Annotated in this window: 110 protein-coding genes, 1 other RNA gene, 1 pseudogene and 1 riboswitch (2 of these 113 running past the window's edge); of the genes and pseudogenes, 72 read left to right on the top strand and 40 right to left on the bottom strand. The window is 63.9% G+C overall.

The annotated features are described in order from the left end of the window. From FJ425_RS11080 to FJ425_RS11065, 4 genes are all read left to right on the top strand, one after another. On the top strand, positions 1-170 hold the 3' portion of the coding sequence (locus FJ425_RS11080; RefSeq protein WP_140723376.1) for a divergent polysaccharide deacetylase family protein. The gene continues 1,030 nt to the left of window position 1, outside the view; the window shows 170 of its 1,200 coding nt (coding positions 1,031-1,200); the start codon falls outside the window, past its left edge; it ends in the stop codon at positions 168-170. Positions 171-223: 53 nt separating this feature from the next. Continuing rightward, positions 224-739 carry an RNA pyrophosphohydrolase gene (locus FJ425_RS11075; RefSeq protein WP_140723373.1) on the top strand — a complete coding sequence of 172 codons (516 nt, stop codon included), beginning with the start codon at positions 224-226 and terminating at the stop codon, positions 737-739. Positions 740-932: 193 nt separating this feature from the next. After that, the gene (gene alr / locus FJ425_RS11070) at positions 933-2,084 is read left to right on the top strand and encodes an alanine racemase (protein ID WP_246677918.1); all 1,152 of its coding nucleotides are present in this window, start codon (positions 933-935) and stop codon (positions 2,082-2,084) included. An 87-nt stretch (positions 2,085-2,171) separates the two neighbouring features. After that, positions 2,172-3,434, top strand: a complete 1,263-nt coding sequence (locus FJ425_RS11065) for a D-amino acid dehydrogenase (RefSeq protein WP_140723371.1) — start codon at positions 2,172-2,174, stop codon at positions 3,432-3,434. 493 nt (positions 3,435-3,927) lie between these two features. Here the strand turns inward: FJ425_RS11065 and FJ425_RS11060 are convergent, their stop codons facing one another. After that, complete coding sequence (locus FJ425_RS11060; protein WP_140723368.1) at positions 3,928-4,809, bottom strand: LysR family transcriptional regulator; 882 nt, start codon at positions 4,807-4,809, stop codon at positions 3,928-3,930. A 364-nt stretch (positions 4,810-5,173) separates the two neighbouring features. Between FJ425_RS11060 and FJ425_RS11050 the strand changes: the two genes are divergently transcribed. The 3 genes from FJ425_RS11050 (at position 5,174) to FJ425_RS11040 (ending at position 7,840) form a co-directional block, all read left to right on the top strand. Beyond that, on the top strand, positions 5,174-6,670 hold the full coding sequence (locus FJ425_RS11050) for a CoA-acylating methylmalonate-semialdehyde dehydrogenase (RefSeq protein ID WP_140723365.1): 1,497 nt from the start codon (positions 5,174-5,176) through the stop codon (positions 6,668-6,670). Between the two features lie 281 nt (positions 6,671-6,951). Next, positions 6,952-7,254 (top strand): hypothetical protein, encoded by a 303-nt coding sequence (locus FJ425_RS11045; protein ID WP_140634320.1) that lies wholly within the window; start codon positions 6,952-6,954, stop codon positions 7,252-7,254. 268 nt (positions 7,255-7,522) lie between these two features. After that, entirely contained in the window at positions 7,523-7,840 is a 318-nt protein-coding gene (locus FJ425_RS11040) for a hypothetical protein (RefSeq protein ID WP_140546068.1), read from the top strand. Positions 7,841-7,867: 27 nt separating this feature from the next. Here the strand turns inward: FJ425_RS11040 and FJ425_RS11035 are convergent, their stop codons facing one another. After that, positions 7,868-8,572, bottom strand: a complete 705-nt coding sequence (locus FJ425_RS11035; RefSeq protein WP_246677917.1) for a GntR family transcriptional regulator — start codon at positions 8,570-8,572, stop codon at positions 7,868-7,870. Between the two features lie 68 nt (positions 8,573-8,640). Between FJ425_RS11035 and FJ425_RS11030 the strand changes: the two genes are divergently transcribed. The 13 genes from FJ425_RS11030 to FJ425_RS10970 all read left to right on the top strand — a co-directional run bounded on the left by FJ425_RS11030 (position 8,641) and on the right by FJ425_RS10970 (position 23,826). Further along, on the top strand, positions 8,641-9,576 hold the full coding sequence (locus tag FJ425_RS11030) for a dihydrodipicolinate synthase family protein (RefSeq protein WP_140723362.1): 936 nt from the start codon (positions 8,641-8,643) through the stop codon (positions 9,574-9,576). Between the two features lie 14 nt (positions 9,577-9,590). Further along, positions 9,591-10,901 carry an FAD-binding oxidoreductase gene (locus FJ425_RS11025; RefSeq protein ID WP_246677916.1) on the top strand — a complete coding sequence of 437 codons (1,311 nt, stop codon included), beginning with the start codon at positions 9,591-9,593 and terminating at the stop codon, positions 10,899-10,901. 16 nt (positions 10,902-10,917) lie between these two features. Next, complete coding sequence (locus FJ425_RS11020) at positions 10,918-11,919, top strand: 4-hydroxyproline epimerase (RefSeq protein ID WP_140723359.1); 1,002 nt, start codon at positions 10,918-10,920, stop codon at positions 11,917-11,919. Positions 11,920-12,258: 339 nt separating this feature from the next. After that, positions 12,259-13,161, top strand: coding sequence for a branched-chain amino acid ABC transporter permease LivH (locus FJ425_RS11015; protein WP_140546072.1), 903 nt, complete (start codon positions 12,259-12,261; stop codon positions 13,159-13,161). A 5-nt stretch (positions 13,162-13,166) separates the two neighbouring features. Further along, positions 13,167-14,762, top strand: coding sequence for a high-affinity branched-chain amino acid ABC transporter permease LivM (gene livM, locus FJ425_RS11010; RefSeq protein WP_140723356.1), 1,596 nt, complete (start codon positions 13,167-13,169; stop codon positions 14,760-14,762). Further along, positions 14,762-16,171 carry an ATP-binding cassette domain-containing protein gene (locus FJ425_RS11005; RefSeq protein WP_140634334.1) on the top strand — a complete coding sequence of 470 codons (1,410 nt, stop codon included), beginning with the start codon at positions 14,762-14,764 and terminating at the stop codon, positions 16,169-16,171. The genes livM and FJ425_RS11005 overlap by 1 nt, the downstream gene beginning before the upstream one ends. Next, on the top strand, positions 16,171-16,899 hold the full coding sequence (locus FJ425_RS11000; RefSeq protein WP_140634335.1) for an ABC transporter ATP-binding protein: 729 nt from the start codon (positions 16,171-16,173) through the stop codon (positions 16,897-16,899). Before FJ425_RS11005 ends, FJ425_RS11000 begins: the two co-directional genes overlap by 1 nt. 117 nt (positions 16,900-17,016) lie before the next feature. Continuing rightward, on the top strand, positions 17,017-17,364 hold the full coding sequence (locus FJ425_RS10995; protein WP_140634337.1) for a DUF6867 family protein: 348 nt from the start codon (positions 17,017-17,019) through the stop codon (positions 17,362-17,364). A 136-nt stretch (positions 17,365-17,500) separates the two neighbouring features. Next, positions 17,501-18,619, top strand: a complete 1,119-nt coding sequence (locus tag FJ425_RS10990; protein ID WP_140546075.1) for a branched-chain amino acid ABC transporter substrate-binding protein — start codon at positions 17,501-17,503, stop codon at positions 18,617-18,619. 356 nt (positions 18,620-18,975) lie between these two features. Further along, positions 18,976-22,434 (top strand): pyruvate carboxylase, encoded by a 3,459-nt coding sequence (pyc, locus tag FJ425_RS10985; protein WP_140723353.1) that lies wholly within the window; start codon positions 18,976-18,978, stop codon positions 22,432-22,434. Between the two features lie 361 nt (positions 22,435-22,795). Further along, positions 22,796-23,056: a DUF2312 domain-containing protein gene (locus FJ425_RS10980; RefSeq protein ID WP_140546077.1), complete on the top strand. Its 261-nt coding sequence runs from the start codon at positions 22,796-22,798 to the stop codon at positions 23,054-23,056. A 22-nt stretch (positions 23,057-23,078) separates the two neighbouring features. Then, entirely contained in the window at positions 23,079-23,519 is a 441-nt protein-coding gene (locus FJ425_RS10975) for a hypothetical protein (protein WP_140723350.1), read from the top strand. A gap of 10 nt (positions 23,520-23,529) precedes the next feature. Further along, positions 23,530-23,826, top strand: coding sequence for a hypothetical protein (locus FJ425_RS10970; RefSeq protein ID WP_140723347.1), 297 nt, complete (start codon positions 23,530-23,532; stop codon positions 23,824-23,826). Positions 23,827-23,888: 62 nt separating this feature from the next. Here the strand turns inward: FJ425_RS10970 and msrB are convergent, their stop codons facing one another. The 4 genes from msrB to FJ425_RS10950 form a co-directional block, all read right to left on the bottom strand. Then, a complete protein-coding gene (gene msrB / locus FJ425_RS10965) occupies positions 23,889-24,293 on the bottom strand; it encodes a peptide-methionine (R)-S-oxide reductase MsrB (protein ID WP_040991646.1) in 405 nt (134 codons plus the stop codon). Positions 24,294-24,766: 473 nt separating this feature from the next. Further along, positions 24,767-25,957 carry a VWA domain-containing protein gene (locus FJ425_RS10960; protein ID WP_140723344.1) on the bottom strand — a complete coding sequence of 397 codons (1,191 nt, stop codon included), beginning with the start codon at positions 25,955-25,957 and terminating at the stop codon, positions 24,767-24,769. Between the two features lie 7 nt (positions 25,958-25,964). Next, positions 25,965-26,411, bottom strand: a complete 447-nt coding sequence (locus tag FJ425_RS10955; RefSeq protein WP_140723341.1) for a GNAT family N-acetyltransferase — start codon at positions 26,409-26,411, stop codon at positions 25,965-25,967. 78 nt (positions 26,412-26,489) lie between these two features. After that, positions 26,490-27,332: a MoxR family ATPase gene (locus FJ425_RS10950; RefSeq protein ID WP_140723338.1), complete on the bottom strand. Its 843-nt coding sequence runs from the start codon at positions 27,330-27,332 to the stop codon at positions 26,490-26,492. Between the two features lie 161 nt (positions 27,333-27,493). On the opposite strand from FJ425_RS10950, the gene ssrS reads away from it, so the two are divergent. The 6 genes and pseudogenes from ssrS (at position 27,494) to FJ425_RS10920 (ending at position 30,682) form a co-directional block, all read left to right on the top strand. Next, positions 27,494-27,649, top strand: a non-coding RNA gene (ssrS, locus tag FJ425_RS10945) — 6S RNA. 141 nt (positions 27,650-27,790) lie between these two features. Then, positions 27,791-28,372 carry a 5-formyltetrahydrofolate cyclo-ligase gene (locus tag FJ425_RS10940; RefSeq protein WP_140723335.1) on the top strand — a complete coding sequence of 194 codons (582 nt, stop codon included), beginning with the start codon at positions 27,791-27,793 and terminating at the stop codon, positions 28,370-28,372. A gap of 46 nt (positions 28,373-28,418) precedes the next feature. Next, positions 28,419-28,700 (top strand): annotated as a pseudogene (locus FJ425_RS10935) (BrnT family toxin). Positions 28,701-28,725: 25 nt separating this feature from the next. Further along, a complete protein-coding gene (locus tag FJ425_RS10930; RefSeq protein WP_140546533.1) occupies positions 28,726-29,013 on the top strand; it encodes a helix-turn-helix domain-containing protein in 288 nt (95 codons plus the stop codon). After that, on the top strand, positions 29,010-29,834 hold the full coding sequence (locus tag FJ425_RS10925; RefSeq protein WP_140546534.1) for a YmdB family metallophosphoesterase: 825 nt from the start codon (positions 29,010-29,012) through the stop codon (positions 29,832-29,834). The genes FJ425_RS10930 and FJ425_RS10925 overlap by 4 nt, the downstream gene beginning before the upstream one ends. Positions 29,835-29,914: 80 nt before the next feature. Next, positions 29,915-30,682 carry a TerC family protein gene (locus FJ425_RS10920; RefSeq protein ID WP_140723332.1) on the top strand — a complete coding sequence of 256 codons (768 nt, stop codon included), beginning with the start codon at positions 29,915-29,917 and terminating at the stop codon, positions 30,680-30,682. A 242-nt stretch (positions 30,683-30,924) separates the two neighbouring features. Here FJ425_RS10920 and FJ425_RS10915 read toward each other — a convergent pair whose 3' ends face one another. The 4 genes from FJ425_RS10915 to FJ425_RS10900 are packed head-to-tail and all read right to left on the bottom strand — an operon-like array spanning position 30,925 to position 32,721. After that, the gene (locus FJ425_RS10915) at positions 30,925-31,386 is read right to left on the bottom strand and encodes an SRPBCC family protein (RefSeq protein WP_140723329.1); all 462 of its coding nucleotides are present in this window, start codon (positions 31,384-31,386) and stop codon (positions 30,925-30,927) included. A 23-nt stretch (positions 31,387-31,409) separates the two neighbouring features. After that, a complete protein-coding gene (locus FJ425_RS10910) occupies positions 31,410-31,772 on the bottom strand; it encodes a hypothetical protein (protein ID WP_140723326.1) in 363 nt (120 codons plus the stop codon). A gap of 30 nt (positions 31,773-31,802) precedes the next feature. Further along, positions 31,803-32,195 carry a VOC family protein gene (locus FJ425_RS10905; protein WP_140723323.1) on the bottom strand — a complete coding sequence of 131 codons (393 nt, stop codon included), beginning with the start codon at positions 32,193-32,195 and terminating at the stop codon, positions 31,803-31,805. A gap of 43 nt (positions 32,196-32,238) precedes the next feature. Further along, positions 32,239-32,721 (bottom strand): SRPBCC domain-containing protein, encoded by a 483-nt coding sequence (locus FJ425_RS10900; protein ID WP_140723320.1) that lies wholly within the window; start codon positions 32,719-32,721, stop codon positions 32,239-32,241. Between the two features lie 51 nt (positions 32,722-32,772). Here FJ425_RS10900 and FJ425_RS10895 point away from each other — a divergent pair, with 51 nt between their 5' ends. The 3 genes from FJ425_RS10895 (at position 32,773) to FJ425_RS10885 (ending at position 34,374) form a co-directional block, all read left to right on the top strand. After that, positions 32,773-33,096 carry a helix-turn-helix domain-containing protein gene (locus tag FJ425_RS10895; RefSeq protein WP_140723317.1) on the top strand — a complete coding sequence of 108 codons (324 nt, stop codon included), beginning with the start codon at positions 32,773-32,775 and terminating at the stop codon, positions 33,094-33,096. A 201-nt stretch (positions 33,097-33,297) separates the two neighbouring features. Beyond that, positions 33,298-34,047 (top strand): YebC/PmpR family DNA-binding transcriptional regulator, encoded by a 750-nt coding sequence (locus tag FJ425_RS10890; RefSeq protein ID WP_140634364.1) that lies wholly within the window; start codon positions 33,298-33,300, stop codon positions 34,045-34,047. An 18-nt stretch (positions 34,048-34,065) separates the two neighbouring features. Then, positions 34,066-34,374, top strand: a complete 309-nt coding sequence (locus FJ425_RS10885; RefSeq protein WP_140723314.1) for a SelT/SelW/SelH family protein — start codon at positions 34,066-34,068, stop codon at positions 34,372-34,374. Between the two features lie 59 nt (positions 34,375-34,433). Here FJ425_RS10885 and FJ425_RS10880 read toward each other — a convergent pair whose 3' ends face one another. Further along, complete coding sequence (locus tag FJ425_RS10880; RefSeq protein ID WP_140634368.1) at positions 34,434-34,910, bottom strand: DUF1772 domain-containing protein; 477 nt, start codon at positions 34,908-34,910, stop codon at positions 34,434-34,436. Between the two features lie 125 nt (positions 34,911-35,035). On the opposite strand from FJ425_RS10880, the gene FJ425_RS10875 reads away from it, so the two are divergent. Continuing rightward, entirely contained in the window at positions 35,036-35,677 is a 642-nt protein-coding gene (locus FJ425_RS10875; RefSeq protein ID WP_140723311.1) for a TetR/AcrR family transcriptional regulator, read from the top strand. Between the two features lie 314 nt (positions 35,678-35,991). On the opposite strand, the gene rpmE is transcribed toward FJ425_RS10875, so the two are convergent. Then, positions 35,992-36,213: a 50S ribosomal protein L31 gene (gene rpmE, locus FJ425_RS10870; protein ID WP_027166741.1), complete on the bottom strand. Its 222-nt coding sequence runs from the start codon at positions 36,211-36,213 to the stop codon at positions 35,992-35,994. Between the two features lie 206 nt (positions 36,214-36,419). Between rpmE and FJ425_RS10865 the strand changes: the two genes are divergently transcribed. Continuing rightward, a complete protein-coding gene (locus FJ425_RS10865) occupies positions 36,420-38,222 on the top strand; it encodes an ABC transporter transmembrane domain-containing protein (protein ID WP_140723308.1) in 1,803 nt (600 codons plus the stop codon). A 33-nt stretch (positions 38,223-38,255) separates the two neighbouring features. On the opposite strand, the gene FJ425_RS10860 is transcribed toward FJ425_RS10865, so the two are convergent. After that, a complete protein-coding gene (locus FJ425_RS10860; RefSeq protein ID WP_140723305.1) occupies positions 38,256-39,740 on the bottom strand; it encodes a carboxypeptidase M32 in 1,485 nt (494 codons plus the stop codon). A gap of 145 nt (positions 39,741-39,885) precedes the next feature. On the opposite strand from FJ425_RS10860, the gene FJ425_RS10855 reads away from it, so the two are divergent. Next, the gene (locus FJ425_RS10855) at positions 39,886-40,239 is read left to right on the top strand and encodes a DUF1304 domain-containing protein (RefSeq protein ID WP_140723302.1); all 354 of its coding nucleotides are present in this window, start codon (positions 39,886-39,888) and stop codon (positions 40,237-40,239) included. A 91-nt stretch (positions 40,240-40,330) separates the two neighbouring features. Here FJ425_RS10855 and FJ425_RS10850 read toward each other — a convergent pair whose 3' ends face one another. The 7 genes from FJ425_RS10850 to FJ425_RS10820 all read right to left on the bottom strand — a co-directional run bounded on the left by FJ425_RS10850 (position 40,331) and on the right by FJ425_RS10820 (position 46,526). Then, a complete protein-coding gene (locus FJ425_RS10850; RefSeq protein WP_140723299.1) occupies positions 40,331-40,756 on the bottom strand; it encodes a hypothetical protein in 426 nt (141 codons plus the stop codon). A gap of 250 nt (positions 40,757-41,006) precedes the next feature. Then, complete coding sequence (locus tag FJ425_RS10845) at positions 41,007-42,035, bottom strand: peptidoglycan -binding protein (protein ID WP_140723298.1); 1,029 nt, start codon at positions 42,033-42,035, stop codon at positions 41,007-41,009. Position 42,036: 1 nt separating this feature from the next. Then, positions 42,037-43,059, bottom strand: a complete 1,023-nt coding sequence (locus FJ425_RS10840; RefSeq protein ID WP_140634382.1) for a MotA/TolQ/ExbB proton channel family protein — start codon at positions 43,057-43,059, stop codon at positions 42,037-42,039. A 183-nt stretch (positions 43,060-43,242) separates the two neighbouring features. After that, positions 43,243-43,935 (bottom strand): hemolysin III family protein, encoded by a 693-nt coding sequence (locus tag FJ425_RS10835; RefSeq protein WP_140723296.1) that lies wholly within the window; start codon positions 43,933-43,935, stop codon positions 43,243-43,245. Positions 43,936-44,150: 215 nt separating this feature from the next. Beyond that, positions 44,151-44,951, bottom strand: a complete 801-nt coding sequence (locus FJ425_RS10830; RefSeq protein ID WP_140545971.1) for an inositol monophosphatase family protein — start codon at positions 44,949-44,951, stop codon at positions 44,151-44,153. A gap of 23 nt (positions 44,952-44,974) precedes the next feature. Beyond that, the gene (gene efp / locus FJ425_RS10825) at positions 44,975-45,541 is read right to left on the bottom strand and encodes an elongation factor P (protein ID WP_095767538.1); all 567 of its coding nucleotides are present in this window, start codon (positions 45,539-45,541) and stop codon (positions 44,975-44,977) included. 118 nt (positions 45,542-45,659) lie between these two features. After that, positions 45,660-46,526, bottom strand: a complete 867-nt coding sequence (locus tag FJ425_RS10820) for a LysR family transcriptional regulator (RefSeq protein WP_140723293.1) — start codon at positions 46,524-46,526, stop codon at positions 45,660-45,662. Between the two features lie 101 nt (positions 46,527-46,627). On the opposite strand from FJ425_RS10820, the gene FJ425_RS10815 reads away from it, so the two are divergent. After that, positions 46,628-47,644, top strand: a complete 1,017-nt coding sequence (locus FJ425_RS10815; protein ID WP_140723290.1) for an NAD(P)-dependent alcohol dehydrogenase — start codon at positions 46,628-46,630, stop codon at positions 47,642-47,644. A gap of 88 nt (positions 47,645-47,732) precedes the next feature. On the opposite strand, the gene FJ425_RS10810 is transcribed toward FJ425_RS10815, so the two are convergent. Continuing rightward, positions 47,733-48,911 (bottom strand): tetratricopeptide repeat protein, encoded by a 1,179-nt coding sequence (locus FJ425_RS10810; protein WP_246677915.1) that lies wholly within the window; start codon positions 48,909-48,911, stop codon positions 47,733-47,735. 1 nt (position 48,912) lies between these two features. Then, the gene (locus FJ425_RS10805; RefSeq protein WP_140634389.1) at positions 48,913-49,560 is read right to left on the bottom strand and encodes a thiamine phosphate synthase; all 648 of its coding nucleotides are present in this window, start codon (positions 49,558-49,560) and stop codon (positions 48,913-48,915) included. A gap of 259 nt (positions 49,561-49,819) precedes the next feature. Here FJ425_RS10805 and FJ425_RS10800 point away from each other — a divergent pair, with 259 nt between their 5' ends. Together FJ425_RS10800 and FJ425_RS10795 are read left to right on the top strand one after the other, a co-directional pair. Next, positions 49,820-50,542, top strand: a complete 723-nt coding sequence (locus FJ425_RS10800; protein ID WP_140723287.1) for a glutamine amidotransferase — start codon at positions 49,820-49,822, stop codon at positions 50,540-50,542. A gap of 145 nt (positions 50,543-50,687) precedes the next feature. Beyond that, positions 50,688-51,458, top strand: coding sequence for a sulfite exporter TauE/SafE family protein (locus tag FJ425_RS10795; protein ID WP_140634393.1), 771 nt, complete (start codon positions 50,688-50,690; stop codon positions 51,456-51,458). 219 nt (positions 51,459-51,677) lie between these two features. Here the strand turns inward: FJ425_RS10795 and FJ425_RS10790 are convergent, their stop codons facing one another. Then, positions 51,678-52,229, bottom strand: a complete 552-nt coding sequence (locus FJ425_RS10790) for a DUF2269 family protein (RefSeq protein ID WP_140634395.1) — start codon at positions 52,227-52,229, stop codon at positions 51,678-51,680. Between the two features lie 554 nt (positions 52,230-52,783). Here FJ425_RS10790 and FJ425_RS10785 point away from each other — a divergent pair. From FJ425_RS10785 to FJ425_RS10745, 9 genes are all read left to right on the top strand, one after another. Beyond that, positions 52,784-53,314 (top strand): DUF1465 family protein, encoded by a 531-nt coding sequence (locus FJ425_RS10785; RefSeq protein ID WP_140634397.1) that lies wholly within the window; start codon positions 52,784-52,786, stop codon positions 53,312-53,314. A gap of 320 nt (positions 53,315-53,634) precedes the next feature. Continuing rightward, positions 53,635-54,699, top strand: coding sequence for a glycosyltransferase (locus tag FJ425_RS10780; protein WP_140634399.1), 1,065 nt, complete (start codon positions 53,635-53,637; stop codon positions 54,697-54,699). A 97-nt stretch (positions 54,700-54,796) separates the two neighbouring features. After that, on the top strand, positions 54,797-55,309 hold the full coding sequence (gene ruvC / locus FJ425_RS10775) for a crossover junction endodeoxyribonuclease RuvC (RefSeq protein WP_140545981.1): 513 nt from the start codon (positions 54,797-54,799) through the stop codon (positions 55,307-55,309). 61 nt (positions 55,310-55,370) lie between these two features. Continuing rightward, positions 55,371-55,622 carry an AbrB/MazE/SpoVT family DNA-binding domain-containing protein gene (locus FJ425_RS10770; RefSeq protein WP_140545982.1) on the top strand — a complete coding sequence of 84 codons (252 nt, stop codon included), beginning with the start codon at positions 55,371-55,373 and terminating at the stop codon, positions 55,620-55,622. Positions 55,623-55,624: 2 nt separating this feature from the next. Further along, a complete protein-coding gene (locus FJ425_RS10765) occupies positions 55,625-56,038 on the top strand; it encodes a type II toxin-antitoxin system VapC family toxin (protein ID WP_140634401.1) in 414 nt (137 codons plus the stop codon). 12 nt (positions 56,039-56,050) lie between these two features. Further along, positions 56,051-56,671 (top strand): Holliday junction branch migration protein RuvA, encoded by a 621-nt coding sequence (gene ruvA, locus FJ425_RS10760; protein ID WP_140634403.1) that lies wholly within the window; start codon positions 56,051-56,053, stop codon positions 56,669-56,671. Then, the gene (locus tag FJ425_RS10755) at positions 56,668-56,970 is read left to right on the top strand and encodes an AbrB/MazE/SpoVT family DNA-binding domain-containing protein (protein ID WP_246673504.1); all 303 of its coding nucleotides are present in this window, start codon (positions 56,668-56,670) and stop codon (positions 56,968-56,970) included. Before ruvA ends, FJ425_RS10755 begins: the two co-directional genes overlap by 4 nt. Next, positions 56,967-58,004 carry a Holliday junction branch migration DNA helicase RuvB gene (gene ruvB, locus FJ425_RS10750; protein ID WP_140545985.1) on the top strand — a complete coding sequence of 346 codons (1,038 nt, stop codon included), beginning with the start codon at positions 56,967-56,969 and terminating at the stop codon, positions 58,002-58,004. The genes FJ425_RS10755 and ruvB overlap by 4 nt, the downstream gene beginning before the upstream one ends. A gap of 133 nt (positions 58,005-58,137) precedes the next feature. After that, positions 58,138-59,040 (top strand): metallophosphoesterase, encoded by a 903-nt coding sequence (locus FJ425_RS10745; RefSeq protein ID WP_140634405.1) that lies wholly within the window; start codon positions 58,138-58,140, stop codon positions 59,038-59,040. 24 nt (positions 59,041-59,064) lie between these two features. Here the strand turns inward: FJ425_RS10745 and FJ425_RS10740 are convergent, their stop codons facing one another. Further along, entirely contained in the window at positions 59,065-60,315 is a 1,251-nt protein-coding gene (locus FJ425_RS10740; RefSeq protein ID WP_140634407.1) for a cellulase family glycosylhydrolase, read from the bottom strand. Positions 60,316-60,446: 131 nt separating this feature from the next. On the opposite strand from FJ425_RS10740, the gene ybgC reads away from it, so the two are divergent. The 10 genes from ybgC (at position 60,447) to ftsH (ending at position 70,922) form a co-directional block, all read left to right on the top strand. Next, positions 60,447-60,917: a tol-pal system-associated acyl-CoA thioesterase gene (gene ybgC / locus FJ425_RS10735; protein WP_140634409.1), complete on the top strand. Its 471-nt coding sequence runs from the start codon at positions 60,447-60,449 to the stop codon at positions 60,915-60,917. A 332-nt stretch (positions 60,918-61,249) separates the two neighbouring features. Further along, a complete protein-coding gene (tolQ, locus tag FJ425_RS10730) occupies positions 61,250-61,960 on the top strand; it encodes a protein TolQ (protein ID WP_095767277.1) in 711 nt (236 codons plus the stop codon). A gap of 15 nt (positions 61,961-61,975) precedes the next feature. Next, on the top strand, positions 61,976-62,431 hold the full coding sequence (gene tolR / locus FJ425_RS10725) for a protein TolR (protein WP_140634411.1): 456 nt from the start codon (positions 61,976-61,978) through the stop codon (positions 62,429-62,431). Between the two features lie 7 nt (positions 62,432-62,438). Next, complete coding sequence (locus FJ425_RS10720; RefSeq protein WP_140634413.1) at positions 62,439-63,593, top strand: cell envelope integrity protein TolA; 1,155 nt, start codon at positions 62,439-62,441, stop codon at positions 63,591-63,593. Positions 63,594-63,661: 68 nt separating this feature from the next. Further along, entirely contained in the window at positions 63,662-64,954 is a 1,293-nt protein-coding gene (gene tolB, locus FJ425_RS10715) for a Tol-Pal system beta propeller repeat protein TolB (protein WP_246673510.1), read from the top strand. Positions 64,955-65,005: 51 nt separating this feature from the next. After that, a complete protein-coding gene (locus FJ425_RS10710; RefSeq protein ID WP_140634417.1) occupies positions 65,006-65,383 on the top strand; it encodes a four helix bundle protein in 378 nt (125 codons plus the stop codon). A gap of 233 nt (positions 65,384-65,616) precedes the next feature. Further along, entirely contained in the window at positions 65,617-66,123 is a 507-nt protein-coding gene (gene pal, locus FJ425_RS10705) for a peptidoglycan-associated lipoprotein Pal (protein ID WP_095767281.1), read from the top strand. Between the two features lie 232 nt (positions 66,124-66,355). Further along, positions 66,356-67,516 carry a tol-pal system protein YbgF gene (gene ybgF / locus FJ425_RS10700; RefSeq protein WP_140723284.1) on the top strand — a complete coding sequence of 387 codons (1,161 nt, stop codon included), beginning with the start codon at positions 66,356-66,358 and terminating at the stop codon, positions 67,514-67,516. Further along, positions 67,510-68,883: a tRNA lysidine(34) synthetase TilS gene (gene tilS, locus FJ425_RS10695; protein ID WP_140723281.1), complete on the top strand. Its 1,374-nt coding sequence runs from the start codon at positions 67,510-67,512 to the stop codon at positions 68,881-68,883. Before ybgF ends, tilS begins: the two co-directional genes overlap by 7 nt. Positions 68,884-68,987: 104 nt before the next feature. After that, positions 68,988-70,922 (top strand): ATP-dependent zinc metalloprotease FtsH, encoded by a 1,935-nt coding sequence (gene ftsH / locus FJ425_RS10690; RefSeq protein ID WP_140723278.1) that lies wholly within the window; start codon positions 68,988-68,990, stop codon positions 70,920-70,922. A 180-nt stretch (positions 70,923-71,102) separates the two neighbouring features. Here ftsH and FJ425_RS10685 read toward each other — a convergent pair whose 3' ends face one another. Next, positions 71,103-71,471 carry a helix-turn-helix domain-containing protein gene (locus FJ425_RS10685; protein WP_140546030.1) on the bottom strand — a complete coding sequence of 123 codons (369 nt, stop codon included), beginning with the start codon at positions 71,469-71,471 and terminating at the stop codon, positions 71,103-71,105. Positions 71,472-71,654: 183 nt separating this feature from the next. Here FJ425_RS10685 and FJ425_RS10680 point away from each other — a divergent pair, with 183 nt between their 5' ends. After that, positions 71,655-72,419 (top strand): SDR family oxidoreductase, encoded by a 765-nt coding sequence (locus FJ425_RS10680; RefSeq protein WP_140723275.1) that lies wholly within the window; start codon positions 71,655-71,657, stop codon positions 72,417-72,419. 29 nt (positions 72,420-72,448) lie between these two features. Beyond that, complete coding sequence (locus FJ425_RS10675; protein ID WP_140723272.1) at positions 72,449-73,324, top strand: NAD(P)-binding domain-containing protein; 876 nt, start codon at positions 72,449-72,451, stop codon at positions 73,322-73,324. A gap of 86 nt (positions 73,325-73,410) precedes the next feature. On the opposite strand, the gene FJ425_RS10670 is transcribed toward FJ425_RS10675, so the two are convergent. Then, on the bottom strand, positions 73,411-74,085 hold the full coding sequence (locus FJ425_RS10670; protein ID WP_140723269.1) for a hypothetical protein: 675 nt from the start codon (positions 74,083-74,085) through the stop codon (positions 73,411-73,413). A 362-nt stretch (positions 74,086-74,447) separates the two neighbouring features. Between FJ425_RS10670 and glmM the strand changes: the two genes are divergently transcribed. The 5 genes from glmM to serA all read left to right on the top strand — a co-directional run bounded on the left by glmM (position 74,448) and on the right by serA (position 80,871). Further along, positions 74,448-75,800, top strand: a complete 1,353-nt coding sequence (glmM, locus tag FJ425_RS10665; RefSeq protein ID WP_140546026.1) for a phosphoglucosamine mutase — start codon at positions 74,448-74,450, stop codon at positions 75,798-75,800. A gap of 212 nt (positions 75,801-76,012) precedes the next feature. Next, the gene (locus FJ425_RS10660; protein ID WP_140546025.1) at positions 76,013-76,849 is read left to right on the top strand and encodes an outer membrane protein; all 837 of its coding nucleotides are present in this window, start codon (positions 76,013-76,015) and stop codon (positions 76,847-76,849) included. A gap of 201 nt (positions 76,850-77,050) precedes the next feature. Continuing rightward, a complete protein-coding gene (locus FJ425_RS10655) occupies positions 77,051-77,836 on the top strand; it encodes an outer membrane protein (protein WP_140723266.1) in 786 nt (261 codons plus the stop codon). 193 nt (positions 77,837-78,029) lie between these two features. Next, positions 78,030-79,205, top strand: coding sequence for a phosphoserine transaminase (locus FJ425_RS10650; protein ID WP_140723263.1), 1,176 nt, complete (start codon positions 78,030-78,032; stop codon positions 79,203-79,205). A 64-nt stretch (positions 79,206-79,269) separates the two neighbouring features. Next, the gene (gene serA / locus FJ425_RS10645) at positions 79,270-80,871 is read left to right on the top strand and encodes a phosphoglycerate dehydrogenase (RefSeq protein WP_140723260.1); all 1,602 of its coding nucleotides are present in this window, start codon (positions 79,270-79,272) and stop codon (positions 80,869-80,871) included. Positions 80,872-80,974: 103 nt separating this feature from the next. Here serA and FJ425_RS10640 read toward each other — a convergent pair whose 3' ends face one another. Continuing rightward, on the bottom strand, positions 80,975-81,874 hold the full coding sequence (locus tag FJ425_RS10640; protein ID WP_140723257.1) for a DMT family transporter: 900 nt from the start codon (positions 81,872-81,874) through the stop codon (positions 80,975-80,977). A 322-nt stretch (positions 81,875-82,196) separates the two neighbouring features. Here FJ425_RS10640 and FJ425_RS10635 point away from each other — a divergent pair, with 322 nt between their 5' ends. Both FJ425_RS10635 and FJ425_RS10630 read left to right on the top strand, forming a co-directional pair. Further along, positions 82,197-83,495, top strand: coding sequence for an adenylosuccinate synthase (locus FJ425_RS10635; protein WP_140723254.1), 1,299 nt, complete (start codon positions 82,197-82,199; stop codon positions 83,493-83,495). 68 nt (positions 83,496-83,563) lie between these two features. Beyond that, positions 83,564-85,372 carry a hypothetical protein gene (locus FJ425_RS10630; protein WP_140723251.1) on the top strand — a complete coding sequence of 603 codons (1,809 nt, stop codon included), beginning with the start codon at positions 83,564-83,566 and terminating at the stop codon, positions 85,370-85,372. A 132-nt stretch (positions 85,373-85,504) separates the two neighbouring features. Here the strand turns inward: FJ425_RS10630 and FJ425_RS10625 are convergent, their stop codons facing one another. The 4 genes from FJ425_RS10625 to FJ425_RS10610 all read right to left on the bottom strand — a co-directional run bounded on the left by FJ425_RS10625 (position 85,505) and on the right by FJ425_RS10610 (position 88,576). Next, positions 85,505-85,807 (bottom strand): CcdB family protein, encoded by a 303-nt coding sequence (locus tag FJ425_RS10625; RefSeq protein ID WP_140693350.1) that lies wholly within the window; start codon positions 85,805-85,807, stop codon positions 85,505-85,507. Then, complete coding sequence (locus FJ425_RS10620) at positions 85,807-86,049, bottom strand: type II toxin-antitoxin system CcdA family antitoxin (RefSeq protein WP_140547068.1); 243 nt, start codon at positions 86,047-86,049, stop codon at positions 85,807-85,809. The genes FJ425_RS10625 and FJ425_RS10620 overlap by 1 nt, the downstream gene beginning before the upstream one ends. 66 nt (positions 86,050-86,115) lie before the next feature. After that, a complete protein-coding gene (locus FJ425_RS10615) occupies positions 86,116-87,930 on the bottom strand; it encodes an ABC-F family ATP-binding cassette domain-containing protein (protein WP_140634443.1) in 1,815 nt (604 codons plus the stop codon). A 1-nt stretch (position 87,931) separates the two neighbouring features. Then, a complete protein-coding gene (locus FJ425_RS10610) occupies positions 87,932-88,576 on the bottom strand; it encodes a thiamine diphosphokinase (RefSeq protein ID WP_140634445.1) in 645 nt (214 codons plus the stop codon). Positions 88,577-88,711: 135 nt separating this feature from the next. Continuing rightward, positions 88,712-88,817, top strand: a riboswitch (TPP riboswitch). A gap of 45 nt (positions 88,818-88,862) precedes the next feature. Between FJ425_RS10610 and thiB the strand changes: the two genes are divergently transcribed. The 4 genes from thiB (at position 88,863) to FJ425_RS10585 (ending at position 94,118) form a co-directional block, all read left to right on the top strand. Beyond that, positions 88,863-89,873 carry a thiamine ABC transporter substrate binding subunit gene (gene thiB, locus FJ425_RS10605; protein WP_140634447.1) on the top strand — a complete coding sequence of 337 codons (1,011 nt, stop codon included), beginning with the start codon at positions 88,863-88,865 and terminating at the stop codon, positions 89,871-89,873. A 215-nt stretch (positions 89,874-90,088) separates the two neighbouring features. Then, positions 90,089-91,714: a thiamine/thiamine pyrophosphate ABC transporter permease gene (gene thiP / locus FJ425_RS10595; RefSeq protein ID WP_140723248.1), complete on the top strand. Its 1,626-nt coding sequence runs from the start codon at positions 90,089-90,091 to the stop codon at positions 91,712-91,714. Further along, on the top strand, positions 91,711-92,499 hold the full coding sequence (gene thiQ, locus FJ425_RS10590; RefSeq protein WP_140723245.1) for a thiamine ABC transporter ATP-binding protein: 789 nt from the start codon (positions 91,711-91,713) through the stop codon (positions 92,497-92,499). Before thiP ends, thiQ begins: the two co-directional genes overlap by 4 nt. 152 nt (positions 92,500-92,651) lie before the next feature. Beyond that, complete coding sequence (locus tag FJ425_RS10585; protein ID WP_140723242.1) at positions 92,652-94,118, top strand: M48 family metalloprotease; 1,467 nt, start codon at positions 92,652-92,654, stop codon at positions 94,116-94,118. A 71-nt stretch (positions 94,119-94,189) separates the two neighbouring features. Here FJ425_RS10585 and FJ425_RS10580 read toward each other — a convergent pair whose 3' ends face one another. Together FJ425_RS10580 and FJ425_RS10575 are read right to left on the bottom strand one after the other, a co-directional pair. Further along, entirely contained in the window at positions 94,190-96,223 is a 2,034-nt protein-coding gene (locus FJ425_RS10580; protein ID WP_281407502.1) for a caspase family protein, read from the bottom strand. Between the two features lie 516 nt (positions 96,224-96,739). Beyond that, positions 96,740-97,603, bottom strand: a complete 864-nt coding sequence (locus tag FJ425_RS10575) for an RNA polymerase factor sigma-32 (protein WP_095767541.1) — start codon at positions 97,601-97,603, stop codon at positions 96,740-96,742. A gap of 302 nt (positions 97,604-97,905) precedes the next feature. On the opposite strand from FJ425_RS10575, the gene FJ425_RS10570 reads away from it, so the two are divergent. From FJ425_RS10570 to FJ425_RS10560, 3 genes are all read left to right on the top strand, one after another. Further along, positions 97,906-98,679: an amino acid ABC transporter substrate-binding protein gene (locus tag FJ425_RS10570; RefSeq protein ID WP_140723240.1), complete on the top strand. Its 774-nt coding sequence runs from the start codon at positions 97,906-97,908 to the stop codon at positions 98,677-98,679. A 160-nt stretch (positions 98,680-98,839) separates the two neighbouring features. Beyond that, the gene (locus tag FJ425_RS10565; protein WP_027166691.1) at positions 98,840-99,520 is read left to right on the top strand and encodes an ABC transporter permease subunit; all 681 of its coding nucleotides are present in this window, start codon (positions 98,840-98,842) and stop codon (positions 99,518-99,520) included. After that, a complete protein-coding gene (locus FJ425_RS10560; protein WP_140723237.1) occupies positions 99,517-100,287 on the top strand; it encodes an amino acid ABC transporter ATP-binding protein in 771 nt (256 codons plus the stop codon). The genes FJ425_RS10565 and FJ425_RS10560 overlap by 4 nt, the downstream gene beginning before the upstream one ends. Before the next feature lie 271 nt (positions 100,288-100,558). On the opposite strand, the gene FJ425_RS10555 is transcribed toward FJ425_RS10560, so the two are convergent. The 6 genes from FJ425_RS10555 to FJ425_RS10530 all read right to left on the bottom strand — a co-directional run bounded on the left by FJ425_RS10555 (position 100,559) and on the right by FJ425_RS10530 (position 108,744). After that, positions 100,559-101,140, bottom strand: a complete 582-nt coding sequence (locus FJ425_RS10555; protein ID WP_040991750.1) for a CarD family transcriptional regulator — start codon at positions 101,138-101,140, stop codon at positions 100,559-100,561. A gap of 370 nt (positions 101,141-101,510) precedes the next feature. Continuing rightward, positions 101,511-101,849 carry a ferredoxin FdxA gene (gene fdxA / locus FJ425_RS10550; protein ID WP_095767304.1) on the bottom strand — a complete coding sequence of 113 codons (339 nt, stop codon included), beginning with the start codon at positions 101,847-101,849 and terminating at the stop codon, positions 101,511-101,513. A 202-nt stretch (positions 101,850-102,051) separates the two neighbouring features. Further along, positions 102,052-102,438 carry an RNA-binding S4 domain-containing protein gene (locus FJ425_RS10545; RefSeq protein ID WP_140723234.1) on the bottom strand — a complete coding sequence of 129 codons (387 nt, stop codon included), beginning with the start codon at positions 102,436-102,438 and terminating at the stop codon, positions 102,052-102,054. A gap of 172 nt (positions 102,439-102,610) precedes the next feature. After that, on the bottom strand, positions 102,611-106,012 hold the full coding sequence (locus FJ425_RS10540) for a helicase-related protein (RefSeq protein ID WP_140723462.1): 3,402 nt from the start codon (positions 106,010-106,012) through the stop codon (positions 102,611-102,613). A 704-nt stretch (positions 106,013-106,716) separates the two neighbouring features. Beyond that, entirely contained in the window at positions 106,717-107,439 is a 723-nt protein-coding gene (locus FJ425_RS10535) for a beta-ketoacyl-ACP reductase (RefSeq protein ID WP_140723231.1), read from the bottom strand. Between the two features lie 117 nt (positions 107,440-107,556). After that, entirely contained in the window at positions 107,557-108,744 is a 1,188-nt protein-coding gene (locus FJ425_RS10530) for an acetyl-CoA C-acetyltransferase (protein ID WP_140723229.1), read from the bottom strand. Between the two features lie 304 nt (positions 108,745-109,048). On the opposite strand from FJ425_RS10530, the gene phaR reads away from it, so the two are divergent. After that, positions 109,049-109,642, top strand: coding sequence for a polyhydroxyalkanoate synthesis repressor PhaR (phaR, locus tag FJ425_RS10525; protein WP_140634466.1), 594 nt, complete (start codon positions 109,049-109,051; stop codon positions 109,640-109,642). Positions 109,643-109,887: 245 nt separating this feature from the next. Here the strand turns inward: phaR and FJ425_RS10520 are convergent, their stop codons facing one another. Next, entirely contained in the window at positions 109,888-111,036 is a 1,149-nt protein-coding gene (locus tag FJ425_RS10520) for a citrate synthase family protein (RefSeq protein WP_140634468.1), read from the bottom strand. Between the two features lie 89 nt (positions 111,037-111,125). Here FJ425_RS10520 and FJ425_RS10515 point away from each other — a divergent pair, with 89 nt between their 5' ends. Further along, positions 111,126-111,161: the beginning of a citrate synthase/methylcitrate synthase gene (locus tag FJ425_RS10515; protein WP_140723226.1), read on the top strand. It continues 1,065 nt past the right edge of the window; only the first 36 of its 1,101 coding nucleotides appear in the window; the start codon lies at positions 111,126-111,128; the stop codon falls past the right edge of the window.

Raw genomic sequence — 111,161 nt, 5'->3', positions numbered from 1 at the left:
AGCTGGACAGCCTGGAGGCGACGGCGCGGGCCAAGGGCAGCGCCGTCGGCATCGGTTCGGCCTTCGATATCACCGTCGACACGGTGACGTCGTGGATTGCCGAAGCGAAGAAGCGCGGCATCGAGATCGTGCCGATCTCGGCGGTGGCGATTGATCCGCAAAAGGGCTAACCCTACCCGCCTCGCCCAACTCCATTCTCAAAGACGGCTGGAAACGCTGACATATGGCCAAGACGATCGATCCCGAAACGCTGCCTTACCGTCCGTGCGTTGGGCTGATGATCCTCAACAAAGCAGGCCTGGTCTGGGTCGGGCACCGCATCGCCGAACCGGACAGCGAGTTTGCCGGCACGACGCAGCTTTGGCAGATGCCGCAGGGCGGCATCGACAAGGGCGAAGAGCCGATCGAGGCCGCCGGGCGCGAGCTCTACGAGGAAACCGGCATGCGCAGCGTGTCGCTGCTGGCCGAGGCGCCGCGCTGGATCAATTACGACCTGCCGGAGCATCTGGTCGGCGTCGCCTTCAAGGGCCGCTATCGCGGCCAGACGCAGAAATGGTTCGCCTACCGCTTCGAGGGCGACGAAGGTGAGATCGAGATCAATCCGCCGCCTGGTGGCCATAAGGCCGAGTTCGATGAATGGGCCTGGCGGCCGATGCGGGAGCTGCCCGACCTGATCGTGCCGTTCAAGCGCAAGGTCTATGAGCAGGTGGTTGCGGCGTTCCAGCATCTCGTCCCCTGAGGCAGTCGATATTCAGGTCATGCCGGTCTGCAAATGGCGGCTTCCTGCGCTTCCGGTGCTCACGTACTTCAAGTACGCTCCGCTCCGGTTCTCGGAACCCACCATTTTCGACTCGGCCTGACCTGAATCTCGACAGCCTCAGAGCAGTTGCTGCGTCGATGATAGATTGTCGATGTAATGATGGAGAGTCGCCGTGGATGACGACGCCAGCGATGCTTTGGGAGGATGCTGCGGGACCGGCAACCAATCGGTCAGCGAGGCGGCTGCCGGCGCGATCCTGACGATCGACCTCAGGGCCATCCGCGAAAACTACCGCCGGCTGAAGGCGCGGCTGAACGGCGTCCGCTGCGCCGGGGTGCTCAAGGCTGACGGCTACGGACTTGGCGCCGCGCAAGTGGCATCGGCGCTGGCGAAAGAGGGCTGCGACATCTTCTTCGTCGCGCTGCTCGGCGAAGGCATCGCGCTGCGCAAGGCGATCGGCCCCGGGCCGGACATCTTCGTGCTGAACGGGCTGCCGCCCAGCTCGGAACCGGAAGCCGCGGCGGCCGGGCTTTGCCCGGTCATCAACAGCGCCATGCAACTGAAGGCCTGGCGCGAGATCGCGCGAGGCATGGGCCAGAGCCTTGCCGCCGCCATCCAGGTCGACAGTGGCATGGCCAGGCTCGGCATGGCGCCGGCGGAAGTCGAGGCGGTCGCGGGGGAGGCCGGCGCCTTCGATGGCGTCGACATTCGTTTCGTCATGAGCCATCTCGCCCGCGCCGACGAGCCGCAACAGGCGGCGAACGAGAGGCAGCGACACGAATTCGAGCGGCTGCGCAGGATGCTGCCCGCGGCGTCCGCCTCCTTGGCCAACTCGTCCGGCATCTTTCTCGGACCGGCATATCACCGTGACCTTGCCCGTCCGGGAGCCGCGCTTTACGGCGTCAACCCGACGCCCGCCGCGCCCAATCCGATGCTGCCGGTCATAAGGCTGCAAGCCAAGGTGGCGCAGACGCGGCAGGTCGGCGCCGGCGCCGGCATCGGCTATGGCCATACCAACCATGCGGACGGGCTGCTCGATCTCGCGACCATTTCGCTGGGCTATGGCGACGGCTGGCACCGGCGCGCCGCTTCGGCCGCCTGGTTCGAAGGCGTTCGGTTGCCCTTCGTCGGTCGGGTGTCGATGGACTCGATTATCCTCGACATTTCGGCGCTTCCGGCCGGCCGGCTCGGCGAAGGCGACCTCGTCGAGCTCATCGGTCCGTCGCAAAGCGTCGACGACGCGGCCGGCCATGCCGGCACCATCGGCTACGAGATATTGACCAGCCTGGGCGCGCGCTTTCACCGCCGTTACATCGGCGGATAACGCAGCACTTGGCGGGTGCCGTAAAATCCGGCAGACAGGGAATGGCCATGCCTCGGGCGGCATGATCGGCCTTTGAGGGAGCCTTGAATGAAAGTCATCGTGCTGGGCGGCGGCGTGATAGGGGTCACCACCGCCTACTTCCTCGCCGAGGCCGGTCATGAAGTGACCGTCTACGATCGCCAGCCGGGGCCGGCCCTCGAGACCAGCTTCGCCAATGCCGGCGAAATATCGCCGGGCTATGCCTCGCCTTGGGCCGGGCCCGGCATTCCGGTCAAGGCCGTCAAATGGCTGTTGATGAAATACGGCCCGCTGGTGGTGCGGCCGGCCTTCGACCCGAATATGTGGACCTGGGTCCTCAAGATGCTGCGCAACTGCACGGCCGAGCGCTACGCGCTCAACAAGTCGCGCATGGTGCCGCTTGCCGAATACAGCCGCGACACGCTGAAGGCGCTGCGCGAGGCGACCGGCATCACTTATGACGAACGGACCAAAGGCACGCTGCAGCTGTTTCGCAAGCAGAAGCAGCTCGACGGCACCGGCGGCGACGTCGAGGTGCTGAAGAAATACGGCGTGCCTTACGAGATCCTCGACCGCGACGGCTGTGTCGCCGCCGAGCCGGCCCTTGCGGCGGTGCGCGAGAAATTCGTCGGCGGCCTCAGGCTTCCGGGCGACGAGACCGGCGACTGCAAGATGTTCACCGACAAGCTCGCAGAACTGTGCGTGGCGCGCGGCGTAACCTTCGAATATGGCTCGACCATCCGGCGCATCGTCAGGAACCGCAATCGCCTCACGAACGTCCTCACGGAGAGCGGATGGAAATCGGCGGACGCCTTCGTGATGGCGATGGGCAGCTATTCGGCGCAGTTCATGCGCTCGCTAGGGCGGCCGATACCGGTCTATCCGGTCAAGGGCTATTCGATCACCGTGCCGATCGACAATGTCGAGGCCGCGCCTGTGTCGACGGTCATGGACGAGACCTACAAGGTGGCGATCACCAGGCTCGGCGACCGCATCCGGGTCGGCGGCACGGCGGAGATTTCGGGCTATGACCTTCGCCTGCAGGAATCGCGCCGCCGCACGCTCGAACACTCGGTCGGCGATCTCTTCCCCGGCGGCGGCGACCTCAAGGCGGCGAGCTTCTGGTGCGGCTTGCGGCCGATGACGCCGGACGGACCGCCCTTGATCGGGCAAAGCGAGGTTGCCAACCTCTATCTCAACACCGGCCACGGCACGCTCGGCTGGACCATGGCCTGCGGCTCGGCCAAGGTGCTCGCCGACATCATGTCCAACCGGGTGCCGGAGATCAACGCGCGCGACCTCAGCCCGGAGCGGTATCTCAAGCCTATCTGAGGGGCGTTGCATCTGCTTCGGCGGGCTCGCTTCAGAACGCTTCCCTGACCCAGCTGTCGCCGGACAGCTGCCGGTAGAGCCTGGCGCTGGCAAGGCGGCGATGACCAACTGCCTGTGATAGAATCGGCCGCAGCGAGGGATGCATCTTTTTCTTTTTTCGACGCAAACGCCGGCGCTTGGCTGAAGCCTCTCAATCTCATCATTCCAGGGCGGAGCAGCCGCGAAGCGGCGTCGCGGAGACCCTGGAATCCATGCCCTGACCTTGATCGAAGCGTGCAGCGGAGCGGAATTCTGCACCGCAGCAGCGCGCATGCATCACGGAATGGATCCTCGGGTCTGCGCGCGTCGCTTCGCTCCTTGCTCCGCCCGTGGATGATGAGGCCGGACCGTTTCGGCCAATCTCCAAAGCAAACCACGTGCCAACGCGAACATAGCCGACCGGTCAAGATTTCTGTGCCGCGAACGTTCCGGTCAAGCAGTCCTAGATCGTGTTCTAGACAAAAAGGCCGCGCTCGCGTTCCACCGCCTTGGTGATGAAGTTGGCGACCAGCTGGACGCGGCGCAGCGGCCGCACCGATTCATGATAGACCAGCCAGTAGGCGCGGCGGATGGGCGCGACGATGTCGACCGGCACCAGCTCCGGCATCGACCGGGCGACGAACGTGTGGAGGATGCCGATGCCCGCGCCGGAGCGCACCGCTTCGGCCTGGCCAAGCGCCGAGGAGATAGCGAAGGTCGTGCGCCATTCGGGGCTGAACTCGGCAGCATAGTCGAGCGAGGGGCTGACGATGAGGTCCGGCACATAGCCGATCAGCGTGTGCCGGCCGAGCTCGGCCGGCGCTTTCGGCAGGCCGTTGGCTTCGGCATAGGTCCGGGAGGCGAAGAGGCCGAGCGTGTAGTCGACCAGCTTGCCCGCAACCAGCCGCCCTTCGCTCGGCCGCTCGACGGTGATCGCGATATCGGCCTCGCGGCGCGACAGGGAGAAGGAGCGCGGCACCGGCACCAGCTGGATGGTGAGCTCGCGGTGCAGCGCAGTCAGCTCGCCCAGCCGCTTTGCCAGGAAGGCGACGCCGAAGCCGTCCGGTGCGCCGATGCGCACCGTGCCCGAAACATCGTCGCCCTCGCCGGCAATGGTCGAGCGCGCGGCGATCATGTCGCCTTCCATGCGCTCGGCTATGTCGAGGAAGCGCTCGCCGGCCGGCGTCAGTTCGCTGCCGGTGGTCAGGCGGCGGAAGAGTTTTGTGCGAAGCGCCTCTTCGAGCGCGGCGATGCGGCGCGAGACGGTGGCGTGGTTGAGCTCAAGGCGCTTCGCCGCGCCGAGGATCTGGCCGGCGCGGGCGACTGCAAGGAAGATGCGGACGTCATCCCAGTTCATGGGAGTGGTCCGCTCTGTGATTGTCAACGCTGCGTTCCTTCGCGCCCCCCTCTGGCCTGCCGGCCATCTCCCCCTCTAGGGGGGAGATCAGATGTCGCGGCGGATTTCGCCAATCGCCGAAAGCGCTGTCGGTGAAGCTGCTAATCTCCCCCCAAGAGGGGGAGATGTCCGGCAGGACAGAGGGGGGCGCGACAAAACTCAACCTATGAAATCCTTCACGGCAGGCAATCCATCATTTGCGGCAATTAATGCACACCTCGGGACCGTTGTCTATTTTCCGCACAACGGTTGCGTTTTGGCTCGCGTTGCCATCGCCGCCGCAAAGGCGGACAATGCGTCATCACCAGAACAGGGAGAGAAAAGCATGATCGAATACGGTCATTTCATCGGCGGCAAGCATGTCGCCGGCACCAGCGGGCGCAAGCAGGATGTGATGCAGCCGATGGACGGCTCCGTGCGCGGCACGGTGGCGCTGGCCTCGCAGGCGGAGCTGCGCGCCGCTGTCGAGAACGCCAAGGCGGCACAGCCGAAATGGGCGGCCACCAACCCGCAGCGCCGCGTGCGTGTGCTGATGAAGTTCCTCGAGCTCGTCGCCCGCGACTATGACGAGTTGGCCGATATCCTGGCGCGCGAGCACGGCAAGACCATTGCCGACGCCAAGGGCGACATCCAGCGCGGCCTCGAGGTGGTCGAGGTCTGCATCGGCGCTCCGCACATGATGAAGGGCGAGTTCACCGACGGCGCCGGCCCCGGCATCGACGTCTATTCGATGCGCCAGCCGCTCGGCGTCGTCGCCGGCATCACTCCGTTCAACTTCCCGGCCATGATCCCGCTGTGGAAGATCGCGCCGGCGATCGCCTGCGGCAACGCCTTCATCCTGAAGCCGTCGGAGCGCGATCCGGGCGTGCCGATCCGCATTGCCGAACTGTTCATCGAGGCCGGCCTGCCGGCCGGCATCCTCAACGTCGTCAATGGCGACAAGGAAGTGGTCGACGCCATCCTCGACGATCCGGACATCAAGGCGATCGGCTTCGTCGGCTCGACGCCGATCGCGCACTATATCTATTCGCGCGGCACGGCATCGGGCAAGCGCGTGCAGTGCTTCGGCGGCGCCAAGAACCACATGATCATCATGCCCGATGCCGACATGGACCAGACCGTCGATGCGCTGATCGGCGCCGGCTACGGCTCGGCCGGCGAGCGCTGCATGGCGATTTCGGTGGCTGTCCCGGTCGGCAACGACACCGCCAACCGCCTGATGGAAAAGCTGGTGCCGCGCGTCGAGAGCCTCAAGGTCGGCCCCTCGACCGACTCTTCCGCCGATTTCGGCCCGCTGGTGACCGCGCAGGCGCTGGAGCGCGTCAAGGGCTATGTCGATATCGGCATCAAGGAAGGCGCCAAGCTCGTCGTCGACGGCCGTGGCTTCAAGATGCAGGGCTATGAGAACGGCTACTATATGGGCGGCTGCCTGTTCGACAACGTGACCGCCGACATGCGCATCTACAAGGAAGAGATCTTCGGGCCGGTGCTCTCGGTGGTGCGCGCGCCGCGCTACGAGGACGCCATTAAGCTCGCCAACGATCACGAGATGGGCAACGGCGTCGCCATCTTCACCCGCGACGGCGACGCCGCGCGTGACTTCGCCAGCCGCGTTCAGGTCGGCATGGTCGGCGTCAACGTGCCGATCCCGGTTCCGATCGCCTATTACACGTTCGGCGGCTGGAAGGCGTCGTCCTTCGGCGACCTCAACCAGCACGGTCCAGACGCGTTCCGCTTCTACACCAAGACCAAGACGGTCACCTCGCGCTGGCCGTCGGGCATCAAAGACGGCGCGGAATTCGTCATCCCGACGATGAACTAGCCCGACGGTTTCGAAGCAGACCTGAGGAAGCGCGGTGCAAGCCGCGCTTTCTTTTATCAAGCATCACTCTCGCTTTCGGCGCCGTGTCATGGCGGCGCAATTCCAGTGCATGATTCGACGCGCGGCACGTCGAGAGCATCCGCATATTCTAATAATTCCATCGCCGTGTGATGGAACCAACAGACCACCATCTGCCTTAGGCTGTATTCCTGCCATGCGTGCAGGCAACCAAGCAGCGCCGGTTCAAGCCGGGGTTCTCGTCTGGCGCGAGGAGGTGTCAGATGACACGATTTGTTGTGGCGGCAATGTTGGCGGCGACGGCGATGACCGTTGGAGCCGCGCCGGCGAGCGCGGCGGCGCAATGCGCGGCGCGCGCCGACATCATCAAGGCGCTCGGCGACAAGTTCCACGAAACCGAGGCCGGGCGCGGCCTGATCAATCCAAACGTCGTGCTCGAGATCTTCGTCTCCGACCAGGGAAGCTGGACGGTGCTCGCCTCCGATACCAAAGGCCAGAGCTGCGTGCTTTCCGTCGGCGAGGGCTGGGACAGCCCGACGATCACGGCGGCGATGCCGGGCGCCTGAAACCGGCAGGGAGCCGGGGTGAGCGCCACAACGGCTCCTGCGCTCGGGCGTCAAGTGGCGCCAAGCAAGGCGCTCTCCGCGGCGCCGCTTGTTTACGGAGCGGAGCTTCACCATATCGAATCCAGGGAGTCATGATCTCCCGACGACAGACCGGAAGCCAGAAGGAGTGACGCGATGAAGACGTCCAATCCGGCCTGGAGCCTTCCGGCACACTGAGGCGGCCGAATGTGCCTCCCTTGCCGGAATGCGAAGGCAAAGGAGGTGCCCCATGGCACGCGAATTTTCGTTTCAATGGGTCAAGCTTGCGGCCGTTGGCGCCATGGTGGCGCTGTCGGCAGTTCCGGCGCGGGCGCAAGTCATCTGCGGCGGCCATGACTATCTGGTCGCGAGGCTGGCGGAGGCATTCGAGGAGAAGCGGCTGGGCTATGGCGTGGCCGGACAAGTCGCCATCTTCGAGGTGTTCGTCTCGGCAGGCGGAACCTGGACCATCCTGATGACCGACGTCAAAGGCCAGAGCTGCATCCTGGCCGCCGGCGAGGGGTGGGAAGACACGCTGGCCACCGCGGTCGGGCAGCCGGGCGGCTGAGACGTCTCGAGCAGGCGCTGGTCCTGCTCAGCGCGTGGCGGCCACCTCGGCGTGACCGCGCAGCAGCGCCATCAGCTTCTTGGCGTCCTTGGCGGCGGCTTCCTCGTCGCCGTCGAGGATGGAACGGATCAGCGCCACGTGATGCTCGGCCGATTCGGCGAGACCGGTGTCGGCCTTGTAGCGATACCAGAAGCGGCGGCTGTGGGTCTGCAAGGGGGCTGCCACACGCGCCGCGAACGGGTTGTCGGCGGCGATCGCCAGCGCTTCGTCGAGCGCCTTGTCGGCCTGGATGAAGGCAAGCACATTGCTCGAGATCACCGCCTTCTGCATGGCCAGGGCTGCTTCATGGAACAGGTCGGCGGCCTCGCGGGTGACGAAGCGGGCGGCCGAGCGGGCGAGCACCACCTCGATGCCGCGCCGCGCATCCAGCACCCGCAGCCAGTCGCCGGCGTGAAGCGGCGCGACCGCGATGCCGGCGCGAGGCCTGATGTCGAGGAGACCTTCCCAGGCGAGCCGCTGGATCGCCTCGCGCACCGGCGTGCGTCCGAGACCCAGCCGCTCGATCAGCGCGCCTTCGGTGACGAAGCCCGACGGCGCCAGCTCGAGCGTGACGATCATATGCTCAAGCGCGCGATAGGCCTTGGTCGCCGCCGGCTCGAAGGTCGCGTTCGCCTCGATGGATATCAGCGGAGAGATCAATGGCGGGCTCCTGATATATTTTTCATATATCATAGGTGATTCAGCGTTGACAGGCTAATCCTTAATAGATATACAACTGATATATCAGAGGAGAAATATCCATGTGGGCCGGAGTTTTCCCCGCCGTCACGACGAAATTCACCGCCGACGACCGTCTCGACCATGCCGAGATGGAGCGCTGCTATTCCCTGCAGATGGAGGCTGGCTGCGACGGCATCATCGTCTGCGGCTCGCTCGGCGAAGGACCCATGCTGTCGCCTGACGAGAAGATCGAGGTGCTGAAGACGGCGCGGAAAGTCGCCGGCGACAAGCCGGTGTTGCTGACCGTCAACGAGCCCGGCACGCGTGAGGCCGCCGTTATCGCCAAGCGCGCCGCCAAGGAAGGCGCCGACGGCCTGATGGTGGTGCCGAGCCCGATCTACCACACCGACCCGCAAGAGACGGTCGCCGCCCTTCGCGCCGTCGCGGAAGCCGGCGACCTGCCGGTGATGATCTATTCCAACCGGCTCGCCTACCGTGTCGACGTCACAGTCGACCTGATGGAGGAGCTGGCGCCGGACAGCCGCTTCGTCGCCATCAAGGAATCCTCCGACGACATCCGCCGCTCGACCGAGATCATCAACCGCTTCGGCAGTCGCTACGACCTCTTCACCGGGGTCGACAATCTCGCCTTCGAGGCGCTGTCGGTTGGCGCCATCGGCTGGGTCGCCGGCCTTGTCACCGCCTTCCCGCGCGAGACGGTCGCGATCTACAAGCTGATGCGGCAGGGCCGCCGCGACGAGGCGCTGGCGATCTATCGCTGGTTCCGGCCCTTGCTCGACCTCGATGTCTCGACCTATCTGGTCCAAAACATCAAGCTTGCCGAAGTGCTGGCGATCGGTACCAATGATCGCGTGCGTATGCCGCGCCAGCCGCTGTCGGGCGAACGCCGCAAGGCGGTCGAGAACATCGTCCGGGACGCGCTGGCGGTGCGGCCGACGCTGCCGGCGCTGCAGACGTCTCCTCGATCGGTGGAGAAGATGGCGGCGGCCGAATAAGGGACAGCCCTGACGTGCAGGACAAATCCGAGGAGGGGCGCCGCCCCTCATCCGCCCTTCAGGCACCTTCTCCCCGTGAACGGGAAGAAGGAAGGGAGGACATCGCCATCATCGGCGGCGGCATCATCGGCATCTGCGCTGCGACCCTGCTCTCGGAAGCGGGGCGCAGCGTCACCGTCTTCGACCGTACCGGCATCTGCGAGGAGACGAGTTCCGGCAATGCCGCCGCCTTCGCCTTCTCCGACGTGCTGCCGCTGGCGCATAAGGGCATGATCCGGCAATTGCCGAAATGGCTCGCCGACCCGCTCGGGCCTTTGGCCATCCCGCCGGCCTATCTGCCCAAGCTGCTGCCCTGGCTTATCCGCTTCTGGCGGGCGGGTGCCGCCAGGCACTACGAAGCGAGCCTGGCGGCGCAGGTCGGCATGATGAAGCTCGCCGAAGCCGAATGGATGGCGCTGCTCGACCGCTCCGGCACGCGGCCGATGCTGCGCGAGGATGGTTCGCTGGAATTCTATGAGAGCGAGGCGGAGTTCCGCGCCTCGCTGCCCGGCTGGGCCGAGCGCGAGCGCTTCGGCATCGGCTTTCGCCATGTCGAGGGCGAAGAGATGGCCGCGCTGCAGCCGGGTCTTTCGCCGCGCTTCGTTAAGGGCACCTTCGTACCGGGCTGGAAGACGGTCGCCGATCCGAAGCTGCTCGGCAAAGCGGTCTGGACCTATGCGGAAAAGCTTGGCGCCCGTTTCGAGCATGCGCGGGTCGCGCGCATAGAGGCCGACGCAAAGGGCGCCTCGATCGTTCTGGCCGACGGCAGCAGGCGGACGGCAAAGACGCTTCTGATCACCGCGGGCGCCTGGTCCCATCTCCTGGCAAGGGATCTCGGCGACAGCATCCCGCTTGAAACCGAGCGCGGCTACAATACGACGCTGCCGGTGTCGGCCTTCGACGTGAAACGGCAGCTGATCTTTTCCGGCCATGGCTTCGTCATCACGCCGCTCGAGACCGGCTTGCGCGTCGGCGGCGCCGTCGAGCTCGGCGGCATCGAGCGGCCGCCGAATTTCGCTCGCTCGAAAGCGATGCTGGAGAAGGCGAAGCGCTTCCTGCCCGGGCTCGATCCGTCGGGCGGCCGCGAGTGGATGGGTTTTCGCCCCTCGCTGCCGGATTCCCTGCCGGTGATCGGCGCCTCGCGCGCGCCGAAGGTCTACTACGCTTTTGGTCACGGCCATCTCGGCCTGACCCAGTCGGCGGCGACCGGCCGCTTGATCCGCGATCTCGTTCTCGGGCAGACTCCGCCCCTCGATCTCGCCCCTTTCCGCCCGCAACGGTTCTGACAGCAAGAGAGCAACCATGGCCAAAAAATCCTTCTTCTGCATCGACGGCCACACCTGCGGCAATCCGGTGCGCCTAGTCGCCGGCGGCGGACCGCTGCTCGAGGGCGCGACGATGATGGAGCGGCGGGCGCATTTCCTCGCCGAATATGACTGGATCCGCACCGGATTGATGTTCGAGCCCCGCGGCCATGACGTGATGTCGGGCTCGATCCTCTATCCGCCGACGCGCGATGACTGCGATATAGCCATCCTGTTCATCGAAACCTCGGGCTGCCTGCCGATGTGTGGGCATGGCACCATCGGCACAGTCACCATGGCCATCGAGCACGGGTTGGTGAAGCCGAAGACGCCGGGCGTGCTCAGGCTCGACACGCCGGCCGGCCTGGTCGTCGCCGAATACAAGCAGGTCGGCGAATATGTCGAGGAGGTGCGCATCACCAACGTGCCCTCCTTCCTCCATGCCGAAGGCTTGACCGTCGACTGCCCGGTGCTCGGGGAGATCAGCGTCGACGTCGCCTATGGCGGCAATTTCTACGCCATCGTCGAGCCGCAGAAGAACTACCGGGACATGGCCGACTATTCGGCCGGCGACCTCATCGCCTGGAGCCCGGTGGTGCGCCAGCGCCTCAACGAGAAATACTCCTTCGTGCATCCGGAGAACTCCGGCATCAACCGGCTGTCGCATATGCTGTGGACGGGCAAGCCGAAACATGCCGAGGCCGATGCGCGCAACGCCGTCTTCTACGGCGACAAGGCGATCGACCGCAGCCCTTGCGGCACCGGCACCTCGGCGCGCATGGCGCAGCTCCATGCCAAGGGCAAGCTCAAGGCCGGCGACAGTTTCGTCCATGAATCGATCATCGGCTCGCTGTTCAAAGGCAAGGTCGAAAAGGAGGTCAGCGTGGCCGGCAAGCCGGCGATCATCCCCTCGATCGGCGGCTGGGCGCGCATGACAGGATTGAACACCATCTTCATCGACGACCGCGATCCGTTCGCGCATGGATTCGTCGTCACATAAGCGTCACGGCCTCACGCAACGGAAGGCGTGCCGCCCAAAATGGACAACCTCTGTTCGCGCAAGAAATCTTCTCATCAACTTATTTTGACGGCGATTTCTTCGAGCGGGTGGGCATTATGGGGCTGAATCGTCAAAGACATTGCGTTGTGCCAATGATAGGGTCCGCGATAGTCCAGGGGGCCGGGTACGAAAAACGGACAATCGGGCGGCGTGCTTCCAAAACACGCCCGGCGATTGAAAAATCACGTTGCAATCCGGGCTCGAGACTTTACGACTAGGGGAAATACGAAAAGGAGTGCGACCCGGAAACGGGCGACATTCCAGGGGAGCCGCGTAAATATGCAGTATTTCGTCCAGCAGCTTATCAATGGGCTGACGCTGGGATCTATCTATGGCCTGATCGCAATCGGCTACACGATGGTCTACGGCATCATCGGCATGATAAATTTCGCCCATGGCGATATCTTCATGGTCGGCGCCTTCACCGCCCTCATCGTCTTCCTGATCCTCGGCGCGTTATTCTATTCGGTGCCGGTCGTGGTGGCGCTTCTGATCATGATGATCGTCGCCATGCTTCTCACCAGCCTCTACAACTGGACGATCGAAAAGGTGGCCTACCGGCCGCTGCGCGGATCGTTCCGGCTGGCGCCGCTGATCACCGCCATCGGCATGTCGATCGCGCTGTCCAATTTCGTGCAGGTCACGCAAGGCCCGCGCAACAAGCCGATCCCGCCGCTGGTCAGCCAAGTCTACACGATCGACGGCATCAGCATCTCGCTGAAGCAGATCATCATCGTGATCGTCACCATCGCGCTGCTGGCGATCTTCTGGTACCTCGTCAACCGAACCGCGCTCGGGCGGGCGCAACGCGCCTGCGAGCAGGATCGCAAGATGGCTGCGCTGCTCGGCATCGACGTCGACCGCACCATCTCCATCACCTTCATCATGGGCGCAGCTCTTGCCGCCGTCGCCGGTACCCTGTTCCTGATGTATTACGGCGTCGTGGTGTTCTCGGACGGCTTCGTGCCGGGCGTGAAGGCCTTCACGGCGGCCGTGCTTGGCGGCATCGGCTCGCTGCCTGGCGCGGTGCTGGGAGGATTGCTCATCGGCTTCATCGAGAGCATGTGGTCGGCCTATTTCTCGATCGACTACAAGGACGTCGCCGCTTTCTCGATCCTGGCGATCGTGCTCATCTTCCTGCCCTCCGGCATCCTCGGCCGGCCTGAAGTCGAAAAGGTCTGATCCTGATGGCCGTTACCGTGTCTTCGGAGCGCGACACCGTCGCTACTCCAGTCCAGCGCGCTTTTCGCGAAGCGCTCTATGCAGGTGCCATCGCGCTCGGCCTGTTCGTGCTGTTTATCGGTCTCAGGACCGACCAGAATATCTCCAACGAACTGATCCTGGTGCAGCGCTGGGGCCTGCTCGCCCTGGTGGTCATCGCCACCGCTGGGGGCCGCTTCCTGTATGTCGCCTATGGCCAGCCCTTCGTGGCCAGCCTGAAGATCGCCGACATCGACACAGGCCTGCTGCCCGAGACCATGGCGGCACGCTTCTTCAGGACGCCTTATTTCATAGCCGCGGTCGTTGTCGCAGCCTTGCTGTTCGTGCTGGCCGGCTCGCTTGACGGGCTGCTCGGACCCGACCTTGCCGGCTACGCACGCTTTGTGCGGGCGCTGGCGATCATTTATGCCGTCGCCTGGGTAATGTATTATTTCCGGGCCTTCATCCACGCCCACTTCTCGGCGTTGGGCGTCAGCGCGCTGGCGCTCTATCCGATCGTCGTCGTGCTGGTGCTTGCGCTGGTAACAGGATCGATGGCGGGAGGGTTTCAGGGCTCTCTGAAGTGGGTTGACAATTTCGGCATCCAGATCCTGATCTATGTGATGCTGGCCTGGGGGCTGAACATTGTCATCGGCCTCGCCGGCCTGCTCGATCTCGGCTACGTCGCCTTCTATGCCGTCGGCGCGTATGCCTACGCGTTGCTCGGCACGCATTTCGGCCTCTCCTTCTGGATCCTGCTTCCGGCCGCCGGCTGCATGGCCGCCTTCTGGGGCGTCATGCTCGGTTTCCCGGTGCTGCGGCTGCGCGGCGACTATCTGGCGATCGTCACCCTTGCCTTTGGCGAGATCATCCGCCTCGTCCTGATCAACTGGCGCGAGGTGACAAACGGTTCGGCCGGCATTTCCGGCATTCCAAAGGTCTCCTTCTTCGGCCTGATGTCGTTCAACGTCTCGGACCCGAACTACATCGCCAAGGTGCTGCACATCGCCACATCGAGCGCCTATTACAAGATCTTCCTTTACTATCTGATCCTCGGCCTCTGTCTCTTGACCGCCTTCGTTACCATCAGGCTGCGCCGGTTGCCGGTCGGCAGGGCGTGGGAAGCGCTGCGCGAGGACGAGATCGCCTGTCGCTCGCTCGGCATCAACACCACCACCACCAAGCTGACGGCGTTCGCCACCGGCGCCATGTTCGGCGGCTTCGCCGGCTCGTTCTTCGCCGCACGGCAAGGGTTCGTCAGCCCCGAATCCTTCGTCTTCCTGGAATCGGCGATTGTCCTCGCCATCGTCGTGCTCGGCGGCATGGGTTCGCTGGTCGGCATCGCCGTAGCGGCGCTGGTGATGATCGGCGGCACCGAAGCGTTACGGGAACTCGACTTCCTGAAGCGGGTCTTCGGTCCCGATTTCACGCCTGAACTCTACCGCATGCTGCTTTTCGGCATGGCCATGGTCATCGTCATGCTGTGGAAGCCGCGCGGCTTCGTCGGCAGCCGCGAGCCGACGGCCTTCCTGAAGGAGCGAAGAGCGGTTTCAAGCTCCTTCACCAAGGAGGGGCACGGCTGATGAACGCGACCCCTTCCTCGAACGATTTCATCCTGCAGGTCGAGCATCTGTCGATGAAGTTCGGCGGCCTGGTCGCCATCGGCGACCTGTCGTTCCAGGCCAGGCGCGGCGAGATCACCGCGCTGATCGGCCCGAACGGCGCCGGCAAGACCACGGTGTTCAACTGCATCACCGGCTTCTACAAGCCGTCTGAAGGCATGATCACGCTGAACCGGAACGACGGCTCGACCTATCTGCTCGAGCGCCTGCCCAACCACGAGATCCCGGCGCGCGCCAAGGTGGCGCGCACTTTCCAGAACATCCGCCTGTTCTCGGGCATGACGCTGCTGGAGAACCTCCTGGTCGCGCAGCACAACAAGCTGATGAAGGCTTCGGGCTATACTCTCCTCGGCCTGTTCGGCTTTCCGAGCTATCGCCAGGCCTCGGCCGAGTCGATCGAGCTCGCCAGGCACTGGCTGGAGAAGGCCGATCTTGTCGAGCGCGCCGACGATCCGGCCGGCGACCTGCCCTATGGCGCGCAGCGGCGCCTGGAAATCGCGCGCGCCATGTGCACGGGGCCGGAGCTTCTGTGCCTCGACGAACCGGCCGCCGGCCTCAATCCGAAGGAATCTGCGGCGCTCAACGAGCTGTTGATGGGCATCAAGAGCACCGGCACGTCGATCCTGCTCATCGAGCACGACATGTCGGTGGTGATGCAGATCTCCGACCATGTCGTCGTGCTCGAATACGGCCGCAAGATCTCCGACGGCAATCCGGCGTCGGTCCGCACCGATCCGCGCGTCATCGCGGCCTATCTCGGCGTCGACGACGAGGAGGTCGAGACGGTGCTGACCGAGGTCGGCGATGAGGACGTGATCGAACAGCTCGATACCGGCCCCGATTCCGCGCATGGGCCGGGAAATTCCGCTTCCATGATGGCCGGGCCGGTTTCCGATTCGGTCGAACATGGGAATAAGGGCGAGCGGGTCACGGTGTCGAAGGGCGCCTCGAAGGCGGCGCAAGTCGACGCGCGCGCCGCATCGATAGCCAGCAAACCGATTCCAGCGCCAGCGACAAAGTCGGCCGCCGCGAAAGGCAAGCCGACGGCGAAAGCCCCTGCAAAGAAGGCTCCCGGCAAGGCGCCGGCGAAAGCCGGCGACATCTCGAATCGCCTCGACGCGCCACGCGGCGGCAAGGCGGACAGCCTGATCCGCATCAAAGGCATCGGCCCGGTCAACGAGCGCAAGCTCAACGAGCACGGCATCTTCCATTTCGACCAGATAGCGGCCTGGAAGAAGGCCGACATCGAGGCCGCGGAGGCCTATCTCGCCTTTGACGGGCGCATTGCTCGCGAAGACTGGATCGGCCAGGCGAAGACGCTGGCGAAGGAAGCGGCGGCCAAGCCCGCGACGCGTGGAGGGCGTAAATAATGGCCGGCACAACGCTGCTCGACATCAAGGGTGTCGAAACTTACTACGGCAACATCCGGGCGCTGAACGGCGTCGATGTCAGCGTCAACCAGGGTGAGATCGTGGCGCTGATCGGTGCCAACGGCGCCGGCAAGTCGACGCTGATGATGACCATCTTCGGCGCGCCGCGCGCCCGCACCGGCACCATCACCTTCGCCGGCACCGACATCACCAAGATGCCGACGCATGAGATCGCACGCCTGCGCATCGCGCAATCCCCGGAAGGCAGACGCATCTTTCCGCGCATGACGGTGATGGAAAATCTGCAGATGGGCGCCAGCCTCGACAACCTCAGGCATTATGACGAGGACGTCGAGAGGGTGTTCACGCTGTTCCCGCGGCTGAAAGAGCGCATCGCCCAGCGCGGCGGCACGCTGTCGGGCGGCGAGCAGCAGATGCTGTCGATCGGGCGCGCGCTGATGGCGCGGCCGAAGCTTTTGTTGCTGGACGAGCCCTCGCTGGGCCTCGCGCCGCTGATCGTCAAGCAGATCTTCGACGCCATCCGCGAGCTCAACAAGACGCAGGGGCTGACCGTGTTCCTGGTCGAGCAGAACGCCTTCGGCGCGCTCAAGCTCGCCACGCGCGGTTATGTCATGGTCAACGGCAATGTGACGATGAGCGGCACCGGCAAGGAATTGCTTGCCAATCCGGAAGTGCGCGCCGCCTATCTCGAAGGCGGACATCATTAGAGCGCGATGACTTTCCCAGGATCGCCATCTCGCTCTAGGGCTTTGTTCTTGAAGCATGATCTTCTCCGAAAAGTCTGCGACTTTTCGGGATCAAGCTAAGATCTGGGGACATCTATCATGCAGGGCATTATCTACGAAGAGGCCACGATCTGGCAGTTTCTGTTCGTCACAGGCCTGCTTGGCGGCGGGGCGGCATGGATGACAGGCAAAGCGGCGGCCCAGACCTGGAGCACGTATCTGCGGCTGTTTTTCTTCCTGCTCGGTCTCGGTATCGGCGTCAGGTTCATCCATCACGCCTTGTTCGGCGGCACGATGTTCTCGCTGCATTACTATATCGTCGACACCATCGTGCTGATGATACTGGGCTTCCTCGGCTATCAATACACGCGCACCAACCAAATGGTCACGCAGTATAACTGGCTCTATGAAAGAGCTTCCTTGTTAAGCTGGAAACCGAAAGGTTGACGTTCACCATTACGCCGTTTCGGGGATGAATCGGCGTGACAAGTGCCTGAAAATCGGCATTCTATGCTTTCTGCGATAAGGGTGGGCATCGCATGAAAGTATCATCCACGCCCACTCCGTAAATGGGAGCGTTTCAATGAAAAAATCACTCTTGTCCGCCGTTGCGCTGACCGCGTTCGTCGCGTTCAGCGGCAGCGCGTGGGCCGCTGACATCCTGATCGGCGTCGCCGGTCCGATCACCGGCCCGAACGCCGCCTTCGGCGCACAGCTGCAGAAGGGCGCGGAACAGGCGGTCGCCGACATCAACGCGGCGGGCGGCGTCAATGGCCAGCAGCTCAAGCTCGAGATCGGTGACGACGTCTCCGATCCCAAGCAGGGCATCTCGGTCGCCAACAAGTTCGTAGCCGACGGCGTCAAGTTCGTCGACGGCCATTTCAACTCCGGTGTGTCGATCCCGGCCTCGGAAGTCTACCAGGAAAACGGCATCCTCGAGATCACGCCGGCGGCGACCAACCCGAAGTTCACCGAGCGCGGCATGTGGAACACCTTCCGCACCTGCGGTCGTGACGACCAGCAGGGCAAGGTGGCCGGCGACTACATCGCCAAGAACTTCAAGGATGCCAAGATCGCCATCATCCACGACAAGACGCCTTATGGTCAGGGCCTCGCCGACGAAACCAAGAAGAACCTCAACGCCAACGGCATCACGGAAGTGTTGTACGAAGGCGTGAATGTCGGCGACAAGGACTTCTCGGCCCTCATCGCCAAGATGAAGGAAAACGGCGTCACGCTCATCTACTGGGGCGGCCTGCACACCGAAGCCGGCCTGATCATCCGTCAGTCGGCCGATCAGGGCCTGAAGGCGCCGCTGTTCTCGGGCGACGGCATCGTCTCCAACGAACTGGCCTCGATCGCGGGCGACGCCGTTGCCGGCACGCTCAATACCTTCGCTCCGGATCCGCGCAAGAATCCGGCCGCCAAGGAAGTGGTCGAGAAGTTCCGCGCCAACGGCTTCGAGCCGGAAGCCTACACGCTCTACTCCTATGCCGCGGTGCAGATCATCGCCCAGGCCATCGCCAAGACCGGCTCGGCCGACGACGCGCAGAAGGTTGCGGAGACGATCAGGGCCAACACCTGGAAGACCGCCATCGGTGACATCGGCTACGACGCCAAGGGCGACATCACCCGTCCTGACTATGTCATCTATGAATGGAAGAAGGGCGACGACGGCAAGTACAGCTACTTCGAGAAATAAGCCGGCAAACTCTAAAGCAGGTCGTGAGACCTGCTTTAGGTCCTTCATTTCAAGCATGTCTTCGTCCCGAAACCGCTGCGCACTTTCGGGAGACATGCTTTAGCCGACTGTTCGAAATGCCCGGCGCTCGCGCCGGGCATTTTCGTTGCGGGCGAGGCCAACCGGAAGCTCCGCGCCGCGCCCCGGGCAATACCCGTCCACCACCCATGATCCGTGTTCGAAAAACAGCAATGACGATTTGGCGCAAACAGGCGACTTAAATCGTTTTAGCTGTCGCGCAAATTTGTTTGCGCTGCAGCATTTTCACGTTAATCATTGCGCCGGTTCATCTCCCTTCCGCTGCTGGAGCCTACTCCTTGGCCATCACGAAGATACTCGTCGCCAACCGGTCCGAAATCGCCATCCGCGTGTTCCGCGCGGCCAACGAGCTCGGCCTCAAAACCGTGGCGATCTGGGCGGAGGAAGACAAATATTCGCTGCACCGCTTCAAGGCCGACGAGAGCTATCAGGTCGGCCGCGGACCGCATCTGGCCAAGGACATGGGTCCGATCGAGAGCTACCTGTCGATCGAGGAGGTGATCCGGGTCGCCAGGCTGTCGGGCGCCGACGCCATCCATCCCGGCTACGGCCTGCTGTCGGAAAGCCCGGAATTTGCCGAGGCCTGCGCCGAGGCCGACGTCACCTTCATCGGCCCGAAGCCGGAAACGATGCGCCGGCTCGGCAACAAGGTCGCCGCGCGCAACCTGGCGATCGAGGTCGGCGTGCCGGTCGTTCCGGCAACCGATCCGCTGCCGGACGACATGGACGAGGTCAAGAAGCTCGCCGCGCAAATAGGCTATCCGGTGATGCTCAAGGCCTCGTGGGGCGGCGGCGGCCGCGGCATGCGCGCCATCCGCGCCGAGGCCGACCTCGCGCGCGAGGTGATGGAAGGCAAGCGCGAGGCCAAGGCCGCCTTCGGCAAGGACGAGGTCTATCTCGAAAAGCTTATCGAGCGCGCCCGCCATGTCGAGGTGCAGGTGCTGGGCGACACCCACGGCAATGCGGTGCATCTGTTCGAGCGCGACTGCTCGATCCAGCGCCGCAACCAGAAGGTCGTGGAGCGCGCGCCGGCGCCCTATCTCAGCGAGGAGCTGCGCCAGGAGCTTTGCGGCTACGCGCTCAAGATCGCGCGCGAGACCAGCTATATAGGCGCCGGCACGGTCGAGTTCCTGCAGGACGCCGACACCGGCAAGTTCTATTTCATCGAGGTCAATCCGCGCATCCAGGTCGAGCACACCGTCACCGAGCAGGTGACGGGCATCGACATCGTCAAGGCGCAGATACACATCCTCGACGGCTTCGCCATCGGCACGAAGCAATCGGGCGTGCCGGCGCAGAAGGACATCAGGCTGAACGGCCACGCGCTGCAGTGCCGCATCACTACGGAGGATCCGGAGCACAATTTCATTCCGGACTATGGCCGCATCACCGCCTATCGCGAGGCGGCGGGCTTCGGCATCCGGCTCGACGGCGGCACCGCTTATTCGGGCGCGGTCATCACCCGCTTCTACGATCCGCTGCTCGAAAAGGTGACGGCCTGGGCGCCGACGCCCGGCGAGGCGATCTCGCGCATGAACCGGGCGCTGCGCGAGTTCCGCATCCGCGGCGTCGCCACCAACCTCACCTTCCTCGAAGCGATCATCAATCACCCGCGCTTCGCCGACAATTCCTACACGACGAGGTTCATCGACACGACGCCGGAACTGTTCGAGCAGGTGAAGCGGCAGGACCGCGCCACCAAGCTGCTCAACTACCTCGCCGACGTCAGCGTCAACGGCCATCCCGAGACGCGCGGCCGGCCGATGCCGAAGGCGAATGCGGCCGCACCCGTGGTGCCCTATCTCAACGGCCATGTTCCGGACGGCAGCAAGCAGAGGCTCGACGCGCTGGGTCCCGAGAAGTTCGCGGCCTGGATGCGCGGGGAGCGACAGGTGCTGGTCACCGACACGACGATGCGCGACGGCCACCAGTCGCTGCTCGCCACGCGCATGCGCACCTATGACATCGCCGGCATCGCCGGCACCTATGCGCGGGCGCTGCCGCAATTGCTCTCGCTGGAATGCTGGGGCGGCGCGACGTTCGACGTCGCCATGCGCTTCCTCACCGAGGATCCGTGGGAGCGGCTGGGCAAAGTGCGCGAGGCGGCGCCCAACCTTCTTCTGCAGATGCTTCTACGCGGCGCCAACGGCGTCGGCTACACCAACTATCCCGACAATGTCGTCCAGCATTTCGTCCGCCAAGCGGCAGCCGGCGGTGTCGATCTGTTCCGCGTCTTCGACTGCCTTAACTGGGTCGAGAACATGCGCGTCGCCATGGACGCGGTCGGCGCCGAGGGCAAGCTGGTAGAAGCGGCGATGTGCTACACCGGCGACATCCTCGATCCGGCGCGGGCGAAGTACGATTTGAAATACTATGTCGGGCTGGCCAAGGAGCTGGAGGCGGCCGGCGCGCATATCATCGCCGTCAAGGACATGGCCGGCCTGTTGAAGCCGGCCGCGGCGCGCGTGCTGTTCAAGGCGCTGCGCGAGGCGACCGACCTGCCGATCCATTTCCACACGCACGACACGTCAGGGCTGTCGGCGGCGACGGTGCTGGCGGCGGTGGAGAGCGGCGCCGACGCGATCGACGCGGCGATGGATTCCTTCTCCGGCAACACCTCGCAGCCCTGCCTCGGCTCGATCGTCGAGGCGCTGAAGGGCACCGAGCGCGACCCCGGTCTCGATCCGCAATGGATTCGCCGCATTTCCTTCTACTGGGAAGCGGTGCGCAACCAGTACGCGGCCTTCGAGAGCGATCTCAAGGGACCCGCCTCGGAAGTCTACCTGCACGAGATGCCCGGCGGCCAGTTCACCAACCTGAAGGAACAGGCGCGCTCGCTCGGGCTGGAGACGCGCTGGCATGAGGTCGCGCAGGCCTATCACGACGTCAACCTGATGTTCGGCGACATCGTCAAGGTGACGCCGTCGTCCAAGGTGGTGGGCGACATGGCGCTGATGATGGTCAGCCAGGATCTCACCGTCGCCGATGTCGAGAACCCGGCCAAAGACATCGCCTTCCCGGATTCGGTGGTGTCGATGCTGCGCGGCGATCTCGGCCAGTCGCCAGGCGGCTGGCCGGCTGCGCTGCAGAAGAAGGCGCTGAAGGGCGAGAAGCCGATTACGGTTCGACCGGGCTCGCTGCTAAAGCCCGCCGACCTCAAGGCGAGCCGCAAGGACATCGAGGGCAAGCTCGACCGCAAGCTCTCGGAGTATGAATTCGCCTCCTGGCTGATGTATCCGAAGGTGTTCACCGACTTCGCCGCGGCGCAGGAGACCTACGGGCCGGTGAGCGTGCTGCCGACGCCGACCTATTTCTACGGCATGAAGTCGGAAGACGAGATCTTCCTCGACATCGAGAAGGGCAAGACGCTGGTGGTGCGCTGCCAGGCGTTCGGCGATGTCGACGAGAAGGGCATGGTCACCGTGTTCTTCGAGCTCAACGGCCAGCCACGCCGCGTCAAGGTGCCGGACAGGGCGCATGGCGCTTCCGCCGCCAAGGCACGCCGCAAGGCCGAGCCTGGCAATGAGGGGCATGTCGGCGCGCCGATGCCCGGCGTCGTATCGGCGCTTGCCGTCGCGCCCGGACAGGCCGTCAAGGCGGGCGACGTGCTGCTTTCGATCGAAGCGATGAAGATGGAAACCGCACTCCACGCCGAACGCGACGGCGAGATCGCCGAGGTGCTGGTCAAGGCCGGCGATCAGATCGATGCGAAGGATCTGTTGATCGCATTTAAATAAGGTGTGTCGAGATTCAGGTGAGGCCGGCCTGCAAACGCCGGCTTCCTGCGCTTCCGGTGCTCACGTACTTTAAGTACGCTCCGCTCCGGCCTACGCCGGCCGGAAGCCCTCATAAACATCTTCGCTTTATGAAGGCTACGGCCGGCGTAGGCCGGTTCTCGGAATCCGCCTTGTTTGGTCGCTTCGCGCCCGTCTTCGACTCCGACTCGGCCTGACCTGAATCTCCGCACACCTTAGATGTGCCCAGCCGTCCACAGCCGCTCGACAAGTGTCTTGACCCGCCGCGTCCTCTCGGGCAGGGAACCCGCTCCAATTTGCCGTGGCGGGAATCGCCACTGCTCCAGAAGACGCGGAGAAAAAAATGGCCGACGAAATCACCGAGACCAGCCAGACTGTAGCCGCCGGCCAGCTGCGCACCATCATCGAGCGCATCGAGCGGCTCGAGGAAGAGAAAAAGACGATCTCGGACGACATCAAAGATGTTTATGCCGAAGCCAAGGGCACCGGCTTCGACACCAAGGCGGTTCGCACGATCGTGCGGCTGCGCAAGAAGGACCAGGCCGAGCGCCAGGAAGAAGAGTCGATCCTGGATCTCTACAAGGCCGCCCTCGGCATGGTCTGAGGCGCGTGGCCGGAGGCCGGCCATGAACGAATTCGACTTCGGCGGCCGTCGCGCCTCGGAGTTCCGCCATCGCGGCTTTTGGGCGCTATTCGCCGAACGGCACCCGCAAGAAAGGCAAAGGCTCGCTCGACGCGGGCCATGGTTCTGGCAGCGCGGGCTGCCGGATTTCGCTTTGGTCCTTTCGATGTATGTCGCGCCGGCGCAGAACCATGTCGGCGTCTTCTTTGGGCGCAACGAGAAGTTCGGCGCCACAGAGTCCTGGTCGCGGCTGAAACCGTTCCAGCCGGCGATCGAGGCCAGGCTGAAGCTCAGGCCCGAGCAGAGCTGCGAAGGTCTCGGCATCAACTCGATGTGGCGGGTGAACTGCTACGCCGAGGACAATTGGCCGGCCATGACCGACTGGCTGGTGCGGGAATGCTCACGCTTCGAAGAAGCCGTGACCGAAATTCTCGGGCAGCGATAAGTCGCCGGCGATGACGGGTTTTTTCCGTTCGCGCTGGAGAGGCCAGGTTCCGCTCGACCGGCTGTTCTGGCGCGATATGCTGCTGGTCGGTACCATCTTGAACATCGCCTCTTCGGCGCTGGCGCTGGGCCTGCTCGGGTTGAAGTTGCCGCTCTGGCTGGTGCTGGCGGTGCATTTCCTCCTCGTTCCCTACACCATCTTCCTGACGGTCGCCGTCTGGCGGGCCGCGGAGAAGGTCGGGGGCTTCCAGGCGCAGCTGATGATGCTGGGTTCCGCGCTTTGGCTGATCGCAACGGTCGTTGTGTAGAGCCGGATGGAGCATGAAAAAGGGCGGCCGAGGCCGCCCTTTGCGAAGACTGGAAGCTCAGATCAGGCCGCAGGCTCGAAGCGCAGCGCCACGCCGTTGATGCAGTAGCGCAGGCCGGTCGGCGGCGGGCCGTCCTCGAAGACATGGCCGAGATGGCTGCCGCAGCGCGCGCAATGGCATTCGGTCCGCACCATGCCGTAGCTGCGGTCGACGGTGGTCTCGATCGAGCCCGGGACCGGATCGTTGAAGCTCGGCCAGCCGGTGCCGCTCTCGAACTTCAGCTTGGATTCGAACAGCGGCTGGTCGCAGCCGACGCAATAGAAGGTGCCGGCGCGCTTCTCGTAGAGCAGGGCGCAACTGCCGGGGCGCTCGGTGCCGTGGTTGCGCATCACGGCATACTGCTCCGGCGTCAGTCGGGCGCGCCACTCGGCATCGGTGCGGGTGACGGGATAGGCGTGGGTGTCCATGAAATCTCCTCGGCCTTGGCGGCTCGTTGTTGCTTGCAACGGATATTCGCACAAACATAGGCATCTGTTACAAAAGCCGCCAGTGAAAGCGAGCTAGTGGCACTGCACACGGATTTGACCGGTCGGTTCTGTTTGCGTTGGCAGGCGGCACGCGTTGGAGATTGGCCGAAACGCCTACCCCTTCGTCATTCCAGGGCGGAGCAGGAGCGAAGCTCCGTCGCGAAGACCCTGGAATCCATGCCGTTACCTTTGCCAAGGCGTGCAACGGAGCAGAATTCTGCACCGTGGCGGCGCTGCCAAGTCACGGCATGGATTCTATGGTCTGCGCCGCGTCGCTTCGCTCCTTGCTCCGCCATAGAATGACGAGGTTGGGGCGGATCAACCAATCCCCGGCGTTTGCGCTGATTTCCCGGACATGAACGGAATCTTGCACCAAGACAACGGCAACCTCTCAAAATCGCTGTGTCGGGGAACTAGTGCCTGCGCGACAACTGCCTGGTCGCAGCTTCAAGCCCGGCCAATGTCAGCGGGAACATACGGCCGCCGAAGATATCGCCGATCAACTGGATCGAGTGCGTGTAGCGCCAGTTCTTCTCGGCTTCGGGATTGAGCCATATCGCGTTCGGCCATTGCTGCAACAGGCGGGCCAGCCACACGCTTCCGGCCTCCGGATTCCAGTGCTCGACCGAGCCGCCGGGATGGGCGATCTCGTAAGGGCTCATCGAGGCGTCGCCGACGACGATCACCTTGTAGTCCGGCCCGTATTTATGGATGAGGTCGAAGGTCGGGATCGTCTCGGCCATGCGCCGGCGGTTGTCCTTCCAGACGCGCTCGTAAAGGCAGTTGTGGAAGTAGAAATATTCGAGCTGGCGGAATTCGGCTCGCGCGGCCGAGAACAGTTCCTCGACGCCGCGTATATGGTCGTCCATTGAGCCGCCGACATCGAAAAACATCAGAAGCTTCACGGCATTGCGCCGCTCGGGCCGGGTCTTGACGTCGAGATAGCCGTGCTCGGCGGTGGCGTGGATGGTGCCGGGCAGGTCGAACTCCTCCTCGGCGCCCTGGCGCACCCAGCGGCGCAGCCGCTTCAGCGCCACCTTGATGTTGCGGGTGCCGAGCTCGACGGTATCGTCGAAGTTCCTGAATTCGCGCTTGTCCCAGACCTTCACCGCGCGGCGATGCCGGCTTTCATGCTGGCCGATGCGCACGCCTTCAGGATTGTAGCCATAGGCTCCGAAGGGCGAGGTGCCGCCGGTGCCGATCCATTTCGAGCCGCCCTGATGCCGGCCCTTCTGCTCCTCAAGGCGCTGCTTCAGCGTCTCCATCAGCTTGTCGAAACCGCCCAGCGCTTCGACCAGCTTCTTTTCCTCCTCGGTTAGGTGCTTTTCGGCCAGCCGGCGCAGCCATTCTTCCGGGATGTTGGCGACATTGACGGCGTCGGGCCCGCCAAGCGCTTCGACGCCCTTGAAGACATGGGCAAACACCTGGTCGAAACGGTCGATATGACGCTCGTCCTTCACCAGGGCCGAGCGCGCCAGGTAATAGAAAGCCTCGACGTCATAATCGACCAGCCCCGCTTCCAGTCCCTCCAGCAGCGACAGATATTCCCTGAGCGAAACAGGAACCCGCGCGGCCTTCAGCTCGAGGAAGAAGGGGATGAACATCAGTCCCTTATAGCAAATCGTACTCGATGAATCCGGTCCGCCTTGCCACATGGTCGTAGAGCCGGCGCGCCGTGGCGTTGGTCTTGTGCGTCATCCAGTAGACATTCCTCACGCCGATCTTGCCGGCCTCGTCCTGCACCGCTTTGATCAGCGCCGCGCCCACGCCTTTGCCGCGCACCTCCGGATCGGCGAACAGATCCTGCAGGTAGCAGTTGTTGACCAGTGACCAGCAGGAGCGATGGTAGAGATAATGGGTCAGCCCAACCGCTTTGCCGTCGAGCGTGGCGATGAACCCTTTCGGCTCGAATTCGCCTGCCGTGAACAAACGCTTCCAGGTGACGTCGTAGACCTCGTCCGGCAGCTTCGTCTCATAGAAGGTGAGGTAGGCGGTCCACAGGCGCCGCCAGTCGGCGTGGTCGGACTGCGTGAACGGGCGAATGGCGATCTCGGACATCTTTTCTCCTCCAGGGCTTTCGGTCCGAAGCTGCGGCAGCGACCGATTGCCAGCAACGGTCCACAGCCGGGGAAAGCGCTATTGCTGCTGCCGTCTGGCCATGAAGGCCAGGCGCTCGAACAGGTGCACGTCCTGCTCGTTCTTCAACAGCGCACCGTGCAGCTTCGGCAGCATGTCCTTGGGATCGGCGCGCAGGTCCTCGGGCGCGATGTCGTCGGCGACCAGCAGGCGAATCCAGTCCAGCGCCTCGGAGGTCGACGGTTTCTTCTTCAGGCCCGGCACATCGCGGACCTCGTAGAACTGGCTCAGTGCCGCCCGCACCAAATTCTGCTTGATGCCGGGGTAGTGCACCTCGACGATCCGGTGCAGCGTGTCGACGTCGGGGAACCGGATATAGTGGAAGAAGCAGCGGCGCAGGAAGGCGTCCGGCAGTTCCTTCTCGTTGTTCGAGGTGATGATAACGATAGGCCGGAACTCGGCGCGGATCGTCTCGCCGGTCTCGTAGACGAAGAACTCCATCCGATCGAGCTCCTGCAGGAGGTCGTTGGGGAATTCGATGTCGGCCTTGTCGATCTCGTCGATCAAAAGCACGACCTTCTTTTGCGCAGCGAACGCATCCCACAGCTTGCCGCGCTTGATGTAATTGGCGATGTCGTTGAAGCGCTCGTCGCCAAGCTGGCTGTCGCGCAGCCGCGAGACGGCGTCATATTCGTAGAGGCCCTGCTGCGCCTTGGTGGTCGACTTGACGTTCCATTCGATGAAATCGAGCCCGAGCGCCGACGCCACCTGGCGGGCAAGCTCGGTCTTGCCGGTGCCGGGCTCGCCCTTGACCAGCAAGGGCCGCTCCAGCGCAATCGCGGCGTTGACGGCGACCATCAGATCCTTGTCGGCGACGTAAGCCGCTGTGCCTTCGAAACGCATCTTTTCTCCTGTCCGTGCGGCGGACCGTAAGGAGGCTGGACGGGCCGCGCAAGGGCGGTTGCCGGACAGCTTCCCATCGGGACGGTCCGCAAGACGAATTATGCGCAAATGGTGACCCGTTTCTCTGGCGCACGGCTAACCATCGGCCTATATTCACTCCCGGCGGTCTGCGCTTCCCGGCAGGAGAAACTTATCCCCGGGGCCTTATCGATCCTTAGGGAGCTGTCCCTGGGAAGACCCGTGGGTTTTCTCACACGGCGCCCACCTACTTTGTAGGCACCCGGGATCGACCTCTCCACCGGTTGTGTGGATCGTCGCTCTCGCGTTTTCGGGAGACATGCGTCTTCTCTTTGTTTTGACGCATTCCAGGAAAGTCGCGGCGCAGTTTTCCTGGAATTGCGCTAGAAAGCGTCGCTCCTAAAACTCCATCCAAATCTGGCCTTTTCTAGCGTCGGCGCATGTCACCTTCCAAAGACCTGAAAAAACAGCTTCGCAAGGAGGCGTTGGCGCGCCGGGACGCGCTCGACGAATTCTGGCGTGTCGAGATCGCGCTCGAGATGGCCGAGACCGCGAAGGAAGAAATCGACTTCGAGCCTGGCCGGGTGGTCTCGGGCTTCTGGCCGATGCGCTCCGAGGTCGATGTGCGGCCGCTGATGTTCGCGCTGCGCGAAAAGGGCGCCAGGCTCTGCCTGCCGGCGATCCTCGACAAGACCACGATCGTCTTTCGCGAGCTGGTGCGCGGCGCGCCGATGGTCGAGATGGGATTCGGCACGGTCGGGCCGCATGAAGAGGCGGAAGTGCTCGACCCGACGCTGATGCTGGTGCCGCTCGCCGCCTTCGACGGCCGCGGCCACCGTATCGGCTACGGCGCCGGCTATTACGACCGCGCCATTGCCAGTTTGGCCGATAAGGGCGTCACGCCGAGGCTGATTGGCATCGCCTTCGATTGCCAGGAAGTCGAGCGGGTGCCGGATGAGAACCATGACGTCATCATTCCGGAAATACTGACCGAGAGCGGGTTGCGCCGGTTCACGACTTGACGCGGGCGCCCACCTGGCAAATACTACTGAATTCCAGTAGGCTGGCATGCTTGAATTCGAATGGGACGACCAGAAGGCGACGAGCAATCTTGCCAAGCACGGTGTGGCATTTGCGGGTGCCAAACGCCTGTTCGACGACATCCGTGCTCTGCATTATTCGGATCGCTGCATGGATTAGGAAAAGGAGCGCTTCATTGGCATCGGAATCGTCAATGGATTGGTGCTGACGGTGGTTTACACCGAACGCAGCGACCTAATAAGACTGATCTCCGCCAGAAAGGCGACGCGCCATGAGCAGAAAGCATATGACCAAGCACGCAGGGACTGAATCCGATTGGGAGCGTCTGCGTAGCATGAGCGACGCGGAGGCGGAGGCCGGCGCCCTGGCGGATAAGAACAATCCGCCGATTGGCACGGATCGGCCGGGCATGGCGCGTGTCGCGCGTGTCAAAGTCATCCGTCGGGCCTTGCATCTCACCCAAGAGGAGTTTTCTGTTCGCTATCGCATTCCGCTCGGCACGCTTAGAGACTGGGAGCAAGGAAGAACCGAGCCGGACCAAGCGGCGCAGGCTTATCTGCAGGTTATCGCCAAGGAACCGGAAACGGTATCGCGGGCGCTCGGTACGCGCAGCGCCGCATGAGACTTCTCTTCCTCGGCGACATGGTTGGCAAAACAGGGCGCACGGCAGTCTGGGAACAGCTGCCGGGGCTGATTTCCGATTTCAAGCTCGACTTCGTCATCGTCAATGGCGAGAACGCCGCCGGCGGCTTCGGCATCACCGAGGAGATCTTTCGCGAGACGCTGGCGGCCGGCGCGGATGTCGTCACCACCGGCAACCACGTCTGGGACCAGCGCGATGCGCTGATCTTCGCGCCGCGCGAGGAGCGCTTCCTGCGTCCCTCCAATTTTCCCAGAGGCACGCCGGGCCGCGGCTCGGGCGTCTACATTGCGCGCAATGGCGCGCGCGTGCTGGTCGCCAACATCATGGGACGCGTCTTCATGCATCCCGAGCTCGACGACCCTTTCCAGGCCGGCGAGCGTGAGCTTGCCGCCTGCCCGCTCGGCGAGCAGGCCGATGCGGCCGTCATCGATTTCCACGCCGAGGCGACCTCGGAGAAGATGTGCTTCGCGCATTTTGTCGACGGACGCGCCAGCCTGGTGGTCGGCACGCATACGCACCAGCCGACCGCCGACCATCAGATCCTCAATGGCGGCACCGCCTATATTTCGGACGCCGGCATGTGCGGCGACTATGATTCCTCGCTCGGCATGGACAAGGAAGAACCGCTGAACCGGTTCCTTTCGAAGGTACCGAAGGGCCGTTTCGAGGCGTCGTCAGGGCCCGCGACGCTCTGCGGCGTCGGCGTCGATATTTCCGATCGCACCGGGCTTGCCGAGAAAATCGCGCCGTTTCGTCGCGGACCGCGGCTGGAAGAAACGGCGCCGTCGTTCTGGTCGTGACATTGATATAAGCGAGATCAATACCTAACTGGCGACGAAACCCGCGAAAACTGCTCTAGATCGTAGAGGGGACGACCTTCATGCAGCTTGTCGAATTTCTGGCGCCGCACTTTCATTTTGTTTCCGATCCGACCGCGTGGGTCGCGCTTTTGACGCTGGTGGTGCTCGAGATAGTGCTCGGCATCGACAATCTGATCTTCATCTCGATCCTGACCAACAAGCTGCCGGAGGCGCAGCGCGCCCGCGCACGCCGGCTGGGCATTTCGGCGGCGCTGATCATGCGCCTGATCCTGCTCGCCACGATCTCGATCATCGTGCAATTGACGACGCCGGTGTTCACCGCCCTCGGCCACGGCTTTTCATGGCGCGACCTGATCCTGATCGCCGGCGGCCTGTTCCTGGTCTGGAAGGCGACCAAGGAAATCCATCACACGGTCGACCCGCAGGATCATCAGGACACGATGGTCGGCGGTACGCTGCAGATGAGCCTTGCCGGCGCGATCTTCCAGATCCTCCTGCTCGACCTCGTCTTCTCGATCGATTCCATCATCACTGCCGTCGGCATGACCGACGAGATCGCCATCATGTATATCGCGGTGATCGTGGCGGTGAGCGCGATGATGCTGGCGGCGGCGCCGCTTGCCAATTTCATCGCCAGGAACCCCTCTATCGTCATGCTGGCGCTGGGCTTCCTGTTGATGATCGGCATGACGCTGATCGCCGACGGCATGGGCTACCATGTGCCCAAGGGCTACATCTACGCCGCCATGGGTTTTTCCGCGCTGGTCGAGGGCCTGAATATGCTGGCGCGGCGGCGTAAGAGGCAGGGGTCGGGCGAGGGGCATTGAGGCTGGCACAGCTTCGTCATTCTAGGGCGGAGCGACGCGAAGCGGAGCGCAGACCCTAGAATCCATTCCGTTACCCACGCCGAAGAATGCAGCGGAGCAGAATTGAGTAACGGCTGAGTGTCAGCTGTCGAACGACTGGGGTATTCATCATCCTGAGACGCGGCGGAACGTCGGCGTCACGGCATGGATGCTAGGGTCTGCGCGCGTCGCTTCGCTCCTTGCTCCGCCCTAGCATGACGAATTCATTCTACACCCTTCGGGTGACGGTCGCCGATCAGGCCGAGCGCCAGGCCCTGTTCCAGCCATGCCTTGGCGCCGGCAAGCACCAGCGCGAAGCCGCCGGTGGATTCGACAGCCTGCTTCACCTGCTCGTCGCCGGAGCCGGTGAAGCCGAAATTGCGGATTTCGAGGAAGGTCGCTTCATCCGGCATCTCGGTGAAGGTCCAGACGACGGTGGTCGGTGGATCGCTCCACCGCATGATGATCTTCTCGTTGGGGACGATCTCGCTCAACTCGACCCTGGTCGAGACGCCATACATGCGCCACTCCCATTCGACCGGCTTGCCGTCATCCAGGCGACCGCTGGAATGGGTAAACCAGAATTTCGTGGTGACCGCCGGATCGACGATCGCTTCGAACACCTCAGCGACTGGCCGACGGATCAGCATGGCGGTTTCGGCGATGGGAGATTCTCTGAGCTCCATACGGTTCTCCTTTCCGACAGGATTCACCAGGCGTCCGGCTCACGCACCAGGTGAATGATGTTGGCCGGGTTGGTGATCCACCCGCCACGAAAGCCTTCACCCAAAGGCTCTATTGCGTCGCAGCGCACGACACCGGCCTTGGCAAGATGCGAGGCCGCGCTCTTGAAGTCCGGTGTGAAAAGCTCCAGCCAGATTTCGGCCTGGCTCATCATCGGCGCCTCGTCGATCCAGAGGCGATTGGGACCAAGTTCGAAACCGATCGCCGGCGCCTTGGCCGTAAACGGCTTCAACCGCACAACATCGCGATAGAAGGCGATTGTTGCCTCGTATTGGTGCGAGGGCACCTTCATGGCCATGTTGATGCCGCCGGTAATCTCGGTGTCCACTGCCGATCCTCTCGATTGCGTTGGATGTCGTCACGGCAGGTTGATCTGCCAGGAGACGCCGAAGCGGTCGTTGAGCCAGGCGAAACGACGGCTGAAGCCGTAATTGCCTGGCGGCATCAGAAATCCACCATCCTTGGCAAGAACGTCGACCGTCCGCTCCAGTTCCTCTTGCGACGAACAGTCGACAAAGAAGGAGAAGGACGGCGTGAAGGTGAAGGCGTGGTGGACGGGGCTGTTGTAGACCCTGACCTCGACGCCGCCGATCGAGGCGCGCGCCAGCTTCAGCGTTCCTTCCGCCCCGTCCTCGCCCGAGCCATAGCGCGTGATGTCGAGCACACGGCTATCGGGAATGGTCTCGCAATAGAGGATCATGGCCTCTTCGGCCTTTCCCTCGAACATCAGGAATGGCGTTGCTTTCGTCATCGGGCGACCTCTCCTGCCGGATATCGGGACCTGAATGTCGGCCTCAGATGTTGGTCTCGTTGGCCGGCTCGCCCTTAATCTCGCTGCGGTAGTAGCCGTCGCGCAGATTGATGCCATATTCGAGATAGGCCTTCATGCAGGCCAGCATCTGCGACCAGCCCTCGCAATTCAGGTAGGATTTCTTCAGGCCGGCCTCGCCTTCATGCCAGCCGGACTCGGCGATGGTGACGAAAGTGCCGCCGTCCTCAAGCGGCTCGAAATTCATTTCGATAAGGGTCTTGTAGGCGGGATTGCCGTCGGTGTCTGTCGCGTCCCAGCGCAGCACGATGCGCTTGTCCTTCGTCACCTCGTCGACCTCCACCGGCACTGCCTTCCACCAGGTGACGGTGGTGCCGGCGACAAGCGGCGCCGAGGCGCCGCCGATGGTGGTGAAATAGCCGCTGAGCTTTGTCGGATTGACGACCGCGTCGAAGACTTCGGCGACCGGTTTGCCGATGCGCCCGGAAATCCTGAAACCAAGGGACATATCCACAGCTCCTTCCTTGCTGCTTGAAACGATATGTTATAGAAAAATAACATGTCAAGTCAAACCTCCGACGACCATGTTTTCAAGGCCTTGGCGCATCCGCGCCGGCGCGAATTGCTGGATCGCCTGAAGGATCAGCCGCAGACCACCGGCGCGCTGTGCGAGGCGTTCCCGGATATGGACCGCTGCACGGTGATGATGCACCTGAAAGTCTTGGAGGAGGCCGATCTGGTGGTGGCGAGGCGCGAGGGACGCGAGCGCTGGAACCACCTCAATGCACTGCCGATCAAGCAGATCCACGACCGCTGGATCAGCCGGTATGCCGGCCACGCCGTCAGCATTCTCGATCGGCTGAAAACCGATCTGGAAGGGTGAGCGGCCGGCTCAACGCCGAAGCAACAGCGTCTGGACGAATTGAGCCGATTTATCTATAAGCCGGCCATTCCGACAAAGAGCGCCGCGCGCCTTCGCAGGCATGCCCGGGGCGTTCTGAGAATTTGAATTCGAGCATTTCCCGAAGACAAGAGTGACAAAACCTCGCTTCGAGATGCTCTAGGCGAACACGACAGGGGTGCCATGGCTGGCCATTCGCAGTTCAAGAATATCATGCACCGCAAGGGCCGCCAGGACGCGGTGCGGTCGAAAATGTTTTCCAAGCTGGCACGCGAAATCACCGTTGCCGCCAAGACCGGGACGCCCGATGTATCGATGAACCCGCGGCTTCGCCTCGCCGTGCAGAACGCCAAGGCAGTGTCGATGCCGAAGGACAACATCCAGCGGGCCATCAACAAGGCGTCCACGGGCGACGGCGAGAATTACGAGGCGGTGCGCTACGAAGGCTACGGCCCCGGCGGCGTGGCGCTGATCGTGGAAGTGCTGACCGACAACCGCAACCGCTCGGCCTCCAATGTGCGCGCGGCCTTCACCAAGGCCGGCGGAGCGCTCGGCGAAACCGGCTCGGTGTCGTTCATGTGGAACCGTGCCGGCGAGATCTATTATTCGGCCTCGGCCGGCAGCGCCGACAAGGTGATGGAAGCAGCGATCGAGGCCGGCGCCGACGACGTGGAATCGGACGAGGAAGGCCACACCATCTATTGCGCCTTCGAGAATCTCGGCGACGTTTCGAAGTCGCTCGAGGCGGCGCTCGGCGAGGCGGAATCGGTCAAGCCGATCTGGCAGCCGCAGAACAACGTCCCGGTCGACGAAGAGCGGGCGCAGTCGCTGATGAAGCTGGTCGCCACCCTCGAGGACGATGACGACGTGCAGAGCGTCTACGCCAATTTCGAGGTCGACGACGAGACGATGGCCAAGCTCAGCGCAGCCTGACCGGCCACGCGACACGACATGAGCGAGAAGCCGCAGCCCGTCATCCGCATCACCTACTGCACGCAGTGCCAGTGGCTGCTGCGGGCCGGCTGGATGGCGCAGGAGCTGCTTTCGACCTTCGGCACAGATCTCGGCGAAGTGACGCTGGTGCCGGGCACCGGCGGCATCTTCACTATCGCCTGCAATGACGTGCTGATCTGGGAGCGCAAGCGCGACGGCGGTTTTCCGGACGCGGCAAAGCTCAAACAGCTGGTTCGCGATGTCATCGACCCGGAGCGCGACCTCGGTCACGCTGATCGCAAGGATCGCAAAAAAGACCCCGCCTGATGAACTGCCCCCGAAAGTTGGACGCAACCTTCGGGGGGTGCATTCGCGGACTGCCGTCTTCAGATCAATGCCATGATGAAGCAGGCCATCGCCACGATCGCGGTGACGGTGCGGACGTGATTCCACATTACCCACTCGCTCAGATGGTTTGCCCACACGGCGGCGCCGTTGGCGCTGGCAGGATCGACGGCGGCTAAAGCGTCATTGAGCGGCACGTTGAAGACCATGGTCACGATCGGATTGCCGACGAAATAGATCACGGCCCCGGCGAGCAGCCAATAGGTGCCCGACTGGCTCCAGCCGAAGAGAGCCGCTGCGATCAACACGAGGCAGATGAGGCCGGTGCCGAACAGCGCCGTCATGAAGGTCGGCGTGATCACCGTGACGTTGATCGAATTCATCGCCGCGATGCCGCTTGGGACAGGCAGCCGGGCAAGTGCTGCCATGACGAAATTCGAGAAGGCGAAGAAGACGCCGCCGACGACGCCGGAGCCGATCGCGGCGACAAAGGTGAGGGTGGGAAGAAGTTTCATCATCTCAGTTGCTCCAATGCCGGTTTTGCTCGATTTCAAAATGCGACTAATCCTCACATTTGCAAAACGTGATAAACCCTCGTATTTTGTGAGTCAAGCCGGTTTCGGAGAATCGCCTGGAGAGAGCCATGGATGGAAAAGTCACCGCCAAGCCGGACCAGGCGGCAATCGCTTCGCCGCGCCGGTCGCCGAGCCAGCAGCGCAGCCGCGAGCGGGTCGAGCGCATGCTTGCCGCCGCCTCGGCCTTGATTGCCGAGCAGGGCAGCGACGCCATGCGTATGGGCGAGGTGGCGGAACGGGCGGGGGTGTCGATCGGCTCGCTCTACCAGTTCTTCCCGGACAAGCGGGCGATCGTCTGGGCGCTGGCCGAGCGCTACACGGCCGAAAGCCAAGCCTGCATTTCCGCGGCGCTGAAGGATGTCAGCGATGCTGAAGGCCTGCGCAGGTCGTTTTCGGAGCTGGTCGATATCTACTACCAGCTGTTCCTGGCCGAGCCGGTGATGCGCGACATCTGGTCGGGCACGCAAGCCGACAAGGCGCTGCGCGAACTGGAGCTCGCCGACAGCCGCGCCAATGCCGACTTCCTGCTCGCGGTGCTGAAGCGGATTCGCCCCGATGCCGATCCGATCGAATTGGAGACGGCCGCGTTTCTCGTCTGGCAGATGGGCGAGGCCGCGGTGCGGCTGGCGATCTCCGTCGAGCGGGACGAGGGCGACAGGCTGGTCGCGGCTTACAAGCGCATGGCGCTGAGGGAACTGGTGGAAGAGTAGAGACTATGGCGATTGGCGAAATCGCCGGCGAGAGCACCTCTCCCCGTCACTATACGGGGAGAGGATGCCGGCAGGCAGGTGAGGGGCTGCGCCGGCCTAGGACATTGGCGTCGTCGAAAAAGCGCACTGTCGCCGAGTTCTGAAAAGTGCGCCTCAATGAGCCTGTTTGCCCGATGATCAACTTGTCGAGGTCGGCGCTGCCCCTCATCCGCCCTTTGGGCACCTTCTCACCGTAGAACGGGGAGAAGAAATGCGGCCAACAAAAAACCCGCCTCGAAGGCGGGTTTTTGATCTGCGACAAAGCGGATGAAGGCTTAGAGGCCGAAACCTTCGAAGCGCTTCTTGAATTTCGAGAGGCGGCCGCCGCGGTCGAGCAGGGTCTGCTGGCCGCCGGTCCAGGCCGGGTGCGTGGTCGGGTCGATGTCGAGGTTCATCGTGTCGCCTTCCTTGCCCCAGGTCGAACGGGTCTGGTATTCGGTGCCATCGGTCATGACGACCTTGATGGTGTGGTAGTCGGGATGGATATCGGCCTTCATTGTCGTGTTTCCTGGCTGCCGGCGCTGGCAACGGGCCTGAAGGCCTGCGTCGATGCGCCCCTTTTTAAAACTCGAAGCCGCAGCTAATGAAAAGCCACGGCTTCTAAAACGGTCGGCGAGCCTATACATCAGCCGGAATTGAATCACAAGGCCGCGGCGGGCGCATATTGAAGCGCGGTCCCGCCAAGCGGCCAGAGGAAACGCTCATGGCGGAAATCGGTGGCAGCGCAAGCGAGCGCAGACGCTCGGTCCGGCCGCTCCGCAGCCTCTTTCCGTACGTTACCCGCTACCGGAAGCTGGTAATAGGCGCCGTCATCTCGCTGATCGTGGCGGCGGTGACGACGCTCGCCTTGCCGATGGCCGTGCGGCGCATGATCGACCATGGTTTCCAGGCCGCTAGCTCCACCTTCATCGCGGAATATTTCGCGGCGCTGGTTCTGATGGCGGCTTTGCTGGCGGCCGCTTCGGCCAGCCGCTACTATTTCGTCATCACGCTCGGCGAGCGGGTCGTGGCCGACATTCGCCGCGACGTCTTTTCGCATGTCACGACGCTGTCGCCGGCGTTCTTCGATCGCGCGCATTCGGGCGAGATCGTGTCGCGGCTTGCCGCCGACACCACGCAGGTGAAGTCGGCGGTCGGCGCAACCGCCTCGGTCGCGTTGCGCAATTTGATCCTGGGCCTCGGCGCGGTGGCGATGATGGTGGTCACCAGTCCGAAACTTTCCGGCCTGGTCATTGCAGCCATTCCGGTGATCGTGCTGCCGCTGGTCGCCTTCGGCCGCTCGGTGCGGCGCAAGTCCCGGCAAGCGCAGGACACGCTCGCCGAGGCCACCGCCTATGCCAGCGAGCAGATCGGCGCGGTGCGCACGCTGCAGGCCTTCACCAACGAAAAGCTCGTCACCGGCCGCTTTGCAGACGCTGTCGACGCCGCCTTCGAGGCGGCGCGGGCCTCGGTGTTCGCACGCTCATTCCTGACCTTCTTCGCCATCTTCATGATCTTCTCCTCGGTGGTCGCGGTGCTGTGGTTCGGCTCGCGCGACGTGCTTGCCGGCACGCTGTCGCCGGGCACGCTCGGCCAGTTCCTGCTCTATTCGGTGTTTGCCGCCGGCGCGCTCGGCGCGCTGTCGGAGGTCTGGAGCGAGCTGTCGCAGGCGGCGGGCGCCGCCGAGCGGCTGACGGAGATCCTGGCCGAGAAACCGGCCATCCTGCCACCCGCCGATCCTTTGCCATTGCCGGCCAAGGCAAAAGGCGCCGTCAGTTTCGACGACGTCTCCTTCTCCTATCCGGCACGCCCGGACCGTGCCGCCGTGCACGGCCTGAGCTTCCAGGTGAAGCCTGGCGAGACAGTGGCGATCGTCGGTCCCTCGGGCGCAGGAAAAAGCACCGTCTTCTCGCTGATCCTGCGCTTCTACGATCCCGAGGGCGGGCGCATCGTCATCGACGGCGTCGATGTGCGCGAGGCCGACCCCGCCGCCATCCGCGCGCGCATAGCCATCGTGCCGCAGGACGTCACCATCTTCGCGGCGAGCGCTGCCGACAACATCAGCTTTGGCCGGCCGGGCGCCAGCGAGGCCGAGATCGAAGCGGCAGCGAAGGATGCGCTTGCCGATGAATTCATTCTAAAACTCGACAAGGGCTATGACAGCCAGGTCGGCGAGCGTGGCGTGACGCTGTCCGGCGGGCAGCGCCAGCGCATCGCGATTGCGCGGGCCATCCTGCGCGACGCGCCGATCCTGCTGCTCGACGAAGCGACCTCGGCGCTCGACGCCGAGAGCGAGACGCTGGTGCAAAGAGCGCTGGAGCGGCTGATGCGCGGCCGCACCACCATCGTCATCGCGCACCGGCTGGCGACAGTGCTCAAGGCGGACCGCATCCTGGTCATGGACGGCGGGCGCATCGTCGAGGAAGGCACGCATCAGAGCCTGGTCGCCAAGGGCGGCATCTACACGCGACTCGCCAAGCTGCAGTTCGAGACGGGCGCCAGCGCCTTCAAGGGCGCGGCGGAGTAGGCACGCCGCACCCAGCTGGTTTCGACCCGCGGGTCAGTTGCCGTAGCGCCTGCTCAAGTGCTCGGTGAAGTAAGCGGCGTTGAGCTTCTCGCCGGTGGCGCGCTCGAGCAGGTCCGGCGTCGACCAGCGCGATCCCTGCGACCAGATCTTTGCGCGACGCCACTCATTGATGGCGCTGAAATCGCCCTTGGCGAGGTCCTGGTCGGCGGACGGATGCTCCCTGGTCAGAGCCGCCCATTGCTGCGCGGCCATCATGGCGCCCAGCGTATAGGAGGGGAAATAGCCGAAGGCGGCGCCCGGCCAGTGCACGTCCTGCATCGGGCCGTCGGCCGGATTGTCGATGGTCGAAAGCCCGAGATAATCGCGCATCTTCGCGTCCCACGCCTCGGGCAGGTCGGCGACCTCCAGCCGGCCGGACACGAGTTCCTGCTCGAGCTCGTAGCGCAGGATGACATGCAGCGGATAGGTGACTTCGTCGGCGTCGACGCGGATCAGGCCGCGCTCGACATGGTGGACATGCGGCAGGATGTCGTCGATCGACCAGGCTTCGCCGAGATGTTTCTCGACCACCGGCAGCGCCCAGCGCCAGAAGGCCGGGTTACGGCCGATCTGCTTTTCGACAAACAGGCTCTGGCTCTCATGCACGGCCATGCCGCGTGCCTTGCCGAGCGGCCAGTGCGACCAGGCTTTCGGCAGGTTCTGCTCGTAGAGGGCGTGGCCGGTCTCGTGCAGTACGCCCATCAGCGCCGACAGGAAGTCGGAGGTCTTGTATCGGGTGGTGATGCGCACGTCGGTCGGCACGCCGCCGCAGAAGGGATGATGCGATACCGACAGCGAGCCGTGGGTGAGATCGAAGCCGACGGCAGCCATCATGGCAAGGCCGAGCTCGCGCTGGCGCTCGACGGCATAGCTGCCGGAGAGCGGCTTTCGCGGATGCTTTGCCAGCCGCGCATCCTGCACGGCCAGCGCGTGCGGCAGGAAGTCGCGCAGGAAGGCCTTCAGCTCGGCAAACACCGGCGTGATGTCGGCGGCGCGGTTGCCGGGATCGTATTGCTCCATCAGCGCGTCATAAGGGACGAGGCCGAGCGCGTCGGCGCGCAGCGCCGCTTCCTCGCGCACCAGGGTCACGACGCCTTCCAGCGCCGGCAGGAAGCCGGCCCAGTCGTTCCTGGCGCGCAGGTCGCGCCAAAGCTGCTCGGAGCGCATGCGCGCCACCGTCTGGCGCTCGACGAATTCGACCGGCAGGCAAGTGAGGTTGGTGTATTGGCGGCGCAGTTCCCGCACCGCCGCCTGCTGCTCTTCGCCGAGCGGCTCGGCTTCGGCCGCCGAAATCCAGTCGCCGATCTCGGGCGCTGTGGCTTGGCGGTGCAGCATGCCGGCAAGCGAGGACATCGCCTCGGCGCGCTTCTCGCCGCCGCCGACCGCCATATGCGTCGCTTCGTCGGCGCCGAGGATCGCTAAGGCATGCTCCAGCGCTTCGAGCTTATGGCCGAGTTGGTCGAGTTTGTGGAAGGACATGATGGGTTCCGGCTGCAAAGGGGCTGGCGCGAAAAGATACCAAGGCGCGAAGCTTGGCAACCCTGGTTGGCGGTTCCAGGGTCAGCCTATCTTGCGCGGCGTCGTCGACGTGTGGTCAATGCTTGTCCGAAGGACGGAGGGGACAATGGTCGGCAATATCCTGGTCGGGCTGGTGGCGCTGATCCACTGCTATATCGTCTATCTTGAGATGGTGTTGTGGGACACGCCGCGCGGCCGCAAGGCGTTCGGGCTGACGCCGGAATTCGCCAGCGCCTCGAAGGTGCTTGCCGCCAACCAGGGCCTCTATAACGGCTTTCTCGCCGCGGGCCTGATCTGGGGCCTCTATCTCGGCGCCGGCGGGTTCCAGATCGATATGTTCTTCCTGCTTTGCGTCGCCATCGCCGGCCTCTACGGCGCGGCGACCGTCGGCCGCAAGATCCTGTTCATCCAGACGGCGCCGGCGGTGCTCGCCATCATCGCGCTTTGGCTCGGCCTGTAATCGAAGCAGGGCGCGATCGAAAAAGGGCGCCCTCGGGACTAGGTCCCGCGGGCGCCAGGTCGTCCCTTCCTCTGCGATCGGAGCAAATGCTCTAGCCGTTCGGGTAATTGCCGCCGTCGGAACCGTCGCCCATCATGAAGCTGCTGCCGGTGTCGTTCATCAGTCTCTGGTCGACACTGTCGAGCCTGCGCAGCAGCTCATGATATTGCGCGGACGGTATCCTGCCGTGATCCGAAGCCGCGACATGTTGCGCGGCCTGGCTGATATGCGCGGTGCGCATATGCAGGTGCTGCGCTTCCGAGGCCGAGATGCTGTTCGTTTCGCGGGCGTCGGTGATGCCCTGGTTCACGCCCTGCATCTGCTCGACCAGGCTCGTCACGCGCGGTCCGGTCATAACGGTCGGATCGGGTGTGTCCAGGGCGCCGCCCCTGTGACGGCCGGCCGCATAGGCGGCGAGCGGAGCCGCGATCAGAACCGCAGCGAGGGTTGCTGTCTTGAGAGATGTTGAAATGCGCATGGCGGCGCATCCTCCTACCAGGAAGGGAGCGGCCGCGCCGCTTCGTCTTCCGACCTTTCGGGCCGTCCGGTTCCGTCGCATCGCGATGCGAGGCATCGCCGGCGGACCCCGGCCCTGCGCGGCAAGTTAGGTGCGTCGATTTGCGATGTGTAATTAAAAAAAGATAATGTTTTCGGCGCTTGTCGCGGCGACTTGGCGCTCTAAGTATTCAGCCGACAAACAACTCCCCGTGACTTGGCGTGATAATAGCTCACCGTTCGGTGAGCTTCAGTTCAATGCGGCGGTTCTTGCTGCGCGCCTCGTCGGTGTCGGCAGGGTCGAGCGGCTGGAACTCGCCGAAGCCGGCGGCCACCAACCGGTTGGCCGGCACGCCGTTCTCGATCAGGAACTTCACCACCGAGGTGGCGCGGGCGGTCGACAGCTCCCAGTTGTCGCGATAGCGGCCGGTGCCGGACAGCGGCTTGTTGTCGGTATGGCCGTCGACACGCAGCACCCAGCTGATCTCCGGCGGGATTTCCTTCTGCAATTCGATGATGGCGTCGGCGAGCTTCTTCATCTCGACCTTGCCGGCGTCGTTGATCACGTCGGAGCCGGTCGGGAACAGCACCTCCGATTGGAAGACGAAGCGGTCGCCGACGATGCGGATGTTCTCGCGGTCGGCGAGGATCTCGCGCAGCCGGCCGAAGAAGTCGGAACGGTAGCGGTTGAGCTCCTGCACGCGCTGCGCCAGCGCGACATTCAGGCGGCGGCCGAGATCGGCGATCTTGGTGTTGGAGTCGCGGTCGCGCTGCTCGGAGACGTTGAGCGCGTCTTCCAGCGCGCCGATCTGCTTGCGCAGCGCCGCGATCTGCTGGTTGAGGATCTCGACCTGGCTCAGCGCCTGCTGGCTGATCTGGCGCTGGTTGCTGAGCTCGCCGGACAATGCGGTGGCGCGCTGGTTGGCGGCATCGCCGGCGCCGGCGCCTTGTTCCAGCAATTGCTGGAGCCGGCCCTTTTCCGCTTCCGCCGCCGACAGCGAGGCCTGCAGATTGGCGAGCGAGTCTTCCTTGTCCTGCGAATTCGAGCGCTCGAGCGCGAGCAACTGGGTCAGCTCGTTGATCTGCGAGTTGAGCCGGTTGAGAACCGTGTCCTTGCCGGAGATCTCGCGGCTGAGCAGGAACTGCGCCAGCACGAAGACGGTGAGCAGGAACATGATCGCCAGCAGCAGCGTCGACAAAGCGTCGACAAAGCCCGGCCAATAGTCGATGCGGCGGTCGGCGCGCCGTCTTGCCAGCGCCACGTCAGTGGACCCCTTGCTTCTTCAGCGCGTCGGCGATCTTTTCCAGCGTGTTGCGCATGGCCTTCTGCTCGTCGGACTGGGCTTCGACCCAGTCGCGCATGATCTGCTGCTCGGAGCGCATGTTCTTCACCAGCCCCGAGATGCCGTCGGCAAGATTGGCCATGGCGGTGGCGACGCGCGGATTGGAGCCGCCGCCATTCTCCTGCAGGCTGCGCAACCGCTCCGACAGCAGGCGGATGTCCTCGGAGGATTCGGCTGTTTTCGACGTCTCGGACACGACGATATCCGACGACAGATCGGTGACCGAAGACAGCCAGTTCTCAAGCTCGGTGTAGAAGCGGGTCTGGGCGCGGCCGGCCTGCAGGTCGAGGAAGCCGAGCACCAGGGAGCCGGAAAGGCCGAACAGCGAGGACGAGAACGCGGTGCCCATGCCGGCGAGCGGCGCCGACAGGCCTTGCTTGAGCGCGTCGAGCACGGCGGCGGCATCGCCGGTGCCTGGGTCCAACGCCTCGATCGTCTCGCGGATCGAGGCGATGGTGTTGAGCAGGCCCCAGAAGGTGCCGAGCAGGCCGAGGAACACAAGCAGGCCGACCAGATAGCGCGAGGTGTCGCGGCTCTCGTCGAGGCGGGTGGCGATGGAATCCAGCATCGTGCGCATCGAGGAGGTCGAAAAAGCGATCGTCGACGAGCGGCCGATCATCGCCTTCATCGGCGACAAAAGCACCGGCTCGGTGGTTTCGGAGCCGGCGCGGAAGGAATTGACCCAGCGCACCTCGCGAAACAGCCGCCCGACCTGGGCGAAAGCAAGCAGGATGCCGACCGCCAGCACGCCGACAATCAATCCGTTGAGGCCCGGATTGCTGGAGAAGGCGGTCGAGATCTGGCGGGTGAGGATGGCGGCGATGAAAGCGACGATGATCAGGAAGATCACCATGGTGAGCAGGAAGACCTGCGGGCTCGACAGCTTGTGCGGGTCGTAGACCAGGACGTCCGATCGCCTGCCGAAGGATCTGAGAAAAGCCATCCGTGCCCCGTTTCCGATGCCACCGCCGCAGAATTGCCGCGACTCTAAACGGAATTGTGACCAAATTGAATGGCGCTTGGCAATATCGCCGGCACTTGCTTGTTTTGGCGCAATTCCGAACGGAACGCCACGGCCGAGGCCCGGACTTAGCCGCTACGCACTTTTCCCGAAATGCTCCAGGGCCTAGAACCGGTTGACGACGAGGCAGTCGACCATGGCGGCCAGATGCAGGCCGGCGCCGGTGACGACGAAGCCGTGCCAGACGGCATTGTGAAAGCGCAGGCCCTTCCAGGCGAAGAAGACGACACCGCAGGAATAGACGATGCCGCCGGCGACAAGCAGCGCGACCGAGGTCGTCGGCAGCCTCTCGACCAGCGGTCCGGCGAGCGCCACGCCGCTCCAGCCGATGGCGAGATAGAAGACGATCGCCAGCCGGTCGTACCGGCCGGGCAGGAACATCTTGATGGCGATGCCGGCCGTTGCCGCGCTCCACACGATGACGATCATGGGCAGCGCCAGCGGCGAGTTGTCGAGCTGGGCGAGGAAGGGCGTGTAGGTGGCGGCGATCAGGAGATAGATCGCGGCATGGTCGAAGCGGCGCAGGATCCATTTCGCCGGCCACGAAACCGGCCACAGATTATAGGCCAGCGAAACCGAGAGCACGGTGAGCAGCGACACCACGTAGAACACCGCGGCGACATATTCGCCGGGGCCGGAGTGGAAGGCGGCCAGGGCCAGGAAAGTCGAGCCGGCGGCGATCGCCAGCACGATGCCCACCGCGTGAACGATGCCGTCGGCGATCATTTCGGCGCGCGAATAGTGCCAGCGCCCGACAAAGGGGATCTCAAGCTTTGTATCTGGATGCGCGTCGTTCATGAATGATCCTGCAACGCCTAATCTGGGCAGTCGCGGACCAGTATTTCAAGCTTCGGTTGCGGTTTTGCGACCAAAGCAGCGCGTCGTTTCGACGCAAAGAACGCCTTAAAGCGCATCGCGCTGGACCGGATTCAGGCGACGCGCTTTAAGTCTTTGTTTTTTGATGCATGTCGTTGTCCCAGAACCGCTGCACACTTCTGGGCGACATGCATTAGTCAGCGAGCAGCCAATGGCTTCTTGACGGTTTTCAGCAACGCGCGCTGGATGAGCTCGTTGCCGGCGACGACCTCGCCGCTGTCCAGCATGCCCTGTCCGCCATCCATGTCGGAGACGAAGCCGCCGGCTTCGCGCACCAGAAGGATGCCCGCGGCGATGTCCCAGGACGACAGGCCGGTCTCCCAGAAACCGTCCATGCGTCCGGCCGCGACATAGGCAAGGTCGAGCGCAGCGGAGCCGAGGCGGCGCACGCCGGAGACTTCGGCCATGACGTTGCGCAGCTCGATCAGGAAATTGCCGTGCTGGCCGCGGCCGAGATGCGGCACGCCGCAGCCGATCACCGCGTCGGTCAGCTTGGAGCGGCCGGCAACACGCAATCGCCGGTCGTTCATGAAGGCGCCGCCGCCGCGCTCGGCCGTGTAGAGCTCGTCCATCGCCGGATTGTAGACGACGCCGGCGACGATCTGGCCCTGGCGCTCGAGCGCGATCGACACCGAGAAGAGCGGGATGCCGTGCAGGAAGTTGGTGGTGCCGTCGAGCGGGTCGACGAGCCAGCGGTGCTGAGCGTCGTCGCCTTCGACGGCGCCGCGCTCCTCCATCAGGAAGGCATAGCCCGGCCGCGCCTTGGAAAGCTCGGCGAAGACGATCTCTTCGGCCTTGCGGTCGGCCTGGCTGACATAGTCGCCCGGGCCTTTCATCGAGACCTGCAGGTTTTGCACCTCGCCGAAGTCGCGCGACAACGAGCGGCCGGCCTTCATCGCAGCCTGGACCATGACGTTGAGGAGAGCGGAACGCGCCATTTTTTCTTCCTGCTTTCTTGCCGTTAATCCGCGCGGCGCACGTAGGTGATTTCGTTGGTGTCGACGATGATGCGCTCGCCGGCCGAGATGAAGGGCGGCACCAGCACGCGGATGCCGTTCTCCAGCACCGCCGGCTTGTAGGAGGAGGCGGCCGTCTGGCCCCGCACCACCGGGTCGGCCTCGGTGATGGCCAGCGTCACTTGGTCGGGCAGCGAAATGCCGATCGGCCGCTCCTCGTAAAGCTGCACCGTCACCATCATGCCATCCTGCAGGAAGGCGGCGCGCTCGCCGACGAAGTCCTTCGCCAGCTCAAGCTGCTCGTAGCTTTCGGTGTCCATGAAGACCAGCGCGTCGCCCTGCTCATAGAGGAACGAAAAATCCTTTAGGTCGAGCCGGATCTGCTCAACGGTCTCGGCCGAGCGGAAGCGCTCGTTGAGCTTGGTGCCGTTGATCAGGTTCTTCAGCTCGACCTGATTGTAGGCGCCGCCCTTGCCCGGCTTGACGGTGTTGGTCTTGACCGCCACCCAAAGCCCGCCATCGTGCTCGATGACATAGCCGGGACGGATTTCGTTGCCACTGATCTTGGCCATGATGAACTGATCCGGAATGAGATTTTTCTGGCGCGGCTCGCGCTTTGGCGCCTCCAAGACCACAAATTGCCCATAGTAGCAAGGGAGGCAGGCAACGGCCGCGCCCGGCGAGCCAGTATCAGCCAGTGACCGCGATCGCCTCGCCGACGGCCTGAGCGATGGCGTCCGCTACCTTTTCCAGGCGGTTGAGATGTGGGGAGCGGAGCGCCACGACCCGCATGAAAAGATCGAAATCGCCGGCATCGACAAGGGCAAGGCCGTCGGGAATTCCGCGCACCGCCAACCGCGACGGCATCAGGCCGAGGCCGTGTCCGCGACGGACCCATTCCATCTGCATCGCGGGATCCTGAATTTCCGCCGAGACGACCAGCCGGCGCCGTTTGTCGCTCCCCATCACAGACAGCAGCCTTTGACGGGCGTCGCAAGGTTCGGGGCTGAGCACCCAGGGCATCGGCGACCCGGCTTCGAGATGGCGCTGCGTGCCGCCGGCCCGGGCGATGACGCTGAGACGCTCGATGCCAAGCTTGCCCGGACCCTCGTAGTCAGGGGCTCTCAGAACGATCGCAATGTCGAATTGGCCGCGCTCGAATTGATCGCTGAGTTCTCCGCTCCAGGCGGTCCGCAGACGCAGCGAGACGTTTGGAAACGTCGCGGCGACGCCGGCGATGGCGTTGGCCACGCTGGCGTCGGACAATCCATGCGCCAGGCCAAGTCGCAGCACGCCTCGCGGTTCGGCCTCGGCTGCAAAAGACTTCAGAGCCTCCACCGAGGCAAGGATGTCCCTGGCGCGCAAGAGCACTTCGGATCCGGCCGACGTCAGTCGCGGCGGTTTTTGCCGGCGGTCGAGCAGCGTCGTGCCGAGCAAGTCCTCCAGCCGCTGCAGCTGTCTGGTCACCGCCGGCTGCGTCAGCGGCAGGCGCTGCGCGACTTTCTGGATGGAACCTTCCTCGGCGAAGAGGACGAGGGTGCGCAGTTCCTCAATCATCGCTCATGTTCCAGATGCATAATCATTCTGATTATTATGAATTTGAATTCCGCTGTCGCGCAAGCGATTTTCCTGCCGACACTCCAGTCGAAGGAAAGCAAATGCGCACGATCGAATTACAGGCCCCGGGCGGCATAGAAAACCTCAAGCTCGTTGAACGGCCGACGCCGGCGCCGGGGCGCCAGGAAATCCTCATCAAGGTCAAGGCGAGCGCGCTCAATTACCGCGATGTCGAAATTGCCCGCGGCAGCTATCACTCGAAATTCACCCTGCCCCTGGTGCTGCTTTCCGACGGCGTCGGCCAGGTGGCGGCTGTCGGCGCTGAGGTCAGCCGGTTCAAGGTCGGCGACCGTGTCTGCGGCACGTTCTGGCAACGCTGGGTAGCCGGCAGCTTCGCCATGGCCGAGGCGTCTTACCAGCGTGGCGGGCCGATCGACGGCATGCTCAGCGAGTATGCGCTGCTCGATGAGCAGGCAGCGGTGCTCGCCCCCGCTCATCTAACCGACGTCGAAGCGGCAACGCTGGCCTGCGCTGGCGTGACCGCCTGGCATGCGCTGTTCACCGAAGGCAAGTTGAGGCCGGGCGAGACGGTGCTCACTCTCGGCACCGGCGGCGTGTCGCTGTTCGCCGTGCAGCTTGCGAAGAGCGCCGGGGCGCGCGTTATCGTCACGTCGAGCAGCGATGAAAAGCTTGCTCGGGCAAAAGAGCTCGGCGCGAATGACGGCGTGAATTATCGCGACAATCCGGAATGGGCGGAAGCCGTGCTGCGGCTGACGGACGGACGCGGCGCGGACCACATCATCGAGGTCGGCGGTCCACGCAGTTTCGCGCAGTCGCTCAATGCGGCGGCCCGCTGCGGCCAGATTAACGTCATCGGCTATCTCGGCGGCAACGACGGATCGGTCAATCCGCTCGACATCTTCCGCCGTCAGGTCACGGCGCGCGGCATTCCAGTCGGGTCACGCCAGTCCTTCGAGGCAATGAACCGGGCGATTGTCGTCAACGGCCTGCGTCCGGTGATCGACAGAGTGTTTCCCTGGTACGAGGCCGCATCGGCGCTTCGCTACCTCGAGCATGGCTCGCCCTTCGGCAAGGTCGTGCTCGACCATATGCAATGACGAAGTCTTCTCCTTTGGAACAATGCAGACTAAAGGCTACGGCGAAGTCGCCGAACCTGACCGCCTGACACTTTTCCTGCATTTGCTCCTACGGCAGGCGATTTGCCTTCTGCAGCGCCTGCTTGGTTTGCTCGTCGTCGAGGCCCTGCAGAAAATCGTCCATCTGCGGGTCGATCAGCCCGGCGCGGCGGGCGACGATGTACCAGGCGCCGGCAAGGATCAGGTCCGGATCGGTGCCGATGCCGCCCATATAGAGCTTGGCGAGACGGTTCTGGGCGGCGACATTGCCGCCTTCCGCCGCCCGTCTCATCCAGGCAAAGCCCGATTTCAGGTCGCGCCCGCCGCCGCGCCCCTCGATCATCCAGGCGGCGAGGTCGATCTGCGCGGTGTCGTAGTTCTGCCTCGCGGCCTGCGCCAGGAGAAGACGCGCCTGGGCGTCGTCATGCGGCTTGCCGCCGACGCCATTGGCGTAGAGCTGCGCCAGCGCATACTGCGCATCGGCAAGTCCGGTGGCGGCTGCGCGCTCGTAATAGGCGGCGGCCTTCACAAGGCCGTCATCGCCGGGATCCTGCTGGACGAGCAATTGGGCGAAGTTGAACTGGGCAAGCCGGTTGCCGGCCTCGGCCGCGGCCTGCATCAGCGCGAAAGCGGCCTTTTCGTCCTTCTTCACATAGCGGCCGTCCAGCAGCGCCAGCGCATATTGGAACTGAGCCTCCGGCACGCCCTGTTCGGCGGCCAGCGCATACCATTTCGCGGCCTCGGCCGGATTGAGCGGCACACCCAGCCCGCGCGACAGGATTTCAGCCACGAGCGTCTCAGCCGCCGGATCGCCGTTCTTGGCGCGCTCCATGGCGAGATTGTAGGCGGTCTTGTAAAGCCCGCGCTGGAAGGCGCCGTAGGCGGCGTCCGGCTGCTTGGCGCCGAAGCGGTCGGGATTGACGGCGTCGGCCGATGGCGGCGTCATGGTCGCCGGTTGCGGCAAGGTGTTTTGGATCGGCTTGTCGATATGCGCGCCGGTACCGAACCTGCTCGGATCCGGCGCGCCGGCGTCCGGCGTGGCTGTATCCAGTTTGCCCTTATCCGGCGTGCCAGTCTCCGGCATGCCGCTATCCGGCGTGCTTGCATCCGGCTTGGTTGCGTCGGGTGCGCTCTTGTCCGGTGCGCTCGTCTCCGGCCGCGGCTGCGGCAGCGGGACGGTCTCAGCCGCCATCGCGGCCTGCGCAAACAAGCCGGCCAGAACCGTCAGGCAAAGGCCACGCAGGCGCATGTCAGTCCTCGAAACGCGGCGCGGTTTCATCGAGCAACGCGTTGGCGGCGGCGATCGCGGCGCGCGGGTCGCGTCCATCGGCAAAGACGGCGCTGGACAGCGCCACGAACTCGGCACCGGTCGCGGCCACCGTCTCGACGGAGGCAAGCTCGGAGCCGGCCATGACGATGCAGGGGATCGAGATCATCTCCGCCCACCATTCGCCCAGCGCGAGGTTGCGGTGGTGCGGCTCCGGCTTGTTGTCATAGCCGAAACGGCCGAAGAACATATAGTCGGGCCGCGCCTCGCCGAGCCCCAGCGCCTCGTCGCGCGTCTTGGCGCCGCCGGCGCCGACCATCATCTTGCCGGCCACGCGCTCGATCGTCTCGGCGAGTTCCGCGGGCTTCACTTCGACATGGATGCCGTCGGCCTGGACGCGACCGGCGATGCGGCTGTCGCCGGCGATGATGACGGCGACGCCGGCACCTTGAGCGATCGGCACTATCCTCTCGGCGAAGGCCTGGAAGGAGGCATCGTCCATGCCGTTGTCGGGCAGGATCAACGAGGCGACGTCGCCACCGTCGAACGCCGCGCAGATTTGCTCCGCCGGCACGAGCGGCGGCGCGATCAGCACGATGCGGCAGCGGTTGGGAGGAGTTGCTTCGTTCATTGGCCTTCGATCCCGGTTTCGCCTATGCCGGGCGAAGATGGTTGCATTGCGGCATAGAGCAAAGGGAGCGGCTTGAACAGTCGGCTATGCGGCGGACGAGGACCGACCCAAACGAGCATCGTCGCGCCTGGGGGCGATCGAGTCAAACTCCCCGGAGCTTTAGCTTTCAATCAATGCCCCGGTTGGCGGATCAGCAATTGATTTGCGCTCCTGCTGACGCGTAGACATGTGCCTTGGTGCCAGCACACAGGATATCGGGATGGCCACAGGACCGGAGAAGCGTCGATTGATCTTGGTCTGTCACGACCGTGGTCCGCGCGATGATCGGGTTTCCATTTTTGGAACTCGACATGGATTTGAACTCGATTATCGATACCCGTTTGACGGAGACGCATTAGGAGCGCCAGAAAGTGATGTTGCAGCCAGCATCATCTTCGGTGGCAGGTTCGAGGCTTACGAGACAATCAGATATCCTTTTCTCAAAGAGGAGGCACACTGGATTGAAGCCTGCATCAAGCAGGATGTGCCATTGCTTGGCCTCTGCCTAGGCGCTCAACAGATTGCCCATACCCTTGGCGCCCGAGTGGGACCGCCTTCTTCCGGCGTTCAAGAGTTCGGATACTACGAGTTGCGGCCCACGGAAGCGGGCCGCGCCACTCTCCCGAACCCACTGCATGTCGCGCAGGCTCATTTCCACACATTCGATATGCCAGCCGGCGCAACACATCTCGCGTCAAGCGATCTCTACCCCAACCAAGCCTTCAGCTATGGAGAAAGTACCTTCGCATTCCAAGCTCATCCCGAAGTGACAATCGAGGGATTCCGGCGCATGCAGGCGGCGCTGGATGGCTTCTATGGCAAACCGGGTGTTCAGTCACGCGAGGAACAGGATCGCATTATGTATGAGGCTGATCGTGCTCAGGCTGACTGGTTCTACGGTTTCCTAGGAAATATGATTGGTTCAAAAATCTCGGCTCGGTAGATCGCAGCACGTCCGCTTCGCGGGCCATGCGGCCGGCCGTCGATATAGGGGGTCGGCGGTAACCGATGCCGGCACTAATGACTATCCCGGCGGCGCCGTTCTGCGCTATGGCTGAATTCCCGCCTTCTCCAACCCTCCTTTGCCGATGTCAGGCCTGCTCAGCGACCCGTGGTTCTATGCTGCCGCCATTCCGGCGGTGATCCTTGTCGGCTTGTCGAAAGGCGGTTTCGGCGGCGCCGTCGGTTTCGTCGGCGTGCCGTTGATGGCTCTGACCATCCCGCCGGTTCAAGCGGCCGCCATCCTGCTGCCGATCCTGTGTCTGATGGACGTGGTTTCAGTGTGGACCTGGTGGGGCGTCTACGACCGCAGGATGCTGGTCGACATGATGCCCGGCGCCGTCATCGGCATCGGGCTCGGCTGGCTGACCGCGGCTTTGGTCACTGAGGAGATGGTGCGGCTGATCGTCGGCGCCGTCGCGCTGGTGTTCGTGCTGCGCTGGATCTACCTGCAGTTCCGTCACGGCGCCGATCATGTGGCGGAACCGAACCGCATTGCCGCCGCTTTCTGGGGCACTGTCGCCGGCTTCACCAGCTTCGTCGCCCATGTCGGCGGCCCGCCCTTCCAGGTCTATGCGCTGCCTATCCGGCTCGATCCGAAAGTGCTGTCGGGCACGGCGGCAGTCTTCTTTGCCGCCACCAATGCGTTGAAGCTCGTCCCCTATTTCGCGCTCGGCCAGTTCGACACCACCAATCTCACCGCTTCGGCGGTGCTGATGCCACTGGCGCCGCTGTCCACCATCGCCGGCGCGTGGCTGGTGCGCCGCATGCGGCCGGAGATCTTCTATCCGTTCACCTACGCCACCGTCGCGGTGGTCGCCGTCAAGCTGCTGTGGGACGGCATAGCCGGTTTGATGTGAGGCGCGTCGATATTCAGGTGAAGCCGGCCTGCAAATGGCGATTTCCTGCGCTTCCGGCCTTCGCCGGATGAAGCCCTCATAGATGTGTCCGTCTATGAAGGCTACGGCCGGCGTAGGCCGGTTCTCGGAAACCACCCAGTTTGGTCGCTTCGCGCCCGTCTTCGACTCCGACTCGGCCTGACCTGAATCTCAACGCGCCTTCGGGCGAGCGCCTTAATGTCAAGCGGCGCTCGGCACCATCTGGCGGCTGCCGCCGAAGGCGAGCGCGGCGCCCAGCGCAACCACCATCGCCATGCCGGCAAGAATGCCGACGTCGTGCAAAGTGGGCTTCAGCACCATGTCGGCGATGATCACCAGCATCACCGCATAATCGAGGCGCGCCCAGTTCATCATGCGCTGGCCGATGGCGAGGGCGGCCGGCGTCACGCCCTGCTCGGCAATCATGGTGCCCATGCGCTCGCCGGTCGGCTTGAAGATCAGCATGCCGATCGAGAAGGTCGTGGCATAGCCGACGAGGCCGATGACGATCCACAGGTCGGCAAAGCCGACCCACAAGCCGCACATGACGAGGCCAAAGACCAGCGTCAGCATCGACATCGGCGCGAAGAACCGGCCGCCGAGCTGTCCGCTGGCGCGGATAGCCAGCAGCTTGTCCTCGATTTTGCCGGCGCGCTCGGCCAGCACGCCGAGCAGGAACAGCACGAAGCCGCCGCCGACCCACAAAACGGCCGAGACGACGTGAAGGAATTTGACAATCGAATACCAATCCATGATTTTGCTCCGGATATCCTGCCTGATTTCAAGCGGCGCGGATCTGCGCGCCGCCTTTGTGGAGCGGCCTTTTGCGTGGCGCGTGTTTCGGAACGATGCCGCGGCAGCAGCAAACATGTTACGGCCGCCACGATCGGCGCCCGAAATCCGGTGCTCGGACGATCCCGGGCGGCGAATCCGCTGTCCTGTTCCGGCACAGTAAAGCGCGTTCGCTTAAAAAATCGCCGCCGCGTTAAGGGTTCATTAAGCTTTACGGGCGTTTACTAAGCGCATCCAGTTTTGCTGGATTCTTACCGAGTGGTTGGAGCCACTTTGTTTGACGCCTCCCTGTTAAACTCCTGAGAGCCGCCTTATCCGCGGCTCTTTTTTTATCCGCTGCCGGCTGGCTGATGCCGTCCGCTTGCGGATGGCCGGAACCGGCCCGGCGTTAACCGTTTGTTAAACATGCGCTTGCCTTCATTGGCATCGAAGCGCATTTTCAAGCCTCAGTCATTTAGGGTGCGGCCGCGTCGGCAAGGATGCCGAATCGGCTGCGGCAGTGCAGGGGCGTATCGATGAACGAGCCTTCGAAGGGCAGCGCGAAAACCATCAAATTGGCGGAGCGCCGGGTTTTCTCCCAATCCTTCAAGCCGCTTTACCAGGAAGGCATGGGGCTGGTCGAACAGGCCGCCGAATATCTCGATGGCAAGGGCAGGCTCGAAGCCAAGAAATTGTCGCGCACGGCGGCGACGCTCTATGCGGCCGAATCGATGCGGCTGACCACAAGGCTCATGCAGGTTGCCTCCTGGCTCTTGCTGCAGCGGGCGGCGAATTCCGGCGAGATGACGCGCGACCAGGTGGCTTCGGAGAAATCCAAGGTGCGTCTCGACACCGCGTCCGCGCATGACGAGGCGCTTGGCTGGAACGAGCTGCCCGGGGATTTTCTGGACCTCGTGACGCGCTCGCTGCGCCTGCAGTCGCTGGTGCGGCGCATGGACGAGGAAATCTATGGCGGCGTCATCAGCGAGACGCACGCGCCCAGCCGGCGCGCCAATCCGGTGTCCGACCAGATCAGTCTTTTGAACACGGCGTTCGCGCGCGGCTGAAACCGCGTTTGCAACAACGCCGCGGCAGAGTCGCGCGGGAGCCGGAACCGGCATCCCTTGTTCGAGCCGTGATTTTTGCGAGCCGCGATTTGGCGAGCCGCGACCTGGCCGCAGGTCGAACGCCTGCGACCACGACCGCTCTTCGATATTGCGGTAGCCGTCTCGCGTTAAAGGCAGTGCCGGCCTTCGAGAAAATCACCCCTTGCCTTGAAGCGATGGCCCCCTAGTTGGAGCCGTTCGCCGCAGCCGGGTCGACCCGAGCCGGTTCTGCAAGAAAACCACCGTCACTGTGACCAAAGCAGATTGCGAGGCTTGATCCCGTGCATTCGCCATTGGACCGCATCCCGGTATCGATCATCATCCCCAACTACAACTACGAACAGTTTCTAGGACGCGCCATCGACAGCGCGTTGGAGCAGGACCACCGAAATGTCGAGGTCGTCGTCGTCGATGACGCATCGACGGATGCGTCGGTGGCCGTCATCGAGTCCTATGGCGACAAAATCCGCTCGTGCCTGAGGCGTAGGAATGGCGGGCATGCGGCTGCGTTCAATACCGGGTTCGAGGCGAGCACCGGGGAGATCGTTCTTTTCCTCGACGCCGACGACTATCTCTATCCGAACGCCGTCTCAGAGGTGTTGGACGAGTGGGACGCGGATGTCGCCCAAGCGCAATTCAGATTGCATCTCGTTGATGAGGACCAGCATATCAAGGATGTCTTTCCACCGCCGGAACAGCCGTTCGATTCAGGCGACGTCGTGCCGGAATTGCTGCGCAAGGGGCGGTACCGCACGACGGTGACAAGCGGGCTGGCGTTCGACCGCGAAGCGCTGGAAACGATAATGCCGATGCCTGAAAGCGATTTCCGGCAAGGCGCCGACGGCTATCTCGCAACGCTCGCGCCGCTGCACGGAGAGGTGAAATCCATCGACACCTGCCTTGGCGCCTACCGCATCCACGGCTCCAATCATTCGATCTTTGCCGAAAAGCTTGCCGAGCGGGCGCGTTGGCGCGTGCAGCATGATTTCCGGCGTCTCGAAGCCTTGTCCGGCCGGGCGGCCGAGATCGGCTTGACCGTGCCGCCGGATGCCGGCCTTCGCGACCCGGTGCATCTGGAAGAGCGGCTGGCTTCGCTCTGCGTCGACGAACCCCAGCATCCGGTTGCAACCGACTCGCGGCTGGGACTGGCAAGAGCGGGCGCGGCCGCCAGTCTGGAAATGAACGCATCTTGGCGGCGGCGGGCTGCTCTGGCGGCCTGGTTCCTTTGCATCGGCATCCTGCCGCGGCGCATGGGCAATGCAGTCCTGGCGTGGAAACTGGTCGCATCGTCCAGGCCGGCATTTCTCACGCGGCTGTCGAAAACCATCCGCCGCGTGACGAATTAGAGCGTCTCACCGTTTCGGCGAATCGCTGAGATCGCAATTGTTTCCGGTTTGTTCACATTTTGCTGGCATCGCTTGCCGCCACGGCTAGACTTGGCGCATGGGGGAAGCGATTCGCATCATCGGCATCGATCCGGGCCTGAGGCGCACCGGCTGGGGTATTATCGACAGCGTGGGCAATTCGCTGCGCTTCATCGCATCCGGCACGGTGCGATCCGACGAGAAGGAGTCGCTGGCGACAAGACTCTGCCAGCTGCATGACGGCTTGGCCGAGGTGCTGCACCAGGCCATGCCGCATGAGGCTGCGGTCGAGCAGACTTTCGTCAACAAGGATGCGACGGCGACGTTGAAGCTCGGCCAGGCGCGCGGCATCGCCATGCTGGTGCCGGCGCGCGCCGGGCTGGTGGTCGCCGAATATGCGCCCAATGCCGTCAAGAAGGCGGTGATCGGCGTCGGCCACGGCGAGAAGAAGCAGATCCACATGATGGTGAAGGTGCTGATGCCGAAGGCTGTCTTCGACACCGACGACGCCGCCGACGCTCTGGCCATCGCCATCTGCCACGCGCATCACCGCCAGAGCGTCGCCTACCGGATGGCCGCGCTGGCCGGGTAGTGTTGTTCTTGACTTGTTCCGTCTGTTGGAATATTCCTTACTTGTAAGAAAGGATATTTCAATGCGAGTGACCAGCAAGGGCCAAGTGACCATTCCTCGCGATCTGCGCGAGACATTCGGCATTGTCGCCAACAGCGAAGTCATTTTCGGCATTGAGGGCGGAAAGATCACGATCACGCCCCGGCACGACAAGGGACGGCTGGCAGATCGTGAACGGCTTGCCAGTTTTCTCGCAGCGCTTGATCGGCTGGAGGGGAGTGGCGATCAGACGATGAATGCCGATGACGTCATGGCGCTGACGAGGGATCGCTGATCTTGGCGACGCTCGTCGATACCAATGTGCTTATCGATGTCGCGGTCCGCGATCCTGTCTGGCTGAAATGGTCGCGGCCGAAAATAGAGGCTGCCCGCAAGCGCGGCAGCCTCGTCATCAATCAGATCATCTATGCAGAGTTCTCGATACGCTACGAGACAATCGAAGAAGTCGATGATGTGTTGTCCGAAGATGAATACCGACGTGAGGGGTTGCCATTCGAAGCTGCCTTCGCGGCGTCGCGGGCATTTTTGCTCTATCGTCGGCAAGGAGGGCCGCGCGAGAGGGTCATGCCCGATTTTTTGATCGGTGCTCATGCCGTCATCAGAGGCTATCCCATTCTTACGCGCGATCCGACAGGTTTCAGAAAATACTTTCCCGATGTCACGCTTATCGCGCCCGACACCCACCCGTAAGAGAGCTTATCCATGATCGGCAAGCTGAAAGGCACGCTGGACGAGATCGACGAGGATAGCTGCGTCATCGACGTGCATGGCGTCGGCTACGTCGCCCATTGCTCGGTGCGCACGCTGGCCGCGCTGCCCTCGCCCGGCGAGGCGGTGGTGCTGTTCATCGAGACCTATGTGCGCGAGGACATGATCCGGCTCTATGGCTTTCAGACCGGGCTGGAGCGCGAGTGGTTTCGCCTCTTGATGAACAATGTGCAGGGCGTCGGCGCCAAGGTGGCGCTGGCCATCCTGTCGACGCTGGCGCCGGCCGACCTCGCCAACGCGATCGCGCTGCGCGACATCGCCATGGTCTCCCGCGCGCCCGGCGTCGGCAAGAAGGTGGCGGAGCGCATCGTCACCGAATTGCGCACCAAGGCGCCTGCCTATGCGGGCGCGGCCACAGGCACGATCGGCCTCAAGCAGGAGCTTGGCGAAGGCGTCGCGGCCGCGCCGATCACCGATGCGGTCTCGGCGCTCGTCAATCTCGGTTATTCGCGCGACATCGCCGCGAACGCGGTCGCGGCTGCACTGAAATCGGCCGGCGAGGGCGCGGACGCGTCCAAGCTGATCCGCTTCGGCCTGAAGGAATTGGCGCGGTGACATTTGCCCCAAATAGGAATATGGGCGCAGATGCAAAGCTGACTTCCAAGGGGCAGATGACGATTCCAAAGCATGTTCGCGACGTGCTGTCGCTCAAGGCTGGCGACAGGGCTGCCTTGACGGTCATGGACGGCCGTCTGATCGGTACGCCGCGCAACCTTGAATTCGCTGACCTTGCTGGGTTTCTAGGCGATCCGTTCGGCGGTCCAGCCACGCTGGAAGAAGTCGATGCTGCGGTAAGGGACGCGGTTGGCCTTCAGATTGTCGGAGTTGCGCCGCGCACAAAGGGCGCGGCATGACCCTTTCGCCCCGCCTCATTGCCCCCGACAAGCGCGGTGAGGATGCCGACCAGACCTTGCGGCCGCAGTCGCTCGACGAGTTCGTCGGCCAGGCGGCGGTGCGTGCCAATCTCAAGGTCTTCGTCGATGCCGCCAAGAGCCGCGGCGAGGCGCTCGACCATGTGCTGTTCGTCGGGCCGCCGGGGCTCGGCAAGACGACGCTGGCGCAGATCATGGCGCGCGAGCTCGGCGTCAATTTCCGCTCGACCTCGGGTCCGGTCATCGCCAAGGCCGGCGATCTCGCGGCGCTGCTGACCAATCTCGAGGAGCGCGACGTCCTTTTCATCGACGAGATCCATCGCCTCAACCCGGCGGTCGAGGAAATCCTCTATCCGGCAATGGAGGATTTCCAGCTCGATCTCATCATCGGCGAGGGGCCGGCGGCGCGCTCGGTCAAGATCGACCTTGCCCGTTTCACGCTGGTCGCGGCAACGACGAGGCTCGGCCTGCTGACCAATCCGTTGCGCGACCGTTTCGGCATTCCGGTCCGGCTCAATTTCTACACGGTCGAGGAGCTGGAGCAGATCGTGCGCCGCGGCGCCCGCATCCTGTCGATGCCGCTCGGCGACGATGGGGCGGTGGAGATCGCGCGCCGCGCGCGCGGCACGCCGCGCATCGCCGGCAGGCTGCTGCGCAGGGTGCGCGATTTTGCTTCGGTCGCCGGCGACGGTCATGTCGACAGGAGGATCGCCGACGAGGCGCTGACCAGGCTGGAGGTCGATGCGCTCGGCCTCGACGCGCTCGACCGCCGCTATCTGTCGATGATCGCGCGCAATTTCGGCGGCGGTCCGGTCGGCATCGAGACGATCGCGGCCGGGCTCTCCGAGCCGCGCGACGCGATCGAGGACATCATCGAACCTTATCTGATCCAGCAGGGCTTCATCCAGCGCACGCCGCGCGGCCGCGTGCTGACCGCCAACGCCTGGCGCCATCTCGGCCTCGACCCGCCGAGGGACATCGCCCAGCAGCAGATCAGCCTGTTCCAGGAGGAGTAACGCAGATTTGTTCGCCGTTTCGGCGGCGCAATGGCCGATCTGCGCAGAATCTGCGCGGCTCGGCCCGACTGAGGGCGCAATTGCATCCTTTAAGATAGGCTATCTGACGCAATCCTAGGGCTTGGGGCGACCTATGATCACCAGACGCGCTTTCCTGCGCCTTGTCGGCGGCTCGGCCTTCGCCATGGTGTCGCTCAGCGCCTATGCGGTCGGCATCGAGCCGATGCTGCTCACCCATGTGAAGCGCTACACATTGACGCCGCCGCACTGGCCGGCCGGGCTTAAGCTGCGCGTCGTGGCGCTGGCCGATATCCACTCCTGCCGGCCCTGGATGACGCCGGAACGGATCACAGCGCTTGCCGAGCAGGCCAACGCGTTGCAGCCGGATCTGATCGTGCTGCTCGGTGACTATACCGCCGGGACAAAGCTGGTGACCGGCCGGGTGCGGGTGGAGGAGTGGGCCGAGGCTTTGTCGGGGCTGAAGGCGCCGCTCGGCGTGCTGTCGATCCTCGGCAATCACGATTGGTGGACGGATTTCTTCGCCCAGCGAGCGGAAGCCGGCCCGACCCAGTCGCGCAAGGCGCTCGAGCATGTCGGCATCCCGGTGCTGGAAAACGACGTCGTGCGGCTGGAAAAGGACGGGCATGGTTTCTGGATCGCCGGGCTAGCCGATCAGTTGGCGCTGCTGCCGAACAAGGCCAAAGGCCGTGACAGTTTCCAGGGCTTCGACGATCTCCCGGGCACCTTGGCCAAGATCCAGGGCAGCGAGCCGATCATCCTGCTTGCACACGAGCCCGACATTTTCACGAAGGTGCCGGAGCGGGTGTCGCTGACACTGTCCGGACACACGCATGGCGGACAGGTGCGGCTGTTCGGCTATTCGCCGGTCGTGCCTTCGGACTATGGCAATCGCTTCGCCTACGGTCATGTCGTGGAGAATGACCGGAACCTGATCGTGTCGGGCGGGCTGGGCTTCAGCATTCTGCCGGTGCGTCTCGGGGTGCGGCCGGAAATCCTGCAGATCGATCTGGGCTGAGGCGTGTCGCCCCGGCCCGCTGCCTCAGCGCAGCGACCTGATCATATTCATCACGTCCGGCTCGGCCTTCTCGCCATCGAAGGCGTCGACCACGCCGAAGGCGCCGCCATAGCTCCACACCGACCAGGAAAAGCCATGCGCCTCGGCGCGGGCGATCATGTCGCGCACATAGGCTGCGCGATATGCGGCCGGCATGACGAAGCTGTTGCCGTATTCCTTGCGGATCATGCCGAATTCACCGAGCGTGATGTCCTGCGGCTTGACGCCGTTGGCCTTCGCCCAGGCGTCGACCGTCGCGAACGGCGCATCCATCACGCCAAGCAGCTTTTCAGGGCTGTCCATCGTCGCCACCTGCTCGTCGAGATAGGCGAGCAGGCCGCTCCGCCGCGCCCAAGGCGCCTCGGCCTTGATCCGCTCGCGGATCGTGTCGAGCGTCATGTCGAGTTGCGCCTTCGGGACAGCCGTCAACGGGTAGGACAGGCCGGTGACATAGGGAATGAAGTCGCCGGCCCAGTTTGCGCCCTGATGCGTCAGAAGAAACGGATCGTAGGCGTGGAAAGCCCAGATGATGTTGTCATCGGCGATCGCCTTGGGATCGATCCTGGCCAGCGACTCCGCGTTCGAATAGCAGCCGCCGCTCAGCACCAGCGTCAGCCTGGTGGCGGAGGCGCGCGCGACGGCGAACAATTGCTTCTGACGGTCGGGCCAAAGGTTGGTGCCGTTCTCGTCGCAATCGACCAGCGGCTCGTTCATCAGTTCCAGCGCGACAAGCTTCGGGTCCTCCTTTGCCAGCGTCCGCGCCATCTTGCGCACCAGCTCGGCATAGGCATCGAAGACGGCCGGGTCATGCACCACCTCGCTCATGCCGATCTTGCGGTTGCCGCCGGCGGGGATCAGATGCAGGTCGACGATCACCTTCAGGCCGGCACGGTTGATCATGCGCGCGGAGTCCAGCACACTGGCATAGAGGTCGTCGCGAAGGGCCGTGGTGCGGTCCGAAAGAAAGGGCGAAGGATCGACCGGCATGCGCAGGAAGTCGAGGCCTGCGCCCTTGAGCGCCTTGAGGTCGTCCTCCTTGAGGAATTTGCGCCATTCCGGATAAGGCAGGATCGCCTCGCGCTCGCCCCATCTGTCCTCGGCCGGCCAGGTGACCCACTGGTCGAGATTGAGGCCGCGCTTCATCGAGAAGGTCGCCGCTGCGGCGGGCAACGCTAACGGGCCAAGCGCAAGCAGCGCTGCCATCAAGGTCTTGATCATCGTGCCCAACAATGCCATCCCGTTCCCGCGCGAAAACAGTGCGTGTCGCCCAAAAGCGTGCAGCGGTTTTTGGGACAACGACACGCACAGAAAAATGCCTAAAGCCCGAGGGCTTTAGGTGCCTGTTCGGGCCTGAAAAGGAAAGCGCGATGGACGATCATGGTGAATCGGCGGCGCTCGGCGCAGGGCTTTCCGGCGCGCTGACGGATTTCGGCCACCGGCTGATGGCGAGGGTCTACTATGCCGACACGGATTTCTCCGGCGTCGTCTATCATGCGCGCTATCTCGAATTCCTCGAACGCGGGCGCTCCGACTATCTGAGGCTGACCGGCGTCCATCACACCGAACTCCTGGACGGCAAGCATGGCGAGCGCATCGTCTGGGTGGTGCGGCGCATGGAGATCGACTTCCGCTCGCCGGCGCGCATGGACGATATCCTAACCATCGACACGCGCACCGACGATATTTCCGGCGCCCGCATCTTCATGGGCCAGCAATTGAAGCGCGGCGGCGACGTGCTGGTCGAGGCCAAGGTCGAAGCGGCGATCGTCGGCGAAAGCGGCCGGCCAAAGCGTTTCCCGAAGGAATGGATCGCGGCCTTCATGCCTCGGCCAAGCTGATATTCAGGTGAGGCTGGCCTGCGAACGGCGGGCTCAGCCTGACCTGAATCCCACCTTGCCCTGCGTCGCGTCTCGCCGGCTGGCCGCGGCCATGCGCGGCAATGCGCCGCGCCTGATGCCCTAACCCATCCTTAACCATAACGGTTCATGAAGGAATTGGCGAAGATTGGCGCAATCCGTGCGCCTTCCTTTCACCAATATTTGCCTCGAAAAGGCCGCGAAACGGTGCATTCGGGGCTATCCCGCAAGCTTCTAGCTTCGCGCGATCGGACCAAAGGAATGCCCATGGGCCAGCCGCCAGCGATGCCCGGAAAATCTTAAGGACGTAAGTCATGGAAAATATCGCACTCGCCGAACCGGGCGCGCATCTGTCGCTCTGGGCCCTGTTCATGCAGGCCGGCTGGGTGGTCAAGCTGGTCATGATCGGCCTGCTCTGCGCCTCGATCTGGACCTGGGCGATCATCATCGACAAGCTCGTCGCCTATAGCCGCATGCGGCTGGCGCTCAACCGCTTCGAGCAGGTGTTCTGGTCGGGCCAGTCGCTGGAGGATCTCTACCGGACGCTGGCCGATCGCAAGACCACCGGCATGGGCGCGATCTTCGTCGCCGCCATGCGCGAATGGAAGAAGAGTTTCGAAAAGGGCGCGAAATCGGCGCTGGCGCTGCAGACCCGCATCGACAAGGCGATGGATCTGGCGCTGACGCGCGAGATGGAGAAGCTGGAGGGTCGGCTCGGCTTCCTCGCCACCACCGGCTCGGCCGCACCCTTCATCGGGCTGTTCGGCACCGTCATCGGCATCATGACGTCGTTCCAGGCGATCGCCGCCTCGAAGAACACCAGCCTTTCGGTGGTGGCGCCCGGTATCGCTGAGGCGCTGCTCGCCACCGCGATCGGCCTGCTCGCGGCCATTCCCGCGGTCATCGCCTACAACAAGCTGTCGTCGGACGCGAACAAGATCGGCATGCGCATGGAAGGCTTCGCGGACGAGTTCTCCGCCATACTCTCGCGCCAAATCGATGAAAAAGTAGCGCAGAAGGGCTGAGGAACGATCATGGGGATGTCTGCTGCAGGCGCAAGTGGCTCGGGGCGAGGCGGACGCGGCCATAGGCGGCGCGGCCGTCACCATGCCCTGATGTCCGAAATCAACGTCACGCCGATGGTCGATGTGATGCTGGTGCTGTTGATCATCTTCATGGTCGCGGCGCCGCTGCTCACCGTCGGGGTTCCGATCGACCTGCCGGACACGCAGGCCAAGGCGATGAATATCGACACGCAGCCGATCACCGTTTCGATCGACTCGACGGGCAAGATTTTCCTGCAGGAGACCGAGATCCCGATCGAGGAGCTGGTAGCCAAGCTGCAGGCGATCTCGAAGACCGGTTACGACGAACGCATCTTCATCCGCGGCGACAAGTCGACCGACTACGGTACGGCGATGAAGGTGATGGCCCGCATTTCGGCGGCCGGCTACAAGAATATCGGCCTGGTCTCGCTGCAGGAACAGGATCAGTAGACGCCAAATGCGGACCGGCCTCACCTCATCGGTGATCTTGCATACGGTGGCGCTGGCCTTCGGGCTGTTCACGCTGTCGTCGCCACCTGCCATGCCGGCGGCCGACGTGGAGTCGGTGGCGGTCGACATCGTGCCGATGGAAGCCGTGCCGCAGACGCTGCAGGGCGACAAGAAGTCGGTGATGCATGAAAAACCGGCGCCGCTGCCGACCAAGCGGCCGGACGTCGTGCCCAATGCACAGAAGGTCGGCGAGAACACCGTCGATACCGACAAGCCGGTGACGGACGAAGCCAAGCCGAAGCCGGTCGAGAAGACGGCGGCGCCGCCGCCCGCACCGACGCCGACCGAGAAGCCAGCGGTCGAGGACGTGCCGAAGCCGCAGGAAAAGCCGAAGCCGATCCCGGCAACGGAAGTCGCGCCGACGCCGACGCCGAAGGAAGAGGTCAAGCCCGAGCCGGTCAAGCAGACGGAGCCCAAGCCGACGCCGGCCAAGCAGCCGACACCGACGCCGCCGAAGGACACGACCGCCGCTATCCCGAAGGACGAGGTGAAGCCCGACGCCGTCGCCGAGGCGATCACCCAGCAGCAACCCACCGACGAGGCCAAGCTTCCAGACTCCGCGCCTGCGCCGGAAGCGCGGCCGAAGCCGCAGCCGGCCCAGGCCGAAAGCGCCAAGGCGCCGGACCGCAAGGACGCCGACAAGCCGGTGAAGGAAGCGTCTTCCAAGCCGAAGTCGGACGACAAGCAGTTCAATGCCGATGAGATTTCCGCCCTGCTGGACAAGCAGAAGCCGTCCGGCGGCGGCGCCAAGCGCTCGACGCAGCAGGCCTCGCTCGGCGGCGAAAAGGACCAGGGCCAGAAGCTGTCGAAGTCGGAGGAAGGGGCCCTGCGCGATCAGCTTGCGGGTTGCTGGACCTTCCCGGCGGGCATGGAAGCCTCGGACGATCTCATCGCCGTGATCTCGTTCAATCTCGACGCCTCCGGCAAGCTGGACGGCCGGCCTGTCGTCGAGAAATCGAGCGGAAACCGCCAGGTCGACGAAAGCGCGGTGCGCGCTATCCAGAAATGCAACATGGCCGGCCTGCAGGTTCCTCCCGGAAAACAGGACATCTGGGCGCAGATCAAGGTCACTTTCGATCCGAGGGAAATGCTTGGCCTCTGAGGCCTGCCCTCCGCACAATCAGCGAAGAGAAGCGAGAAGATATGAAATTCACCCTCAAGCCGCTCCTGATGGTCGCGACAATAGCGCTGGGTTCTCTCGTTGGCGCTGCCGCGCCGGCATGGGCTCTCGTCGAGATCAACGTCAACAAGGGCAATGTCGAACCGCTGCCGATCGCCATCACGGACTTCCAGTCGAATGATGCGCTGGGCGCGCAGATCACCGAGATCGTCACCGCCGACCTGAAGCGCTCCGGCCTGTTCGCGCCGATCGACAAGAGCGCCTTCATCGAGAAGATTTCCGGCCCGGACGCCACGCCGCGCTTCGACGACTGGAAGGTGATCAACGCGCAGGCGCTGGTCACCGGCAGCGTCGGCAAGGAAGCCGACGGCCGCATCCGCGCCCAGTACCGGTTGTGGGATACGTTTGCGGGCCAGCAGATGGCGGGCGAGCAGTTCTTCGCCAACGACGCCAACACCAGGCGCGTCGCCCATATCATTGCCGACGCCATCTATGAGCGGATCACCGGCGAAAAAGGCTATTTCGACACGCGCGTCGTCTTCGTCGACGAGTCCGGCGCCAAGAACGCCCGCAAGAAGCGGCTCGCCATCATGGACCAGGACGGCGCCAACATACGCTACCTGTCGGACGGCCGCGCGATCGTTCTGACGCCGCGTTTTTCGCCGAACCGGCAGGAAATCACCTACATGTCCTACGAAAGCGGGCAGCCGAAGGTGTATCTGCTGCAGATCGAGACCGGACAGCGCGAGCTGGTGGGCAACTTTCCCGGCATGACGTTCGCGCCGCGCTTCTCGCCCGACGGCCAGAAGGTGATCATGAGCCTGCTGCGCGATGATGGCAACTCCAACATCTTCGCCATGGATCTGAGGAGCCGCTCGACGACGCGGCTCACCGATTCGACCGCGATCGACACTTCTCCCTCCTATTCGCCGGACGGCTCGCAGATCGTCTTCACTTCCGACCGCGGCGGCGGCAGCGGCCGTTCGCAGATTTATGTCATGGGCGCGGACGGCTCAAATCCGCACCGCATCTCCTTCGGCGACGGCGTCTATTCGACGCCCGTCTGGTCGCCGCGCGGCGACCTCATCGCCTTCACCAAGCAGAGCGGCGGCGAGTTCCAGATCGGCGTCATGAAAACCGACGGCTCGAGCGAGCGCATCCTGTCCTCCGGCTTCCAGCAGGAGGGTCCGACCTGGGCGCCGAACGGCCGCGTGCTGATGTTCTTCCGCGACTCCGCCGGCGGCCCGAAGCTGGTCTCGGTCGATCTCACCGGCCGCAACGAGCAGCAGATTCCGACGGCGAACTATGCGTCGGACCCGGCTTGGTCGCCGTTGCTTGAGTGAGGGGAAGGGAATTGGGGAACTGGGGAATTGGGGAATTGAAGAACTGAAGAAATGGAGAAGCAGGGACGCTACGTTGGACGCGCCAGGGACCTGCAGGTCTATAAGCGGGCCTACGCAGTTTCTCTTGAAATTCACAAAGCCACGCTGGCCTTTCCGAAGATCGAGCAATACGCGCTAGCCGATCAGTTGCGTCGCTCCAGCAAGGCTATCTGCGCTAATTTGTCGGAGGGCTTTGCCAAGCAGCCTCATTCCAAAGCCGAATTCGCTCGCTTCATTTCAATGGCTATGGGGTCGTGTAGCGAAGTCGAGACATGGATCTCCTATGCCTTCGACCTCGAATACATTTCAAAGACACAGCTTGACGAGTGGCTACGATCCTACAACCAGATCTATGGGATGCTGGTGAATCTCAGAGGGTCGCTGAAGTGACCTCTTTCTCCAATTCTTCAATTCCCCAGTTCCCCAATTCCCTCTTTTTCCATGTTTTGGCCGCATTTCCGCCTACGGTCCGCGCGCAGTGTCGCCCCTTCGTAAAGCGCGGGGCAAGCAGTCGCGGACGGCGGCTCGAAACCAAACATTAACCGTGTTTCTTGAATGCCGGTTAACCCAAACGTGGTTACTGGGTGATCAACGAAATCACTCATATGCGAAGGAGAGGCGGCATGGGCCGTATCGCAGCACTTACCAGAAACCCAGCGATGATCGCTCTCGTGATGGCGCTCGCCATTACCGGTTGCGCCTCGAAGAAGACCCCGAACAGCGCGGCCGATCTCGGCCTCAACGGTGCCGGAGCCGCGACGCCCGGTTCGGCGCAGGACTTCACCGTCAACATCGGCGACCGCATCTTCTTCGACACCGATTCCTCGTCGATCCGCGCCGACGCACAGACCACGCTGGCCCGCCAGGCGCAGTGGCTGAACCAGTATCGCCAGTATGCGATCGTCATCGAAGGCCATGCCGACGAGCGCGGCACGCGTGAGTACAACCTGGCGCTGGGCGCCCGCCGCGCCGCCGCCACGCGCGACTTCCTGGTCTCCAAGGGCGTCTCCGCCGGCCGCCTGAAGACGATCTCTTACGGCAAGGAGCGTCCGGTCGCGGTCTGCGACGACATCTCCTGCTGGTCGCAGAACCGCCGCGCCGTCACCACGCTTTCCGGCGCCGGCTCCTGACGCATGACACCGAAGATCGGGGTCGATTTTCGGTAAGGGCGCTCGGCGTCCCGGGCGACAAAAATACAACATACCAAAAATGAAAGGCGGCCTCAGGGCCGCCTTTTTCCTTTGCAACAAACCGAAACAAAATTTGGCCGAAGTCTCGCGTCCTGCTATGAGCGCGAGGGCGCTTCCTCCCTTGTTTGATTTGGAAAGGCGCATCAGGCCAACACCCACCGCGAGAGACAGAATGCACTTCAGAACGGTCCTGAGCGGCACGCTTGCGCTGCTGCTCGTATCAAGCCTCCCAAGCCTTGCCGCGCCGGCCGACAGTGCCGGGCCGGCCGCCGACAGCGGGTTCACCTTCCATCTGCCTACGCTCGGCATCTTCGGCGACAAGAAGAAGCCGGAACAGGCGCAGGTCGCGCAACAGGAGGGCGGCGCCGGCGTAACTGGTCTGGAAGACCAACTGCGTCAGCTGAACGGCAAGATCGAGGAGATGAATTTCCAGATCCTGCAGATGCAGGAACAGATCCGCAAGCAGCAGGAAGACAATGAGTTCCGTTTCCAGCAACTCGAGGGCCAAGGAGGCGCCAAGCCGGCCGGGCAGAAGAAATCGGAAGCCGCGCCCCAGGACGGGAACAGCCATGACGGCAACACCAATCTCGGCGATGCCGGCACCGGTCAATCCGGCACCGGCGACGCCGGAACCGACAACGGCGTCGCCCAGGCCCCGGCGACGCAGCCGCCGGCCGGCACCGGCGCGCAAAACGGCGGCAAAAGCGTTGGCGATGTCATCGTGGAATCGCAGACCGGCGATCCCGGTAAGCTGATCACCGGCGCGCCGCCGAAGAATTTCGGCACCATCACCGTCGACAAGAACGGCAACGTGGTCAATGCCGAGACCGGCCCGCAGGCCAGCGCGCCGGCGGAAGCTCCCGCGGCCACGGCAAGCGCTCCTTCCGCCGAAACGCCGGCCAAGAAGGGCAAGTCCGGCGGCACCGAAGTGGCGGCCCTGCCGTCGACCAACGATCCCGACGAGCTCTATCGCAATTCCTACCAGTTCATCCTGTCGGGCGATTATCCGACCGCCGAACAGGGTTTTCGCGACCATATTTCCCGCTTCCCCAAGGACGCCAAGGCGGCTGATGCGCATTACTGGCTGGGCGAGTCGCTGCTCGGGCAGCAGAAATACCGTGACGCGGCCGAAGTCTTCCTCGCCGCCAGCAAGGACTATCCGAAGGCCAAGAAGGCGCCCGACATGCTGCTCAAGCTCGGCGTTTCGCTGGTCGGCCTGAAGCAGAACGATGTCGCCTGCGCCACCTTCAGTGAAATCGGCAAGCGCTATCCCGATGTTTCCGGCGCCCTCAAGGAACGCATCAAGCAGGAAAGGGCCCTGGCGTCGTGCTGACGCCCGACAGCAAACCTGACCTTTTGGACTGCCTTTTCTCCGACCTGGATCTTTCGACCGGCGCCGTTGCAGCCGTGTCCGGCGGCAGTGACTCGACCGCCCTTCTCCTTCTCCTCAAAGATCACCTCGACCGGACCGCATCGGCCGCCAGGCTGCTCGCGGTGACCGTCGATCATGGGCTGAGGCCGGACTCGGCCGCTGAGGCGCGGCTCGTTCAACGCTTCTGCGCCGATCGCGGCATCGCGCATCGCATTCTTGCCTGGCGCGGCGACAAGCCCGCGACCGGTCTGGCGGCCGCCGCGCGCGAGGCGCGCTACAGGCTGCTTGCCGAAGCTGCCGGCGCCGAAGGCATCAAGCTGATCCTGACCGGCCACACCGCCGACGACCAGGCCGAGACGGTGCTGATGCGGCAGGCGCGCGACGATGAGGGCCGGGGCCTCGCCGGCATGGCGCCCGCCACGCTGTTCGACTGGCGGACATGGATCGTCCGGCCGCTGCTTGGCACAAGGCGCGCGGCACTGCGCGAGATGCTGCGGGCTCGCGACATCGGCTGGATCGAGGATCCGACCAATGCCGATGCTCGCTTCGAGCGGCCGCGCGTGCGGGCGAAGCTCGCGCAGGGCGACGGCGAACAGCGTATCGCGCAGGCGCTGGCACGGGCCGACCAGGCGGCTTTCGAGCGCCGGGACGTCGGCCGCCGCGCCGCCACGCTCATCGACGCCTTTGCCGGCAGGCCGGTTCCGGGCCTCATCCGCCTCGATCGCGAGTTCGCCGGGCATGAGGATGGCCAAGCTGTCATCCATGTGCTGCGCATCCTGTTGGCCACCATCGGCGGCGTCTCGTTTCTCGCCGACGAGACGCGCTGCGCTGCGCTGCTTTCGCGCCTGCAGTCCGCTCCGTTTCGCGCCACATTGTCGCGGACGGTCATCGACGCGCGACGAACCGGCATTTTCCTTCGCCGCGAGAACCGCAACCTGCCTGCCGCCGCGCCGCCGGAGCACAACCGGCTCTGGGACAATCGGCGGCGCATCACTTTGAAAGACGGGCCGGGCGACTTGGTGATCGCGCCGCTGGGGGCCGCCGCCGGGAAAGCGGCCTTGAGCGAGGATATCCCGCCGAGCCTTTCGCGCGCCGCGCTTGCCGCGGAGCCCGCGCTGTGGTCCGCCGGCGAATGCCTTGGTCTTGCGGGCGGCAATGCCGGCTCGCGATCGGTCTCGATCGCTCCGGCGGTGGCTCCTTTCGCGCGCTTCCTGCCCTCCTTCGACATCGAGCCCGCCGCCGCCGCCGCGGCCCTGATCGGCGCGCCGCCGTTGCCGGCACTGCCATTCCGCCGCCATGATGATGGCCGAGGGTGGGCGAAAGCTTAACCGATACGTGCTGTTCTGCTTGGCAAGGGGGGGCGCTCTCCCTATGTTAGGCCCAAGCTAATCCATCATCGCGGGTCCGCGCGCGGACGCCAACGGGACAATAGATGAATCCGAATTATCGCAACCTCGCGCTCTGGGCGATCATAGCGGTCCTGCTCATAGCCCTGTTCAATCTTTTCCAGACGCCGCAGACGCGCGGCGCCACCACGGATATCGCCTATTCGCAGTTCCTGCAGGACGTCGCGTCGGGCCGGGTCAAAAGCGTGACCATCGCCGGCGCCCGCATCTTCGGCAACTACACGGACAACGCCAACGGCTTCCAGACCTATTCGCCCGGCGACCCGTCGCTGGTCTCCAGGCTGCAGGACAAGAACGTCACCATCACCGCCAAGCCCGAGACCGACGGCTCCAATTCGTTGTTCGGCTATCTGATCTCGTGGCTGCCGATGATCCTGATCCTCGGCGTGTGGATATTCTTCATGCGCCAGATGCAATCAGGCTCCGGCCGCGCCATGGGCTTCGGCAAGTCGAAGGCCAAGCTTTTGACCGAGGCGCATGGCCGCGTCACCTTCCAGGACGTCGCCGGCGTCGACGAGGCCAAGGAGGATCTCGAAGAGATCGTCGAGTTCCTGCGCGATCCGCAGAAGTTCCAGCGCCTCGGCGGCAAGATTCCGCGCGGCGTGCTCCTGGTCGGCCCGCCCGGCACCGGCAAGACGCTGCTCGCCCGCTCGGTCGCCGGTGAAGCCAACGTGCCGTTCTTCACCATTTCCGGCTCGGACTTCGTCGAGATGTTCGTCGGCGTCGGCGCAAGCCGCGTGCGCGACATGTTCGACCAGGCCAAGAAGAACGCGCCCTGCATCATCTTCATCGACGAAATCGATGCCGTCGGCCGCCATCGCGGCGCCGGCCTCGGCGGCGGCAATGACGAACGCGAGCAGACGCTGAACCAGCTGCTGGTCGAGATGGACGGTTTCGAGTCCAACGAGAGCATCATCCTCATCGCCGCCACTAACCGGCCCGACGTGCTCGACCCGGCGCTGCTGAGGCCCGGCCGTTTCGACCGCCAGGTCGTGGTGCCGAACCCCGACATCGTCGGCCGCGAGAAGATCCTCAAGGTGCATGTGCGCAACGTGCCGCTGGCGCCCAATGTCGACCTCAAGGTGGTTGCGCGCGGCACGCCGGGCTTTTCCGGCGCCGATCTGATGAACCTCGTCAATGAATCCGCGCTGATGGCGGCGCGCCGCAACAAGCGGCTCGTCACCATGGCCGAGTTCGAGGACGCCAAGGACAAGATCATGATGGGCGCCGAGCGCCGCTCGTCGGCGATGACGCAGGCCGAGAAGGAGCTGACCGCCTATCACGAGGCCGGGCACGCGATCCTGGCGCTCAACGTGCCGTCGGCCGATCCGCTGCACAAGGCAACCATCATCCCGCGCGGCCGCGCGCTTGGCATGGTCATGCAGTTGCCGGAAGGCGACCGCTATTCGATGAGCTACAAGTACATGATCTCGCGGCTTGCGATCATGATGGGCGGCCGCGTCGCCGAGGAGTTCAAGTTCGGCAAGGAGAACATCACGTCGGGCGCCTCCTCGGATATCGAGCAGGCGACCAAGCTGGCGCGCGCCATGGTCACGCGCTGGGGCTTCTCCGACAAGCTCGGCCACGTCGCCTATGGCGACAACCAGGAAGAGGTCTTCCTCGGCCATTCGGTGGCGCGCACCCAGAACATCTCGGAAGAGACGGCGCAGATCATCGACGCCGAGGTGCGGCGCCTGATCGACGACGCCTATTCGACCGCCAAGACCATCCTGATCAAGAAGAAGAAGGAATGGATCGCGCTCGCCGAGGGACTGCTCGAATACGAGACGCTGTCCGGCGACGAGATCAAGCAGCTGATCGCGGGCAACAAGCCCGCCCGCGACCTCGGCGACGACACCCCGCCCAGCCGCGGCTCGGCCGTGCCGAAGGCCGGCACCGGCGGTCGCCGCAAGAAAGGCCCCGAGCCCGAAGGCGGCATGGAGCCGCAGCCGTCAAGCTGACCAGGTTATGAATTGTAGAAGAACGCCGCGGCTTCAAACCCGCGGCGTTCTTTTGTCTGAAGCTACCTAACGCGCGTCGCGCTGAACCGGATTCAGGCAACGCGCTTTAAGTCTTGTTTTGCTGCATGTCGTTGTCCCGGAATCGCTGCGCACTTCTGGGCGACATGCATTAGAGCCACCTTAGAGGGTCTGCGGCGCGAGCGCGTTTGCCTTGCCTTGGCGCTGCCTGGCGGCGCGGCCGGCATATTCTTTGCCCCATCTGGCCAGTGGGATCAGCGCATTGTCCAGCTCGACGCCGAATTCGGTGATCGAGTATTCGACCCTGGGCGGTACTTCCGCGAAGATTTCGCGATTGACCAGGCCATCGGCTTCCATCTCGCGGAGCTGCTGAATCAGCATCTTTTCGCTGATTTCGGGCACAAGGCGCTTCAGCTCACCGAATCGTGCCGGGGCCTTGTGCAACTGCCAGAGCAGCAACGCCTTCCATTTGCCGCCGATCGCTTCGAGCGCAGGGCCCAGTCCGCAACTATTTGGCTGTCTCTTTCCCATGTTTCATCCAGTTCTGAGCAATCGGTGGGTACCTTACTTTTTTGTCGGTACTTGAGAAAAGCTCGGCCGGTCCATAGCTTTCTGGCATCGTCGGAAACCGGCGAACACCACAACATCATATCGGTAGCGTGCTTCGGTCTGCAAAGGCCGTTGGCGGACGGATATTGTCAAAAGAGAGAAATCATGACGCGATACACGAACAAGAAGGCCGTGGTGATCGGCGGCACACACGGCATGGGCCTGGCTGTCGCCGAGCTCCTCGTCGAAGGCGGCGCCGAAGTCCTGATCACCGGCCGCGATCAACGCAATATCGAGGCCGCGCGCGAGAAGCTGTTTTCTCGCGCCCACGTCGTGCAGTCCGACATCAGCGCCATGGGCGACATCGCTACGCTCGGGGCGGAAGTCGGACAGAAGCTCGGGCAGATCGACCTCCTTCACATCAATGCCGGGGTCGCCGATCTTGAACCGGTGGAGCATGTCACCGAGGCGAGCTATGACCGCACCTTCAACGTCAATGCAAAAGGTGCCTTCTTCACCGCGCAGCGCCTGCTGCCGCTGATCAGGGACGGCGGCGCCATCGTCTTCACCTCGTCGATCGCCGACGAATCCGGCACCGCCGGCATGAGTGTCTATTCCGGGTCGAAGGCGGCGCTCCGTGCCTTTGCCAAGGTGCTCGCTGCCGAGCTCCTGCCTCGCCGGATCCGCGTCAATGTAGTGAGCCCAGGGTTCATCGACACACCAACGATGGGTGTCGCCGGCGCGTCCGCCCAAGAGCGCGCGGCCTTCATGAAGATAGGCGACGCCGTCACGCCGATGAAACGTCACGGGACGGCCGAGGAAGTGGCACGTGCGGTGCTTTTCTTGGCTTTTGACGCCACCTTCACCACGGGTGCGCGGCTGACCGTCGACGGCGGCCTTGGCCAGGATCTGAGCCCGATACCGGCGTGAACCCCGCAAGCAAGCCACGGAGAAGCAGGATGAGCGATATCGCAGTAATCGGCCTCGGCGCCATGGGCACGGCTCTTGCCTATGCCTTTCTGAATAAGGGGCATGAGGTGACCGTGTGGAACCGTTCCCCGGCAAAGGCGGAGGCTTTGGCGGCCAGAGGCGCTGTCGTGGCCAAGAATGTCGAGGAAGCCGTCAGATCGAGCCCGCTGATCGTGGCATGCCTCCTGGTCTACGACACGGTTCATGAGGCGTTAGGCGCCGCCGCGGCCGCATTCTCGGGGCGCACATTGGTCAATCTCACCAACGGTACGCCCGACCAGGCGCGGGCGATGTCGGACTGGGCCGTCAGGCACGGCGCCAACTATCTCGATGGCGGTATCATGGCGGTGCCGCCGATGATTGGCGGGCAGCATGCCTTGATCCTTTATAGCGGCTCCAGGCAAGCATTCGAAACTCATTCCGGACGGCTCGATGCGCTTGGTGCCAGTCGATATCTTGGCGAGGACGCTGGCCTCGCACCGCTCTACGACATCTCGCTTCTGGCCGGCATGTACGGCCTGTTCGCGGGGGTTCTGCAGGCGTTGGCGCTGACAGGCAAAGCCGGAATTCCGGCTCGCGAATTCATGCCGCTGCTGACCGCTTGGCTTGAGGCAATGCAAGGCGCACTGCCGAAATGGGCGGAACAGATCGACAGCGGCGATCACACCAGCAATGTCGTTTCCAATCTGGGCATGCAAGCAGACGCCTATGTCAATCTGGTCGATGCCACCAGGTCGGCTGCAGTCAGCGCCGAACTCGTTTTACCGATGCAAGACCTGATGCGACGCGGAGTGGCCGCCGGCAACGCCAACGCCGATCTTTCTAGTCTGGTCGGACTGCTGCAACGACCGAAACCAGGTGCTTGAAATTGGGCCGGGTTTAGACATCGCGTCCGGCAAAAAAGCCCGCGAGCCTTGCGGCTCGCGGGCTTTCGTCAATCGGTACTAAGCGATCAGCTCTTCAGCTTGGCATTGCAGAGGCTGTAGAAGCCGCCGCCCTTCTGGATCCACTTGAGACCATTCAGCGTGTTGGCATCCTTGTTGGCATAGTACTGCTCGAGGCAGGTATGCATGCGGCCCTTGGCCGGGGTCTCGGTGGCGAATTTCGGCGAAATCGCCTTCGGGAAGGTCACGCCCTTCGGCGCAGCGACGCTCGGCTTCGCCGGCTCGCTGGTATAGGTGGCTTCCGTCGGTGCAGGCACGGTGTCGTCGTCGGCAGCGGCGGCGCCGCACTCGGCCTTGCGGAAGTCGTTCCACTTCATGCCGTTGAGCGTGCCGGCGGATTTTGCAGCCTGGTATTTGGTGCTGCATTCCTTGGAGCTCAGGCCCTTGGCCGCGTCGTCGGCAGCGGCGGCCGCCTTCGTCTTCTTGGCGGGCTTGGTGTCGGCGGCCTTCGTATCGGTCGCCGCCTTGGTGTCGGTCGCGGCCTTGGTGTCGGTCGCGGTGGCGTCGCTGCCGCACTGGGCCTTGCGGAACTGGTTCCAGGTCTGGCCGGCGAGCGTTCCCGCATCCTTGGCCGCGTTATACTTGGTGCTGCACTCGGCCATGGTCAGCGCGTTGGCCGGCGCCGCCAGGAACAAGGTTGCGACGGCGATACCCGTCAAAGCTGCAAGTCTATGAATAAGCATGGCGTTTTCTCCCTTGCTGCCGCCAATAAGTGTCCCTATGCCAAATCAATAGCTCTCAATGTCCGGTTGCGCCAGATGCTTCCGGCACAGGCGCCCTCACAAAGTGTGTTATTCGCGATAAGGTGATGAATTGCCTGCCGGTTCGCCGCCAGCCAGGCTTTGCCGGGGCACCGAAGAGCCTCGCACCGGCAGGTATAGCGCCGCCACGTCAAAGGTGGTGACAGGCTGTCGAATCGCTTGCACCGCCCGCTACAATGTTTTTCTAAGGATTGGTAATATACAATCACGAAATTTGATGATCGGATGCGGCCCAATTTGTGGCAATACGGGCGGCTGAAAAACCGACGGGGACTTTGAGACACATGGCAGGTCAGTATTTCGGCACCGACGGTATCCGCGGACGCGCCAATAAATTTCCGATGACGGCCGAGATCGCCATGCGCGTCGGTATGGCCGCCGGGCTCTCGTTCCAGCGCGGCAATCATCGTCATCGCGTCGTGCTCGGCAAGGACACGCGGCTTTCCGGCTACATGATCGAGAACGCCATGGTGGCGGGCCTGTGCGCCGCCGGCATGGACGTGTTCCTGCTCGGCCCCATACCGACGCCCGCGGTCGCCATGCTGGTGCGCTCGCTGCGCGCCGACATCGGGGTGATGATCTCGGCCTCGCACAATCCTTACTACGACAACGGCATCAAGCTGTTCGGTCCCGACGGCTACAAGCTCTCCGACGAGATCGAGGAACGCATCGAAGGCATGCTCGACAAGGACATCGAGCTGGCGCTCGCCGATTCCGACGGGCTCGGCCGCGCCAAGCGCGTCGACGGCGTGCACGACCGCTATATCGAATTCGCCAAGCGCACGCTGCCGCGCTCGATGTCGCTTTCGGGGCTGAGGATCGTCGTCGACTGCGCCAACGGCGCGTCCTACAAGGTGGCGCCCGAGGCGCTGTGGGAACTCGGCGCCGAGGTGGTGGCGATCAATGTCGAGCCGAACGGCTTCAACATCAACAAGGAATGCGGCTCGACGCACCCGGCCGGCCTGCAGAAGAAGGTGCACGAGGTGCGCGCCGACATCGGCATCGCGCTCGACGGCGACGCCGACCGGGTGGTGATCGTCGACGAGAACGGCACCATCGTCGACGGCGACCAGATCATGGCCCTGATCGCCGAGTCCTGGCACCAGAGCGGGCGGCTGGCCGGCGGCGGCGTCGTCTCCACCGTGATGTCCAATCTCGGATTGGAGCGCTTTCTTGGCGACATGAAGCTGCAGCTGCACCGCACCAAGGTCGGCGACCGCTATGTGGTCGAGCACATGCGCGCGCATGGCTTGAATGTCGGCGGCGAGCAGTCCGGCCACATTGTGCTGTCCGATTTCTCGACCACCGGCGACGGCCTGGTCTCGGCGCTGCAGGTGCTGGCCTGCATCAAGCGGCAGAACCGCCCGGTCAGCGAATTGTCGAAGAAGTTCGAGCCGGTGCCGCAGCTTCTGAAGAATGTCCGCATCTCCGGCGGCAAGCCGCTGGAGGAAGCGCCGGTCAAGGCGGCCATCGAGGATGCGCGCAACCGGCTTGGCAAAGCCGGCCGCCTCGTGATCCGTCCCTCCGGCACCGAGCCGCTCATCCGGGTCATGGCCGAGGGCGACGATCCGCAGCTGGTCGAAGCGGTCGTCAACGACATCGTCGGCATTCTGCAGGACACCCGCAGCGCCGCCTGAGCTCCGTCCCGCAGTTCCTCTAAGCCCGCCGCCAAGGCGGGCTTTTTGTTACTGGGCGGGCAGATCGGACAACGGCCTTCCCTCTAAAATTGTATAGATTCGTGGTTAATCGGTACGGTTAAACGGCTTTTAACCTTTGCAATTCATTATCCAAACCCGAGGTCAATCATCTTCGGGCGGGAGTCGTCCCGAGGCTTCTTAGGGGTGACAGAATGTTCAAGACAGCAAGAATGGCATTGCTTGCCGCGCTGTTCGCGGGCTTGGCCGGACCGCTCTTCGCGGCCGACCTCCCCGAACCGCAAATCGAAGAGGCGCCTCCGCCGGTGGTCGAGCAGCAGCCGATCGATATCGGCGGCTGGTATATCCGCGGCGACATCGACTATCACAAGTCGACCGTGCGCGGCATCGACTACATGACCTATGCTGTCGATCCTTGTAACTGCTCGGTCACGCCCGGCAGCAAGAGCTTCGATTTCGGCAAGCTCAAGGGCGGCTTCTCGCTCGGCGGCGGCGTCGGCTACAAGATCAACGATTACTTCCGCACGGACGTGACCGCCGACTACTGGTTCAAGTCGAACTTCAACGGCCAGACCTCGGACCTCGTCTCGACCTCGACCGAAGTGTCGAAGATGAGCGCCCTGCTGCTGCTGGCCAATGCCTATGTCGATATCGGCACATGGCACGGCGTCACGCCTTATGTCGGCGCCGGCATCGGCGGCGCGCACGTCAAGTGGGATACGGTCCACGATCCGAACACCACCGAGACCAATCCAGGCTCTTCCAACTGGCGCTTTGCCTATGCTCTGATGGCCGGCGCGTCCTACTGCCTGACCGACAGGGTGATCCTCGACGCCGGCTACCGCTTCACCCACATCCAGGGCGGCCGCATGTTCGAATGGGATGTGAGCAGCACCGGACCGGGCTTCGATCGCGGCATCAACACCCATGAAGTGCGCGGCGGCCTGCGTTACCAGTTCGGCGGCAACAATGGCTGCGCCGCACCGGTGGTTGCCTATCAGCCGGAACCGGAGCCGATCTACACCAAGTAATCGCCTTTATTATCCCGATGTTCGTCAGCCGCCCGGCGCCAGCCGGGCGGCTTTTGTTATGCAACGCCGGTAAATATTGATCGAAATCAATTCGGTAACCAGCTGTTATCCTTAACCGCCACTTAACCACTATGGTTAACAATGGCTCCTTGAAACGGCGCCCGCGTTCGCGGTTGGCGCCAATTTCAGGAGCCGGGGACCATGATATCCAGATCGCGTATCGCGTCAGCGCTTGCCGCAGCCATCCTGTTGCCGATGACGCCGGCGCTCGCAGCCGACTACGATCCGCCGATCTATGTCGACCAGGCGCCGGACTACCAGCCGGTCGAGGTCGGCTCCGGCTGGTATCTGCGCGGCGATGTCTCCTACTTGGCGCAAAAGAGCTTCAAAAATGGGGACTTCACCTTCCCGTCGGTGATCGCCAGCGAAAACTTTGACGAAAGCGAGGACGCCTATTTCGCGAGCGTCGGCTTCGGGTACCATTTCAATGATTATCTCCGGGCCGATCTCAATCTCGGCTATCTTCCCGGCAACAAAGCCAGCTTCAGCTATGATGACACAGCAGTCGTGGTGGCGCCGGCAACGGCGACCGTGGGGGACGGAAGCCTCAAGAACTATGCCTTCTCAGGCATATTGAACGGCTATGTCGACCTTGGAACATATGTCGGCGTCACGCCCTATATTGGCGCGGGTATCGGTATCGTTCAAAGCAAATACAGCCTTTCGGCGGATTATTTCACCGACAATGGCGATGCGAGCGACGACTTCTCTGTGCGCAGCAGCAAAACAAAATACTCCTTGGCATACACATTGAACGCCGGCCTAGCCTACCAGGTGTCGAAGAATGTCCTGATCGATCTTGGCTATCAGTATTTCTCCGCACCCGATGCCGAATATGTTACGGCCGCAAGCCTGAATTCCTTCCCTGTCCACAAAGGCATCAGCAATCACCAGGTCAAGCTCGGCCTGCGCTACGATCTCTGGTGAGCGAAGCGGGTTACGAAATGCCACGGCGGGTCCAGCGGCTCGCCGTTTTCATTTCGGGCCGCGCGGCAGGGGCGTAGGAATATCCCGACAGCGACAAAAACTTTGCTCTTGACGCCGGAGCCTTCAGCGCATATCGCCGTCCGTGGGCCACCCCTCCCCAACGAGGGGCCACTATCTGGAAGGATAGACCACGATGACGACGCTTACCAAGCCCGGACTCCGTCCGGCAAACCCCAATTTCTCTTCAGGTCCCTGCGCAAAACGCCCCGGCTGGTCGGTCGAGGCGCTGAAAGCCGCCGCGCTTGGGCGCTCCCACCGCGCCAAGATCGGCAGGGCGAAGCTCGAGCAGGCTATCGAGCTGACGCGCGAAATCCTCAATGTTCCGGCGGACTATCGCATCGGCATCGTGCCGGCGTCGGACACCGGCGCGGTCGAGATGGCGCTGTGGTCGCTGCTCGGCGAGCGCGGCGTCGACATGGTCGCCTGGGAAAGTTTTGGTTCCGGCTGGGTGACGGATGTCGTCAAGCAGCTCAAGCTCGCCGATGTGCGCAAGCTCGAGGCTGGCTACGGGGAACTGCCGGACCTGGCGCAGGTCGATTTCGACCGCGACGTCGTCTTCACCTGGAACGGCACGACCTCGGGCGTTCGCGTGCCGAATAGCGATTTCATTCCTGCGAACCGCAAGGGCCTGACTATCTGCGACGCCACCTCGGCGGCGTTCGCGCAAAGGCTCGATTTCGAGAAGCTCGATGTCGTCACCTTCTCCTGGCAGAAGGTGCTGGGCGGCGAGGGCGCGCATGGCATGCTGATCCTGTCGCCCCGCGCCGTCGCGCGGCTGGAGACCTACAAGCCGGCCTGGCCGCTGCCGAAAATCTTCCGCCTGACCTCGGGCGGCAAGCTGATCGAGGGCATCTTCAAGGGCGAGACCATCAACACGCCGTCGATGCTGTGCGTGGAGGATTATCTCGATGCGCTTCAGTGGGCGAAGTCGATCGGCGGCCTGGAAGCGCTGATCGCCCGCGCGGACGCCAATGCCGCGGTGCTCGACCGGTTTGTTGAGAAGTCAACGTGGCTCGGTCATCTCGCCGTCGATCCGGCGACGCGCTCGAACACGTCCGTGTGCCTCTCCTTCACCGATGCGCAAGTGGCGGCGCTCGATGCCGACGGCCAGGCGGCCTTCGCCAAGGGGATCGTGTCCGCGCTCGACAAGGAAGGCGTCGCCTACGACATCGGCTCCTACCGCGATGCGCCGCCCGGCCTGCGCATCTGGTGCGGCGCGACCGTCGAGACCGCCGATCTCGAAGCGTTGCTGCCCTGGCTCGACTGGGCCTTCGCCACGCAGAAGGCGTCGCTCAAGGCAGCGGCCTGAGTTTCATGGCGGCCCGCGGGCCGCCATTTCCCGACACATCCATTCCCACGTCAAGGAGGCCGCAATGGCGCCCCGCGTTCTCGTTTCGGATAAACTTTCCACCACCGCCGTGCAGATCTTCAAGGATCGCGGCATCGACGTCGACTATCTGCCCGATCTCGGCAAGGACAAGGAAAAGCTCGCCGAGGTGATCGGCCAGTATGACGGCCTCGCCATTCGCTCGGCGACCAAGGTCACCGAGAAGCTGATCAATGCGGCAACCAGGCTCAAGGTCGTCGGCCGTGCCGGTATCGGCGTCGACAATGTCGATATCCCGGCCGCCAGCCGCAAGGGCATCATCGTGATGAACACGCCCTTCGGCAATTCGATCACCACGGCCGAGCATGCGGTGGCGATGATCTTCGCGCTGGCGCGGCAGATACCGGAAGCCAATGCCTCGACCCATTCCGGCAAGTGGGAAAAGAACCGCTTCATGGGTGTCGAGATCACCAGTAAGACGCTGGGCGTGATCGGCTGCGGCAATATCGGCTCGATCGTCGCCACGCGCGGCGTCGGGCTGAAGATGCATGTGATCGCCTTCGATCCATTCCTGTCGGACAGTCGCGCCGAGGAGCTCGGCGTTCAGAAGGTCGAGCTCGACGAGCTCTTCGCCCGCGCCGATTTCATCACGCTACACACGCCGCTGACCGAAAAGACGCGCAACATCATCGATGCGGCTGCGATCGCCAAGATGAAGAACGGCGTGCGCATCATCAATTGCGCCCGCGGCGGATTGGTCGTCGAGGCGGACCTGGTCGCGGCGCTGAAGAGCGGCAAGGTGGCGGGCGCCGGTATCGACGTGTTCGAGGTCGAGCCGGCCGAGAACAACCCGCTGTTCGGCATGGAGAATGTCGTGGCAACGCCGCATCTCGGCGCCTCGACCACCGAGGCGCAGGAGAATGTCGCGCTGCAGGTCGCCGAGCAAATGAGCGACTACCTGATCAAGGGCGCGGTCTCCAACGCCATCAACATGCCTTCGATCACAGCCGAGGAGGCGCCGCGGCTAAAACCATTCGTCAAGCTTGCCGAAGTGCTCGGCGCCTTTGTCGGCCAGGTCACCGAGGATCCGATCAAGGAGGTCGAGATCCTGTTCGACGGCTCGACCGCGACGATGAACACGCGCGCGCTGGTGAGCGCTGCCCTTGCCGGCCTCATCCGGCCGCAGGTCTCCGACGTCAACATGGTGTCGGCGCCGATCATGGTGAAGGAGCGCGGCATCATCGTCGCCGAGGTCAAGCGCGACAAGTCGGGCGTGTTCGACGGCTATATCAAGCTCACCGTCAAGACCGAGCATATGACGCGCTCGATCGCCGGCACCTGCTTCTCCGACCACAAGCCGCGCTTCATCCAGATCAAGGGCATCAACCTCGACGCCGAGGTCGGCCAGCACATGCTCTACACCACCAATGCCGACGCGCCCGGCATCATCGGCCTGCTCGGCACGGTGTGCGGCGAGAACGGCGTCAACATCGCCAACTTCCAGCTCGGCCGCAACCGACCGGGCGGCGATGCGATCGCGCTGCTCTATCTCGACGCGCCCTTCCCGGAAAGAGTGCTGGAGCAGGTACGCGCGCATAAGTCGATCGACTCGGCGAAGCGGCTGCGCTTCGACGTCGGCGGCGAGTAACGTCTGGACGCGAAACGCCCCGCTTGCATCAGCTTGCATCAGCAGGCGGGGCATTCATGAGATGGCCGTCACCCGATGGCTGCTTGCCGGGAAATTGAGATATTCATCCTGTCTGCAGCGCTGCTCGGCTGCCGCTGTACTCGGCAAGCGCAATGCCGCCGAGGACAAGCGCCAGCGCGAAGGCCTGATAAGCCTGAAACTGCTCGCCGACGATCAGCACCGAAAGCAACGTGCCGAAGATCGGCACCAGATTGATGAACAGGCCGGCGCGGTTGGCGCCGATCAATTCGTTGCCCTTGATGTAGAGGACCTGTGAAACGACCGAAGCGCCAAGCGCCGTGTAGAGCGTGAGCGCCCAGCCACGGGCGTCCGGCATGATGACGCGGCCAGACGCGACCTCCCAGACGAAGAAGGGCAGGGAGACCAGCAGCGCGGCGATCGACAGCGCCAGCATGAAACTTTGCCAGCGGATTGCCGGCCTGAGGCGCAGCCCCACCGAATAGAGGCTGTAGCAAAGCACCGCCACAAGCATGATGGCGTCGCCGAAATTGAGATCGAGCTTCAGCAACTGGCCGAGGTCGCCATGACTTGCCGTCAGCGCGACGCCGGCGATGGTGAGCACGACGCCGACGATCTGCAGAGGCTGCACGCGCAGCCTGAACAGCACGAAATTGGCAAGGATGATGACGATCGGGATGGCTGCCTGCTCGATCGAGACGTTGATGGCGGTCGTGTAGTTGAGCGCGGTGTAGAAGATGACGTTGAAGATGGTGAAGCCGCAAGCGCCGAGCCCGGCAAGCAGCCTCCAGTGCCTGCGCGCTTCGGGCCAATCCTCACGCAGCGTCCGCCAGCCGATGGGCAGCAGGATCAGCACCGCCATCACCCAGCGCAGAAAGACCAGCGTCATCGGCGAGACATGGCCGACGGCAAGCTTGCCCGCCACCGAATTGCCGCCCCACAGGAGCATGGTCGACAGAAGGAACAGATAGGCGGCTCGGTGCATGGAGGTTCCGGCCCTGCAGGGTGTTCGAGGGTTCAGCCCGGCCTAGAGTGGCGGCGGCTCCAAGTAAATGATGCGAAGGCCGGAATTTGTTGTGCCTGGACCAGGTTGACGTCTCGCCGTTGGCGTCATTTTGATCCAGGTCCTTGAGGGGCATGGTCACTTGCGGAAGCCGGTTCCCGCTTTTTGGGTTCGCCGACCTTCGGTTCGGGTCATGCTCCAACGGTGGTTTCGGCGGCAAAGAAAGGGTCGCGCCAGCCGTCGCTTGACGCTATAGAGGCCTGTCGTTTCAGGCCGCTCGCGCGGCATTTCAAGGGAAAAGAACATGGCCAATGTGGTGGTCGTCGGCTCGCAGTGGGGCGACGAAGGCAAGGGCAAGATCGTCGACTGGCTGTCGGAACGTGCCGATGTGGTCGTGCGCTTCCAGGGCGGCCACAATGCCGGCCACACGCTGGTCGTCGACGGCAAGGTCTACAAGCTGTCGCTGTTGCCCTCCGGCGTGGTCAGACAGGGCAAGCTTTCGATCATCGGCAACGGCGTGGTGTTCGATCCGCATGCCTTCGTCGCCGAAGCCAAGAAGCTCAAGGAGCAGGGCGTGGAGGTCACGCCGGAACGCCTGAAAATAGCCGAAAACACCGCGCTTATCCTGTCGCTGCACCGGGAGCTGGACGGATTGCGCGAAGACGCCGCCTCGAATTCCGGAACCAAGATTGGCACGACACGCCGCGGCATCGGCCCCGCCTATGAGGACAAGGTGGGCCGGCGCGCGGTGCGGGTGATGGATTTGGCGGATCTGGAAACGCTCCCCTTGAAGGTCGACAGGCTGCTGACGCACCACAATGCGCTGCGCCGCGGGCTCGGTCATGCGGAAGCGACGCATGAGGCGATCATGCAGGAACTGACCTCGGTGGCCGCCGAGATCCTGCCTTACATGGACCGCGTCTGGAAGGTGCTCGACGACAAGCGCCGCGCCGGCGAACGCATCCTGTTCGAGGGCGCGCAGGGCACGCTGCTCGACATCGACCACGGCACCTATCCCTTCGTCACCTCGTCCAACACCGTGGCCGGGCAGGCCGCCGCCGGTTCGGGCGTGGGCCCCGGCGTCATCGGCTATGTGCTCGGCATCACCAAGGCCTACACGACGCGCGTCGGCGAAGGGCCGTTCCCGACCGAGCAGAAAAACGAGATCGGCGAGTTCCTCGGCACGCGCGGCCACGAGTTCGGCGTCGTCACCGGCCGCAAGCGCCGCTGCGGCTGGTTCGACGCCGTGCTGGTGCGCCAGGCCGTCGCCGTCAACGGCATCAAGGGCATCGCTCTCACCAAGCTCGACGTGCTCGACGGGCTCGACGAGATCAAGGTCTGCACGGGCTATCGCCTCGACGGCGAGACGATCGATTACCTGCCGGCCAGCCAGGGCGCGCAAGCCCGGGTCGAGCCCGTCTACGAGACGCTCGAAGGCTGGAAGGGAACCACGGCCGGCGCCAGGAGCTGGAACGATTTGCCGGCGCAAGCCGTCAAATATGTCCGCTATATCGAGGAGCTGATCGGTGCCCCCGTGGCGTTGCTCTCCACCAGCCCCGAGCGGGACGACACAATACTTGTGACCGACCCGTTTCAAGACTAGTTTCACAGCCCTTCCCGGCGCTATGGCTGATTTGCGGCCGGCGGGAAAGAATGCAGGTCACCTGACGCATGGCAGATTTCGTTAGTGTTCTGAAAAAGCAGCTCGACAAGAAGGCCGACCCTTCGTTCGAGATGCGCAAGCAGATATACGACGGCGCCCGCGCGGTGCTGGCAAAGAAACTGGCCGAGTATTCCCCGCCGCTTGCGCCCGATGTCGTCAGCAAGCAGAAGCGCTCGCTGGAAGACGCCATTTCCAGTGTCGAGCGCGAGTATGTCAAACGCGTTCCGGCCGAGGATCCGCTGGCGGAGCTGGAGCATATTTTCTCCTCCATCGACCGCAACAAGAACCAGCCGAGCCATTCCCGCCAGCCGGCGGCGCCTGAGCCCGCCAAGCCGGATCCGTTCAAGTCCGAGCCGTTCAGGCCGTCGCCCGCCCCCGCCAGGACCGAACCAAGCTGGCAAAGCGTGCCGAAGGCGGAACCCGCGCGGCAAACTCCTGCGAAGGACGAGCCAGCCTGGCAGAACACGGCAAGGACGGAGCCGAACTGGCAGACCGCGCCAAAGGCGGAACCAGCCTGGCAGAAGGCGCCGCCGCCGATGCCGTCGCCGCGCGAAGACGATGTAGGCCTGGCGGGCATGGACGATGCCGACGACGGCAGCGATGTCTTTGCCAATGACGAGCAGCCGGCGGCCGATACCTTCCAGCGCCTGCGGCCACAGCCGCGACAGCGCAAGCGCAGCTATGGCGGCTTGATCGCCGCCGTCATCGCGCTGCTGGTGCTGGCCGGCGGCGGCTACGGCATATGGCTGAACAAGAATGCGTTCGGCTCGCTCTTCGGCCTTGGCGGCGGTGGCAGCAAGACGGCCTCGACAGAGCCGCTGGTCAAGCCGGCTCCGGCCAAGCCGGCGACGGAGACGGCGGCCGCGCCGGCTGCGTCCGGCGCCGGCGAGGCGGCCGACACCAACAAGTTCACGCAACGCCTGACGCCCGAGGGCAAGGAGACCGATCCCGGCCCGGCCGGCGGACAGGCCACGATCGGCGAAGGCGAATCCGTCGCGGCGCTGACCTCGCGGCCGCCGGCGACGACCCCGCCAGCGTCGGCCACGCCTGCTCCGGCCACGCCGACGCCTGAGACGCCTGCCGCCGGAGCGCCGGCGACCGATGCTGCCAGTCCAACGCCGCCCGCAGCCGGAACCACGCCGCCGGCGGCTAACGCGGCAACGCCGCCCGTGGCCGGCGCCACGCCACCTGCGGCAGCGACAACGCCGCCCGCGGGCACGACACCGGCTGCGCCCGCGCCGGCGACTGCCGAGGCAACGGTGCCAGTCGGGCAGAAGGCGATCTTCTATGAGGAGCGCACCAGCACGCAGCAGGGCACGGCCGAGCCAGGCAGCATCGTGTGGTCGCTTGTGCAGGAATCGCCCGGCGGCGACCTGCCGCCGGAACCGGCGATCCGCGCCGAGGCGACGATCCCGGGCAAGAATATCCAGCTGCGCATGACGATCCGGCGCAACACCGACCAGACGCTGCCCGCCAGCCACATCATCGAGATGATCTTCCTGACGCCGGAAGGGTTCGATGGCGGCGGCGTCGACAACATCCTGCGCATCGCCATGAAGAGCTCCGAGCAGGACGCCGGCAGCCCGCTGATCGGCATCCCGGCCAAGATCGCCGACGGCTTCTTCCTCGTCGCGCTCAACGACACCAAGGCCGACGAGGACGCCAACCTGACGCTGCTGAGAGGCCAGGCCTGGATCGACGTGCCGGTGGTCTACAAGACCGGACGCCGCGCCCTGCTCACCATGGAAAAGGGCATCCCCGGCGAGAAGGTGTTTGACGAGGCGCTGAAGGCCTGGGCGGCGAAGACGTCGGGCTGACGGCAGCGGCGGTTTTAAGCCGCCGCTCAGTGCGTTTCACCGTTTCACGGAAACGACGAACCGCCCTATCTCTTTGTTTTTTATGCAATTCCGGACGGAAAACCGCTCACACTTTTCCTGGAATTGCTCTAGCTAGAAGCCCTGAAACAGCATGTCGAGAGCGGCGACGATCTCGTCGTGATGCCGCGTCAGGTTCAGCCTGCTTTCGCCGAGCTCGGTCGTTGAAACCGTGGCGATCAATTGGGTAGCCATCACCAGCTTGCGCCCGTTGATCTCGAAGATCGGATGAAGCTTGCGCATCGGGGACGGAGCTGTCGCGATCGGCAGAAGCGGGACAACGACCCGTGTCTTGAAATTGTCCAGCAGGTCGGATTGGACGTCGAGAAGGTAGACGCCTTCGGTGCCGCCAGCAGCGAAGACGTCATAGCGCGCCATCAGAACTGCCGATGTTCCTTGAGTGGAATGCCGTGCTTTTCGACATAGTCGTTCCACGCATCCATGGTGGCGCGGTTCTCAAGCTTCCAAAGTCGTGTTTTTTCGGCAGCGACCGCTTCGGCAATCCCGGCCTCAGCGGCGCGGGACACATTCACATTGAGACCTTTTGCTTCCTTCATGAGCCGGGAATCGATCGATAGATTTGCAGGCTGACGGACCGCATTTGCGGCTATCTTGCGCATGATGACCTCCGCAACATGCGTAGATAGTATGCGCATCCCCCTATTGTGGCAAGGTGCGACCGCCCTTCACCCCTCCATCTCTTCGCGCAGCATCTCCAGTTCCAGCCACTCTTCCTCGAGTGCGGCAAGCGTCGTGCGCTCCTTGTCGAGCGCGGCGATAGTCTTCTGGAACGAGGCGGGATCGCGCTCGTAGAAGGACGGGTCGGCGATGTTGTTCTCCAGCCGCGAGATCGAGGCCGTCACCGCTTCGATCTTCTTAGGCAGCAAATCCAGTGCGAATTTCTGCTTGAACGAGAGCTTTTTCGCGGGGCCTTTGGGTGCCGCCGGTTCGGCTTTCGACCCAACCTCGCTCGCCTCGGTCTTGGACCTTGCCTTGCGGTCTGCCAGCCTGGAGCCGCCGCGCTGCGCCAGCATGTCGGAATAGCCGCCGGCATATTCGATCCAGCGGCCGCCGCCGTCCGGCGCGATCACGCTGGTGACGGTGCGGTCGAGAAAATCGCGGTCGTGGCTGACCAGGATCACGGTTCCGGCAAAGCCCGCGACAAGCTCCTGCAGCAGCTCTAGCGTCTCCATGTCGAGATCGTTGGTCGGCTCGTCGAGCACCAGAAGGTTCGCCGGCCGGGCCAGCACGCGGGCCAAAAGCAGCCGCGCGCGTTCGCCGCCGGAAAGCTCGCGCACCGGCGTGCGGGCCTGCTCCGGCTTGAACAGGAAATCCTTCATGTAGGAGACGACATGACGCTGCTCGCCATTGACGACAAGGTTCTCGCCGCGTCCGTCGGTGAGGTAATGCGCCAGCGTCTCCTGCGGATCAACGGCCTCGCGCTTCTGATCGAGCGTCGCAATCTCGAGATTGACGCCGAGCCGCACGGTGCCGGCGTCCGGTGCCAGCTCGCCGGTCAGCATCTTCAACAATGTCGTCTTGCCGGCACCGTTCGGGCCGACCAGGCCGACGCGGTCGCCGCGCTGGATGCGGGTCGAGAACCCCTTGACCACGGTGAGATCGCCAAAGCTCTTGTCGATGTTCCTGGCCTCGATCACCAGCTTGCCGGATTCGGCGGCGTCGCTGGCCACCATCGTCGCGGTGCCCTCTGCTCCGCGATGGCTGCGGAAGCGCTGGCGCATGGTTTGCAACTCGCCGAGGCGGCGCATGTTGCGCTTGCGCCTGGCGGTCACGCCATAGCGCAGCCAATGTTCCTCGCGCACGATCTGGCGGCCGAGCTTGTGCTGGTCGCGCTCTTCCTCTTCCAGCACCTGGTCGCGCCATTCCTCGAAATGCGCAAAGCCCTTGTCCAGCCGCCGCGTCTGGCCGCGGTCCAGCCAGACGGTGGCGCGCGTGACGCGCTCGAGAAAGCGGCGGTCGTGCGAGATCAGGATCACCGCGGAGGAGGTGCGGGCGAGTTCTTCTTCCAGCCATTCAATCACCGAAAGGTCGAGATGGTTGGTCGGCTCGTCGAGGAGCAGGATGTCGGGTTCCGGCGCCATGACGCGGGCAAGGGCGGCGCGGCGCGCCTCGCCGCCGGACAGGTCGTTCGGCCGCTCCTCGCCGGTCAGGCCAAGATGTTCCATCAGATAGGTGGCGCGATGCGGATCGTCGGCCGGGCCAAGGCCCGCCTCGACATAGGCGCGCACGTCGGCGAAGCCGTCCATGTCCGGCATCTGCGGCAGATAGCGGACCGTGGCCGAAGGCTGGCGGAACACCTCGCCGTCCTGCGGCTCGATCATCCCGGCGGCGATCTTGAGCAGCGTCGACTTGCCCGAGCCGTTGCGTCCGACCAGCGCGATCTTCTCGCCGGCGGATGCGCTGAGCGCCGCGCCGTCGAGCAGCGGGGTGCCGCCGAAGGTCAGTCTAATGCCGTCGAGGTTGAGAAGTGGCGGCGCCATGTCAACTTTCTGGAAGAGGATAGGGGTGGGCCAGAAGCAGCGCCCGGCCGCGCTCCAGCGCGATGCCAAGCTGCCCTTTGACCTCGTTTGATATAGTGAGCGAGGAACCGAACGCCACCTCCACGCGGTCGAGCGGCCATTTGGCGCCGGTGACCGTCAGGCCGGACAGGTCGGAAAGGCCGAGCACCGAAAACAAGGTGCCGTCGTCATAGTCGAAGCTGGCCTTGCCGCGCAGGATGGGAACGCCTTCCTGCGCGCCGCTGGTCAGCAGCACGGTCGTGCCAGCCTCGGCCAGCCGCATGGCCATCGCCAGATGCAGGAAGGCATGATCGGCGCGCTTGCCGCCAAAGGCACCGGCCAACACGAGGCTGGTGGCGCCTCGCTGAAGCGCTTCCGCTATGGCGAGCTCGCCATCGGTCATGTCTTTCTCGGCCGGGAAGACTTTTCGCGCCACGGCGGCGAGATCATCCGGCAGGTTGGTCGGCACCGAGTCGAAATCGCCAACCCAGAGCTCCGGCATCAGGCCGAGCATGCGGGCATGGCCGATGCCGGCATCGGCGGCGATGACGCGCGAGCCTTCGATCTGGCGTTCGAGCCGGGGCGTGCGGATAAGCTCGCCGCCAAGCAGGATGGTGAATGTGCCCATGGCCGTCGCCCTTATCAGCCCGTCGGGCGAAACGGAAGCGGGATGCCGCGCGCTTCGGCTGCCAGCCTGCCGGCGAACATTAGCTGCCCGGCAAACTTCCGCTTGCGCGCTGCTTCGGCCGGGCCTATCTGTCGAAACGCTCTAACGGGGTGCCGGACGTGATCCGGCTGAGAGGCGATCAAGCCAACCCGCTGAACCTGATCCGGTTTGTACCGGCGGAGGGATTAGACGTTTCGGACGATCCGGCGCCTCAATTCCTTGTCACTCGAACGAAGGAGGCGCCGATATGCGCGCAATGCTGTCCCATCTCATTCTTGCAACCGGCTTTGTTTCGCTTCTGGCGGGCGTCGCGCCTGCCGCCGCGAAGGACAAGCTCACCGTCTATACCTATGAAAGCTTTACCGCCGATTGGGGTCCCGGCCCGGCGGTGAAGAAGGAATTCGAGGCCGAATGCGGCTGCGATCTCGAATTCGTCTCGGTGGCCGACGGCGTTGCGCTCCTCAACCGCGTCAAGCTCGAAGGCGCCGGCACCAAGGCCGACATCGTGCTCGGCCTCGACACCAATCTCACCGCCGACGCCAAGGCGAGCGGACTGTTCGCACCGCATGGCGAAGTCTCCGGCATCGACGTGCCTGGCGGCTGGAGCGACGACACTTTCGTGCCTTTCGACTACGGCTATTTCGCCGTCGTCTATGACACGCAGAAGCTTAAAGTCCCGCCGAAGAGCCTGAAGGAGCTGGTCGAGGGTGGCGGCACGGACAAGATAGTCATTCAGGATCCGCGCACCTCGACGCCCGGCCTCGGGCTGCTTTTGTGGGTGAAGTCGGTCTATGGCGACAAGGCGCCGAAGGCCTGGGCAAAGCTCAAGACCAAGGTCCTGACGGTGACTCCGGGCTGGAGCGAAGCCTATGGCCTGTTCACCAAGGGCGAGGCGCCGATGGTGCTGTCCTACACCACCTCGCCGGCCTACCACATGGTGGCCGAGAACACCGAGCGCTACCAGGCGGCCTCGTTCGAGGAGGGCGAGTACCTGCAGATCGAGGTTGCCGGCATCACCAAGACGGGCGCGAAGAACCTGCTGGCGCAAAAGTTCATCGCCTTCATGACGGGACCGAAATTCCAGGATGTCATTCCGGAAACCAACTGGATGTTCCCCGCCGGCAAGACCGACAAGCCGCTCAACCCGGCCTTCGACAAACTGGTGAAGCCGACCAAGACCTTGCTGTTCAGCCCGCAGGAGGTCGCCGCCAACCGCAAGGCGTGGGTGGATGAGTGGCTGGCGGTGATGAGCAAGTAGGGCTGCGATGCTTGCGCCAAGGCCCCCCTCTCTGTCCTGCCGGACATCTCCCCCTCAAGGGGGGAGATTGGCTGTCACGCCGACCTTCGCCAATCTCCGACGTTGCAGGATCGAGCGCGGCGCCAAAGCTGCCAATCTCCCCCCTAGAGGGGGAGATGTCCGGCAGGACAGAGGGGGGCGCGAAGGAACGCGGCATGCGTTAACTCGAATCCTGTATGTGCAGCGTGCACCCTGCGCGTGACTCCCGCGTCACCGCCGGCGTCGTCGCGCTGGCGGCCATCGCCATCCTCATCGGCGGTGCCTTCGCCGGCCTCGCCGTCGAAGGCGCGCACGATCTCTCCGGCGCTGCCGTCGCCTTCGACAATTATCTCCTGCGCGTCGCCCGCTTCACGCTGTGGCAGGCGGCGCTCTCGACGCTGCTGTCGGTCGCGCCGGCGCTGCTCGTGGCGCGCGCTTTGTCGAGGCACCCAAGTTTCCCGGGACGCCGCCTGATCCTGCAATTGTTCACCGTGCCGCTGGCCTTGCCGGCGATCGTCGCCGCGCTCGGCATCCTGGCGCTCTACGGTCGGGCCGGATATTTTGCCGGCGTCTTCGCCGGACTTGGCGGTGCGGATTGGCCGGGGATCTACGGCCTCTCCGGCATCCTTGTCGCTCATGTCTTCTTCAACCTGCCCTTGGCGACGCGCCTGTTCCTCGAGGCGCTGGGCACCGTTCCCGCCGACCAGTGGCGGCTGGCGAGCCAGCTCGGCATGGGCGCCTGGCCGGCCTTCCGGCTGATCGAATGGCCGGTGCTGCGCGCGGCCCTGCCGGGGATTGCCGGGCTGGTCTTCATGCTTTGCATCACCTCCTTCACCATCGTGCTGACGCTCGGCGGCGGTCCGGCCGCGACGACGCTGGAAGTGGCCATCTACCAGGCGCTGCGCTTCGATTTCGATCCTGCACGGACCGTAACACTGACGCTCCTGCAGATCGCGCTCACCTTCGTCGTGGTCGCAGCACTCACGCGGCTCGGCGCCAACACGGTCGGTGATGCCAATCTGCCGGTGGCGCCGCGCCGCTACCTTTCGGCGGGCCGAATCGAAAGCGCGCTGAATGCCGGCCTCATCATGCTTGCCCTGCTGTTCGTCGCCGGACCGATGCTGGCGACCGTGCTTTCAGGTCTGGGGGCGGATCTCGGACGGTTGGCCGGTGAAGCGGCGGTGCGCCGCGCCACCCTCACCAGCGCCGGCCTTGCCCTGCTTGCGGCGCTGCTCAGCGTGACGCTGTCGCTGGCGCTGATCGCGGCACGGCGCGCGCTGGCCTTGCGGCGCCGGGCAGGCGGGGCCATGGGCCTGCTCGAACATGCCGCCGACACCGGCGCCGGCTTCGTGCTTGTCGTGCCGCCGATCGTGCTTGGCGCCGGCTGGTTCCTGGCGCTGCGCCACGTCACCGATGTCTTTGCCATCGCGCCGGTCATGGTCGTCGCCGTCAACGCAGTGATGGCGATGCCCTTCGCCATCCGCGCCGTTCGCCCGGCCTATGACGCGGCCAGCGAGCGCCACGAGCGGCTTTGCCTCGCGCTCGGCATATCCGGCTGGAACCGGCTCAGCCTGATCGACTGGCCGTCGCTGAGGCGGCCCTTGGCGACCGGCTTCGCCTTCGCCATGGCGCTGTCGCTCGGCGATCTCGGCGTGATCGCGCTGTTCGGCAGCGATTCCGTGCAGACCTTGCCCTATCTGCTTTTGGCGCGCATGAGCAGCTACCGGACAGCCGACGCCGCGGGACTTGCCTTGCTGCTCGGCCTCGTCTGCCTGATGCTGGTGGTCGCCGCCGACTGGCTGGGGCGGGAAGGAAAGTCATGACGACGACCATCGACGGCACCGCCGCGCAAAAGGGCCTCGCCGTCGCGCTGGATGGCGTCTCGTTCAGCTATGGCGAATCCTCCTTCCGCTTCGACGCCGATTTCGCGGCCGGCAGGATCGCGGCCATCATGGGGCCGAGCGGCTCCGGCAAGTCGACGCTGCTCAATCTGATAGCCGGCTTCGAAGCGCCCGATGCGGGCAAGGTCCTGATCGGCGGCGTCGATCTCGGAAACACGCCGCCCTCGGCGCGGCCGGTGTCGATGGTGTTCCAGGAAAACAATTTGTTTGCGCATCTTTCCGTCGAAGCCAATGTCGGGCTCGGCCGCTCGCCGTCGCTGAAACTCGGCGACGCCGATCGCGCCGAGGTCGCCGAGGCGCTGGCGCGGGTTGGTCTTGCCGGCAAGGAAAAGCGGCTGCCGCGCGAGCTTTCCGGCGGCGAGCGGCAGCGCGTGGCGCTGGCGCGGGTGCTGCTGCGCGACAGGCCCGTTTTGCTGCTCGACGAACCTTTCGCGTCGCTCGGCCCGGCGCTGCGCGACGATATGCTGGACCTTGTGGCCGGCATCCATGCCGAGCGCGAAATGACGGTGTTGTTCGTCACGCATCAGCCGGAAGATGCGCGCCGCATCGGACAGGACGTGGCATTTCTCGACGAAGGCACGATCGCGGCAGCCGGGCCCGCCGAGGATTTCTTCGATCGGTCTGGACCGGATGCGTTCAGACGCTATATCGGCGATCGAGGCGACACCGTTGCCGGATCACAACATGTTGCCCGGAAGCGGACATAATTTATGGCCAAACCGGCAATGGGCGATCCGGCGTTTGCTTGCCTTGTCCGGGGGAGTATGGCTAGGTCCGGCCATGCTGGTCCGGCTGGACCGTGATTTGCCGAAAGATTTGGAAGGAAGCCGACCTGTCGAGCGGCGCTGAGAAGGTGTGGATGAAGCCGCTGGCACGATTTCTCGCGCTGGTGAGCGTCGCCGTGCTGGCGAGCTGCCAGATGTTCACGCCGCCGGACGTGCAGGAGAGCGGCTTCCAACCTTCGGACAAGCCGATCACCGTCGACAATGTCGTGGCCAACGCCAAGCTCGCAGAGATGGCGAAGGCGCAGCACCCGCGCATCCTGGCCACCTATGGCGGCGAATATTCCGACCCAAAGCTCGAACGCATGGTGGCCAAGGTCGTCGGCAATCTGACGGTGGTGTCGGCCAACCCGACCCAGACCTATCGCATCACCATCCTCAACTCGCCCAACGTCAATGCCTTCGCGCTGCCGGGCGGCTATCTCTATGTGACACGGGGCCTGCTGGCGCTGGCCAATGATTCCTCCGAGCTTGCCGCCGTCATCGCGCATGAGATGGGCCACGTCACCGCGAATCACGGCCTGCAGCGGCAGCAGCTCGAGGCGGAGGAGGGCCTGGCGACCAAGGTGGTTTCCGATGTGCTCGGCGACAGCCCGACCGCCAAGGCGGCACTCATCCGCGGCAAGCTCAGGCTCGCGCAATTCTCGCGCAACCAGGAACTGCAGGCCGACGCGATCGGCATCAAGTCGATCGGCGAGGCGGGCTATGATCCCTATGCGGCAGGCCGCTTCCTGCAGTCGATGTCGGCCTATACCGACTTCCGCTCGGTGAGCGGAGCCACCGACGCCAGCCTCGACTTCCTGGCGACGCACCCGAACACGCCGCAGCGTATCGAATTGGCGCAGCGCCTTGCGCGCAATTTCGGCCCGCCCGGCGTCGGCACGCGCGACCGCGACGCATTTCTGGCCGGCATAGATGGTCTGCTTTACGGCGACACACCGGAAGAAGGCTATGTGCGCGGCCAGACCTTCATGCATCCCAATCTCGGCGTCTCGTTCACCGTGCCGGACGGCTTCGTCATCGACAACTCGGCGGCTGCCGTGACCGCGACCGGGCCGGGCGACATCGCCATCCGCTTCGACGGCGTGGCGATCGACAAGTCCGTCTCGCTCACCGATTACATTCGCAGCGGCTGGGTCGCGGGGCTGGAAGATGCCAGCGTGCGCCAGGACACGATCAACGGCAACGATGCGGCGACGGCGCATGCCAGCGCGCAAGGCTGGCAGTTCGATATCGCGGTGATCCGGGCCGGCGGGCAGGTCTACAGGCTGCTGACGGCCGCGCCCTCAGCCAGCACTTCGCTGGACCCGGTGGCGCGCTCGGTCAGCGGTTCGTTCCGCGTGCTGAGCCCGGCCGAGAAGGCGGCGCTGAAGCCGCTGCATATCAGGGTCGTCACCGTCCAGGCCGGCCAGACCATGGGCTCGCTCGCCGCGCAGATGGTCGGCGTCGATCGCAAGCTCGATCTGTTTCGCGTGCTCAACGCCATGTCGCCGGGCGCGACTGTGTCGTCGGGCGACAAGGTCAAGATCGTCACCGACAGGTAGGGGCTCACGAGTTCAGACCAACCAGGCGCCGTCGGCTATTTGAACGATCGCCAAGCGGGGAACCGTCGTCCCTACAAGCCGTCGCTACCGGTGTCGCCACCGTCGCCTTGGCCATCGCCGGTACTGCCGCTACCGGTGTCGCCGCCGTCACCTTCGCCATTGCCGGTACTGCCACCGCCGGTGCGAGCAGCGCCGCCGGGATGGTCGCTGCCACTCCAGGATGCTCTCCCGGCTTCCGTTGGCTCCGGCTTGACCTCAGGTTTTCCCGGATCTGTCAGCGTGATGGTCTTCGGTTTCGGCACGGGCACGCGAACCACCTTTATCTTCGTGATGACCTTTGGGGCCTTGCACGCCATGACCACGGGGGTGCTACGCGCGGGAAGGCCCAGGATGCCCATCGCGTACACGTCTTGCCGCTCCATGCCTGCCTTCAGGAAAGCCAGCGCGCGCGCCGGGTCGGCGGGCACGCCGTTGCGGCCTTCCTTGAAGATCACCGCAAGCTCCTTCATGGCATCGACATGCCCCATCGCCGCTGCCTGGAGCAGCAAGTCCAGTCCCTTGCCGGTATCGCGCTGAATGTCGAGCCCATTGAACAAAGCGCGTCCCCACGCGGCCATGGCGTAGGGGTCTCCCTTGCCGGCCGCCTGCGAATAGAGGCCATTCGCCTTCGTGGCATCGACAGCGGTCCCCATTCCGGACGAGGCGATGTAGCCAAGTTCGAAGACGGCCCGCACATATCCCTTGTCGGCCGCATCCTGAATGGCCTTCCTGGCCTCGTCGACCTTGCCGGCCGCCAGAAGCGCCCGCCCGAGCTCGTAATGGAAGCGGGCAATGCCGGGATAGGTTTTCACCGCCGCCTCGCAGGCTTCCACCGCCCCGCCGCCGATCTCATTCGGCGTGAGGCCCTGGACGACGCCTTGCAAGTCGAGCGGCGCGCCGGCTGCCCGGTCGCAAGCGTCGACGTCCGGCGATAGCTTCATCGTCGCCTGCTTGGCCGCGTTGCCCGCGCGGATATCGAAGCCGACTTCGATGGGCGCGACCGAACCGATCTGCGGCTCGTAGCGCAGTTTGTCGAGCTCGGCGGCCGTCAGGCTCGATTGCGGCGAAAGCACGCGATCCGGCAGGGACAGCGTTCCGGTCGCCGGGTAGCTCGCAAGCTTGAGATTGACCCCGGCATCCTTGGCCGGAAAATCCAATTTCAGCGGAACCGGACCGACGCCGAGCGGGACGCGGATGTCGCGACTTCCAATCGCCTCGGCGGCATCGGCGACCTGGATTCCGCGTTCCGCCGTCTGCTGGCCCTGCTCGGCGTCCAACGGCGGCGGCGTGGGTTGCTCCGCCCCGCGCATCAGCACGACGTCGTCGATCAGCGAGGAGTTCTCCCACGGAACCTGCTTGCCGTTGGTGGCCTTGACCACGTCGCGGCGGACGGCCGCCATGACCGACCGTATCTCCTGGTCCGGCGCCAGCGCACGGCGGGAGAAGGACGACGAAAACGGGCTGAGGTCGCCGGACCCGTCATAGGCGACCGCCCCCGGCTCGGTGGCAAAGGCAATCAGCGTGTTCTGCGAGCCTGTCACCTGCGCAAGGCCGCTGCCGCCGCTGACGATCAACTGGTCGCGCAACCAATAGTCCTTGCGCGGGAAAGGATCGTTGCGACAGGCGTCGAGGATGATCATCTGGACCTTCGATCTCGAGCGCAGCTGCCGCAATATGTCGTCGACCTTGATGGCCTGGACCTCCATGTCGGCCGCATCTTTCAGCGACGCGTCGACGGGGATCAGGAAGTTCTCTCCGCCGATCTGGAAGCCGTGCCCCGAATAGTAGACGACCGCCAGATCGGCGCCGTCCGCCGCCGCCAGATAGTTACGGAACCGCTCTTCGAACTGGAGCTTGGTCAGGTCCTTGGCGGCGAACACCTCGAAGCCGGCCAGCCGGAATGTCCTCGATACGTTTTCCGCGTCCTTGTCCGGGTTCTTGAGCGTCGGGATTTCGCGGTATTGAGAATTGCCGATCACGAGGGCCACCCTTCGATCGGCATGCGCTTGGAATGTCGTGAGACCCACGAGGATCAAGGCTACAATCAGCGCGCAGCATCGCAGCATGGCAAATCCCCCATGTGGTGTGATCTGGAGGAGTCAGAAAGCCGATTGCGGCGCAACAGTCTGTTAAAGAGCTCACAATCCTAGTAGCACTGCACAGGGATTTTGACCGGTCGGCTCTGTTTGCGTTGGCAGGTGGCACGAGTTGGAGATTGGCCGAAACGCCCATCGCGGTCGTCATTCCAGGGCGGAGCAGGAGCGAAGCTCCGTCGCGGAGACCCTGGAATCCATTCCGTTACTTTCGCCAAGGCGTGCAACGGAGCAGAATTCTGCACTGTGGCGGCGCTTCCAAGTCACGGAATGGATTCTATGGTCTGCGCGCGTCGCTTCGCTCCTTGCTCCGCCATAGAATGACGACGTTGGGGCGGCTTCAACCAGTCCCCGGCGTTTGCGCTGATTGCACGGAAATGAATGGAAAATCTTGCACCAACGGCAACCTTTCAAAATCCCTGTGTCGGGGAACTAGTTATCACCGAGGAAAAATCGCCCCGATGACTTTGAGTTTGGCCCGGACTAACTTTAGGCGGCTTCCGCCAGGAATTCAGGGTTTTGCTTCACCAGCGCCAGCTTCAGCTTTTCCATGGCGCGCGCCTCGATCTGGCGGACGCGCTCCTTGGAGATGCCGAGCTGTTCGCCAAGCGATTCCAGCGTGGCGCCGTCATCGCTCAGCCTGCGTTCCTCGATGATGCGAAGCTCCCGGGCGTTGAGCGCGCCGAGCGCGCTCCGCAGCCAGATAGCGCGGCGCTGGACGTCGATCCTCTCGCCGACGATTTCGTCGGGAAGCGGGTCTTCGGAGACCAGGAAATCCATCCGCTCGGCGGCGCCGTTCTCGTCGGCCAAAGGCGCGTTGAGCGAGCTGTCGGGGGAAGACAGGCGCGAATCCATCATCGCCACGTCGGCCTCCGGCACGCCCAGCGCCGCCGAGACCTCGCGGTAGAGCGAGGCATTGGAGAGAGGCTCGGCGCCGTTGGCGAGGCGCGCGCGCAGACGCCTGAGATTGAAGAACAGCGCCTTCTGCGCGGAACTGGTACCGCCGCGCACGATCGACCAGTTGCGCAGGATGTAGTCCTGCATCGAGGCGCGGATCCACCAGGTGGCATAGGTCGAGAAGCGTACTTCGCGCGCGGGTTCGAAACGGGCGGCCGCCTCGAGCAGGCCGACATGGCCCTCCTGAATGAGATCGCCGAGCGGCAGGCCGTAATGGCGGAATTTCGAGGCCATGGAGATCACAAGGCGCATATGGGCGACAGTGATTCTGTGCAGCGCGTGCTGGTCGTTCTCTTCCTTCCAACGAAGCGCAAGGACATGCTCCTCGTCGCGCTCGAGATACGGAGCCTTCATTGCCGCCCGGACCAATGTCCGTCCTGCCGCGTCCTCGATCATGCCGGCTCCTTTTGCGACGATTGCGCGTATGGCGGTTGAAAAGACGCCACCGCGCCCTACAACAGCCATGCAACGTGTCAGGCGCATGGATGGTTCCGCCGCCCGAGGGGGCAGATGGTGCCGGCGGAAACATTCTGTTATCTGCCGGGAAGCCTCTTGGCGGATTCCCGGCGGTTTAGAGAATCAGATTTCTGGCAGAGCCGATTTTTGAAATCTGGTTCCTTATTTTGCAGCCTTCTATCTGCCAGTTTCCGGCTCGCACAGTCGCGCCGGGACACCGGTCAAAACGGGATCACAGAAAAATGAAATGGCTCAAACCGCTTCTTATCGCTGGAACGCTGCAGGTTCTGGCGATCACCGCCAGCTATGCCGGCGCCAATCTCGACCAGATCAAGCAGGCCGGGGTGCTCAAGGTAGGCACTGAAGGCACCTATGCGCCCTTTACCTATCACGATGAGTCCAACGCGCTGGTCGGCTTCGACGTCGAGATCGCCAAGGCCATCGGCGACAAGCTCGGCGTCAAGGTTCAATTCCTCGAAGGCAAGTGGGACGGCCTGATCGCCGGCCTCGACGCCAACCGCTACGACGCCGTCATCAACGAGGTCGGCATCACGGATGCCCGCAAGGCCAAGTATGATTTCTCCGATCCCTACATCGCCTCGAAAGCGGTGCTGATCGTGCGTGGCGACAACACCGACATCAAGACCTTCGCCGATCTCAAGGGCAAGAAGTCGGCGCAGTCGCTGACCTCCAATTTCGGCAAGCTCGCCGAGAAGAACGGCGCCGAGCTCGTCGGCACCGACGGGTTCGACCAGTCGATCCAGCTTCTGCTCACCGGCCGCGCCGACGCCACGATCAATGACAGCCTGTCCTTCCTCGATTTCAAGAAGCACAAGCCGGACGCCAATGTGAAGATCGCGGCGCAGGAAGAGAATGCCGATTATTCCGGCGTCATCGTGCGCAAGAGCGATCCGGAGCTGGTCGCGGCCATCAACAAGGCGCTGGCCGACATCAAGGCCGACGGCACCTACCAGAAGATCGCCGACAAGTATTTCGGCCAGGACGTTTCGAAGTAAGGCAATCGTCCCCTTGCTCGGATACCGGCGGGCCGTCTTCGACGGCCCGCTGTTTTTGCACGACATTCATCGGGGTCGTCTTTGACGGCTCGCCGGTTTTTGCATGATAGTCGGTCCATACGGGGGACGCGCCGCCGTATCTGGAAGGGAGAAGCGCTTCGTGCCGCACTGGCTGCAATTGATGCTGGAATCGTTGCCGACGCTGTTGTGGGCGGCGCTGATCTTCACCGTGCCGCTGACGCTATTGTCCTTCGCGCTTGGGCTCATCGCCGGACTGGTGACGGCGCTGATCCGTCTGTTCGGCCCGAAGCCGCTGGTCGCGCTGGTGCGCTTCTATGTCTGGATCTTTCGCGGCACGCCGCTGCTCGTGCAGTTGTTCCTGATCTTCTACGGCCTGCCGTCGGTCGGCATTCTGCTGGATGCCTTTCCCGCCGCGCTGATCGGCTTCACGCTCAATATCGGCGCCTATACGTCTGAGATCATCCGGGCCGTCATCGGCTCGGTTCCGAAGGGGCAGTGGGAAGCTTCCTATTCGATCGGCATGACCTGGAGCCAGGCGATGCGGCGCACCATTCTGCCGCAGGCGGGCCGCGTTGCCGTGCCGCCGCTTTCCAACACTTTCATCTCGCTGGTCAAGGACACCTCGCTGGCGGCGGCGATCACGGTGCCCGAGATGTTCCAGGCCGCGCAGCGCATCGTCGCGACCACCTATGAGCCGCTTATCCTCTATGTCGAGGCGGCCGCGCTCTATCTTGCGTTGAGCTCGGTTCTGTCGGCGCTGCAGGCGCGGCTGGAAGTGCGGCTCAACCGCTATGGCGGGTTCCTGGAGGCCAACGCATGATCGGCCTCAGCAACATCGAAAAGCGCTTCGGCGACAATCTGGTGCTGAAGGGCGCGACCGTCACCCTCGACGAGGGAAGCGTGACTGCGCTGGTCGGCCCTTCCGGCGGCGGCAAAAGCACGCTCTTGCGCTGCATCAACCTGCTGGAAATCCCGACGTCCGGTTCCTTGCGCATCGGCGACGAGACGCTTGCGTTCCATCCGGGCGGCAAGGTGCCGGCCAAGGATATCCAGCGCATCCGCCTGCAGACCGGCATGGTGTTTCAGAATTTCCAGCTCTTCCCGCATCGCACAGCGATCGAGAATGTCATGGAAGGGCTGGTGACCGTGCTGAAATGGCCTGAGCCAAGGGCGCGCGAGCGGGCGATGGCGCTGCTCGAAAAGGTGGGCATGGCGGAAAAGGCCGACGCCTGGCCGGCGACGCTGTCGGGCGGTCAGCAGCAGCGCGTGGCGATCGCCCGGGCGCTGGCGCCGTCGCCGCGCGTGCTGCTCTGCGACGAGCCTACCTCTGCGCTCGATCCGGAACTGGCGCAGGAGGTGGTCGACGTGCTCGGACAGCTTGCCCGCGAAGGCACGACCATGGTGATGGCGACGCATGATCTCAGGCTCGCCTCGAAGATCGCGCAGGAGGTGGTGTTCCTGGACGCCGGCGTCATCGTCGAGAAAGGCCCGGCTTCGGTCGTGTTCGACAATCCGGAGCGCGCGCGAACCAAGCGCTTCATCGCTTCACTGCGGCAGGAAGAGGCGCAGAAGGAAGGCGGCGGGTGAGTTGTTACCTCCCTCATGGGGAAGTCAGCTCGAAGCGCCATCCGATAACGCAATCCGCGCCGCCGTCATTCTCGGGCTTGTCCCGAGAATCTGCCGAGTTACCAGGACTGACGGCGATCCTGTTTCATGAGACGGCAGGTCCTCGGGACAAGCCCGAGGATGACGGCGCGGAATGGGGATGCTGAAAAGGTATTTTAATGCCTCGCAAGCCGCCGGAGACAAAAAACCCGGCGCAAGGCCGGGTTCTTCGTAAACTCAAAAGCGGACAAGCTCAGGCAGCTTCTTCCTGCTCGGCTTCCTCGTTGTCGGCCTTGGCGCCGCGCTTCGGACCCTTGTTGAGGTTAACCTCGATGAGGCGCACCGCCTCGGTCTCAGACATGCGGTTCACAGCGGCGATCTCGCGGGCCATGCGGTCGAGCGCGGCCTCATAGAGCTGGCGCTCGGAGTAGGACTGCTCCGGCTGGTTGTCGGCGCGGTAGAGGTCGCGCACAACTTCCGAGATCGAGATCAGGTCGCCCGAGTTGATCTTGGCGTCATATTCCTGGGCGCGGCGCGACCACATGGTGCGCTTGATGCGGGCGCGGCCTTGCACGACTTTCAGCGCGCGGTCGACATAATCCTCTTCCGACAGCTTGCGCATGCCGATCGAGGTCGCCTTGGCGACCGGCACCTTCAGCCGCATCTTATCCTTCTGAAAATCGATGACGAACAGTTCCAGCTTGTGACCCGCAACTTCCTGCTCGTCGATCGCCACGATCTGGCCGACGCCATGCGCCGGATAGACGATGAATTCGCCGGTCTTGAACCCGTGGCGAGCCGCGTTGGACTTCTTCTGCGGGGTGATCGTTGCCATTACGCCCTGAACTCCTTAGTTGTGCAGCCGGCATCATGCCGGCTCGAACCCACGAGGTCGGCAAAGCCGACCGTTAGCCGCGCAACAGGATGAACCACCGGAAAGCCAAGGGCCGGCATATCGCACGAATGCGACCGCCTGCCCCAGATCGCTCTGGTCCGGATCGAGAAGCTCACCTTTCAGTGATTTGGGGCGTTAGCGCCATAAATCGACGTTGTGTCACCGGCATGTTTCGTTGATGTAACACAAAAAGTCGGAAGAATCAAGGTTTTGCTGCATTCGCTAACGCCAAGCTGCAGCGCTGCCCGTCAAGACGGCAATTGTATCGGTCCGGTTACGCCGCGTCATGCCGGTGTTCCCGGCCGCTATATCAATCGCCTTCGCCGGGCTCCGCCGAGAAATATTTCTCGAACTTGCCGGTCTCGCCGTCGAAGGTCTTGGCGTCCGCCGGCGGCTCCTTCTTGGCGGTGATATTGGGCCACTTCTCGGCGTATTCGGAATTGATCTGCAACCATTTGTCGAGGCCGCCCTCGGTGTCCGGCTTGATCGCGTCGGCCGGGCATTCGGGCTCGCAGACGCCGCAGTCGATGCACTCGTCAGGATGGATGACGAGCATGTTCTCGCCCTCGTAGAAACAGTCGACCGGACAGACCTCGATGCAGTCCATATATTTGCATTTGATGCAATTGTCGGTCACGACATAGGTCATTGCAGGCTCCGGAACGTCCCATTTTGCTGGGCTTTTCGGCTGAGGTAACGCCTTTGCCCGCCGCATGCAAGGGCAGGGATTGCCGGCGGAGCCGGTGTCGCGGAATGGAATTCCAGCCGCAAAGCTTCGGCGAAGTCGTCCAGCCTAACCGTTGCGCAGTTTTCCTGGAATTGCTGCAGCCGTGCCGCGGCCCGGCTATATCTCAGTCGTCGCCGAGCAGCCGGTCGGTCTGCCGCCGCTCGCGTTTGGTCGGGCGGCCGCTGCCGGCCTCGCGCAAGGCTGGAACGGCGTCCGGAACCGCCTCGCCTTTGGGTGTCGGCGCCGGCGACAGATCCTCGTAAAGCAGCCGCGCCTCGTCGGCCGGGCCGCGCCTGGCGCCACAGTTCAGCACCTTCCAGACGAGGATACGACGCTCGAGCGTGATGGTGAGCACGTCGCCGGGCCTGATCAGATCCGACGCCTGCGCTGCTTTGTCGCGATTGATGCGGACGCGTCCCGCGACGACGACCTTCGCCGCCAAGGACCGCGACTTCACCGCGCGTGAGAAGAACAGCCATTTGTCGATGCGCTGGCGGCCTTCTCCAACCATCGCGGCTAGCTTTGTTGGGGCATGATATTATCCGAAAACCGGTTCCCACTTTTCGCTGACGCGGTCCTTCGGTTCGGGATCATGCTGGCTCTTTGATGGAGCATGATCTCGCCCGAAAACCGGGTCCCACTTTTCGCTAACGCGGTCCTTCGGTTCGGGATCATGCTCGAACCTATTTCTTCAGCTGGTCGCGCAAGGCGGCGAGCTTGGCGAAGGGCGAATCCGGATCGAAGCGCTGCGGACGTTCCTCGCGCGGCTTGCCCTGGAAGGCTGGCTTGCCGCCCGGGGCGTTGCCCTTGCCGTCCTGCCTGCCGCCCTTCCAGTCCGGCCGGCCTTCGCGGCGTTCGCCTTGCGGCTTGCCTTCACGCCGTTCAGCGCCCTCACGCCGGTCGCCCGTCTCGGGCCTCGGCTTGAACTTCGAGCGGTCGAAGCGCGGCTTGCCGGCGCCTTCGCGCTGCTCGCGGCGGCCTTCCTGGGCGGGCCGATCGCCGGGCTGACCGCTTGCGGCGCCTGCCTCGCCTGCGGGCTGGGTGCCGCGCAGGCGATTGTCGCGACGGTTGTCGTGGCGATGGCGCGGACGCTGATGGTCGAAACGCGCCTGGCGCCACAGGAGCACAGGTTTTGGTTCCTCGGCTTCGGCTGGCGCCTCGCCGCCGGCACTATCCTCCCCCACGTAGGGGGGCTCGGCACGTACTGCCGCGGCGGGGGGAGCGCCAGCGGTACTGGTGTTCTCCGTATCGTCGGCATTATCACCGTCACCGGCGTCGCTTGGCGCCGCGACCTCTCCCATCGAGGGCGAGGTAAGGACGTCGGCGCTTTCGGCCGACTCGGGCGCTGCCGTAATGTCCACCGCTGCGGCCTCTTCGGTAACCTCGGCCGGAGCTTCTGCCGGCTCTGCCGTGGCAGGTTCCACTGCCACTTCCGCGACGGCTTCGGCCGGAGCTTCGGCGGCAGCCGGCTCCGAGCTCTCGACCGTTGCGTCCGCGACCGTATCAGTTGCCGCAGCTTGTGCCTCCTCCCGCGCGGCGCACGCGGCATTATCCGCGGCGAGCTTGGCCGCGGCCGCTTCGCGGGCGGCGTCGTCCAGCGCGTCGAGCTTCGCCTTCACCTCGGCCGCCGGTTTTGCCTCGGAACGGTAACCGAGACCCTTGAGAATCTCTTCCATGTCGTCGGCCGTGGCGCCGAGGATCGACATCATCGGCGGCGTCACCATGAAGGCGTGGCCGTCATAGGCGCCGTCCGGACGCTGGCCAAGGCCGGGCTTCCAGTTGGTTGCCGGGCGGATGAGGTCGGCAAGCCGCTCGAGGATATCGACGCGCACGGCGCGGCGGCCGAGATTGCGGTAGCCGGCGAGCTTGTAGAAGGTCTTGTCGAAGGCCGGGTCGATGACCACGGAGGTGCGGCCGGAGGCCAGCGCATGCACCACATCGCCGAAGCCTGGCTTGTCCTTGCCGTCGTTCTTCAGCGCCCACAGCAACGTCACCAGGCCAGCCGGCGCCGGCTTGATCAGCGCCGGCACGAAGACATGATAGGCGCCGAAGCGGACGCCGAGGCGGCGAAGCGCTGCGCGGCCTTCCTGGTCGAGCGACTTCATCTCCTCCGCGATGTCGCGGCGATTGATCAGGCCGAAATGCTCGACCAGCTGGAAGGCGATGCCGCGCGCGATGCCGGCGAGCTGGTCGGCATTCTTCAGGTCGACCAGCGGCTTCAAAAGCGTTTCGATCTGGAAATTGACGAAACGCTCGGCGCGCGCCGCGACCTTGTCGCGGGCGGGGCCGGTCAGCTGCTCGTCGGCAAGCAGGACCAGGCGCGGCTTCAGCGCCTCGTCGGCGGCGACCAGCGTGCCGATCGGCGCGCCGATCCAGCGCAGGACGCCGTCCGAGCCCAAAGCCAGGTCGCCATTGGCGCAGGCGGCAAAGCGCTCGGCGCGCGCCTCGAACTCGGCCGCGAGCGCCTTCTGGGCGGCGGTGCGCACCGCCTTGGCGTCCTCGCCGCCGGCGCTCTGGTCGGCGGTGAAGCGGAACCCTTGCAACTCGCCGACATGATGGCCTTCGACGAGGACGGTTCCGGACGGGCTGATTTCGGCTTCAGGCATGGTATTTTCTCTAAGGCGCCGCATGAGGACGGAAGTCCTGCGGTCTACGAAGCGTTTCGTCAACCGCTCATGCAGCGCATCCGACAATCTGTCTTCGATTTCGCGCGTCTTTTCCTGCCAGTGTAGCTGATCGGCCAGCCAGCCGGGGCGGTTGGAGACGAAAGTCCAGGTGCGGATCTGCGCGATCCGGTGCGACAGCGTGTCGATATCGCCTTCCGTCGTGTCGGCGCGCCGCACCTGCTCGGCCATGTAATTCTCATCGACATGGCCGTGACGTGCAAGGTCCATATAGATCGAGGCGATAAGATCGGCATGCTGTGCCGGCGCGATCTTGCGATAGTCGGGGAGCGCGCAGGCTTCCCAAAGCAGCGCCACGCGCTCCTTGCCGGTGGCCAAAGCGCGGATGTCGCCGTCGCGCGACAGCTGTTCCAGCGCCTGCGCGTCGACGGCCGGCAACGCGCGGGTCAGGCCTTCGACCGGCGCATTGGCCTCGATCGAGCGCTTCAGCGCATCGAGGCTGGAAAAGTCGAAATCGGCGGTGCGCCACTGCAGCACCTTCACCGGATCGAAATCGTGTCCCTCGATCTTGGCGACCAGTTCCTCGTCGAACGGGTCGACCTGGCCGGTGACGCCGAACGTTCCGTCGCGCAGGTGCCGGCCGGCGCGGCCGGCGATCTGGCCAAGCTCGGCGGCGGTCAAGTTGCGGTATTGATAGCCGTCGAACTTACGGTTCTGAGCGAAGGCGACGTGATCGAGGTCAAGGTTCAGGCCCATGCCGATGGCGTCGGTGGCGACGAGATAGTCGACATCGCCGGACTGGAAGATCTCCACCTGAGCGTTTCGGGTGCGCGGGGAAAGAGCGCCGAGCACGACGGCAGCGCCGCCCTGCTGACGGCGGATCAGCTCGGCGATCGCATAGACCTCGTCGGCCGAGAAGGCGACGATCGCCGTGCGCCGCGGCAACCGGGTAAGCTTCTTCGAGCCGGCATAGGCAAGGTGCGACAGCCGCGGCCGCGTCACCACCGAGACGCCCTTCAACAGCCGCTGCAGGATGCCATGCATGGTGGCCGCGCCCAGCAGCAGCGTCTCCTGGCGGCCGCGCAGATGCAGGATGCGATCGGTAAAGATATGGCCGCGCTCGAGATCGCCGGCGAGCTGCACCTCGTCGATGGCGACGAAGGCGGCGTCGGTCTCGCGCGGCATCGCCTCGACGGTGCAAACCGAATATCTTGCGCCGGCGGGCACGATCTTCTCCTCGCCGGTGATCAGCGCCACCTTGTGGGCGCCGACCTTCTCGCAGACGCGCGCATAGACCTCGCGGGCAAGCAGCCTCAGCGGCAGGCCGATGACACCGGTCTCATGCGCGACCATGCGCTCGATGGCGAGATGGGTCTTGCCGGTGTTGGTCGGGCCCAGCACGGCCGTCACGTCGCGGCCCGAAAGGATCAGCGGCTGGGAGTGTTTCGGCTGGATGTTCATCGGCTCGGAAATAAGGTTTCTGCCGCTCGTAGTCTGAAGCACGGCGCTGCCGCCGCGTGTGACAGGCGACACATAGGGACTTCGGGCGTGAAGCGAAAGCGGAATGTTCGTTCGCGAACTGGCTACGCCGGAGGGGGCAGCCAAAATCGGCTGTTGTTAACAGCTGGAACGAGTCTGGAACGAATCAGCGACGAATCGGTGACTCGTTCTGATTCAGGTTTTGTTCACGGCTATATGTGGATTTTTTGACGATGAGTCTCACCACATGCTGAATCGCTGAACTGGCCCGATTCCTGCTTGGCCTCGACCGGACCCGGGTCGTCGTTAACCTTTGCCGAACAAGGGTCACGCTCGACCTGAGGGCAGACTTCAAGATTATGAAATTGTTGACTTTTCTTAATCACTTTTAACGAGTTCGGCGACGTTTGCGTCGTTTCGCGTTAACTTTCCGGTCAAAGCCAGAACGAATCGGCGACGAATCAGCGATCCGGCGACTTTCCCGGTTTGTTCACCCATAGATATGGTGTTATCCACAGCTTGCCCACCGAGGATTCACAGCTTGTCGCAGGGGTTATCCACAGAGCGTGGCTGCGGCTGTTAACTTTTGCGTGCCGAATTGAGGCAAGGTGTCGCGCCGGCATGCGCCGGGACAAAAAAGGCGGCTCCGGTGCCGGAGCCGCCTGGCGACAAACGGTGTCAGGCGATCAGGCGAAATACTGGCCGCCATTGGCGGTGATGGTCGAGCCGGTGATGAAGCCGGCCTCATCGGAAGCCAGGAAGGCGACGCAGCGCGCGATCTCTTCCGGCTCGCCGAGGCGGCCGACCGGGATCTGAGCGATGATCGACTCCCGTACTTTTTCCGGCACGGCCATGACCATGTCGGTAGCGATGTAGCCGGGGCAGACGACATTGACGGTGATGCCCGCGCGAGCACCCTCTTGAGCCAGCGCCTTGGTGAAGCCGATGTCGCCGGCTTTCGAGGCCGAATAGTTGACCTGGCCCATCTGGCCTTTCTGGCCGTTGATCGAGGAAATGGTGATGATGCGACCGAACTTGCGGTCGCGCATGCCGCTCCACAGAGGATGCGTCATGTTGAAGACGCCGGACAGGTTGGTGTCGATCACTTCCTTCCACTGCGTGGGCGTCATCTTGTGGAACATGGCATCGCGGGTGATGCCGGCATTGTTGACCAGCACGGAGACCGGACCGAGATCGGCCTCGACCTGCTTGATTCCTGCGGCGCAGGCCTCGTAGTCGGCGACGGACCATTTGTAGACCGGGATACCTGTCTCGGCCTTGAATTTCTGGGCCGCCTCGTCATTGCCGGCATAGTTCGCCGCGACCGAATAGCCGGCGGTCTTCAAGGCGACCGATATCGCAGCACCAATGCCGCGCGTTCCGCCAGTGACGATTGCTACTTTGCTCATGTGCTCCTCCCTGTTGATCGGAGGAGCGAGTAGGGAGTAGCGAATAGCGAGTAGGGGATTGAAGCCTGCTGCGCCGACGCCGTTTTCCCTATTCGCTACTCCCTATTCGCTATTCGCTCAGTTCAGCGCTTCCACGCACATCGCAACGCCCATGCCGCCGCCGATGCACAGCGTGGCAAGGCCCTTCTTGGCGCCGCGGCGACGCATCTCATGGACCAGCGTGTTGAAGACGCGGGCGCCCGAAGCGCCGATCGGGTGGCCGATGGCGATGGCGCCGCCGTTGACGTTGACGATCGAGGGATCCCAGCCCATGCCCTTGTTGACGGCGCAGGCCTGCGCGGCGAACGCCTCGTTGGCCTCGACGAGGTCGAGGTCCTTGACCGACCAGCCGGCCTTCTCCAGCGCCCGCTTCGAAGCGGGAATAGGCCCCGTGCCCATGATTGCCGGATCGACGCCGGCGGTCGCCCAGGAGGCGATGCGCACCAGCGGGGTGATGCCGCGCCGCGCGGCCTCGGCCTCGGTCATCAGCAGCGCGCCGGCGGCGCCGTCATTGATGCCCGACGCGTTGGCGGCGGTGACCGTGCCGTCCTTGTCGAAAGCTGGCTTCAGCTTGGTCATGGCGTCGAGCGTCGCGCCGTGTCGGATGTACTCGTCCTGGTCGACTGTTGTGTCGCCCTTCTTGCCCTTGATGGTGAAGGCGACGATCTCGTCCTTGAACCGGCCGGCTTTCTGCGCAGCCTCCGCCTTGTTCTGCGAGGCGAGCGCGAACTCGTCCTGGATTTCGCGGGTGATCTGGAACTGGCGGGCGACGTTCTCGGCGGTGTTACCCATATGGTAGCCGTTGAAGGCATCCCACAGGCCGTCCTTGATCATGGTGTCGATCATCTTGTAGTCGCCCATCTTGACGCCGGCGCGCAGGTGCTCGGCATGCGGCGACATCGACATCGATTCCTGGCCGCCGGCGACGATCACCTTGGCATCGCCGGTGGCGATTTGCTGCATGCCGAGCGCGATGGCGCGCAGCCCCGAGCCGCAAACCTGATTGAGGCCCCAGGCCGTGGTCTCCTTCGGCAGGCCGGCATTGATCGAGGCCTGGCGAGCCGGGTTCTGTCCCTGCGCGGCGGTCAGCACCTGGCCGAGGATGACCTCGTCGACCTCCGCCGCCTCGACGTTCGCGCGCGCCAGCAATTCCCTGATGACGGCGGCGCCGAGCTCGTGCGCCGGCGTGGCGGCGAAACTGCCGTTGAAGGATCCGACCGCGGTGCGAGCGGCGCTGGCGACGACGATGGAATTGGAAGCGGACATTTTCTTCTCCAGACTTCGAGGTGTCGTGTTTTAAGCTATCCTTGAAGACTTTCTTGCCGGTTCAGGCAGCCGAGTCAAACCGGAAATGGGCATGGCCGCCATGCGCGGCAAGCAGAGCGCGCGCCGGTTGCGGCAACATGACGTTGACCGCGCGGCGAATTTTGTCATGCCCTGCAGCATTAATTGATGCCGCAGTGCACAAACCGCTTGGAATTGTGAGGCTTTTGCGCGTATCCTCGATAAAGGGCGCAATCGTTACCGGCCGCTTACTCCTAGAGGTGCCGGTGTCCTGGGGAGGATACGGATGGCCGCAAAAGACGACCCGATCGTCATCAAGAAGTATGCCAATCGCCGGCTCTACAATACCGGCACAAGCACCTATGTGACGCTCGAGGACTTGGCCGAGATGGTCAAGAAGGGCGAGGAGTTCACGGTCCAGGACGCAAAGACCGGCGACGACATCACGCATCCGGTGCTGACGCAGATCATCTTCGAGCTGGAGAACAAGGATGGGCAGAACATGCTGCCGATCCCGTTCCTGCGCCAACTCATCTCCTTCTACGGCGATCAGATGCAGATGATCGTGCCGAGCTTCCTCGAACAATCGATGATCGCCTTCTCCAAGGAGCAGGAGCGGTTTCGCGAGCAGCTCAAGGGCACCTTCGGGAAAGCGCCGATCGACATGATGAAGACACCGATCAAGGCACTCGAGGAACAGACGCGACGCAATGTCGAGATGTTCCAGAACGCCATGCGCATGTTCACCCCTTTCCCGCCCGCCGGCGGCAATTCAGCGCCGGCCGCCGAGCCAGCGAAGAAGGAAGAGAAGGGCGACGATCTGCAGGAATTGAAGGCGCAGATTGCGGCCATGCAGCGCAAGCTGGACACGATGTCCTGACGGGTGTGCCGCCGCCTGGCGGCGGTCGCGAACGTTGGAGATTGGCGCAAAGGCCCATCCCGTCGTCATCCTCGGGCCTGACCCGAGGATCCATTCCGTGACCGACGCCGTAGGGCTCAGCGGTGCAGAATTCTCTCAACGTTGCAACGCCTTAGCGTCACGGAATGGATTCTAGGGTCTGCGCGCGTCGCTTCGCTCCTTGCTCCGCCCTAGAATGACGACCTCAGACGCGTTCCGGTTAATGGTCATCGTCCCACGCTAATAGGCCCATCATAACGGGCACGGGGCCTGATCGGCCTGTTGCTGGCCGCCTGCTCGATGGCATGGGCCGTCCAGCCGACGCTGCGGCCGAGCGCGAACAGGCGGAACGGCGCATCGGCCGGCAGGCTGAAGCTGCGCGTCATCGCGGCCAGCGCAAAATCGATGTTCGGATGCAGCCCGGTCGCGGCGAGCACCGCGTCGCGAAGATGGACGATCCCGTCATCGATCTCCAGGTCGGGCAGCAGTGCTTGCGCGCGCGGATCGCCTTCCGGATAAAGCGGGTGGCCGAAGCTTGGCAGCGGCCGGTCCTGAGCGAGCCAGCGGGCAATCGCCTCGTCTGGACCCAGCCGCTCGGCATCCTCGACAAGCGTGATTGCCGCCGCGCCGGCACCGCCATGGCGCGGGCCGGTCAGCGTCGCAAGGCCTGCGAGCAGGCAGGCGGCGACCGGCGCGCCGGTGGAGGCCGCGACGCGGGCGGCGAAGGTCGAGGCGTTGAGCTCGTGATCGGCCAAAAGCACCAGCGCCTTGCGGATGAGATCGGCGCCGGCGGCTTCCACCGACCAGCCCTGCGCCAGCCTGATATGCACGGGTTCGGAGCCCGGCGACGCGCCGAGCGCGGTTGCCAGCGCGCTGGTCGCGGCGGCGCCGTCCTGCTGCAGCATCGCCGGCCTGCGTCCGAGCGAGGACCAGCCTCCGGCGGCGAGCGCCGAAAGCCTGGCGAAGGCGGTGGGCGTGCCGCTTTGCCGGGCGGCAGAAGGGGTCAGCGAGGCGAACGATACCGGATGGACGGAAGCCCATAGCAGTTCGGCGGTCTCCTCGAGCGTCGCCGTCGCCGAAATCTCCACCGCGTCCCTGCCGCGATAGACAAGGCGGCCATGCAGCACCGTCGAGATCGAAGTGGGAATCGCCGGCTCGCCCCAGGCGATGGCGCTTTCGGCGATTGCCTGCGGGCTCCTTCCGCGGTCGCGGCGCGTGGCGAGCGCGGCGATGTCGTCGGCGCGGTACCGGCTGCGGCGCGGGTCTGCTTCGTCCGGCTTCATGCCGATGCGGCCGCGGCTGACATAGGCATAAAGCGTCTGCGGCCGGACGTTGAGCCGCTCCAGCGCCTCATCCCGGGTCAGCCATTCCGTCATTTGCCGCCTTACATTGATTATCTTGATCAAGATTGATGCATTGATTGCGCAGCATTAATTGTCGTGCACAAAAGGTCAAGGAGACGATCATGGCAAATGGGCTCGATGATGTTGTGGCGGCAGAC

Origin of the sequence: Mesorhizobium sp. B2-7-2 (assembly GCF_006440775.1) — a bacterium.
In the GTDB taxonomy this organism is placed as follows: domain Bacteria; phylum Pseudomonadota; class Alphaproteobacteria; order Rhizobiales; family Rhizobiaceae; genus Mesorhizobium.
The sequence above is the reverse complement of the archived record's forward strand: the minus strand, read 5'-3'. Positions and strand labels throughout refer to the sequence as shown.

Bases quoted from the DNA above. Each gene is read 5' to 3' on its own strand.
- FJ425_RS10655 (WP_140723266.1), top strand. From the start codon at position 77,051: ATGATATCCAGATCGCGTATCGCGTCAGCGCTTGCCGCAGCCATCCTG.
- FJ425_RS11030 (WP_140723362.1), top strand. From the start codon at position 8,641: ATGTGGGCCGGAGTTTTCCCCGCCGTCACGACGAAATTCACCGCCGAC.
- ruvB (WP_140545985.1), top strand. From the start codon at position 56,967: ATGACCCTTTCGCCCCGCCTCATTGCCCCCGACAAGCGCGGTGAGGAT.
- serA (WP_140723260.1), top strand. From the start codon at position 79,270: ATGGCGCCCCGCGTTCTCGTTTCGGATAAACTTTCCACCACCGCCGTG.
- FJ425_RS10865 (WP_140723308.1), top strand. From the start codon at position 36,420: ATGGCGGAAATCGGTGGCAGCGCAAGCGAGCGCAGACGCTCGGTCCGG.
- FJ425_RS10745 (WP_140634405.1), top strand. From the start codon at position 58,138: ATGATCACCAGACGCGCTTTCCTGCGCCTTGTCGGCGGCTCGGCCTTC.
- FJ425_RS10545 (WP_140723234.1), bottom strand. From the start codon at position 102,438: ATGGTTGGAGAAGGCCGCCAGCGCATCGACAAATGGCTGTTCTTCTCA.
- FJ425_RS10720 (WP_140634413.1), top strand. From the start codon at position 62,439: ATGCGGACCGGCCTCACCTCATCGGTGATCTTGCATACGGTGGCGCTG.
- FJ425_RS10625 (WP_140693350.1), bottom strand. From the start codon at position 85,807: ATGGCGCGCTATGACGTCTTCGCTGCTGGCGGCACCGAAGGCGTCTAC.
- thiP (WP_140723248.1), top strand. From the start codon at position 90,089: ATGTGCAGCGTGCACCCTGCGCGTGACTCCCGCGTCACCGCCGGCGTC.
- ftsH (WP_140723278.1), top strand. From the start codon at position 68,988: ATGAATCCGAATTATCGCAACCTCGCGCTCTGGGCGATCATAGCGGTC.
- FJ425_RS10740 (WP_140634407.1), bottom strand. From the start codon at position 60,315: ATGGCATTGTTGGGCACGATGATCAAGACCTTGATGGCAGCGCTGCTT.
- FJ425_RS10680 (WP_140723275.1), top strand. From the start codon at position 71,655: ATGACGCGATACACGAACAAGAAGGCCGTGGTGATCGGCGGCACACAC.
- FJ425_RS10650 (WP_140723263.1), top strand. From the start codon at position 78,030: ATGACGACGCTTACCAAGCCCGGACTCCGTCCGGCAAACCCCAATTTC.
- thiB (WP_140634447.1), top strand. From the start codon at position 88,863: ATGCGCGCAATGCTGTCCCATCTCATTCTTGCAACCGGCTTTGTTTCG.
- FJ425_RS10980 (WP_140546077.1), top strand. From the start codon at position 22,796: ATGGCCGACGAAATCACCGAGACCAGCCAGACTGTAGCCGCCGGCCAG.
- FJ425_RS10575 (WP_095767541.1), bottom strand. From the start codon at position 97,603: ATGATCGAGGACGCGGCAGGACGGACATTGGTCCGGGCGGCAATGAAG.
- FJ425_RS10850 (WP_140723299.1), bottom strand. From the start codon at position 40,756: ATGCGCATTTCAACATCTCTCAAGACAGCAACCCTCGCTGCGGTTCTG.
- FJ425_RS10890 (WP_140634364.1), top strand. From the start codon at position 33,298: ATGGCTGGCCATTCGCAGTTCAAGAATATCATGCACCGCAAGGGCCGC.
- FJ425_RS11045 (WP_140634320.1), top strand. From the start codon at position 6,952: ATGACACGATTTGTTGTGGCGGCAATGTTGGCGGCGACGGCGATGACC.
- FJ425_RS10925 (WP_140546534.1), top strand. From the start codon at position 29,010: ATGAGACTTCTCTTCCTCGGCGACATGGTTGGCAAAACAGGGCGCACG.
- FJ425_RS11035 (WP_246677917.1), bottom strand. From the start codon at position 8,572: ATGATATATGAAAAATATATCAGGAGCCCGCCATTGATCTCTCCGCTG.
- FJ425_RS10900 (WP_140723320.1), bottom strand. From the start codon at position 32,721: ATGTCCCTTGGTTTCAGGATTTCCGGGCGCATCGGCAAACCGGTCGCC.
- FJ425_RS11020 (WP_140723359.1), top strand. From the start codon at position 10,918: ATGGCCAAAAAATCCTTCTTCTGCATCGACGGCCACACCTGCGGCAAT.
- FJ425_RS11005 (WP_140634334.1), top strand. From the start codon at position 14,762: ATGAACGCGACCCCTTCCTCGAACGATTTCATCCTGCAGGTCGAGCAT.
- FJ425_RS11000 (WP_140634335.1), top strand. From the start codon at position 16,171: ATGGCCGGCACAACGCTGCTCGACATCAAGGGTGTCGAAACTTACTAC.
- FJ425_RS10815 (WP_140723290.1), top strand. From the start codon at position 46,628: ATGCGCACGATCGAATTACAGGCCCCGGGCGGCATAGAAAACCTCAAG.
- FJ425_RS10995 (WP_140634337.1), top strand. From the start codon at position 17,017: ATGCAGGGCATTATCTACGAAGAGGCCACGATCTGGCAGTTTCTGTTC.
- FJ425_RS10855 (WP_140723302.1), top strand. From the start codon at position 39,886: ATGGTCGGCAATATCCTGGTCGGGCTGGTGGCGCTGATCCACTGCTAT.
- FJ425_RS10875 (WP_140723311.1), top strand. From the start codon at position 35,036: ATGGATGGAAAAGTCACCGCCAAGCCGGACCAGGCGGCAATCGCTTCG.
- FJ425_RS10810 (WP_246677915.1), bottom strand. From the start codon at position 48,911: ATGCGCCTGCGTGGCCTTTGCCTGACGGTTCTGGCCGGCTTGTTTGCG.
- FJ425_RS10905 (WP_140723323.1), bottom strand. From the start codon at position 32,195: ATGACGAAAGCAACGCCATTCCTGATGTTCGAGGGAAAGGCCGAAGAG.
- phaR (WP_140634466.1), top strand. From the start codon at position 109,049: ATGGCCGCAAAAGACGACCCGATCGTCATCAAGAAGTATGCCAATCGC.
- FJ425_RS10930 (WP_140546533.1), top strand. From the start codon at position 28,726: ATGAGCGACGCGGAGGCGGAGGCCGGCGCCCTGGCGGATAAGAACAAT.
- FJ425_RS10805 (WP_140634389.1), bottom strand. From the start codon at position 49,560: ATGAACGAAGCAACTCCTCCCAACCGCTGCCGCATCGTGCTGATCGCG.
- ybgC (WP_140634409.1), top strand. From the start codon at position 60,447: ATGGACGATCATGGTGAATCGGCGGCGCTCGGCGCAGGGCTTTCCGGC.
- FJ425_RS10640 (WP_140723257.1), bottom strand. From the start codon at position 81,874: ATGCACCGAGCCGCCTATCTGTTCCTTCTGTCGACCATGCTCCTGTGG.
- FJ425_RS11040 (WP_140546068.1), top strand. From the start codon at position 7,523: ATGGCACGCGAATTTTCGTTTCAATGGGTCAAGCTTGCGGCCGTTGGC.
- FJ425_RS10610 (WP_140634445.1), bottom strand. From the start codon at position 88,576: ATGGGCACATTCACCATCCTGCTTGGCGGCGAGCTTATCCGCACGCCC.
- FJ425_RS10800 (WP_140723287.1), top strand. From the start codon at position 49,820: ATGGCCACAGGACCGGAGAAGCGTCGATTGATCTTGGTCTGTCACGAC.
- FJ425_RS10675 (WP_140723272.1), top strand. From the start codon at position 72,449: ATGAGCGATATCGCAGTAATCGGCCTCGGCGCCATGGGCACGGCTCTT.
- msrB (WP_040991646.1), bottom strand. From the start codon at position 24,293: ATGGACACCCACGCCTATCCCGTCACCCGCACCGATGCCGAGTGGCGC.
- FJ425_RS10940 (WP_140723335.1), top strand. From the start codon at position 27,791: ATGTCACCTTCCAAAGACCTGAAAAAACAGCTTCGCAAGGAGGCGTTG.
- FJ425_RS10990 (WP_140546075.1), top strand. From the start codon at position 17,501: ATGAAAAAATCACTCTTGTCCGCCGTTGCGCTGACCGCGTTCGTCGCG.
- FJ425_RS10620 (WP_140547068.1), bottom strand. From the start codon at position 86,049: ATGCGCAAGATAGCCGCAAATGCGGTCCGTCAGCCTGCAAATCTATCG.
- FJ425_RS10785 (WP_140634397.1), top strand. From the start codon at position 52,784: ATGAACGAGCCTTCGAAGGGCAGCGCGAAAACCATCAAATTGGCGGAG.
- FJ425_RS10710 (WP_140634417.1), top strand. From the start codon at position 65,006: ATGGAGAAGCAGGGACGCTACGTTGGACGCGCCAGGGACCTGCAGGTC.
- FJ425_RS10915 (WP_140723329.1), bottom strand. From the start codon at position 31,386: ATGGAGCTCAGAGAATCTCCCATCGCCGAAACCGCCATGCTGATCCGT.
- FJ425_RS10795 (WP_140634393.1), top strand. From the start codon at position 50,688: ATGTCAGGCCTGCTCAGCGACCCGTGGTTCTATGCTGCCGCCATTCCG.
- FJ425_RS10555 (WP_040991750.1), bottom strand. From the start codon at position 101,140: ATGGCAACGATCACCCCGCAGAAGAAGTCCAACGCGGCTCGCCACGGG.
- FJ425_RS10585 (WP_140723242.1), top strand. From the start codon at position 92,652: ATGAAGCCGCTGGCACGATTTCTCGCGCTGGTGAGCGTCGCCGTGCTG.
- FJ425_RS10835 (WP_140723296.1), bottom strand. From the start codon at position 43,935: ATGAACGACGCGCATCCAGATACAAAGCTTGAGATCCCCTTTGTCGGG.
- FJ425_RS10630 (WP_140723251.1), top strand. From the start codon at position 83,564: ATGGCAGATTTCGTTAGTGTTCTGAAAAAGCAGCTCGACAAGAAGGCC.
- FJ425_RS11075 (WP_140723373.1), top strand. From the start codon at position 224: ATGGCCAAGACGATCGATCCCGAAACGCTGCCTTACCGTCCGTGCGTT.
- FJ425_RS10895 (WP_140723317.1), top strand. From the start codon at position 32,773: ATGTCAAGTCAAACCTCCGACGACCATGTTTTCAAGGCCTTGGCGCAT.
- FJ425_RS10790 (WP_140634395.1), bottom strand. From the start codon at position 52,229: ATGGATTGGTATTCGATTGTCAAATTCCTTCACGTCGTCTCGGCCGTT.
- FJ425_RS10950 (WP_140723338.1), bottom strand. From the start codon at position 27,332: ATGCGTTTCGAAGGCACAGCGGCTTACGTCGCCGACAAGGATCTGATG.
- FJ425_RS10560 (WP_140723237.1), top strand. From the start codon at position 99,517: ATGATCGGCCTCAGCAACATCGAAAAGCGCTTCGGCGACAATCTGGTG.
- FJ425_RS10860 (WP_140723305.1), bottom strand. From the start codon at position 39,740: ATGTCCTTCCACAAACTCGACCAACTCGGCCATAAGCTCGAAGCGCTG.
- FJ425_RS10530 (WP_140723229.1), bottom strand. From the start codon at position 108,744: ATGTCCGCTTCCAATTCCATCGTCGTCGCCAGCGCCGCTCGCACCGCG.
- ybgF (WP_140723284.1), top strand. From the start codon at position 66,356: ATGCACTTCAGAACGGTCCTGAGCGGCACGCTTGCGCTGCTGCTCGTA.
- FJ425_RS10580 (WP_281407502.1), bottom strand. From the start codon at position 96,223: ATGCTGCGATGCTGCGCGCTGATTGTAGCCTTGATCCTCGTGGGTCTC.
- FJ425_RS11050 (WP_140723365.1), top strand. From the start codon at position 5,174: ATGATCGAATACGGTCATTTCATCGGCGGCAAGCATGTCGCCGGCACC.
- efp (WP_095767538.1), bottom strand. From the start codon at position 45,541: ATGGCCAAGATCAGTGGCAACGAAATCCGTCCCGGCTATGTCATCGAG.
- FJ425_RS10535 (WP_140723231.1), bottom strand. From the start codon at position 107,439: ATGAGCAAAGTAGCAATCGTCACTGGCGGAACGCGCGGCATTGGTGCT.
- fdxA (WP_095767304.1), bottom strand. From the start codon at position 101,849: ATGACCTATGTCGTGACCGACAATTGCATCAAATGCAAATATATGGAC.
- FJ425_RS10975 (WP_140723350.1), top strand. From the start codon at position 23,079: ATGAACGAATTCGACTTCGGCGGCCGTCGCGCCTCGGAGTTCCGCCAT.
- FJ425_RS10885 (WP_140723314.1), top strand. From the start codon at position 34,066: ATGAGCGAGAAGCCGCAGCCCGTCATCCGCATCACCTACTGCACGCAG.
- FJ425_RS10635 (WP_140723254.1), top strand. From the start codon at position 82,197: ATGGCCAATGTGGTGGTCGTCGGCTCGCAGTGGGGCGACGAAGGCAAG.
- FJ425_RS10615 (WP_140634443.1), bottom strand. From the start codon at position 87,930: ATGGCGCCGCCACTTCTCAACCTCGACGGCATTAGACTGACCTTCGGC.
- FJ425_RS11060 (WP_140723368.1), bottom strand. From the start codon at position 4,809: ATGAACTGGGATGACGTCCGCATCTTCCTTGCAGTCGCCCGCGCCGGC.
- tolB (WP_246673510.1), top strand. From the start codon at position 63,662: ATGGTCGCGACAATAGCGCTGGGTTCTCTCGTTGGCGCTGCCGCGCCG.
- FJ425_RS10520 (WP_140634468.1), bottom strand. From the start codon at position 111,036: ATGACGGAATGGCTGACCCGGGATGAGGCGCTGGAGCGGCTCAACGTC.
- FJ425_RS10880 (WP_140634368.1), bottom strand. From the start codon at position 34,910: ATGATGAAACTTCTTCCCACCCTCACCTTTGTCGCCGCGATCGGCTCC.
- FJ425_RS10570 (WP_140723240.1), top strand. From the start codon at position 97,906: ATGAAATGGCTCAAACCGCTTCTTATCGCTGGAACGCTGCAGGTTCTG.
- tolR (WP_140634411.1), top strand. From the start codon at position 61,976: ATGTCTGCTGCAGGCGCAAGTGGCTCGGGGCGAGGCGGACGCGGCCAT.
- FJ425_RS10770 (WP_140545982.1), top strand. From the start codon at position 55,371: ATGCGAGTGACCAGCAAGGGCCAAGTGACCATTCCTCGCGATCTGCGC.
- ruvC (WP_140545981.1), top strand. From the start codon at position 54,797: ATGGGGGAAGCGATTCGCATCATCGGCATCGATCCGGGCCTGAGGCGC.
- FJ425_RS10540 (WP_140723462.1), bottom strand. From the start codon at position 106,012: ATGAACATCCAGCCGAAACACTCCCAGCCGCTGATCCTTTCGGGCCGC.
- FJ425_RS10920 (WP_140723332.1), top strand. From the start codon at position 29,915: ATGCAGCTTGTCGAATTTCTGGCGCCGCACTTTCATTTTGTTTCCGAT.
- FJ425_RS10830 (WP_140545971.1), bottom strand. From the start codon at position 44,951: ATGGCGCGTTCCGCTCTCCTCAACGTCATGGTCCAGGCTGCGATGAAG.
- FJ425_RS11065 (WP_140723371.1), top strand. From the start codon at position 2,172: ATGAAAGTCATCGTGCTGGGCGGCGGCGTGATAGGGGTCACCACCGCC.
- FJ425_RS10840 (WP_140634382.1), bottom strand. From the start codon at position 43,059: ATGGCTTTTCTCAGATCCTTCGGCAGGCGATCGGACGTCCTGGTCTAC.
- ruvA (WP_140634403.1), top strand. From the start codon at position 56,051: ATGATCGGCAAGCTGAAAGGCACGCTGGACGAGATCGACGAGGATAGC.
- FJ425_RS10960 (WP_140723344.1), bottom strand. From the start codon at position 25,957: ATGTTCATCCCCTTCTTCCTCGAGCTGAAGGCCGCGCGGGTTCCTGTT.
- FJ425_RS11015 (WP_140546072.1), top strand. From the start codon at position 12,259: ATGCAGTATTTCGTCCAGCAGCTTATCAATGGGCTGACGCTGGGATCT.
- rpmE (WP_027166741.1), bottom strand. From the start codon at position 36,213: ATGAAGGCCGATATCCATCCCGACTACCACACCATCAAGGTCGTCATG.
- FJ425_RS10955 (WP_140723341.1), bottom strand. From the start codon at position 26,411: ATGTCCGAGATCGCCATTCGCCCGTTCACGCAGTCCGACCACGCCGAC.
- FJ425_RS10970 (WP_140723347.1), top strand. From the start codon at position 23,530: ATGACGGGTTTTTTCCGTTCGCGCTGGAGAGGCCAGGTTCCGCTCGAC.
- glmM (WP_140546026.1), top strand. From the start codon at position 74,448: ATGGCAGGTCAGTATTTCGGCACCGACGGTATCCGCGGACGCGCCAAT.
- FJ425_RS10660 (WP_140546025.1), top strand. From the start codon at position 76,013: ATGTTCAAGACAGCAAGAATGGCATTGCTTGCCGCGCTGTTCGCGGGC.
- livM (WP_140723356.1), top strand. From the start codon at position 13,167: ATGGCCGTTACCGTGTCTTCGGAGCGCGACACCGTCGCTACTCCAGTC.
- FJ425_RS10820 (WP_140723293.1), bottom strand. From the start codon at position 46,526: ATGATTGAGGAACTGCGCACCCTCGTCCTCTTCGCCGAGGAAGGTTCC.
- FJ425_RS10670 (WP_140723269.1), bottom strand. From the start codon at position 74,085: ATGCTTATTCATAGACTTGCAGCTTTGACGGGTATCGCCGTCGCAACC.
- thiQ (WP_140723245.1), top strand. From the start codon at position 91,711: ATGACGACGACCATCGACGGCACCGCCGCGCAAAAGGGCCTCGCCGTC.
- tolQ (WP_095767277.1), top strand. From the start codon at position 61,250: ATGGAAAATATCGCACTCGCCGAACCGGGCGCGCATCTGTCGCTCTGG.
- pal (WP_095767281.1), top strand. From the start codon at position 65,617: ATGGGCCGTATCGCAGCACTTACCAGAAACCCAGCGATGATCGCTCTC.
- FJ425_RS10685 (WP_140546030.1), bottom strand. From the start codon at position 71,471: ATGGGAAAGAGACAGCCAAATAGTTGCGGACTGGGCCCTGCGCTCGAA.